Genomic DNA, 115,343 nt, shown 5'->3' on the forward strand with positions numbered 1-115,343 from the left:
AAAATGAAAAATCCGCTCGTCAAAGATCGTGTAGGTGCCGTGTTGGACGGTGTGACCAAATCAGACCTGCAAGACCGCGTGAAAGTAAAACGTTTACTTGGAAAAGTGGCTGCGGTTCTCGGAGAGAAATTGACTTCGCAACAAGAAGAGAATTTAATTCAGTTTGTGCTTGCGCAGAAAATAGATCCGAAGAACACATTTCATCTGCTAAAGCTATGGGGTATGTTCCGTTAAGGAACGCGGGTATATTGAAATCACTAAGGATGAAAGTTGTCCTTAGTGATTTTTTTGATATAGGTGTATGTTATAATCATGCTAATACAAGACGTGAAGGAGACAACAGCATGGGATGGATATGGTTTTTTGCGTTTTTAATCGTTGCATCCATTACGTGGGTAACTCTCTGGGTGACGAATAAGGCCTACTCTAGGAAATGGGAAGATCCGGATAACGATTAGTTTCGGTCGTTTCACTGAAATGGCGTCGATATAAGTTTTCTCGATTGGGTTACATTAGAAGAGTATGTGATTACGGTTTGGGAGGACGAAATGTTGCGTAAAACAAAGATTGTTTGCACCATCGGACCATCGGTTGAAGATCCGGCAATGTTAAAGCGCATGCTGGCTGCCGGTATGGATGTAGCACGGTTGAATATGGCTCACGGCTCTCATGAGGAACATGGCAAAAGGGTGCGTGACATTCGTCAAGTCTGTGAAGAAACAGGAGACGCTATCCCGATTATGATGGATATTAAAGGTCCTGAGGTTCGGGTCGGCGTCATGAAAGAGGGCTCTGTTCTGCTTATCGAGGGAACCCGTGTGGTGTTGACAACCGAGAGGGTGGAAGGCGACTCAGAACGTATCCCCGTGACCTATTCCAATTTGGCTAAAGATGTACATGCGGGGGCCACCATTCTGATTGATGACGGACTTCTCGAGCTTCGGGTTGAGCGGACGACGGAGACGGAAATGCACTGTCTCGTGGTTGCCGGGGGAGTGCTGAAGAGCAAGAAAAATTTGAATGTTCCCGGAGTTCAAGTTCGCTTGCCGAATGTCACGGAGCAAGATGTGGCTCATGTGAAATTCGGAGTTGAAGCAGGGATTGATATGATTGCCGCATCCTTCGTCCGAAGCGCGCAGGCGGTGCTGGAGATACGTGAATTGCTGGAGAGGCATGGCGCGCCACATATCCAGATTATCTCCAAGATCGAAAACCATGAGGGTGTTGAACGCATTCAGGAAATCATTGCCGCTTCCGACGGCGTAATGGTAGCGCGCGGTGATCTCGGTGTGCAATTGCCATCGGAGGAAATTCCTATTGTTCAGAAGGAAATTATCCGACTTTGTAATGAGGCGGGCAAGCCTGTTATTACCGCGACGCAAATGCTGGATTCCATGCAATGGAATCCACGGCCTACGCGAGCGGAAGCCAGCGATGTGGCGAATGCGATCTTGGACGGTACGGATGCGGTCATGCTGTCAGGCGAATCCGCAGCGGGTAAGTATCCGTTGGAAGCGGTCGGCACCATGGTGCGCATTGCCCTCGAAATGGAGGGAGCGTCCGACATTGCCCAATCAGCGGCAGCGCCTGTGCATGGAACCATGGCTGACAGCGTGACGGAAGCCGTGGGGGAATCGGTTGCGCGCATTGCGGATGCGTTAGGGGCGAAGGCCATTCTGACACATTCATTCAGCGGCTTTGCCGCCCGCATGACGGCGCGACAAAGACCTAATGCGCCGATTGTGGCGGTTACCCCGTCCGAGCATGTTCGCCGTTGTCTTCGCCTGGTACGCGGGGTCATTCCTGTGCTGGGTGAATCCGTTACTTCTACGGATAATTTGTTCCGCGTGTCTATTGAAAGCGGGAGCAGGCTGAGCTTTATCCGTGAAGGTGACACCGTTGTCATCACGGCTGGAATACCGACGGGAAGCTCGGGTTCGACCAACTTGATTAAAGTGCACCGTGTAGGAGAAGATGTTTAACGAGCTTTCATAACATTGGTCCTAGGTACAACCTCATATGCGTCGTTTTCCCTGTTATAGTATAATAGTGGAAATAGCTGAACGCGAAACATGGGGGTACGGGATGCTTAAATTATTTCTTAGCTCAACGATCCGTGATCTGTATTACGTTCGGTCCGTGTTGGCCAACGCTGTAGAGAACGAGCTCGGACATCAAGTGGCCATATCGGAATCGTACGATTTTGATATGACGAATGAAGGAATTATTGAAAGCTGTCTCAGGGAAATTGACGGTTCCGATGTTTATATTCTGATTCTGGGAAAAGAAGCGGGCAGTATCATCACGGAGCGCGGCATTTCAATTACACGGGCTGAATACAGGCATGCGCTCGCTGCCAGCAAACCGGTATTCGTACTAATCCAGCAAGAGGCCTGGACGCTGCACCGGGATCAGTCATCCAGTCTGACCGCCGCACAACATGACTTCATCCGGGAAGTCTCCGATTCCTTCAAGCATAACGTTCACCCCTTTGTCAGGCCGGATGAAGCGTATCGGTATATTCGCGCCCAATTGTCCGTATTGTTGAAGAATTATTTGAAGATTGGTTTATCGGTGCCCCGTTTACATGATATAATAAAGAAATATAAAGAGTTCAGCTCCATGAACTACTTGTTTCAATCCATGATCCAGTACAGCTGGCATTTCGACGGGGATTTCGAACGGTTACTGTCGGTGTTCTCCGGCGAAATTGTTACGGGCACCCTGCGGGACCATCTGCACTTCGCAGAGCTGTCACCTATTTCGGGAGCTACCTTATACGTGTTGGATGAGGAAGAGAATGAGCTGATTAAAGTAGGCTCTTGCGGCAATGTGGGCGGACGCCATTCGTTCCGGCTGGATGACCGGGAAAGCTACGTGTCAGGTACGTATTTAAGCGCGCAGGTGAAATTGTTTCAACGCAAGGATCTGGGCCGTACGGAATGTATGATGTGTATGCCCCTGGCTGCGAATTTCGTGCTTACCTTGCATTTCTTCATTATCGGGGGAAGTGCCGATGCTGTGCCTGACGGGTTTATTCTGGATAAAATATTGGATAATAATAAGATGAGGTTTGATTATCTTAATTTATACTTGGAAAGGACGGATAGCGTATGAATATGAAGCCGCATGGTCTTCGGCTGGTGAAAGCTCAAGGCATGAAGCTGCCGTTTCGGACGATTCGCAGCGGGCTGTCGAGAAGGCGGATGTCTTCTTCCGAAGCGAGACGGAAGACGTTCACAGCGGGTCCGTCCGTTCTCAAGTCTGAGGCGGTCATCCGTGAAGTGGCCAGTAAAGAGCATGTCTTCGGCACGCCGGACGGCATTATATTTAAAGTGTAGAAGAGAAGCGGATGCTTCTCTTCTTTTTTTATGTGGCGTTTGTGCCCCTTCAAGGTTCAAGGAGCAAGCGTAATATCGAGCACTTCCTCCAGCGCGACTACAATCTTTGTTTCGCCATGGCGCAGATGAAGCTCGCGGGCCAGCGGATCAATTTTCACTACGCTCCCCTGAACGATTCGAGATTCAAGCGGATCGTACAGCGTCACCGCGATGGGCAACGCGTGCATGACGGCATCCGCAATGGCTTGCGACAACTCTTGCAGTCGTTGCTCATCAAGCGCTGGCCGGATCTTATCTTCGAGCTTGCTGCGGTGCCGCAGAATCTGCTCCTTATGCTCAGGCAACATCATCCGGCTGGATTCCCACAGCAGGTTACGACCTGTTGTCAGCTTGTTTATCTTCGGTTTCATACGCGAAAGTCACCTCCTCCCAAAGCTGCATATGCAGTTTGCGTCTACTTGTAGTGCCCGCCGATCTTGACGGCGCGCTCGAACACCTGCCCCGCCTCCGTCAGCGAAGCCGCCTTGAAGATCGAGGCGGTGCCGTACTTGCTCTTGATTGAATCAATCGCGCAATCCAGCTTTCGTTCCCGCTCCAAATCGCGGAACAAATCCAACTGAAACGCCTCCGCACCGGTGAGCTGCGACAAGTTCACGTGGACACTGCGGACCGGCTCGCCGTCCCAGTGCTCCTCGAACAGCTTGCACGCGCTCTCGTACACGTCCTTGGCGCTGCAGGTGGGCTGCGCCTGTTTCATCTGACGGTGGAATCCCGTCGGATGATCGTAGTCCGCCCCGCGGCAGCCGGCGGACACGGTCGCGCCCATGAGCCCCTTGCTGCGCGCGCGGCGGCACACCTCCTCGCTGAGCTCCAGCAACACGACACGAATGTCCTTCATCGTGGCGTAATCGCGCGGGAGCGTCATCTGGTGGCCGACGGCTTTCTGCTGCTCATGGGTGCGGGGCGTAACGGGCGACGAATCCTGCCCGTTCGCCGTAAGCCACAGCACGTGGCCGTTAATGCCCCACAGCTGCTGCAACCGCGGCAGCGGATAGGCGGCGAGATCGCCGACCGTGTGAATGCCCATGCGCTCGAAGTGCCGCCGCATTCGGCTGCCGACACCGAAGAGACCCCCGATGGGCAGCTTCCACATGTCGGTTGCTACGCGCTCCCTCGTCAGCCAGAAGATGCCGCCCTCCCGCTTCTTGGCGAAGTTGTCGCACGCCGTCTTGGCGAGAATCTTATTGGGTCCGATCCCGACACGGGCAATGACGCCGGTTTCCTCGAGGATCGCGTCCTGAATTCGCGCGGCCAGCACCTCCGGCTCCCCGAACAACGCAAGGCTGCCGGTTACGTCCATAAACTGCTCATCGATGGAGAAAGGCTCGACGAGATCGGTGAACCGCTCCATAATTCGCGTGATCTTAAGTGAAACGTTAATATACTCCTGCATCCGCGGTCGGACAACGACGAGATCGGGGCAGGAACGAACGGCTTCCCCCAACCGCTGCGCCGTGCTTGCACCCAGCTTCTTCGCCAGCGGGCAGGCGGCAAGAACAATACCGGAGCGCCGCGCCGGATCCCCGGAAACGACCAAGGGGCGATCACGATATTCAGGGCGGGCCGCTTTCTCCACACTCGCGTAAAAGCTCTGCATGTCTACAAGGAAAATAACACGATCCTTCACGAAAACCCTCCTTTCTGGAAATATAAGAACACCTGTTTGCTATAGTATATGTATTATAAGACCGAATATGTGTTCGTGTATAGTGGAAAAAGTTGTTCGTATGTCTAAATCGTTTGGGATCCCTTATGCGATGAAGATTTTGTAAATAGTGGGATGGAGGTGTATGGAAAGGAAGGAAACGTAATACATATCGGGAATGTTAATTTGTAAAAATGTGAACCAAAGAAAGGAGGGCTACAAGATGCGCACTGGGGAATGGATGATCCTCATCTTGTGCTGGGGCTTGATCATCCAGTCATGGAGGGGAGCTTGGCCGGCGGGATTCGGAGGCGCGGCGGGTAAAGCGGCTGTTATTGGTATTATAAGCACAGGGATTGTTCTTCACGCCGTCACGGAAGGGTTGCGCTGGCAGATGGTGCCGCTCTATATCATTCTGCTGGGCTTCGCCTCACGGGACGTCATCCGTCTTGTACGGGTAAAGCCGCTCCAGCGAAAAGGCGGCTCGCTTGAAGCGTCTCACGGAAACGCGTTTCACGCTCGTCCGCAATCCAGGAGCCGCATATGGACAGGAATACAAGCGGGTACAGTAACCGTCGGGTTGCTGCTGGCATCCGCGTTGCCGGTCCTGTTGCCCGTGCCCCGACTACCGGAGCCCGACGGGCCCTATGCGATAGGGACGTTGACGTACCATTGGGTCGACCGTGACCGACAGGAAACGTTGGCTCCCCGGAGCGTAACGGCCGGTCCCCGGGAATTGATGGCGCAGATCTGGTATCCGGCACAGTTAAATGGCAAAGAGACGCGTCAGGATTACGCGCCCTATGTGCCTGATTTATCCCGTTGGTCGAGAGCGGTTGCGGGAGAATACCCTGTGCCGGCATTTCTCCTGTCTCATCTGTCGCTGGTAAAGACACATGCAGTAAACGGGGCGGAGGTTAGCGAAGAACGGGAGCGTTACCCGGTTATCTTGTTCTCGCACGGCTTCCCGGGAACGCGCTTCACGAATGGAGCACAATTGGAGGAGTGGGCAAGCCAAGGGTTTATTGTCGTTAGCATCGAACACGCGTACAGCGCGCTGGCGACCGTCTTTCCGGACGGCCGAACGGCGATGTTATCCCAGGGTGTGCCTGAATTTACAGACAATGAAGGGTGGGACGAATTCATTACCGAGGTGTGGACGGAAGATGTCCGTACGGTGCTCAAAGAGCTAAAGCAGGTGAATCGTCAAGACCCGCACGGGATGTTGACGGATAAGCTGGATCTGGAGCGGATCGGCATGGCGGGGCATTCCTTCGGCGGAGCGACCGCAGTACAGGCGTTGATGGCGGAGCCCGACATGAAGGCGGCCCTGAACATGGATGGTTCCTTGTTTGGCGGAGTGGCCCCGGCAGGCGGAATCGGCAAACCGTTGCTGATCATGACCGCACGGGGAAGAGGTACGCAACCTGGAGAGAATGCAGAAGAGCCAACCGACGCTCAATTGAAGGAACAAGGAATTAACCGCGAAACGTATCAATTTATAGTGAAGGAAATGCCTAAACGAAAAGCGAGAGCTCTGCGTGGCGGAGGGTTGGAGCTTACGATAACGCCCGCATCCCATATGAGTTTCTCCGACTATCATCTGCTGTCCCCGTTGTTAGCCTGGATGGACGGTGTGGAACCGATGAAAACAAATCAAACGATCAATAACTATGCCACCGCCTTCTTCAAAGCCCATCTATATGGAACGGCTGAGGCGCTATTGAAACCGGGAAAAACTGCAGGAACAACGCCGGCAGGGGAATCGGAAGTGCTCATCAAGTATTAACTGAACAACTCAAGCAAGTGTTTTAACGGCGGGGAAAGCCATTTGCGGCGGTGATAAATCACCTGGGTGTAAATCCTGATGTCGGGATGATTAAAGGGCAGAACCGCCAGCTTTCCCTCAGCCGTCTCCGCTTCAACCGCAATTCGAGGCACAAGCGCGATGCCAAGCCCGTAGCTGACGCATTGCTTGATCGCTTCCAAGGAACTGAGCTCGAATGAGGAACGGAAATGAACGCCCTCCTTCCGGAACGTTTTCTCAAGAAGAGATCGGTAGGTGCAGCCGAGCTCCGTGACGATAAACGTTTCGTGCTCAAGATCCTGTATGGTGATAGGGGGAAATGAGACGAAGGGATGGTCCGCCTTGGCGATCAGTACAAGCTCTTCCTGACGCAGAATGACGGTATGTAGATCGGGATCAGTATAAGGTTGGTCCAAGATAATGCCAATATCGTTTCTTCCGTCCAGCACGCTCTCAATGATCGTTGATTCGACGCCGGGGTGAAGACCGATTTTTACCTGAGGGTAATGCTGCCCGAAAGCTTGAAGCATAGGAGGTAAATAGAAGGCGGCCAGCGATTCGATTGTGGCGATCGTTACCACGCCCCCGCCGTAAGACGATTGAGAGATAACATCTTTGGATTCCGAAAGCAATGTGAGAATGTGATCCGCGTATTTTAACAACTCCGTTCCCGCTAAAGTCAGCTTCATCTTTCGGCCGATCCGGTCGAACAGAGGGGTTCCATATTCTTTCTCCAGTTTCTGAATTTGAGCGGTGACACTGGATTGAGCATATCCCAAAGATTCGGCGGCGCGGGTAAAGCTCTGAAACTTGGCGACTTCACGAAAGGTTTCCAAATAAGCGGTTTCCAACTCAGCCAGTCCTTTCCAAAAATCCTTAATCGGAAACTTCGATTACAATCATCGAATATTATAGATAACGTCGATAACATCTTCTATGATAATCTAAAAATATTAAGATGCATAGGAGGTTTTTCAGGTGAAAACAGAAACGGATTTAAGATACCCCATCGGCAAGTTTGTCTACTCCGGTCCGGCAACAGCGGAGCAATGTTCGATCTGGATTCATGAGATCGCTGCCCTTCCGACGCTGCTTGCGGAGGTTCTGGAAGGTTTGACGCAGGAGCAGTTGGACACACCCTACCGCGAAGGGGGCTGGACACCTCGTCAAGTAACGCATCACTTGGCGGACAGTCATATCAACTCTTACGTGAGGTTTAAATTGGCGCTGACGGAAGAGATGCCTGTCATTAAACCTTATGAGGAGCAACTATGGGCTGAACTTCCCGATTCGAGCCTGCCTGTGGAAGTTTCGCTGCGCTTGCTCATGAGCTTGCACAAGCGTTGGACGGTGCTGCTTCGTTCCTTGGGAGAACAGGACCTTGCGCGGACGCTGCTTCATCCCGAGTCCGGGGAGCATACGGTTGAAAGTCTGATTGGGTTGTACGCCTGGCACGGCTTGCATCACGTCGCGCACATCGCGGATCTTCGGGAACGCGAAGGCTGGAACAAATAATAATACGGATGTGTTAAATGATGTACTCCCGGTCACGGCCGGGAGTACATCATTTTGGCGAAGGAAGCGATTTAGGGTATAATGACTAACAAAACGTAAGGAAAGTGAGTGTATGCATGTTATTTAATGTTAAACCGCGCATGGATGAACCTGAAGTTCAAGAGGTGCTGGCTTGCGCCGTATTCCCCGATCCCGAAGAGATTCAAGCCGTCATGGAGACTTATAGAAGGAACGAGAGTCATTCCCTGTTCGGCTATGCCTCAGAGGGGGATCTTGTGGCCGTTGCCGGCTTTCGTGCGGAGCCGCAACGCAAACTGGTTATTCAACATATGGCGGTACACCCGCATTCCAGAGGCGCGGGGTTCGGCAGGGGCATTCTGCTTGAAATGCTGGAAGCGTTCAAACCGAAGCAGATCATTGTCGAAACGGATGAAGTAACCGTTGATTTTTTCCGTAACGTAGGTTTCCGAGTGGAAAGCTTGGGAATTTCAGCCTCCGGCATAGAGCGCTTTCAGTGTATTTACGATGCGGAAGCGGAAGAATAGATTAGAAATAAATAACAGAGCAGGAGCCTGCATCATGAATAAGTGTACGATAGCGATCGTTGTGGCCCATCCGGATGACGAGGCCTTCACGGCGGCCGTGGCGCTGCATGAAGCCGTGCGCCGGGGACATAAAGCGGTCGCGCAGTATGCCACATACGGAGAAGCCGGTAAAACAGGCAGAATGGGTAAGATGTCCAGGGACCAATTAATAGAGCAACGCAAGAAAGAATTGAATCAGGCAGCGGATATCATCGGGATTGAGGAAATTCAATACTTGGGATATCCTGACGGAAAACTGGACGAAGTGAACCGTGAAGTGCTGACGCAAGCCGTAGTCGATTTTCTGAACACATGCAAAGCGGAGATTGTGTTAACCTTTCCGGAAGACGGACTGAGCGGGCACAGGGACCATACAGCGATTCATCATGCGGTTAACGCGGCTGTTGAAGGCGGGCAATGCCGGTATGTTCAGAAACTGTATTATTTCGGCGGACCCGTGTTGATCGGCGCCGGACACATTCCAAGTGTGGTTATAGATACCAAATTGCACCCAGAAGTGAAAAGGAAATCCCTGGTCGCCTTTGAATCTCAGGTATTGTCCGTGGAGCGAGTATTCGGTGATTTGAGGCAACCGGGTGCGCTGGTGCTTCCGGCGATGGCCTACGAAAGGTTTATATTAAAGTGGAAGCGGGGAGACCTTTTTCCGGCGATACACGAGTCATTTTTGACAGATGATTTAATATAAATTCCAGAAACTTCTTCAAGAGTGAATTAATGTATGCTATAGTGGCATAGAATTTTTTTTACTTTAGAAAGGGTGAAAGAAGCATGATGTTGTCTGACGATTTGGGTTGGTTGTCGATACTTCCCGTATTTATGTTAATTATTTACATTGGAATGATCGGGTTATCGATTTATGGTTTTGTTCTGTTTGTGAAGCTGGCAAGACGGGGTATTAGAGTTATGGATTTATATCTTCAGGACAAAAATGAACGAAAGCCGGGACCGCCGTCCTTATAGTTTTATTGGTGCATTAAACTCGAAGGGGAATAGTCGCAGGCGGTGAACGCATACTAGTAGGGGCTCCAAACTAACTTACAAAGGATGATTAAACCATGGCGACGGTTCTTTATATTACCGCACACCCGAATGACGAGCGGGCATCTTACAGTATGGCCGTAGGCAAGGAGTTTATCGCTGCTTACCGTGAAGCGAAACCGCAGGATGAAATTGTTCATCTGGATTTGTACAAAGTCGACATTCCCCACATTGATACAGACGTCTTTAGCGGTTGGGGCAAACTGGCTTCAGGGACGGAATTTTCCGCATTGTCGGAGGAAGAGAAACGAAAAGTGGGTCGTTTGGGCGAGTTGGTTGATCAGTTTGTGGCGGCGGACAAGTACGTTTTCGTAAATCCGATGTGGAACTTCTCGTTTCCTCCTCTGATGAAAGCTTACATTGACTCCATCTGTGTAGCCGGCAAAACGTTCAAATATACAGCCGAAGGACCGGTCGGACTTCTGAAAGACAAGAAGCTATTCCACATTCAAGCCAACGGCGGCGTCTATTCCGAAGGGCCCGCGGCGGATATCGAGTCGGGACATCGTTACTTGAACATCATTGCCGGATTCTTTGGAATCCCGTCGGTGGAGAAGCTGTTTGTTGAGGGAATGGCTGCCATGCCGGACCAAGCGGACACCATCAAAGCTAAAGCGATTGAGAAAGCCAAAGAAGCAGCCGCGCGTTTCTAACGATAAACCAAAGAAGCCAAGTCAGGTCAGGAAAAGACCGCTTGGCTTCTTTGGTTTAGAATAGAATAAGGCGAATTAGATCATTTTAATAGTAGTGCCGGTAAGCTTAAGCGCAAAAAATATCGGGCCCCGTCTCGCGACGAGGCCCTTCATGGGAGAGGAGAAACCGGATGAAGAACTTATGGGGAAACGTAAGTCTTCTCCGCGGTTGTCTTCGACATTCTCATGTCGATAATTATAGAATTGCCTTATTTCGGAAAAATATACATCGGTTCGAAAGGAGTTTTGAGGAATTCCCCTTTTTTTGTTCAAAAAGAGGGATTGTGGTACGATATCAAACAGGTCTAACTTAATACATAGTAATTTGAAATTGATGAGCAGGTGAGAGTTTGAGAGTGATTTCCGGCACGGCCAAAGGAAGATCGTTGAAAGCTGTTCCCGGTCAAGGGACACGGCCTACGACGGACAAAGTGAAAGAAGCCATATTCAGTATGATCGGGCCTTATTTTGACGGCGGCATGGTGCTTGATTTGTTCGCGGGTACAGGCGGGCTGGGCATTGAGGCGTTGAGCCGCGGAATGGATCAGGGAATTTTCATTGATATTGAGAAAAAGAGTCTGGATGTGATTCAGGACAATTTGAAGTCCACCCGTCTGGATGCCAAAGCCGAAACATATCGTAACGACGCAACACGGGCCCTGAAGGCGCTGGCGAAGCGCGGACTGACCTTCGACCTCGTATTCCTTGATCCGCCCTATCGAATGAAGCATGTTGAGGAATTGGTAAGCTACATGGAAGAGAATGCGCTGTTGGCAGAGGCTGCTGTTATCGTGGTTGAACATGACGCAAAGCACCACTACCCGGAACAGATGGGCGGCGCACAACAACATCGCCGTGTAGAATACGGAGAAATCGCGGTAACGGTATATCGCTTTACCAGGAATGTCGGCCAAACCCCAGACGAAATCGAGGAGAACGATCATGAACGAACAACCCATTAAACCATTAAAAATTGCGGTTTATCCCGGCAGCTTCGACCCCGTGACCATGGGACATCTGGATTTAATTCACCGCGCCGCGAAGCATTTTGACCACCTGGTGGTAGCCGTATTAAACAATACCAGTAAAAATCCGCTGTTTAGCGTCGAAGAACGCCTTGTTCTGTTAAGACAGGTCACGGCTGATTTGCCCAATGTGGAGATTGACAGCTTTCGGGACCTGCTGGTGAACTATATGAAAACCAAACAGGCTCATATTATTGTGCGGGGATTACGGGCTGTGTCTGATTTTGAGTATGAGCTGCAACTGGCTTCAACCAATCACAAGCTGAGTGAAGAGGTGGAGACGTTCTTTATGATGACCAACCCCAAGTACTCTTATCTCAGCTCCAGCATCGTGAAGGAAATTGCAAAGTTTAACGGACCGGTTCATGAACTGGTGCCGCCGCAAGTGGAAGAAGCGCTGAAAGCGAAGTATGCAGAGTTGAATCAAGAGTAGCGGAAATTTAAGTACAGCCTAGCCTATGTTCAAATATAACGTTCCTTCCTGATCTTTCGTACTATGACAATGAAAGTGGTTGCGAGCGGGATGGCAAGCATACAGGCAACCATGACAAACAGGGATTGCTGCAGCTGTGCTAACCCGATGCCGTAGGGAATGCCTTCCATTGCCGCCGCCAGCGGAGGCGGTTCAACAGAATTAAAGCTTGGTGCGGTGTCGGCAAGCCAACCGTTTAAAGGCCTCCAGACTAATAACGTAAGAAAAATGCATAGGGCGCTATGCATCAAACGATACAGGACAAAGGTGGCGTAGCGAATATCCGTGTCACGGATCAGGCTGCGCACTTGCGCGTGCATGGAAAGACCGCTCCACGCCAGAATGGCGCATACGGCGGCAATGCTCCACATGAAGGACAGGGAGCGGGCTTCATCTTGTCCGGCCGCGAAGGCGCCGAGATGAAGCTCGAGCCACCCCAGCACCAACGCGTTTGCATGGACGACCGTCAATCCAACGGGAGACAGCACGGCGGAAAGGGTGGCCGCGAGCATGGAGGTTACACTGCTCAGGTTCATAATGGCCGCAAACACGGAGAAGATCATCATCAAACCGCCAATGCTCATTAGCGTCTGAATTCCGCCGGCAACAGCGTCACCCAAGGCTTTGCCGAAGGATCTCCCGTCCTCTTCGCGCGCAGCCCTCATAGCGGTTAGGGAAGCGGATAAAATCCCGCTTGAAGCAGGAGGAGACATCGTTGTGCCCGGGGCGTTGGGAGACCTTGTATCGTTAAACAGGAATCTTGCAAGAATACCGGTCAGCAGGGCTGCCATATAATAGATCACTGCGATATACAAACCCGGCATCCGGCTGCCCATAAACCCTACAGAGATCACAGAGAATATGATAACGGGACCCGCCAAGTGGGAGATGCCCAACAACCGCTCAGCCTCGCCGCGGCTTATGATTCCGTCACGCCGTAATTTAGCCGTGACCTGCGCCCCGGAAGGCATCAAAGCCGACAAGCTGAGCGCCACCGCCCATCCTCCGATGCCGGGAACTCGAAATACGAGACGCATAACGGGGTCCATCCATACGCCAAGCGCATGCACGAATCCGAAAGCAATCAGCAGCTCGGACACCACCAAGAAGGGCAGCAGGGCGGGGAACACGATGGTCCACCAGATATGAAGACCTTTCAGGGAGGCTTGAAAGGCTTCATTCGGGAACAATAAAATACAAATAACCGTGAATACGGCCGCAAGAGCTGTCAGGACGGTCATGCCTTTACTATGCTTTCCGGGTACGGAACGAGACATGGGTGTTCCCCCTTGCTTAAGAATAGAGATGGTACATATGTACGCTGCCCCGTATCCCTTTAGACCAAGCCCCTAAGGAGTGAGATATAAAATATGAACGCGAGGAGAACGGGATTTCGTTTCGGATTTTTGCCGGCTTTCATCCTGGTTGCCGTCGTGGCCTATGTCCTAATTTATTTGCCTACACCGTATGTGATTTACAAGCCCGGATCCGCCGAAGAAATTAAACCGATGATCGCGGTGAATGAAGGCGAACTGCAAGAGAAAGGTACTTTCATGCTCACAACGGTTTCCTTAACATACTCAAATACGTTGCAATACCTTTACGCCCTTGTGAATCCTTATCAGGATATCGCCAAGAAAAGCCAGCTTTTAAGAGAAGGAGAGACGCGTCAGGAATACACGGAGCGTCAGGCCTATGTCATGCAGACCTCGCAGAGTGACGCCATTCAGGCTGCATATATGAAAGCGGGCATTCCTTATAAGAAGGTGACTCAATCTGTCGTTGTCCTTGAAACCAACGAAGGTATGCCGGCCGAGAAGGTGCTCCAGCCCGGGGATCGGCTGCTCGCCGTCGACGGACAGAGCATAACGGACGTCAATGATCTGTTGGGCAAAATCCGTGCGAAGAAAGTCGGCCAGTCTTTACAGCTCGACTATGAGCGCGGGAAGGAAAAGCGAAGCTCGAAGCTGCTCTTGGCCGCCTTGCCTCCTCAGCCGGGCGTAAAGAAACCGGCGAAGCCTCTGCCGGGCATTGGCATTATTCCCGCGGAATTGCAGTCCGTGGAGCCAAAGACGGGAAAGAAGAAAGTTACGATTAAAGCGGGAGAAATCGGCGGACCGTCCGCGGGGTTTATGTTCTCGATGGCGATTCTGAATCAATTGACGCCCGGCGATTTGTCGAAGGGGTATCGCATTGCAGGTACAGGTACGATCACACCGGATGGAAAGATCGGCGTCATCGGCGGGATCAAGCACAAAATTGTGGCGGCCGACCGGGAGAAAGCGGATATCTTCTTCGCGCCTAAAGATTTGGTTCCCAAAAAGGGAGAAGCCTTCGCCCCCGTGCTAAACACGTCAGAAGCAAAGGCGAGAGCCGAAGAGATTGATACGGCTATGAAGATTGTCTCGGTGGGCACGATCGATGAAGCGTTGGAATATCTGAAGAAATTACCGGTGAAAAAGTAAACGGCACGTCAAGTCGTTAAGACCTTTCGTACCGTTCTGATGATATGATAATGGGGGATTGGTAGTAGTCTCTCAACAAATCTTCGGATGCAGGCTTGTCAAAGCCTAGTGCGTATGCCGATGTGGCGCGTATATCCATATCGAGAAACGGGAAGCTCTCCTTCGTCACCTTGGTGACAACGGGGAGCTTCGCTGTCGTTTTCATGCGCTTAAGGAGCGCGCGTCCCCGTTCCGTGAAGCCAAGCACACGGATATAGGAAACGCCTTCGCGCAGGTTATGAGCGCTGAGGGCGGACTTGCTGTGGCCGAGCAGGATGCGGGTCAGCATCCGTTGCAGCTTCGTCCGCGTGTAGCGCTTCGTCTTCAGCGCGGCGAGCAGCCGCTCGAAATCGAGCGGGCCGTCCCCGAGCCGCGGCAGCGCGCCCTTGAGCCGATGCTGGAGCCCCTCGGTCACCTCCGCCAGCTCCGCCAGCTCATCAGCCGTCCGGCTGACGAGCTGGTGCAGGAGCTGCGGGGTGTACCGGCTCCAGCGCTGCGGCCCGCGCCCGGCCGCCCATTCCCGCTGTAACACGTCATACGTGTACGGCGGGAGATAAGCCTGCGCGGCGGCAAGGTCGCCTTGCTCGAAGAGCAGGCGGCGGATCGCGGTGGCGCTGGCGATCTGGGCGTCCGTGACGTCCGCCTGATGATAGCCGGCGGCGCGGCGCGCTACCGTGTAAGGCGCAATGGAGCTGCCCAGGCGCTCCAGCGCGATAAGGTAATGCAGCCCCAGCGTATTGTTGGGCTGCCCGAGCGCCTCCGGCGCAACGTCCGCGAACGCCGCGGCGCCGCGTCCGCCCAAGTCCCGCGCCAGCGATGCCGCGGCGGCCGAGTATGCGGCGGGATAGTTCATCCCTTTCGCCATCCCCGCCTTGACCTGCGCGCGAAATGCCTCCGGCTCGTCCGCAAGCACACGCGCCAACGGCAGAAGCCAGCCCAGCTCGCCGCTTTCGCTGCCAAAACACAGGCTGTCCACGACGCCGGTAGCGTCCAGCAGAGCGCAGGCGCCGAAGGCGAACCACTCGGCAGGCTGGGAGCTGTACGCCACCGGAAGCTCGATAACCAGATCCGCGCCCATCCGAAGCGCCATTTCGGCACGTGCCCACTTGCCCGCAAGAGCGGGTTCGCCGCGCTGCAGGAAGTGTCCGCTCATCACGGCGACGCATGTATCGGCGCCAGTCAGATTTAAAGATTGACGGAAGTGATAAACATGTCCATAATGTAAAGGATTATATTCTACAATAACGCCTACGGTACTCATGAATGTTACGACCTCCGAATGCCTATATAAGACTACAGGTATACTAGTTATGTATCGAAATATAACATGAAACAGGTGGATGGGAAAATAAACACCGGCCCCTGTTGACAAGATAGGCATAAAATAGATATAATAATCTTTGTTTGTTTGGAGTTGATCTCATTGTTATTTCAATTTAAAGAGCTGGCTTCCAAGGACGTTACACAGGAATTCCACGAACGACTCGACGTCGACGCCCTGGTGAAAAGCCGCCGCGATGTAATGGACATTAGTCCCCTGCAAGCCGATTTAGCCGCGAAGTATCAAGGCGGAATCGTGCGGGTGGAAGGGGAATTGTCGGCTGATCTGACGATGGCCTGCTCGCGCTGCTTGAAGCCGGTGAAAGAAACAGTGCGGATTCCTTTCGATGAGCAGTTTGCTCTGAAGACGGAAGCGACCGAAGAGGACGAGACGGACGACATCATCGCCGTTAAGGAAGAACGGGTAGACTTGAAGCCTTATGTAGAAGAAGCGCTAATGCTTTATTTACCTTTCGCGCCGCTTTGCGAAGAAGCCTGCAAGGGGTTGTGCCCTGTGTGCGGAGCAGATCGCAATGAAACCGAGTGCGGATGTAATACGGAGAAGGTCGACCCTCGTTTAGCCGGACTCAAGGATTTTTTTAAACAATAAGAGACAAAGAACCCATTATACTCGAGTAAGGAGGTGGGAATATGGCAGTACCTCAAAGAAGAACGTCCAAGACTCGTCGCGACAAGCGCCGTACTCACTTTAAATTAGAAGTTCCGGGCATGGTGAAATGCGATCATTGCGGAGAATTGAAATTGAGTCACCGCGTTTGCAAAGTTTGCGGAACATACAAGGCAAGAGAGATTATTAAACAATAATCGATAAGTAGTACTTCATCCTATGGTGAGGTGCTATTTTTTTTGCTTTCTTTTTGCCGGGCATTTATATATACTAGTATTAGTACCAGGTATTAAAAACAAGGGGTGTTAAGCATCGAGCGCCTGCCTAAACGACAACGACAACAACAACTGTCGCAGCATATCGACGATAATCCGTTTATCACCGACCAAGAATTGACGCGCAAGCTTAAGGTGAGCATACAGACGATTCGGTTGGACCGGATGGAGCTCGGTATACCTGAAGTAAGGGAACGGCTGAAGCTGATGGCGGAGCGATCATTGGATCCGGTGAAATCTTTGCCGTTAGATGAAATCATAGGTGAAGTTATCGATCTGCAACTGGATCAAAGCGGGATATCCATATTTGAAATTAAAGCGGAGCATGTGTTTTCACGTACAGGGATTGCAAGGGGACATCATATTTTCTCTCAGGCCAATTCCTTGGCGGTGGGAATTATGAATGCGGAGATTGCGCTGACAGCATCGGCGGATATCCGGTTTGTGCGTTCCGTGCTGCTGGAAGAGAAATGCGTGGCTAAAGCCTATGTCCGTTCTAATACAGGGCCAAGTGGGAAAGCTAAAGTAGAAGTATTTACATATGTCGGCGAAGAATTGGTGTTTCAGGGAACATTTACGGTGTACCGAAATGCCGGTCTGGACAACGAAGAGAGCAAAGACAGCAATAAAGGAGTGGACAACGATGCGGATCGCAATTGACGCCATGGGCGGAGACGCGGCGCCGGACATGAACATACAGGGTGCGTTAGAAGCGGCAAGAGAGTGGCCGGATGTTGAGATTATTCTCGTCGGGGATGAGGCGAAGCTGAAGCCGCTCATGACAGAAATACCTTCCAATTTGAGGGTACAGCACGCATCGGAGGTTGTTCTTCCGGATGATGAACCCGTTAAGGCCGTTCGCAGGAAGAAGGACGCCTCCATGGTCGTTGCGGGCAGGTTAGTGAAGGAAGGTCAGGCGGACGCCATGATTTCGGCCGGAAATACGGGCGCGCTGATGGCTACGGGATTACTTGTTGTCGGTAGAATGCCGGGAATTGAACGCCCCGCCCTGGCGCCTATGATTCCCACGGTGGACGGCAAGGGGGTTCTGGCGCTTGATCTGGGCGCCAACATGGATGCAACGCCGGAGCATCTACTTCAATACGCCATCATGGGCAGCGTTTATCGTAACAAGGTTCACGGCTTGACGAAGCCGCGCATCGGGTTGCTCAACGTCGGTACAGAGGAAATGAAAGGCAATGAGCTCACCAAGGGCGCCTTTCCTTTACTGAAGGAAGCGCCGATCCATTTTGTGGGCAATGTGGAATCACGGGATGTGCTGCAAGGCAATTGTGATGTATTGGTGTGCGACGGCTTTGTCGGTAACATTTTGCTGAAAACGTTGGAGGGCACGGCAGGCACGATTTTCTCGGTGCTGAAACAGGAATTCACCAGCTCATTGCTCAGTAAACTGGCGGCCGCGGTGTTAAAACCGGGTTTGTCGAGGTTTAAGAAGAAGCTCGACTATAAGGAGCATGGCGGAGCGCCGTTACTGGGGTTAAACGGGCTGGTGCTCAAGAGCCACGGCTCCTCGGATGCCCGTGCGATCAAGAACGCCGTGCGTCAGGCAAGGGAAGCGCTGAAGAACGACCTTGTCGGTTCAATTTCGGCGGAAATCAGCGGTAAGGGAGCGGTGCAATGATGAATATCATTCCGGTAGGCGTGCTCGGGGCCGGCAAGTATGTGCCCGAACGGATTCTAACAAACCACGATCTGGAGCAGATGGTGGATACGAATGACGAATGGATCGTCAGCAGGACGGGTATTCGTGAACGGCGGTTGGCGGCGGAGGAAGAAGCTACGTCGGATTTGGCGCTTCATGCAAGCAAGATCGCGCTGGAGCAAGCAGGAATTACCGCGGAACAGCTGGATCTTATTATCGTCGCAACGGTTACGCCAGATATGTATTTCCCTTCAACGGCATGTATGTTGCAGGAAAAGCTCGGGGCTAAGAAGGCCGCCGCGTTCGATTTGTCCGCCGCTTGCTCCGGTTTTATTTACGGTTTGGCCAATGCATCCAACTTCATCGCTACAGGAATATACAAACACGTTCTGGTTGTGGGGGCCGAGTGTCTTTCGCGAATTACGGATTATACAGACCGCAATACGTGCATTTTGTTTGGGGACGGCGCGGGAGCTGTTGTGCTTGGCGAGGTGCCGGAGGGACGGGGCTTCAAGTCCTTTGAACTCGGCGCCGACGGTTCCGGCGGGGAACTGTTGCACGTTCGCGGAGGAGGATCATTGGTACCCTCCAGTGTGGAAAGCGTCGAAGCTCGCCAGCACTATATTTATATGGCGGGCAGCGAGGTATTCAAGTTTGCTGTGCGTATCATGGGGAACGCGGCGGAGGAAGCGCTTCGTAAAGCAGGCATGGACAAATCGGAGATCGATTTGTTGGTGCCGCATCAGGCGAACAAGCGTATCATCCAATCGGCGCTTAGCCGGCTCGAATTGAGCGAGGACAAGTGCATGGTGAATCTGGACCGCTACGGCAATATGTCGGCGGCATCCATTCCGGTTGCGCTGGCTGAAGCGGTGGAGGAAGGACGCTTGAACGAGGGAGACCGGGTCGTACTGGTCGGCTTCGGAGGCGGCTTGACTTGGGGAGCCACGGTTCTGGTCTGGTAGAAAGCCGTTTATTCTGGGTGACAAAGGAGCTGTACCAATGGGGTTAATCGCATTTGTATTTCCCGGCCAAGGCGCGCAGGCGGTTGGCATGGGCAAGGATGTATACGATCATCATGCGGCCGGTCGTGAGCGGTTTGACCGAGCTGACGCTGCATTAGGGTTTAAGCTTACCGAACTTATATTTAACGGTCCTGAAGAAGAATTAAAGATTACGTATCATACGCAGCCCGCTCTGCTTGCAACCAGCATCGCATTGATGGACGCGTTCGCCGCGCAAGGAATACAACCCGACTATGTCGCGGGTCATTCCCTGGGCGAGTACAGCGCGCTTGTCGCCGCCGGCGTGCTCCGCTTTGAAGACGCCGTTACGGCGGTCCGAAAGCGCGGCGAGTTCATGGAGCAGGCCGTGCCCGGTGGGGCGGGGGCGATGGCTGCGGTGCTGGGCGCGGAGCGAGAGGCGTTAACCTCGCTCTGCGCGGATATTTCCGCGGGCGGGACAGCGGTCGAACTGGCCAATGTGAATTGTCCCGGCCAGATCGTTGTATCCGGTACCGCCGCGGGTGTAGCCTCTGTCGTAGAACGCGGCAAGGAAGCCGGCGCCAAGCGGGTCATCCCGCTTGAGGTGAGCGGCCCGTTCCACTCCTCGCTCATGCAGCCTGCCGCGCAGCGGCTGCAAGACACCTTGGCCGGCATCGAGATGTCGCCGGCCGCTGCCCCGGTCGTGGCCAATGTAACGGCACGACCGGTGACGGAGCCTGCTGAAATCCGCAGACTCCTGGTAGAGCAAGTGTCCTCCCCTGTACTATGGGAGGACTCAGTCCGCTGGCTTATCGAACAGGGTGTCGATACCTTCGTGGAGATCGGCTCCGGCTCGGTGCTCGCCGGATTAATCAAGAAAATTGACCGCAATGTGCGCGTCCTCTCCGTGAATTCGCTTGAGACAGCTGAAGCGGCCGGGGAGCTTATCCGGTCCTAGAACCGTATAACATTGGTTGTTGCGGTAACAATGGTAGGGTGCGCGTTAGCCCTGAAGGGGCACGCCTGGTTTAGCATCAGGCTTATTGTGAATCCTTAAGAAGCATGGGGAAGGGGGAATCAGGATGCAGAAACTGGAAGGCAAGGTAGCTTTGGTTACCGGTGCTTCCCGAGGCATCGGGAGAGCGATTGCTTTGGCGCTCGCCGAGGCCGGCGCGGATGTGGCCGTGAACTACGCGGGCAGTGAAAATGCGGCCGGCGCTGTGGTTCAGGCCATTGAAACGATGGGGCGGAAAGCCGTCAAGATTCGTGCGGATGTGGCTTCGGCCGCAGATGTCGAAGATATGATGAAGCGGGTTATGGAAAGCTTCGGAAAAATCGATATTCTGGTGAATAATGCCGGAATAACACGGGATAACTTGTTAATGCGGATGAAAGAAGAGGAGTTTGACGCCGTCATTAACACTAACCTTAAAGGTGTGTTCAACTGTGTCAAAGCCGTAACCCGGCCGATGATGAAACAACGCTCAGGCCGTATTATCAACATTTCATCGGTTGTAGGTGTGTTGGGCAACCCGGGTCAGGTTAACTATGTCGCTGCCAAAGCCGGTGTCATCGGTTTGACGAAAGCTGCGGCAAGGGAACTGGCTTCGCGGGGAATTACGGTTAATGCCGTGGCGCCGGGATTCATAGAAACCGATATGACCGATAAGCTTTCGGGGGAAACCAAGGATGCGTTATTGGGACAAATACCGCTCTCCCGTTTGGGTAAACCTGAGGATATCGCTCATGCCGTGTTGTTCCTTGCGGGGGATGACTCCTCCTATATGACAGGCCAGACCATTCATGTAGACGGCGGCATGTACATGTAATTTGGCAACAGAGGAATAATAGTCTGGTGTATGGGCTCAGAAGGGTTTGGAGCCGCAAATTGAGATTTGAATGGATTCTATGGTAATTTGCTATGGATTCTCGTATAATACCAAGGAGGAGGTGAACCGGATGTCCGATGTATTAGAGCGTGTAAAGCGTATCGTTATTGATCGTCTAGGAGTTGACGAGGCTGAAGTTACTACCGAAGCATCTTTCAAAGATGACTTAGGCGCTGACTCTCTCGACGTTGTAGAACTGGTTATGGAGCTAGAGGACGAGTTCGATATGGAAATTTCCGATGAGGATGCTGAGAAGATTACTACTGTAGGAGAAGTTGTGAAATACATACAATCTCATACGTAAAGTGAACGAGTCCCGTTAGTACATCAACGGGACTTCTCCTCATTCTTTACCCTATTAAGCCACAGTTTGAACGATGATTTTTCTTTGCCATCATGTTCTTAATATATAGATTTACAATATAGCAATCAGCTTTAACGAGACCGGTTTCGAGGTGAGCGATGTTGAAACATAGAGTAGTGGTGACAGGTATGGGGGTTGTGACGTCTTTAGGTTCAGATCTGGAGACATTATGGAACAACCTGCTGGAAGGTAAATCCGGGGTGTCGGTGGTAGAGGCGTTCGACGTCAGCGATTACCCGACAAGAATTGCATCTTCTGTGAAGGACTTCGATCCCGAACAATACATGGATAAGAAAGAAGCGCGCCGGATGGACCGGTTCGTGCAATTCGGTTTGGCCGCAAGCTTGCTGGCGCTTCGCGACGCGAAGCTGGATGTGAAGAATGATACGGATCCTGAACGGGTAGGCGTTATTGTCGGTTCCGGCATCGGGGGATTGGGCACTTGGGAAGATCAACACGCCATTCTGCTCGAGAAAGGTCCGAAACGGGTATCGCCGTTCTTCATTCCGATGATGATAGCTAACATGGCGTCCGGTCAAATTTCCATGTCCACAGGAGCCAAGGGACCTAACACAGCCGCGGTTTCCGCGTGTGCTACGGGAACCCATTCCATCGGGGATTCGTTCAAAATGATTCAGCGCGGGGACGCGGATGTCATGATTTGCGGCGGTGCGGAAGCGACGATTCGTCCGACAGGCATGGCAGGCTTCTGCTCCATGCGGGCGATGTCCACTCGCAATGAAGAACCTGAGAAAGCCAGCCGACCGTTCGATGTGGACCGCGACGGGTTTATCATGGGCGAGGGCGCCGGTGTCATGATCATTGAATCATTAGAGCATGCGCAGAAACGCGGCGCGAAGATTTATGCCGAGATCGTCGGTTACGGGATGAGCGCGGATGCGCATCATATGACCGAACCGGATCCGGCCGGTGCCGCGCGCTGTATGGTTAAAGCAATCAAGGATGCCGGCCTGGAGCCGACTGATGTGGATTACATTAATGCGCACGGCACATCGACCCCTGTGGGCGACAAATCGGAGACGAATGCCATTAAACAGGCGTTCGGCGACCATGCTTACAAGCTGGCTGTATCTTCGACCAAGTCTATGACAGGACATTTACTAGGTGCCGCGGGCGGCGTGGAAGGCGTTATTTGCGGTCTGGCTTTGGAACATCAGACGATTCCGCCTACTGCGAATCTGGAGAACCAAGATCCCGAATGTGATTTGGATTATGTTCCGAATGTCCCGCGTAAGGCGAATCTGGACGTGGTGATGTCCAATTCATTCGGTTTCGGCGGTCATAATGCAACGATTATTCTTAAGAAATACGAGGCGTAACATCGGGCAAGCTGCGTCAGCAGCAAGGAGAAGGGGTATACCATGCAACGCGATCTTAAACATCTGCAATCCAAACTAAACATACGGTTTCTCGAGCCCGCGCTGCTGACGCAAGCCTTCACGCACTCGTCTTATGTAAATGAACACCGGATGACCCATTCGGATGACAATGAGCGTCTGGAATATTTGGGCGACGCTGTGCTTGAACTGACGGTATCCGAATTCCTGTTCCGAAATTTTCCGGATAAGCCGGAAGGCGAGCTGACCAAGCTGCGCGCATCTGTAGTATGCGAGCCTTCATTAGTCGGATTCGCAGAGGATCTTGAATTCGGGATGTATGTGCTTCTGGGTAAAGGCGAAGAACAGACAGGGGGACGTACAAGGCCGGCGTTGTTGGCTGACGTATTTGAATCCTTTATAGGCGCTTTATATTTGGATCAAGGCCTACTTGCCGTTCAACAGTTTCTGGACAGACATCTGTTTCCTAAACTTTCATCCGCAGCTAAGCTTCAGAACAAGGATTTCAAGACTCAATTGCAGGAGCTTACGCAGTCATACAATATGGGCGCGTTGGAATACCGGATTGTTGGAGAGACAGGACCCGCGCATGAAAGGGAGTTCGTGTCGGAAGTATTTATGGACGAACAACGATTAGGGCGGGGGACCGGCCGTTCCAAGAAAGAAGCCGAGCAGCAAGCGGCTTCCGAAGCGTTAAGAACGATCGCCCAGTCCGCCCGATTGGACGCTTGAGTCTACAGAATCTCATGAGGAGCAGTGAGCAACCCTAAGGTTGTTCCTGCTTTTTTTTGCTATAGTAAGGGTCGGTATCAGTTGTACATGGATTTTCAAGCGAAAATACTGCGAATTTGGTAAAATAGGCGTTGAGGTGAAAGTTAGCCATGTTTTTGAAAAGAGTGGAATTATCCGGATTTAAATCGTTCGCGGACAAGACTGAACTGGAATTCGTCCAAGGCATCACAGCCGTAGTCGGCCCGAACGGAAGCGGTAAGAGCAATATCAGCGATTCCATTCGTTGGGTGCTCGGCGAGCAGAGCGCCAAATCGCTCAGAGGCGGCAAGATGGAGGATATTATCTTCGCCGGCAGCGACGCGCGTAAAGCGGTTAACTATGCGGAAGTATCCCTGACACTGGACAATCACGATGAAGCGCTGAAGCTGGATTTCAGCGAGGTGACGGTAACCCGAAGAGTGCATCGCAGCGGGGACAGCGAATATTTTATCAATAAACAAGGATGCCGATTGAAAGATATTACGGAGCTTTTTATGGACACAGGGATCGGCAAAGAAGCTTATTCCATTATCGGACAAGGCCGAATCGAAGAAATCCTGAGCACACGGTCAGAGGATCGCAGAGGAATCTTTGAAGAGGCTTCCGGTATTGTCAAATATAAATCCCGCAAGAAAGATGCAGGGCGCAAGCTGGAAGATACCGAGCAGAATCTGCTTCGGATTCATGATCTCGTGTCCGAGTTGGAGGATCAGATTGAACCTTTGCGGGAACAATCCTCCAAAGCTGTGCAGTTTAAGCAGTTGAAGGAAGAGCTGAAAACCAGCGAAATTTCAATGTACGTCCATCAGATCGAGCAAATTCATGAGTCTTGGGCAGAAGCGAATGAACGGTTGAACATATTGCAAACCGAGCAACTGGAATTGTCCACCGTCGTTTCGAAGCATGACGCGCATCTGGAACAGCATCGATCGGAAACCAGGCGGCTGGAACTGGAGCTGGATGAACTGCAGACCTCATTGCTCTCGATCAGTGCGGAACTTGAGAAAAGCGAAGGGCAAGGCGAGGTTCTCAAGGAACGCAGCAAATACCTCGTGCAGAACCGTCTGCAGTTATTGCAAATGGTTGAAGTGGGCGAGAAGCGAATTGAAGAGCGGCGGACGGAACAAACGGGTTACCGGGATAAGTATAACGCGATTAGCAGCGAACTGAACCGTCTTCAATCCACGTTACGGTCCGAAGAGGAGCGTTTGCTTGGGGTAACCGGCGGGACGAGCAGCGATACGGAAGAAAAGCTCCGGGGCGACCTGCTGGATAAGTTAAACCAGTCCGCTCAAGCCCGCAATGAAATACGGTACATGGAACAGCAGATGGAATCGGCGCAACGTCGAATGTCCCGGTTGAATGATGATCACGGGCGGCTGGCCGAACAACAGAAGAAGTTGGAGACACGCAAGAAAGATTTGAGCGCCAAGCTAACGGACTGTATTGCATCATTATCCGAAAGCAAGAATGCCTACGTTGCGGCTTCCCAAAGCATCCAGAGTAAGCAAGAGTTACTTGAAACCGCTCAAAGCACCATTCGTAAATGGGAGCAAAAGACGGATGCGCTCGTTTCCCGTAAAGATACGATGACCGAGATGCAGAATGATTTCGACGGTTTTATGCACGGTGTTAAAGAAGTGTTGAAAGCACGAAACCGGGAAAACGGACTTCGGGGCGTTCTGGGTGCGGTAGCCGAGTTGATTAAAGTTCCTGCCCGGATTGAGCTGGCCGTGGAAACGGCGTTGGGCGGAGCGTTGCAGCACGTGGTCATGGAAGGTGAAAGCAGCGCCCGCGAAGCGATCGCCTTCCTGAAACGGCGGCAACTCGGCCGTGCGACATTCCTCCCGTTGGATGTTATTAAAGAGCGGTACATACCTGAATCCGAGCATCGCGGTCTTCAAGGAGCAAGCGGTTTTGTCGGTGTTGGGGCAGAACTGGTAAGCAGCGAACCCGAATATCGTAACATTGTAGGGAACTTGCTGGGCAATGTGATTATTGCGGAAACTCTGGAAGACGCGAACCGCATAGCGGCCAAGTGCCAATACCGCTATCGTGTCGTTACGTTAGAAGGCGATATTGTAAATGCCGGCGGTTCCATGACCGGTGGTTCAATGCAGAAGAAGAATACTAGTCTGCTGGGGCGTCAACGGCAGATAGATGAATTAATTCAAGAAATTCACAAATCGCAGGAGCAAATCTCGCAGTTGCAGGCTCAGATTGCACGAATGAAACAAGAAATTATAGGCGAGACCACACAGCTGGAGCAATCGCGCGAGGCAGGTGAGCAAGCCCGCATTATCGAACAACAATTGTTGGCAGAGTTGAAACAGTTGGAGGGCGAATTAACCCAGCTTGCTCCGCAGCTAGAACTGCACTCGCAGGATCGCGGTCAACACGAGGCGGAAGTGAAAGAGTATCGCGCGCGGAAGAAGGACTTGGAGCAGTCCTTAATCGTATTACAAAGCGAGGAACAGCAGGTTCAGCAAGCGATACGCGACGCGGAGCTCTCCAGGAAGGCCAGCGAATCAGCCAAAGACGAGCTGCAGGCCTACATGACAGATTTGAAAGTTCAGGTAGCTACGCTCACGCAAGAGAAGCAGTCCTTGCAGGATCAGCTAAAGCGGATTACAAGCGAGTTGCAACAGCAGGATCAGGAGCTTGAGCTGAACCGCAGCCAACTGGAGCAGGTTGCCGAAGATATTGAGGAGAATCAGCAACAAGCGGTCCGTCAGACGGAGGACGTGAACACGTATAAAATCCGGAAGAAGCAATGCGCGGATCAGTTGGAGTTTAAGCGTGCCGAGAGGGCGGGTTGGTTGAAACGACTGGAAGAGGGAGAGAACGAAACACGTGAGCAACGGGTACAGTTAAAGCAAGTGGAGGAACAGCTGCGGCAGACGGAAGTCAAGGTGAACCGACTGGATGTGGAATTGGAAAACTTACTTAGAAAGCTGTCCGAGGATTACGAGCTCAGTTACGAGCTTGCCAAGGAAAGATATCCTGTCCCTGAGGATGTTAGCGGCGTTCAGCAGATTGTCAGAGACTTGAGACGGACCATCGGAGCGCTCGGCGAAGTCAACCTGGGAGCCATTGAGGAGTTTCAGCGTGTCCATGAAAGGTATGAATTCCTGAACGTTCAGAAGAATGACCTGATTGAAGCCAAGACCGCGCTATATCAGGTTATTCGCGAGATGGACGAAGAGATGTCCAAGCGGTTCCGAAGCTCCTTTGATGCGATTAGGTCACACTTTGTGGTCGTCTTCGCCAAATTGTTCGGAGGAGGCCGTGCGGATTTAATTCTTTCGGAGCCCGGAAACCTGTTGGAAACAGGCATTGATATTATTGCTCAACCTCCCGGTAAGAAGCTGCAGAATTTACAGTTGCTCTCCGGCGGGGAAAGAGCTCTGACCGCGATCGCTTTACTGTTTGCCATTCTTCTTGTGAAGCCGGTGCCCTTCTGTGTGCTGGATGAGGTCGAAGCGGCATTGGACGAAGCGAATGTGGCCAGATTTGCTCAATATCTGAGGGAGTTCTCGGAATTGACTCAGTTTATCGTAGTGACCCACCGTAAAGGGACGATGGAAGAAGCGGATGTGCTGTATGGCGTCACGATGGAAGAAGGCGGCGTGTCAAAGCTGGTTTCCGTAAAATTAGATGATGAAGCGGCCGTGTCGGCTTAAATTATAATTGTGGAGGACACTATGAGTTTTTTCAAAAAATTAAAAGAGAGTATCGCAACGAAAACGGAAGAAATCACAACTAAATTTACCGAAGGCCTTTCAAAGACCCGGACCGCGTTTGTGGAGCGTGTGGAAGACCTGATTACCCGTCGCAAAAAAATCGATGAAGACTTCTACGAAGAGCTGGAAGAAATACTGATCGGCGCGGACGTTGGCGTGAACACCGTGATGGAATTGATTGAAGAGTTGCGCACGGAGGTGCGTAAACGTAAGATCGAGGACGCGGCAGATTTGCAACCGGTTCTATCGGAAAAGCTTGTTGATTTGCTTAAAGGGGAGCAGGACGCGTCTATGCGACTGGTGGAGGGCGGATTAAGCGTCATCCTGTTCGTAGGGGTCAACGGGGTTGGTAAAACGACGACCATCGGCAAATTGGCGCACCGATACAAGTCTCAGGGCAAAAAAGTGATGCTGGCCGCAGGTGATACCTTCCGAGCGGGTGCCATCGAACAGCTTGAGGTTTGGGGGGAGCGCGTCGGGGTCGAGGTGATAAAGCAACAAGCAGGATCCGACCCTGCCGCAGTTATGTTCGATGCCGTCAAAGCGGCCAAAAACCGCGGTGTGGATATTTTGATCTGCGATACGGCGGGCCGGCTTCAGAATAAAGTAAACCTGATGGAAGAGCTCAACAAAATTTATCGCGTGATTCAGCGTGAAGTGCCGGATGCGCCTCATGAAGTGTTGTTGGCATTGGATGCGACAACCGGTCAGAACGCGTTGCAGCAAGCCAAACTGTTCGGGGAGAAAACCGGCGTTACCGGATTGGTGCTGACGAAGCTGGACGGCACGGCCAAAGGCGGCATTGTCATTGCCATTCGCCAGGAACTTAACATTCCGGTCAAATTCGTAGGTCTCGGGGAGAAGATGGATGATCTGCAGGAATTCGATTCCGACCAGTTTGTGCATGCGTTGTTTGCGGGCTTAATTAAAGACCGTGAAGAGGCTGAAGAGGGGTCGAACTAGTTCCTTTGCGTCATTTCTCCTAGGTCACATAACTGACAAGTGAAATTCCTTGACATTGGTTTTTGAATCGGGTAAACTAGTCAATGTTCCGGTGTAAAGTGATTTTACTTGACGGAAGGAGACGGCACGGTGAATGATGCAGAAGCCTTGTCGAAGACGACAAGAATCAACGCGCTGTTCGATTTCTATGAACCTCTGTTGACGGATAAGCAAGCTACGTTTCTTCGGTTTTATTTTCACGAGAATTATTCTCTTGGAGAAATTGCCTCGGAGTTTATGATCAGCCGCCAAGCCGTGTATGAGCATATTAAGCGCGCGGAGCATGTGCTGGATGATTATGAACAGAAGTTGCATCTGCACGCCCAGCATGAGAAGCGTCAACAGTTGTTGCGCGAATTGTTGCTTGAAGCGGACAACGGAGTGAACCAGGATACGGTGAAACGGATTGCTACCAAGCTGTCCGATCTGGACCTGTGAAACGAAACGAATGAGCATAATTAAACGTAAATAATGAATTGTTACTTATATAAGATAGAACTAAGTATTGACGGAGGTGAACGAAATGGCTTTTGAGGGCTTGGCTAATCGCTTGCAGAATGTGTTCGGCAAGCTTAAAGGCAAAGGCAAAGTGTCCGAGGAGGATGTAGGCGAAGCGATGCGTGAAGTTCGCCTTGCACTGCTCGAAGCGGATGTCAACTTTAAAGTCGTTAAGGAATTCATCGCCAAAGTGAAAGAACAGGCCGTCGGACAAGACGTGCTGAAGAGCTTTACGCCAGGCATGGTCGTCATTGATATCGTAAACAAAGAGCTTACGAATCTGATGGGCGGTACACAGAGCAAGCTTGCGAAATCCAACCGTCCGCCAACGGTCATTATGATGGTGGGCTTACAGGGTGCCGGTAAGACAACGACAACAGGTAAACTCGCGAAACTACTGCAGAAGCAGAATCATCGGCCTTTACTTGTTGCCGGCGATATTTACAGACCCGCGGCCATCAAGCAATTGGAAGTGCTAGGCGAGCAGATTAAAGTTCCTGTGTTTTCCATGGGTGATAAGACAAGCCCGGTGGAAATCGCAAGAAGCGGAATGCAGCATGCCAAAGATAACGGCCATGATTACGTGATCATCGATACAGCCGGCCGTCTTCACATCGACGAAAGTTTGATGGATGAGCTGAAACAGATTCGCGAAGTCGTGAAACCCGATGAAGTCTTGCTTGTTGTCGACGCCATGACGGGTCAGGATGCGGTTAACGTAGCTGAAAGCTTTCATCAACAGATGGAGCTTACGGGTGTCGTGTTGACGAAACTGGACGGGGATACACGCGGCGGTGCCGCATTATCCGTTAAAGCCGTTACAGGATGTCCAATCAAGTTTGCGGCCATGGGCGAGAAGATCGACGCCTTGGAGCCTTTCCATCCGGATCGGATGGCATCGCGAATTCTCGGTATGGGCGATGTACTTACACTGATTGAGAAGGCGCAAGCCGGCATCGACCAGGACCAGGCGTTGGAAATGCAACGGAAGATGAGAACGGCTGAATTCACATTCGAAGATTTCTTGCAACAGATGGAGCAGGTAAAGCAATTAGGTCCCCTGGATCAGTTGATGGATATGCTTCCGGGTATGAACAAGATGAAGGGCATGGAGAATATGAAGGTGGACGACAAGCAACTCGGCCACATCGAAGCTATCATTAAATCCATGACCAAGGATGAGAAAATAAAGCCTGAGATGATTAACGCTTCCCGCCGTAAGCGGATTGCGAACGGCAGCGGCAGAACTGTACAGGAAGTGAACAAGCTTATTAAGCAATTCGAAGAGATGCGCAAGATGATGAAGCAATTCTCCGGGATGATGGGACCCAAAGGACCGAAGGGCGGCATGAAAGGCCTTAAGGGCATGATGGGCGGCAAGGGCTTTAAATTTCCGTTCGGTTAAGTAGCCGTATAGCAACGCAAGTTTCAGGTAATTAATTGAAGGAGGTGACTTTCACAATGGCAGTTCGTATTCGTCTTAAACGTATCGGTGCTCACAAAGCTCCGTTCTACCGTCTGGTAGTATCCGATTCCCGCTCTCCGCGTGACGGACGTTTCATCGAAGAAATCGGTACTTATAACCCAATTTCTGAGCCGGCTCAAGTTAACATCGATGAAGAGAAAGCTTTGAAATGGCTTCAAACAGGTGCGCAAGCTTCTGACACAGTTCGTAACTTGTTCAGCAAAGCAGGCATCATGCAAAAATTCCACGAATCTAAACTTCAGAAGTAATCTGCCTATTCGGAGGGCCTGACGATGAAAGAGTTAATATCGGTTATCGCGCAAGGCTTGGTTGATCATCCGGAAGATGTACGGGTTAACGTCGTGGACGGCGAGCATGCCATCACCTATGAATTGTCCGTTCATCCCAGTGATGTAGGTAAAATTATAGGGAAGCAGGGCCGCATCGCTAAAGCGTTGCGAACCGTCGTAACATCGGCAGCAGTGAAGGAAACGAAACGTGTGAACGTTGAAATTGTGTCTTAAGTTTAAGTTGATCTTGAACAGACGGCATTATATCGAAGGGTTAGGATGGAGACATCCTAGCCCTTCGTTTCTAATTTCTGGACGACATGGAGGATCGTATGGCGGATAAATTATTTACCGTAGGCAAACTAGTCAATACCCAGGGAATTCGTGGTGAAGTGAAAATTTTATCTCAAACGGATTTCCCCGAGAAACGTTTCGCTCCCGGAAGTAGTCTTATTTTGGAGCAAGCCGGTACCCATAAACAGTTACCTATTGAAATTGAAACCTCCCGTGAACATAAGAATATGTATATCGCGAAGCTGAAAGGCTACGATAATATCAATCAGGTAGAGGGCTTTAAAGGCTGGCTTGTGAAGATATCCGAGAAGTTTATAGAAGCATTGCCGGAGGATGAATTTTATTTCCACGAGATCATCGGTTGCAAGGTCATTACAGAAGATGACGAAGAGTTGGGTGTAGTTAAGGAAATTCTCACACCCGGCGCTAATGATGTATGGGTAGTGGAGCAAGAGGACGGCAAACGTGTGCTATTACCGGTTATTGACGATGTGGTTCTGAACGTGGACGTTGCCGCTAAGATGATCCGTGTGCATCTGATGGAGGGTTTACTGTAACATGAGGGTAGATGTATTGACGTTGTTTCCAGAGATGTTTGAAGGTGTGTTCGGCAGCAGTATTATGGGTAAAGCGCGAGACAAAGGCCTGGTGTCACTGAACACGATTAACTTCAGAGATTATTCGAATAATAAACACAATACGGTAGATGATTACCCTTATGGCGGAGGGGGCGGCATGGTGTTGAAACCGGAGCCGATTTTCGCAGCGGTGGAAGATCTGCCCCCTTCGGAAGGCAAACCGCCTCGTGTCATCCTGTTGTGTCCGCAAGGGGAGACTTTTACGCAAGGCAAGGCGGAGGAACTGGCTCAGGAGGAGCATCTCATTTTCTTATGCGGACACTATGAAGGCTATGATGAACGAATCAGAGAGTACCTGGTTACGGACGAACTGTCGATCGGCGACTACGTATTGACCGGCGGGGAAATGGCTGCCATGGTCATTGTGGACAGCGTTGTCCGCTTGCTGCCCGGTGTTCTGGGTAATGATCAGTCCGCTGTGACCGATTCATTCAGCACTGGATTGCTGGAATATCCGCACTATACAAGACCTGCTGAATTTCGCGGCTGGTCCGTACCCGAGGTATTGCTAAGCGGTCATCACGCCAATGTGGAAAAGTGGCGCAAGGAGCAGTCACTGCTGCGTACATTGCGGCGCAGACCGGATTTGCTGGACAAGGTCGAGTTGTCACCCAAAGAACAGATCTGGCTTAAAGAACAGCGCCAGCGATATCCGAAAAGTTAAGTAACCTGTATTGTAAACATAGGCGCGTTGTGTTACAATAAAGTCTGTTGTGAAAGTTTTGAGTCTGGTGGTCCGCTATGAGCTGAAGGTTGAATCGAACCTTCTAACAAATGGCCATATGAACACCTGTGTGGAAGGAGGAAGTCATAGATGAACCTGTTACAAGAGATTACAAGAGAGCAACTACGTACAGATCTTCCTAATTTTCGCCCCGGCGATACTTTGAAAGTTCACGTTAAAGTTGTTGAGGGATCCCGCGAACGTATCCAGTTGTTCGAAGGTGTTGTAATTAAACGCCGCGGCGGTGGAATTAGCGAGACTTTCACAGTAAGAAAAATTTCTTACGGTGTAGGTGTGGAAAGAACTTTCCCATTCAACTCACCTAAGATTGAGAAAATCGAAGTGACTCGCCGAGGTAAAGTTCGCCGTGCGAAACTGTACTATCTGCGCGGATTACGCGGTAAAGCAGCAAGAATTAAAGAAATTCGTTAATCTTGACGGGGGCTTGATAAAACAAGCCCCTTTTAGTTTATTTAAATTATGGGAAACGTTCGTCGTTGATCGTGCAAGCGCAGGTAAGAAAGGGGCTTTTTTACGAATGGAACAAGAGATTACACAAAGCTCAGTTAAGAATGAAGTTTGGGAATGGGCGAAAGCTTTACTCATAGCGGCAGTGCTTGTATTTGTAATACGCTATTTCATTTTCGCTCCATTTATCGTGGACGGTCCTTCGATGCAACCTAACTTCAAGACCGGAGAACGCCTTATTGTGAACAAAATTATTTACTCCATTCGTGAACCTCACCGTGGTGAAGTGGTCGTGTTTCACGCTCCGGAAGGTAAAGATTACATAAAACGGGTAGTCGGTTTGCCCGGTGATGAGGTCAAGGTAGAAGGTGATGTCGTTTCCGTAAACGGCAAGGCGTTAGAAGAAAAGTATATTAAATACGCGGTGGATGAAATGCAGAATAATGGCGGAATCTATAATACGGGACCTAATTTCCCGAATGAGATGGTACAAGATGGCAAGGTGCCTGAAGGCTCCATCTTTGTAATGGGGGATAATCGCGGTAATAGTAAAGACGGCAGAGAGATTGGATACATCGCATATGACAAGGTGATTGGCAGAGCTGATATCATTTTCTGGCCTATAGATAATATATCTCTTGTAAAACATTAAATTGAGGTGACAGACGATGGCGATTCAATGGTTTCCGGGACATATGACGAGAGCTCGTCGCCAAATCCAGGAAAAACTTAAACTCATCGACATCGTAATTGAACTTTTGGACGCCAGAGTACCGCTATCCAGCAGAAACCCGATGATCGATGAAATATTGCAGGACAAACCTCGCATAATTGTACTGAACAAGGCGGATTTAGCCGATCCTCAAGTAACGGAGCAGTGGGTCAATTATTTCGCGGAAGAAGGCGTGAGCGCATTTCCGATTGACGCCTCATCCGGACATAAGGTCGGAGACATACTTCCTAAAGCGAAGTTTACGCTTGCAGACAAGATACAACGCCAAATCAACAAAGGTATTAATCCGCGTGCCATTCGCGCGTTAATTGTAGGCATCCCAAATGTAGGAAAATCTACGCTGATTAACAAGATGGCGGGTAAGAACATTGCGGTTACAGGAGACAAACCCGGTGTTACCAAAGGTCAGCAATGGATCAAAGTGGGCACAGAAATGGAATTGCTGGATACGCCGGGAATTCTATGGCCCAAGTTTGAGGATCAACAAGTAGGTTACCGTTTGGCGGTCGTCGGTTCCATTAAAGAAGAGATTATCCACTTGGATGATATTGCTTTTTACGCCATCCGCTACATGGCCAAATATTATCTGAACAACTTGCAGGAACGATTTGGCATCGAATATGTACCTGAAGATCTTGAAAATCCCAACGAGGTTGTGAAAATCATGGAGGAAATCGGGCGCAAACGCGGTTGTATCGTCAGTGGTGGCCGGGTTGATTTGGACAAAACCTCGATTTTGTTTTTAAGGGAATTACGCGCAGGAAAGCTGGGACGGATTTCGTTTGAACGACCTGCGGATCAGGGTGCTTTTTAGTTTAACATCAGAATTTCGGAACATGACAGCGGTGAGCAGAAGCTTGCCGTTTTTTTTTGTTATGTAAATAGGATCTTTGTTTGCAATGGTCCATAAACAACTCTTTCCGTACTTTACTCCAGGTTGTACAATAGAGGAACGTTTAAAAAGGATTGGCAGAGGTGAAATCATGCTTACGTATGAAATGCAATGTTGGGATCAGGATTATATACATATCGCGGGTGTAGATGAGGTTGGCAGAGGGTGCCTGTTTGGCGATGTGGTCGCCGCGGCGGTTATTTTGCCCAGAGGATTGATATTGGAAGGCGTGGATGACTCTAAGAAACTCTCGGAAAAGAAGAGGGACGAGCTGTTTGAAGTCATTATGAAGGAAGCGCTGGCCGTCGGAGTAGGTCAAATGGATGTGCAAGTGATCGAACAAGTCAATATTAAACAAGCTTCTCGGTTAGCAATGAAAAAAGCGGTAGAGCAATTGTCTTTGACACCGGACTATTTATTGGTGGATGCGGAGACCGTAGATTCTTCCATTCCCCAGATGGCGATTATTCACGGTGATGCGTTAAGTCAATCCATTGCAGCCGCCTCCATCATTGCTAAAGTGACTCGGGACAAGTTATGCAAGGAATGGGACAATCGATTTCCCGAATATGGTATTGCCGGCCACAAAGGATACGCCACCCGGTTTCATCGTGAACGCTTAATGGAATTCGGAGCCAGTTCAATGCATCGCATGTCTTTCCTAAGAAAGATTTTGGGGGAAAAGGAAGAAGTGAAACAAATAGAGTTATTCTAGAAGCTCAGCATGGGATTAAGATGATTCAAATTCCTTTACTTTTTGCCGATATATAAAGAAACAAAGTACGGAAGGATCGTGCATGCATGAATATTTCCCATATGGTTCGCAGCATGGTCGGGGAATTGACGCCTGCGGAAGGCAAACAGCTTGAATTGAAAGCAGGACAGATCGTAAGAGGCAAAGTAGTACAGGTAACCCCTGAAACCTCCGAAGCGCTTGTGAACATTAACGGAGCATTGGTAAAAGCCAAGCTGGAGACACCTATGCAGGAAGGTCAAGTCACCATGTTGCAGGTTCAGCCGGAGTCCTCGAATGGTCAGGTGGTTTTGAAGCCGGTGGCGTTGTCTACCCATGTACCGATGACGGATGAATCCATAGGCGAACTCCTTAAGAGCTTGGGTCTGCAAGACTTAAAACAAGGAATGGGCGAGGCCATCATACGAATGATGCATAAAGAAGGTATCCCTCTGACGAAGGATGATGCCCAGGCTTTCAAAATATTGGCACAAGCGATCCCTTCTAATGTGAGTGACGAAGAATGGTTGCTAGCGGGAGCGTTGGCCTGGAAGAGAGGATTACCGCTGACACAGCAAACGGTAGCTTCTCTTCATCAGGTGTTGTTTGGTAAGGATCTGGGTAACTTACTCCAGGGATTAAACGCACAGTTGCAGCTGTTATCGGGAACAGCAACGGGTGCCGCCGGTTTTTCTGCGGAGACGACTCATATCATGAAACAGTTAGATGCACTTTCAAAGCAAATGTATTCGGAAACGAGCAGTGTTAAGCACCGGATTGATGCAGAAAAGGCTAACGTTATGACAGGGAAACCAATTGAGCCAATTGTATCGGGCAAAACAAATCTTCCGGCCTCTACTGTATTTACAGGGAATACTGCTGCAAACACGGTTGGCTCAAGTGGAACCAATGCGGATACCGGGAAAAGCTCCGGAGCGCCGGCCAGTAACGGATCAACCTCGGATGCAAGTAAACAATCAGTTCGTACTGCTTCAGATGGAATTCTTCCGAATGAGGCTGAACAAGCGGTGGAAAACAAGAATATCCGTCAACCTGGCCCTGGGACAGGGGCATCCGCCAAGGAGGGCTCGACGATAACTTTCTCTCCTTCAGCGAAACCAGCACCCGAGATAGATGGCCTACTTATAGATGCGAACTTGGAAAGCCCCTCCACGAAAGCGGCATTAGCAAATCAGTTGAAAACAGAGCAGGGACAGCGAACAGAATTCTCGTTACAATCCTCAAAGGCATCAAAAGCCGATGAAACATTAAAGAACAGCACGGCATCTTTGGATACATTGAAGCAGCAGCCCCTAATAAATGTTATAGATTCGGAACATCCTTGGGTGTCTAAGATAATGAAACTGTTAGGCGTGGAACATGAGCAGGCCGTAGTGAAACAAATAGAACAAGGCATCATGGATCGAAGCACATCCAGTCCAGGAACCCCTCTGGGTACGTTGCTGTCAGAAGGCAAATTTCAACAACATTCTACGACGGATACAATCAAAAGTTTGTTATTGCAATTAGCCCAGGGAACTGATTTGCCTCCCGCTGTCCGGGACACGGTACAACAAGCATTACAACAAGTTACAGGGCAACAGCTGCTGATGACCCCTGACAAAAATCCGTTATTTACTCATCTTACGTTATTTATACCTTTCCTTAACGAATCAGGTGAAGAAACAGCTTCCGTTCACATACAGTCGCGCAAAGGCAGTAAGGGAGAACTGGACAAGGATAACTGCAGGCTTTTATTTGATCTGAAGATGAAAGTACTAGGGGATACGCTGGTAGATGTTCAGGTGATGAATAATATTGTTTCCCTGAAAGTTCATAATGACCAGCCCGAAACTGGGGCATTGCTTGAAATGAGTCGTCAAGACATTGCGGCTTCTGTCGAGGGTATCGGCTATCAGTTTTTGTCTATGAAATGTGTGCCCTATCCTAAAGCGGAACCGGACCCTAAGCCGGAGCAATCTTTATCTTCGGGCTTGTCCGGAAACCTTACGGCTCAATATACAGCTCAACCTTACAAAAGGATGGACTTCCGCATATGAAGCAGGGGAGCGGGTTTAAACCGTCCGTCACGAATACTGAAATATTTCAGGAGAGAGCTAAGGGGATTACGAAAGCGGTCGCTTTGAAGTACGCGCCAGGCAAACAAGAGGCTCCTACAGTCGTCGCTAAGGGTTCCGGCAGGGTCGCGGACACCATCCTGGCTAAAGCCAAGGAACACGGAGTACCGGTACAGGAGGACGCCTCTCTAGTTGAGGTGTTGTCGAAGATTGATCTGGATCAACAGATTCCCCCGGAACTATACCAATTAGTTGCTGAGATCTTAAGTTTTATTTACCGCTCTGATCAAAAAGCAAAGGCATGGGATTCTTATGGCCGATAATGCAAGCAGAACCAATCGTCGAAAAACAGGAGCCATCGGGGAAGAGAAGGCAGTAGTCTATTTAGTGACTCAGGGATATCATATTATTAAATTAAACTGGCGTTGCCGCACAGGTGAAATTGATATTATAGCCGGTCATGCCGATGTAATTGTGTTTATAGAGGTAAGGTCACGTACAAGCAAAGGAAGGTACGGCACTGCAGCTGAATCGGTAACGGTCCGTAAACAGCAGCAGGTACGTGAAACCGCTCAGGTTTACTTAAAAACTTCCTCAAGTTATAAGGCCAAAGTCAGGTTTGACGTTATCACAGTCTATCTTGACGCCGATAATGATGCTGTTGAAATGAGTCATATCCAACATGCCTTCTGATAAAACATCCCCGTAAGCGTTGCTGACGTTTGCGGGGTTTTTGCGTAAGGACTGAGTTTTACGCAGGGTCATATTTTTTATCCAGATTGCGGTATTGCACAGCTTCCGCGACATGGGCGGTTTCAATGGCTACGCTGTCCTCGAGATCAGCGATCGTCCGGGCGATGCGCAAGATGCGGTCATGCGCGCGAAGACTAAGCTGCAGCGCCACAAAAGAGGCCTCCAGCAGCCGCTCGCCTTCCGGGCGCAGCCGGCAGTGCCGGCGCAGCAGGTTGCCGGTGAGCTCGCCGTTGAACACCACGCCCGTGCCCGCATAGCGCGCCCGCTGCCGCGACTGGGCAGCCAGCACCTTCTCGCGCATCTCGCGCGAACCCAGCGGGCTGCCCGCGGCAGCGAGCGAAGTGACCCGGGGCACCTCCACATGCAGGTCGATGCGATCCAGCAGGGGTCCCGAAATCCGGGACCGGTAATGCTGGATCTTCGACAAACTGCATGTGCACGGTGCCGCGCCCGGGTCGGCGCCGAGCTGCCCGCACGGGCAAGGATTCATGCTCGCGGCGAGCATGAAATCGGCGGGAAAGCGGACCACGGCCCGCGCCCGCCCAATTACGACATGCCGGTCCTCGAGCGGCTGTCGCATAACCTCGAGCACGCCGCGCGTAAACTCCGGCAGTTCGTCGAGGAAAAGCACGCCGCGGTGAGCGAGTGTCACCTCACCGGGCTTGGGGATCGAGCCGCCGCCGATCAGGCCGCCGGCCGATACCGTGTGGTGCGGCGATCGGAAGGGCCGCTCACGCAACAATCGCGATCGGTCATGTAGCTTGCCCGACACGCTGTAGATTTTCGTCACCTCGAGCGCTTCATTGTCCATTAACTCCGGAAGGATCGAGGGTAACCGGCGGATGAGCATCGTCTTCCCTGATCCGGGAGGTCCGATAAACAGCAGATTATGCATACCTGCGGCGGCAATCATTAAAGCTCGCTTAGCTTGCTGTTGTCCGATCACATCAGCGTAGTCGAGAGTGGTCCTGTCAGCGGAGTCCTCCGGAGGGGGCGGATCCCCTCCAAACAGGCCTTGTCGCAACAACTCTCGGATCGGTGTTTTAACATGTTTATTATTAATGACGCTAACTAATGGCTGACCGGTTGTTACAATTTCATGCAGTTCGTGCAGATGTCTAATAGGATATAGTGTTAAACCCTCAATGAATTGCGCTTCCTCCACATTATCATAAGGAAGTATCATGCGAGTTAGGCCGGACTTTCGTGCTTGATCCGCCATGGAAAGTACGCCGGGAACGGGACGAACATCTCCGTTTAATGCAAGCTCTCCTATGATGAGAGTGCTCTCAGGATCCTCCAGCTTTACTTGATCGCTTGCGCTGAGAATCCCGATTGCTATGGCCAGATCAAACGATGATCCCTCTTTACGCACATCAGCCGGAGCCAAATTTACTGTAATTCGTTCCATAGGAAATTCAAACCTGCAATTCTTGATGGCGGATCGGACCCGTTCACTGGATTCCCGAACCGCGGAGTCAGGCAAACCAACAATATTGACTTGGGGCAATCCATTAGAAACATCTACCTCCACATCAATCAGTTTCCCGTCGATACCGTCAACGCAAGCACAGATCATTTTGGAATACACAAAAAACACCTTCCTCCTGCAGTATGAATTCTTGTTTCCATACCGTGGATCAAGGTGCTTCCTTATCTACCACCGATTTGTTCAATTACTATAAGTCTATCGATCGCGGAATCAACTGTCAAGCCTACTCCTTCACCCGTTCATCATCTCCGCTGATCGCTTTCCAATCCAGGACCTTGGCGGTTACAACAGCGGCCTGCGCGCGGGACACTTTCCCCCCAGGACCGAACTGATCCCCTGCAAGACCAGACATCAATCCCGCTTTGACCGCTGCGCCGGCCCATCCCCAATGCTCATAAGCTATGCTGTCAACATCGGTAAATTGGACCAAAGCACTGTCGTCTTCGGTTAGGCCCAGAGCTTTCGCTGCCCAGACGGCCATCTCGATTCGGGTTAAAATCTCTTCGGGACCGAACAATCCGCCTGACGTTTGTTTCGTCGTCACAATCCCCTCTGTTACCGCGGAGTGTAGATAAGAATAGGACCAACGTTGTTTAAGCACATCATGAAAGGGGAGCTCTAAAGCCTCCGAAGCGGAACCGTTCATCGTTGTCCGTGTGTTTTCTTGTCCTCTCGCCAGCATAAGTAACTTAATAAATTGCTCTCTTGTAACAGGTCGGTCTGCCTGAATCGAACCGTTCGGCATGCCTGCAAGTATATTTAAACCTAACAACCTTACCAGCGGCTTACGCGCCCAATGATTCTGGATTTCCGGGAGTGGCTTGGAAAGAGCGGGTTCATACCCGCGAAAGAGGGATTCAAGAAACGAATAGGTTTCCGGCAGCTTGGTTTCTACAATGGTACGTGAAGCCTCAGTCGCGAACATCATACAAGATACTTCCGCAAAATATTCTTCCGAGTACGTATCCATGTAACGATCGCCCCAAAAATAATTACCCGCCTCTTCGCGCCACAACTTCCGGAATCGTTCTGATTGCGAGATATCATCAAACAGATAAGTATCTACGGCATGAAAAGTTTCATGTAGTTCCAAATTTTCCGTATCGTGGCCTTTACCACGTTCACTGTAGCCGATTCGGGCAACAACCGTGCTGCCGCTTGATCCCGGAATGTCGTCCCAGGTTTTGCCGGTATTTTCCCAACCCCTGGGGATCACGCCCCGGTATTTGGCCATTTCCGGTTCATCCGTAATTTTGCCTTTAGTGAGCTTAATATGAACATCGTTATAAATTAGACCTTCAATCAAGTTCGGATAAAGCTGAAATACCCTGCCCACCATGGCGTCTGCTTCCTCAGCATCATAACTGCCTTGAGGCCTTATAATAAGCTGTTCCTGTAAATAAGTACTACTGATCGCAGCTTTAGTATTAACGGGTGCGGCGCATAATGTAATCGCTAACAATAGTGCAACTATAATCGGTTTCCATGCAATTAACCATTTCATGATGATTTCTCCCTTGCAACTTGTTTCACTTTATATTTAAGAACAATTTATACCCTCATTATACTTCAGTCTAAACGCTGAAATCGATTCTATTTGTACATGTTTTGAGAAAAGAGGGGAATACTGCTAGCGAGGTGATGAATATGCAGGATAAACCGTATTTTTGCCCGAATTGTCGATCTAACAGAGTGAAGTTCAGCGTATTGTCAAGTTATAACCAAAGATTTCTGAAAGACGCGATCACCGGTGTGGTTGAGGAAATGGCTGAACCCGTGGAAGTCCAACAGACGGAACCGCACATTCAATGCATGGTATGTCAGTTTGTCGGCAATGAAATGCGATTCGTGAAACAAGCGGAACGTGAACCGCGGACGGTAACGGTTGTTTCATCTGTCTATTAAAAGGGGTAAAAACAATGGGGCTCTTTTCTTCGGAAATAGAGCCTTTTTTTATGTTTATTACCCGAGGAATAAGAAAAAACGGGAAGATCCTCCAAAGTATGACGTTGTTTGCGCAGCCGCGTCAATTTTTAGCCGAGAAAACAAGACAAATACGCATCAGAGTGATACAATAGAAAAGGTTTTGGAATGAATACGTATACATAGTTCGATAGGAGGATTTGTAGATGAATATCCATGAGTATCAAGGTAAAGAAGTCCTGAAACAATATGGTGTTGCAGTTCCTCAGGGCAAAGTCGCGTTTACTGTGGATGAAGCGGTTGCTGCGGCTGGAGAGCTCGGCACTTCCGTTGTTGTAGTTAAAGCACAGATTCATGCAGGCGGCCGCGGTAAAGCGGGCGGAGTAAAAATCGCCAAAAACTTGGACGAGGTTCGCGCGTATGCCTCTGAAATCCTCGGTAAAGTGCTTGTCACGCACCAAACGGGACCCGAAGGTAAAGAAGTTAAGCGCCTGTTGATTGAACAAGGCTGCGATATTAAGAAAGAATACTACGTCGGCGTTGTTGTGGATCGGGCTACAGGACGTGTGGTCATGATGGGTTCGGAAGAAGGCGGAACCGAAATTGAAGAAGTAGCCGCTCATTCTCCGGAGAAGATCTTTAAAGAGATTGTTGACCCGGCGATCGGCCTGCAGCCTTTCCAAGCACGCAGACTTGCTTATAACATTAACATTCCTACGGAGTTAGTAAATAAAGCGGCTAAATTTATGACGCAGCTTTACACGGCATTCGTTGAGAAAGATTGCTCTATTGCCGAGATCAACCCTCTGGTTGTTACAGGCGACGGCAATGTTATGGCGCTAGACGCTAAATTAAACTTCGACTCTAACGCACTGTACCGTCATAAAGATATTCAGGCGCTGCGCGATCTTGAGGAAGAAGATGATAAGGAAATTGAAGCATCCAAGTATGACTTGAGCTACATCGCGTTAGACGGCAACATTGGTTGCATGGTTAACGGCGCTGGACTTGCTATGGCTACCATGGATATTATCAAGCATTACGGAGGCGACCCTGCGAACTTCCTAGATGTTGGGGGCGGTGCCACTAAAGAGAAAGTTACAGAAGCTTTCAAGATCATCTTGTCCGATACCAAAGTTAAGGGAATCTTCGTTAATATCTTCGGCGGCATCATGCGTTGCGACGTTATTGCCGATGGTGTGGTCGCTGCTGCGCGCGAGCTTGGCTTGGACCGACCGCTGGTTGTTCGTCTTGAAGGTACGAATGTGGATCTTGGCAAAAAAATTCTTAACGAATCCGGCCTGAACATTGTAGCCGCGGATTCGATGGCAGACGGAGCACAGAAGATCGTTGCTTTAGTACAGTAATCCGGCAATGCGCGATTTAACATTAATCATATTCGGGGTGAAGAGACAATGAGTATCTTGGTCAATAAAAATACGAAGGTCATTACACAAGGTATTACCGGCGCTACCGGCTTGTTCCACACCAAAGGCGGCTTAGAGTACGGTACACAAATGGTTGGCGGGGTTACTCCCGGTAAAGGCGGTACGAACGTAGAGATTACGCTTGAGAACGGTGAAGTGAAGTCTCTGCCTGTTTTCAATACGGTAGAACAAGCTAAGAAAGCGACTGGCGCCAACGCATCGGTGATTTATGTGCCGCCGGCTTTCGCGGCAGATTCCATTATCGAAGCTGTAGATGCGGAAATTGAATTGGTTATCTGTATTACCGAAGGAATTCCTGTGCTTGATATGGTGAGAGTATCCCGTTACATGGAGGGCAAGAATTCGGTACTGATCGGTCCTAACTGTCCGGGCGTCATTACTCCTGGAGAGTGCAAGATCGGAATCATGCCGGGCTACATCCATCTCCCGGGTCATGTCGGTGTTGTTTCCCGAAGCGGAACTCTGACATACGAGGCTGTACACCAGCTTACAACTCGCGGAATCGGTCAATCCTCCGCGGTAGGTATTGGCGGAGATCCGGTAAAGGGTTCCGAATTCATCGACATCTTAAAAATGTTTAATGAAGATCCGGACACCTATGCGGTAATCATGATCGGAGAAATCGGCGGAACGGCTGAAGAAGAAGCGGCTGAATGGATTAAAGCGAATATGACTAAACCGGTTGTTGGCTTTATCGGCGGTAAAACAGCTCCTGAAGGCAAACGTATGGGTCATGCGGGCGCAATCATTTCCGGAGGTAAAGGCACAGCGGCAGAGAAGGTGGCGACACTGGAAGCTTGCGGCGTTAAAGTGGCTCCAACACCTTCTGAAATGGGTTCTACATTGGTAAGTGTGCTTGAAGAGCAAGGACTGCTGGACAAATGTATCGTTAAGAAGTAATATAGTTGGTAACAGCTATTTCATATCGTTCGGAACGGTAAGCAACCTTTCCACTCCTATAGGAGCGGGGAGGTTGCTTTTTTTGTTGCGATCCAGGGGGTTTTGAGGAAATGTCATTAGAAGCCGTTGAATTGGATGAAAGGGAACTGTTATTTGGTCTTCATCAAGTGCCGAGTATCGGCTGGAAATCAATTCGTAAACTCGTTCTGCATACGCGAAGCTTAACAGAGCTGCTGAATATGAAAATGAAGGACGAAGTTTGTATACAACTTCCGTTGGAACAACACCGGAAAGAGGCGCTTTGCCAATCATTCACAACAGAGTTTATCAAACAAAGGATTAAGCTTTACAGAGAATCCGGCATCCAAGTTGTGACAATTCTTGATAAAGCTTACCCAGAAGTTATGAAAGAGAGTTCAGAGCCTCCATGGGTCTTATACGCCCGTGGTAAAGTGGAGTTGATGAACATGCCGCTTATCGCTATGGTGGGCGCGCGTACTCCGACAGCATACGGCCGTAAAGCGGCCGAGGAATTAGCGGCCGCCCTGGTTAAGGCCGAAATAGGTGTTGTCAGCGGACTTGCCCGCGGAATCGACAGTTGCGCGCATCAAGGTACGCTCAACGCTGGAGGAGCTACCATCGCCGTGCTGGGTACAGGCATTGATGTGGTGTATCCGCCGGAGAACCGCGCGTTGTATAATAGCATCTCCGAGCGCGGACTTGTGTTGTCGGAATTCCCTATGGGCACACCTTCGAAGGCGGGTATGTTTCCGCAACGCAACCGCATTATTGCGGGAATGTCACTTGGCACAATCGTTGTGGAAGCCGCGAAGCAAAGCGGATCCCTTATTACGGCCGAATATGCGTTCAATGAGAATCGGGAGGTATTTGCCGTACCAGGTTATTTCTCTTCGCCGAAAAGCCAGGGAACGCACGAGCTGATTAAGAATGGCAAGGGAAGGCTAATCTGCTCAATCGGTGATATATTGGAAGAGTTAAGCTATCTAAAACCCGGACCGGTGCTTGGAAAACATGCGGTACCCGCTGTTATGCCGGAGGTGGAGCTTACGAGTGAAGAGAGACAATTGATGGAACATATGACGATTGAAGGCATTACATTGGATGAGTTACATAGCCGTTCCAACATTGAATTTGGACATTTGCACGCACTTCTGTTACATTTATTGATAAAAAAGCAAATCAAACAATTGCCTGGTTCTTGTTACGCTTTATTCTAATTAGACCATCTGGGGAGGAAGCACCACCTATGGCCGACGCTCTAGTAATAGTGGAATCACCGGCGAAAGCCAAGACGATCGGGAAATATCTCGGAAATAAATATATTGTTAAAGCCTCTATGGGGCATGTACGCGATCTGCCTAAGAGTCAGATTGGTGTCGAAGTGGACAATGATTTCTCACCTAAATATATAACGATTCGCGGTAAAGGCGACGTACTTAAGGAATTGAAAGACGCCCGCAAGAAGGTCAAGAAAGTATATCTCGCGGCTGACCCGGATCGCGAAGGTGAAGCGATCGCCTGGCACCTTGCACATTATCTGGACGTTTCCGAAGATGAGCAATGCCGTGTTGTATTTAATGAAATTACGAAACAAGCCGTGAAAGACGCCTTTAAGACACCACGGCGGATTAATATGGATTTAGTTAACGCGCAACAAGCCCGTCGTATTCTGGACAGACTCGTAGGATATAAAATTTCACCTCTTCTATGGAAGAAAGTAAAGAAGGGTCTATCCGCAGGACGTGTACAATCCGTTGCGGTTAAGATCATTATTGACCGTGAGAATGAAATCAACGAGTTTGTTCCCGAAGAGTACTGGACAATTACAGCTACTCTTCTTAGCGGGACTGTAAAGTTTGAAGCTAAATTTTATGGAATCCACGGGGAGAAGAAAGAGCTTTCCAGCGAGCAGGATGTCCAAGATGTCCTCCAAGCCATGGCCAATAACGACTTTACGGTTAAGGAAGTGAAAGAAAGGGAACGCGGCCGCAATCCATCCGCACCTTTCACTACCAGTTCTCTGCAACAAGAGGCTGCGCGTAAACTGAACTTCCGGGCTGCCAAGACGATGTCAGTAGCTCAGCAACTCTATGAAGGTGTTGATCTTGGAAAGGAAGGAACCGTAGGTTTAATTACTTATATGCGTACGGATTCAACCCGTATTTCGCCTGTTGCTCAGGAAGAAGCCAAGGAATACATCATTGGCAAGTATGGTGAGAGCTATGTACCTGAATCACCAAGGAACTATTCAAAGAAAGCCGCCAATGCGCAAGACGCTCATGAAGCCGTTCGTCCGACTTCGGTGATGAGAGCTCCTGACGATATCAAGGAATTTATGAGCCGTGATCAGTTCAGGCTTTATAAACTGGTTTGGGAACGGTTTTTGGCCAGCCAGATGTCATCCGCCGTGTTAGATACGTTAACCGTCGACATACAGGTTGGACCTGCTGTGTTTAGAGCAACAGGATCCAAAATCAAGTTTCCGGGATTTATGAAAGTGTATGTGGAAGGCAACGATGACGGCTCAACGGACGAGGAGAAATTCCTGCCGGCTATGACGGCAGGCGATGCTCTTAAACATGAAGAAATTGAACCGAAGCAGCATTTCACACAGCCCCCGCCACGGTACACGGAGGCCAGATTGGTGAAAACGCTTGAGGAAGAGGGAATCGGTCGCCCAAGTACGTACGCGCCAACGCTTGAAACGATTCAGAAACGGGGCTATGTGGCTCTGGAGGAAAAGAAGTTTATTCCTACGGAGTTGGGAGAGCTAGTAATTCAGTTAATGGAAGAGTTCTTCCCGGAAATTCTGAATCTTGAATTCACCGCCAATATGGAAGATAACTTGGATCATGTGGGCGACGGCAGTGTGGATTGGGTGAAAGTGCTGGGCGATTTCTATGAACCGTTCGAGAAACGTCTTGAATTCGCCGAAGAAGAAATGAAAGAAATCGAAATTCAGGACGAAATTTCCGACGAGCTGTGCGAGAAATGCGGTAAACATCTGGTTTACAAGATGGGCCGATTCGGGAAATTTCTGGCTTGCTCCGGATTTCCGGATTGCCGTAATACGAAACCGATAGTTAAGGATATCGGTGTAACCTGTCCGAAGTGTCATGAAGGACATATGATTGAACGGCGCAGTAAGAAAGGCCGCGTATTCTATGGATGCGACCGTTATCCCGATTGCGATAATGTCATGTGGGATAAGCCCGTGCAGAAGCCATGTCCGGATTGCGGTAATTTAATGATTGAGAAACGTACCAAAAAGGGCACAACCCTGAAATGTACGGTGTGTGAGCATAATGAAGAGGCGGCGGATTAAATTCCCCGTCCCTTTTGTCTTATGTAAGGAAAAATTAATTATTCAATGTTTGAGGAGGATTTATATTTTGGTAGAAACACCTAAGGTAACAGTCATCGGAGCAGGTCTCGCAGGCAGTGAGGCAGCCTGGCAAATCGCTAAGCAAGGCGTTGCCGTGACCCTATATGAGATGAGACCCGTACGCCAAACTCCCGCGCACCATACGGATAAATTTGCGGAATTGGTATGCAGTAACTCCTTCAGAGCTAACGGGATAGCCAACGCTGTAGGATTGTTAAAAGAAGAGATGCGATTGTTTGATTCTCTGATATTGGGGAGCGCGGATCGTAACAGCGTTCCCGCGGGAGGAGCGCTGGCCGTTGACCGGGATGGCTTCTCCGGCGAAGTGACGGATACGTTGCACAATCACCCCCTTATCGATGTGAGAAAGGAAGAAATCACGGAAATTCCTGAAGGAATTGTAGTAATTGCGACGGGTCCATTGACTTCTCCAGCTTTATCTGAAAAAATCCAAGCCTTGTTAGGCCAGGAATATTTCTATTTCTATGATGCGGCTGCACCGATTATTGAGAAGGATTCAATTGATATGAGTAAGGTTTACCTCGCTTCGCGTTACGATAAAGGTGAAGCCGCCTACTTGAATTGTCCGATGACGGAAGAAGAATTTAATGTTTTTCATGAGGCTCTGACAACAGCGGAGGCTGCGCCTCTTAAGGATTTTGAGAAAGAGGTTTACTTTGAGGGTTGTATGCCGATTGAAATAATGGCGCAGCGCGGCATTCAAACCGTTCTGTTCGGTCCGATGAAGCCGGTTGGTTTGGTGAATCCGCATACGGGTACATTACCGCATGCGGTTGTTCAGTTACGACAAGATAATACCGCAGGTACACTGTACAATATGGTTGGCTTCCAAACCCATCTGAAGTGGGGAGAACAGAAGCGTGTATTCTCGCTGATTCCGGGTCTGGAAAACGCTGAAATTGTGCGTTATGGGGTAATGCATCGAAATACGTTCATCAATTCGCCCAAGCTGCTTAAACCGACGTATCAATTTAAAGAGCGACCTAACTTGTTCTTTGCGGGTCAGATGACCGGTGTTGAAGGTTACGTGGAGTCTGCTGCATCAGGTTTGCTAGCCGGTATGAACGCAGGTAGAATTGCATTGGGGAAAGATCCCGTTGTCCCACCCAATGAAACTGCTTTAGGCAGTATGGCTCATTACATTACCACAGCGGACTTTAAGCATTTTCAGCCGATGAATGCCAATTTCGGTCTTTTGCCTCCGCTAGAGAAACGGATCCGCAATAAGAAAGAAAAGAATGAGAAAATCGCAGAGAGGGCACTTTCCTCGATTCGAGAGTTTTCCTTAAATTTAAATTGATATCTATGATTTGAGATTTGAGCAGCGTGTTACGATTACTATACTTTTCCGGCACACAAACATGAAAGCGGGTGTAACCTTTGCTGGATGAATTTTTAACGGATGGTTATCTTCGTTACTTAACAGCCGAGAAGAACGCATCGGAACACACGTTAAACCATTATGCCAAAGATCTGGAGCAATTCACGGCTTTTTTGCAGGCAAGACAAATTCCTTCCTTTGCTGAAGTGTCCTATCTGCACGTCAGAATGTTTCTCAGTGAACTAAACGGAAAAGACTATGCCAAAAGCACCGTATCCCGCAAGCTTTCATCGTTACGATCCTTTTATAGCTATCTGGTCAGGGAAGGGTTGGTCGAGGTCAGTCCTTTCACCTATATACGCACACCGAAACGGGACAAGAAGCTGCCTAAGTTTATGTATGCCGAGGAGATGGCGGCTTTATTGGAAGCACCGGACCGCAGTTCCACATTAGGGATTAGAGATGCCGCCATTATGGAAGTGCTGTATGCCAGCGGTATGCGGGTGAGTGAATTGGCCGGGCTCAATATATCCTCACTTGATCTTGAATACGGCATCGCGCTAGTGTTTGGGAAAGGCTCTAAGGAACGCTACGTTCCTCTAGGAGAGCACGCAATAGATGCGTTGAGGAAATATCTATCCGAAGCAAGAATGAAGCTTAGGCAAACGAATATGAATAAAGGGGACGGACACTCGGAAGAGGCGGTGTTCCTTAATCATAGAGGCACCCGGTTAAGCGATCGAAGCGTTCGGCGGTTGCTGGATAAATATGTGGATGGAATTGCTGAGCTGCGACAGGTCAGCCCGCATACCCTCCGGCATAGCTTTGCCACGCATATGCTCGAAGCGGGAGCTGATTTAAGGACTGTTCAAGAGTTGCTTGGTCATGTCAACATTTCTACAACACAGATCTACACGCACATTACAAAAGGGCATCTGCAATCTGTGTACAACCGGGCTCATCCGAGGGCATGATGACGTACTTTAGAAGGGAGCTGATTTAATATGGGAGAAATTCCGACATTTCACGCGACAACGATTTTTGCGATACGCCATGAGGGAAGAGGGGCTATTGCCGGAGACGGGCAAGTGACATTTGGTAACAACATGGTCATGAAGGCGTCTGCTAAGAAGGTCCGCCGTCTGTATAGGGGAAAAGTGATTGCCGGTTTTGCGGGCTCCGTTGCAGATGCCATAACTTTATTTGAGAAATTCGAGAATAAACTTGAAGAACATCACGGCAACCTGCAGCGTGCAGCCGTAGAATTAGCTAAAGACTGGCGGTCCGACCGGGTGTTGCGAAAGTTGGAAGCCATGATGATTGTGATGGATGCGACCGGTTTATTGCTGATTTCAGGCAACGGTGAAATTATTGAGCCGGATGACGGAATTCTCGCAATCGGATCGGGCGGAAGTTTTGCGTTGGCAGCAGGCAGGGCTATGAAGCGTCATGCTTCAACAATGGAAGCGAAAGAAATTGCCCGGGGCGCGTTACAAGTGGCTGCGGAAATTTGTGTCTTTACGAATGAAAATATTATTGTTGAAGAAATATAACAGACCTTATTCGACCAAATCAGGAGGGCTGCACACATGGATCAACAATCCTTAACCCCAAGACAGATTGTTTCCGAGCTTAATAAATATATCGTGGGACAACACAAAGCCAAGAAATCCGTTGCTGTCGCTTTACGCAATCGCTATCGCAGGAGCAAGTTAGATGAGCAATTAAGGGATGAAATTGTACCTAAGAATATATTGATGATCGGACCAACGGGCGTTGGAAAGACTGAAATAGCCCGGCGGCTGGCCAAACTTGCGGGCGCGCCTTTCATAAAAATAGAAGCCACTAAATTCACGGAAGTCGGATATGTCGGACGTGATGTGGAATCTATGGTGCGCGATCTTGCTGAAATTTCGATTCGTATGGTGAAGTCGGAAAGAACCGAAATGGTTAAAGACGAAGCCTTGGTTATGGCCAATGAAAGAATTGTCTCTATTATCGTTCCGTCCGCGGCTAAAGCGAAAAACGGACGAAACCCGTTCGAGATGTTGTTCGGCGGCACAGGAGGCACGGCTTCGACAGAACCGGAAGAACAAGATCATTCACTTGCGGATAAACGAGCGAAAATTCGGGCAAAGTTGGAAGAAGGACTTCTTGAAGAGGAAATTATAGAGATTGAAGTTGAAGATTCAACTCCTTCTATGTTTGATATGCTTGCCGGACAAGGGAATGAGCAGATGGGAATGAATATGCAGGAAATGTTCGGCAATTTCATGCCCAAGAAGCTCAAAAAAAGAAAACTTCCCGTTAAGGAAGCAAGAAAAGCCTTAGTACAGGAAGAAGCCCAAAAGTTGATAGACATGGACGATGTCATCAGCGAATCTGTGCGTCGTACCGAGCAGACAGGGATTATTTTTATTGACGAAATAGACAAAATCGCCGGTTCAGGAAGAGGCAACGGACCCGATGTATCCCGCGAAGGGGTGCAGAGAGACATATTACCTATCGTTGAAGGATCCACAATCATGACGAAATACGGTCCGATCCGAACAGACTATATTCTGTTTATCGCGGCCGGCGCGTTTCATATTTCTAAACCATCCGATTTGATTCCGGAATTGCAAGGTCGATTCCCTATTCGTGTTGAACTCAGCAATTTAAGTGTAGAGGATTTTGTATCCATATTGACCGAGCCCAAGAACGCTCTGACGAAACAATACACGGCATTGTTGGAAACCGAAGGCATTCGGGTAGAGTTCTCAGATGATGCCATTAAAGAAATTGCCACCATTGCCGCGACAGTAAACAGCAATACAGAAAATATCGGAGCGCGAAGACTCCATACCATTCTTGAGAAGCTGTTAGAGGATTTATCATTTGAAGCATCTGATATTCCGTTGGAAGAGATGATGATTACACCTGAGTATGTTCGTGAGAAATTATCAGATATTGCTCAGAATAAAGATTTAAGCCAATATATTTTATAGCTGTACCCGGGGGTTCATATGGACCCCCTACCTCGGGAGGCCAGGAACGTGACGCTACTTACTAAAACTAGAACATTAAACAAACTGCTGCAGAAAGCAGCAGGCCATGCCGTTAATTTTACGGAGATGGCGGAAGTACTACAAAGCATTATTGATTCGAATGTCTATGTGATCAGCCGCAAGGGAAAAGTATTGGGATTATCCGTTCATCCGCAGCATCAGCCGCATCTTATTCAGCAATCCGTTCTGGAAGAAAGGCGAATTCCTGAAGATTATAATAAAGTTTTGTTAAGAATTGACGAAACGGCCGCCAATATTGAAGCTGAAACTTCAACGGATGGAATGGGGAGCAGCAGCATTCACCACTGGCTGAACCATAAATACATGACCATTGTTCCCATTATCGGAAGCGGGCAGAGACAGGGTACACTTGTTTTATCCCGCATGGAAGTACCATTTGTTGATGATGACTTAATCCTGGCGGAGTATGGTTCTACCGTTATTGCTATGGAAATTCTGCGAGAGAAAGCCGAGGAAATTGAGCTAGCCGCAAGAAGTAAAGCCGTTGTCTCTGTTGCTATGGGTTCACTCTCATTCAGCGAGATGGAAGCCGTGGAGCACATTTTTGAGGAGTTAGGCAGGAAAGAAGGCCTACTTGTAGCCAGTAAGATCGCTGACAGAGTGGGAATCACAAGGTCCGTAATCGTAAATGCACTAAGGAAATTAGAAAGCGCTGGCGTGATCGAAACGCGTTCTCTCGGCATGAAAGGGACCTATATCAAAATTTTAAATGACCAATTAGCACTAGAACTTAACAAAAATAACAATTAATTTACAGAAAAATCCGAAAAAAGCCTTCAAAAGATAGGGCTTTTTTCTTATTGTGCAAAATAGGATAATCTTGGAGTATAGATATGTAGATTCCTAGCACTATTTCTCAGATCTTGTCGAGTCATGTTGCAGGAATAACAAAACCGTATGTAGAATATTGTTGCAAAGATCAAATAAGAGGTGGGTTTAAGCATGAATATTTTTAACAGCGTGGGAGTTCAATCATTAGAACGTGCTTTGGACGCATCGATGCTTAGGCAAAAGGTTATCACCAACAATGTAGCGAATGTGGATACTCCTCATTTCAAGCGCTCTGAAGTAAAGTTCGAGGAATACCTTCAGGCTTCAGAGGATGCTTTAGTCCCCCGTCCATTGACAGGATCACGGACGAACCCCCGGCATTTTCAAATCGGAACAGCGCAATCCGCGCCAACCCCTTCCGTAGTAACTAACGGAACCACTTCAATGAACAATAATCAAAACAATGTGGATATTGATTATGAGATGACGGAGCTGGCTAAAAATCAGCTGAAATATAACACCTATGTTCAGCAGCTAAATCACGAGTTTGCTCAACTGCGCATAGCTACAGACGGGAGGAAATAATGAATGAAGCTGTCTAACGGCTTTGATGCCAGTGCTTCGGCATTGACAGCACAAAGATTACGGATGGATACGATATCATCCAATATAGCGAACAGTGAAACTACGCGTGGTCGATTTGTCAATGGTCAATTTGAACCATATCGGCGCAAAATGATTGTCATGGAACCCTATCAACAGAACTCTTTTGCTAATGTGCTAGATCAAGCTATGAGTGGAAAGACGATGGAGAAAGGTTCTGAGGGAGTTAAAGTAACTAGAATTGTCGAAGATCAAACCCCGTTCAAACAAGTTTACAATCCTACACATCCGGATGCGGATGCTAACGGCTTTGTGAATATGCCGAATGTCGATGTGCTTAAAGAGATGGTAGATATGATTTCGGCGACCCGTTCCTATGAAGCTAACGTAACGGCACTGAACGCGACAAAATCTATGTTCATGAAAGCTTTGGAAATTGGAAGGTAATTACCTAACATTGATTGGCATCTTATGGTAAACTACTTGCTTGGAGGAGAAACGTATGATAGAAAGAGCCGCAATACAGCCGCTTAAGATGATCTTGCCTGCAGACGGCGGTATGAAGACCGGGAGCAGTTCCGAAGTAACTGAGAAATTCACAGCTTATTTACAAAATGCGATGGAGCAGATCAACACGCAACAAAAGAATGTGGATCTGTTGAATGAGAAATTCGCCATTGGCGAAGCGGACGTTCACCAGGTGATGATCGCATCCCAAAAAGCGGAGCTAGGCTTACAGCTCACCTCTCAAATACGCAACAAAGTGATAGAAGCGTACCAAGAGATTATGAGAACTCAAATGTAACTATTCGTACTCTTCTATATCGTATAATATTTGGGTGAGGTGACGTTGTGAACGAAAGGCTTATCCAATATCGGGACCGCCTAACCGGGTATTGGACACAATTTAATAAGACACAAAAAATAATGGTAATTTCCGCCATGGCAATGACGTTGCTCGCTATTATTCTAGCAAGCTTCTATTTTTCCAAGACAGAGTATTCGGTAGCTTTCACGGATTTGGATTCCGCGGATGCTTCGGCAATCGTCACATATTTGGAAGCAGAAGGCATCGGTTATGAGTTAAATCCTGCAGCAGATGGGAAGTCCGTCATCGCGGTTCCCAGCGCGGAAGCAACAAGGGTTAAGATTGAGGCGGAAGCACAAAACTTACTTCAGAACGGAAGTATCGGGTACGGCATGTTCAGGCAAAGTGAATCTATGTTCGGCCGCACGGAAAGCGAATTTGAAATTGCAAACAAAGATGCGTTAGCGGGAGAAATCCAGCAGTTGCTAAACGCAATGAACGGCGTGAATAGCTCCAAGGTCGTAGTAACCATTCCTGAAGAGAGTGTGTTTCTTCCTACAGAGGAGCAACAACAAGCTCAAGCTTCAGTGAATATCGACTTCAAAGCAGGCTATCGTCCAAATCAAGAACAAATCGATTCCTTCTACAATCTGGTTTCGAAGAGTGTCGAGGACTTACCTGTGGATAACATTACCGTCACCGATTCCGACAGCGAGTTATTTCCGTCATCGAAATCTACGGGGAATGAATCAGCAGGGGTTATAGATCAACATTTCCACATCACTAATCAGTTTAACAAAACTATTGAATCTAATGTTAAGCAATTTCTGGGTCCGCTGTTTGGAAGTGGGAATTTCGTAGTTAGTGTCGTATCCAAGCTAAACTTCGATAAAGTAAACACGGAAGAGAAGTTGTTCAGACCTGTTGTGGATGATGAAGGAATCACTCGATCGTTGCAGGAAATACAAAAATCTTACAGTGGGGAATCTACTGCCGCAGGCGGGGTTCCAGGGACCGGTCAGACGGATGTGCCTAATTATCCCGATGGATCCGATACAGGGAAAACGACCTCAGAAGAAATTTCCAGAACGATAAATTACGAGGTTGATGAAATTCATAATGAAATTTCACGCAGTCCTTACGCTATTAAAGACTTAACCATTAATGTGGGTATTGAACCACCCGATCCGAATAATCCTGCAACATTAACACAGGACACCAAGGATGCCGTCAAAAATATCCTCGTTAACATGGTAAGCGCATCGTTGTCGGACAATGGAGTTGAATATACTCCTGAGGAGATGCAGAACAAAGTCATCATTCTCGCTAAAGCATTTGAAGGTAAAGAAGTCCAATCAGCTTCAGCTTCGCTAAACAAGTATCTTTTATATGGACTTGGCGGTGTGGCGCTAGCGTTGGTAGCCGGCGGAATTGTCCTTGCCATACGTAAGAGACGCCGTGATGCGGAAATGATCGAAGAGGAAATACCGGAAGCACCCACTCGAATTGAATTGCCGACCATTGAGATGGATCCTGCAAGAAACGAGAATCAGGTGCGCAAGCAACTGGAGATGTTAGCCAAGAAACGGCCTGAGGAGTTTGTGAATTTACTACGCACTTGGCTAGTTGACGAATAGAGGTGTAACGGATGGCAAAGGTACATCAAGGATTATCCGGTCGGCAGAAAGCCGCGATTCTATTAATCGCGTTGGGACCGGAAGTTTCGGCTCAAGTATTTAAACATCTCAGAGAAGAAGAAATTGAACAACTGACTCTAGAGATTGCTAATGTTCGTAAAGTGGAGAATACCGAAAAGGAATCCATAATCAGCGAGTTTCATGAAATCTGTCTTGCACAAGAATATATTACTCAAGGCGGGATTACTTACGCCAAAGAAATATTGGAGAAAGCGCTGGGAAGCCAGAAAGCGCTCGATATTATTAATCGGTTGACCTCGACGCTGCAAGTCAGACCTTTCGATTTTGCGCGTAAGGCTGATCCCGCTCAAATTCTGAACTTTATCCAGAATGAGAATTCGCAGACCATCGCGTTAGTACTCTCATACCTGCAATCCGAGCAGGCCTCGGTAATCCTTTCCTCTCTGCCTCAAGATAAACAGGCGGATGTAGCTAAGCGAATTGCTCTTATGGACAGCACCTCGCCGGAAGTGATTTCTCAAGTGGAGATGGTTCTCGAGCAGAAGCTTTCCGCTACCGTTACACAAGATTACACCTCGGCGGGCGGTATCGAAGCGATTGTCCAGATTTTGAACGGCGTTGACCGCGGTACAGAACGTACCATTCTTGATTCACTTGAGATACAGGATCCGGAGCTTGCCGAAGAAATCAAAAAACGGATGTTCGTGTTCGAAGATATTGTCAATATCGACAATCGTTCTATTCAACGTATCATTCGTGACATTGAAAACGCCGATTTACAGCTTGCCCTTAAGGTTGCCAGCGAAGAAGTGCGCGAGGCGATTTTCCGTAATATGTCCAAGCGTATGGCTGAATCCTTCCGCGAGGAAATGGAGTATATGGGTCCAGTTCGTCTGCGTGACGTAGAGGAAGCCCAAACCCGGATCGTAGCGACCATTCGCCGTCTGGAAGAATCCGGAGAAATTATTATCGCCCGTGGCGGAGGAGACGATATCATTGTCTAATGTGATCAAGCTGACACAATATGTATCATTAGACCATATTAAATATGTCGAAGCTCCGGAAATCGTCTATGCTCCTGCGGTGTACGATTATGAAGAAGGCTCCGAGGAAGAGGTTCAGCATCATGCCAGACAAGAAGAGCTCAGCAGAGCCAAAGCGCAATTGATGCATGAAGCCGAAACCTACGCACAAGAACAAATCCATGCCGCTGAACAAGAGGCTACAGCGCGCAAGCAACGAGCTGAAGAAGAAATTGATCTCTGGTGGCAGGAGCGCAGACTTCAAGATGAAATACAAGTAAACGAAGCCAAAGGTGCCGGATTCCTTGATGGATATCAGGAAGGCCTGACATCGGCTGAAGCGAATATGAAGGAACAATACCAACAGATGCTTGTAGAGGCTTCCGGGATCCTGGAACAAGCACATTCTATGAAGCAATTAATTATTCAGGAAGCGGAGCCTTTCCTAATTGAGCTCAGCACATCCATTGCCGCCAAAATCCTGGATCGTCAACTAACGGTTGAACGGGAGTGGACAGTCGATATTGTGAAATCGATTCTGTCCCGCAGACGAGAGCAAGGACTTATCACACTCTGTGTGTCTCCAACTCGATTCGGATACATTCAAGGCTTTCGCGAAGAACTTGTTCTTCATATGGATTCACAGGCGGAGCTTCAGATTTTGCCAGATGCATCGGTAAGCGACCACGGTTGCGTAGTGAGGTCATCCTTCGGCAGCATTGATGCCAGAATTGATACCCAATTAACCGAGATCAAGAAAGTACTGTTGCAAATCGCCAAAGGAAGCGGGGAACACGCGGGACATGGAAAAGGCTAAAGGAATCATGCTGGATAAATACATCGAAGCCTTAAAGCCCTTGGATCCGGTCCGAGTAAACGGCAAGGTGACCCAAGTCATCGGATTAACTGTTGAATCCGAGGGTCCTAATGCGAGCATCGGAGATGTATGTTACATCTACCCGCATCATTCAGCCGAACCCTTAAAAGCGGAGGTTGTGGGCTTCCGAAATAATCGGGTACTTCTTATGCCCCTAGGCGAACTTACTTCAATCGGTCCGGGTTGCGATGTAGTCGGCACCGGTAAGCCCCTGACCGTGCAAGTTGGACATGAGTTGCTCGGTAAGGTATTAAACGGTTTGGGTGAGCCGTTGGACGGATCGTTTCTGCCAAGCCGAATGCCTCATTATTCAACACTTAATACACCAAGCAACCCTTTGCAACGTCCGCGGGTAACGGATCCGATATCAACAGGCGTACGTTGTTTGGACGGTCTGTTGACCATCGGTAAAGGACAACGCGTCGGGATTTTTGCGGGATCCGGTGTAGGGAAGAGCACTTTACTCGGTATGGTTGCCCGTAACACTTCCGCTGACGTGAATGTCATTGCCTTAATCGGTGAACGCGGCCGCGAAGTTCTCGAATTCATCGAGAAAGATCTTGGTCCTGAGGGCTTGGCCCGCTCAGTCGTCATTGTAGCAACAAGCGATCAACCGGCTTTAATAAGAATTAAAGGCGCGTTAATTGCCACAACGATTGCCGAATACTTCAGAGATCACGGCAAGAATGTCATGCTCATGATGGACTCTGTAACCAGATACGCCATGGCTTATCGGGAAGTTGGACTGGCAATTGGCGAACCACCGGCTACCCGGGGATATACGCCTTCCGTCTTTGCCAATTTGCCTAAGCTGCTTGAACGAGCAGGGACAGGTTTGAAGGGTTCTATTACCGCATTCTACACAGTGTTGGTTGACGGTGACGATATGAACGAGCCTATTGCGGATGCTGTTCGAGGAATTTTGGACGGACACGTGGTGCTGCATCGCAATATTGCCAACCGCGGTCACTTTCCGGCCATCGACGTGCTCTCTTCCGTAAGCCGGGTTATGAAAGAAATTGTCCCCCCGGAACAGATGGAAGCAGCTGCCCATCTCAAACGCTTGCTGTCTACTTATAAAGATTCGGAAGACCTTATCAATATAGGGGCGTACCAGCGAGGAACAAATGAAGAAATTGATCTTTCTTTAGATAATATCCAAGGCATATGGGACTACACGAAGCAAAGCATTAAAGAAAAAGTGACGTACCAGGAAGCATTGGACCGGCTGCTGATAGACTTTTACAGGAGATGAACATAAATGCGGTTTCACTATCCCTTACAGAAGATCGTCGACTTGAAAACTACCCAGAAAACACAAGCCGAGTGGATCTTATCCCATGCCGTGGGTATTCTTCGCGATGAAGAAAGCAATCTGGATCAATTATATGAACAGAAGAGTCAACTTCAATATGAATTGCAGGACAAGACTACACAAAGCACGACCATATCAAGCATGATGGTTACCCAAACGTATATTAATCATCTCAGTAACCGGATCCATGAAAAGAACAAACAAGTTGAAATGGCACAGACTGAAGTGGAACAGAAAAAAACGATACTTCAGAGCAAAATGCAAGATGAGAAGATCTGGAATATTACTAGGGATAAAGCCCAAATGGTATTTCAAACGCAAGTGTTAAAGAAAGAGCAGGACGAATTAGATGAGATTGCCACAGTCCGATTTGTGAACACCGCTCCGTAGGGAGGATTAGGAATGGATAACATGGATACTGAAAAGTCATCTTACAGCAGCTTTGAACGATTTCTTTTTTTCCTGACACCGATTGTATTTACTTTGGTACTGGTGTTAGTCCTGCTGACGATGTTTAACTACGATATCAAAAGTTCGCTGCTTTCGGTGGCAGGCAAAATTCCCATCGTTAATTCATGGTTGCCCGAGTCAACCAATGTAATGACGCAAGGAGAAGATGAAACCGGCGCGGGCGAAGGCGAAGGCGTAACAAAGGGACAAACCTTCCCACCTTCTATTAAAATCAAGGACTTGGAAGCAAAGCTGATATCTTTGCAAGGTCAGCTTAAAACAGCAAGTGATGCTTCCGCTGCTAAGGATGCGCAGATCGAATCATTAACAAAGCAAATCTCGGCATTGAAAACTCAAAATACTGTGAAATCAGAAAATACGGTTCAATATGACGAACAAGTCAAGGGATTAGCTGACGTCTATGCGAAGATGTCACCGAGCAAATCCGCTCCGATTATTGAAAATTTGACAAAAAGCGAGCAAGTGTTGGTTCTCAGTCAGATGAAGGATGATGACCAAACTCGAATTTTGGAGAAGATGGAGCCTAAAAAAGCGGCTGAAGCTTCAATTTTGCTAAAGGATTCCGTAAAGTCCAGCAACCTGCAAATTAAAGCATTACAAGAGCGCCTGGATCAATACACGAAAGGCGGGGCTAAACCGTCGTCCACAATTACGCGCGCTGACTTGGCGCAGACGATCGCCAGCATGACACCGGGCAGTGCCGCGGACATGCTTCTGGAGATGAACAAAACAAGCAAAGAAAAGGTGCTGCAAATTCTAAATGCCATGGATACAGCGGCGCGATCCAGAGTGCTGTCGTCTATGACGGAGCTGTCCAAGACAGACACGGCTAAGATCACTACAAGATTAGGCAACTAAACTACGAAATTGGATCCTGAAGGGAGGTGTAGAAAATATGGAGATGATGATTGCAACTACAACCGCTGCTAATCCACCGGTTGCCACCAACACCAGATCTGGTGTTGAGAATAATCAAGACTTTGCCGCTGCTTTAAACGAAATGTCGATGGAAACCGTTACTGCTGAGATGAAGGCCGATTCAGATCAGACTCTAAGCATCAAGGAAACATTGAAAGCTTTAGTGATGGCAAACAGCATACCCGCGGGAGCGATTGCGGAACCTGTTTTGATTGTAGATCAAGAAAGTATGAAGAGTGAACTTATGAAGCTGGCATCAAAGCTGATGGGATTGTTAGATGAATTATCAGAAGAAGAACAAGCATCATTGCTGCAAAATAACGAGTTACAGGCTTGGATGCATCAAGCAAACGAACTGTTATTGCAATTATTCCAAGTGATGCCTCAGCCACAAGCAGATTCCACTCAGTCATCGGAAACAACATGGACCGAAGGACGCATCCTTGAACTGCTTTCAACCGCAACGTTGCCTAAGGACACGGTAGACGGGATCGCCCAATTAATGAAAAGTCAAACCGATCCCAGCGTTAAATCATTACAAGCATTCCAACAGGTACTGACTCAGCTTCACAAGTTGGTTACGGAACATACCGGTAAATCCGAGCATGCAGATCTAGAGAAGAGTGCGAGCGCCAGAGAAGGGCTAATCACCGTTGAAAGCTCCCAAAAACCGGCGATCCTGGTACAAGCTATAGGTTCAAAACAGATGTTGACGCAGCAAACGGCAGCCATTATTCAACAAATGCAACGCGAACAAGGCATTGTGCCGGATCCAGTAATTGCAGTTGATTCGCAGGAAAGCGAAAGGGTCAATACGAATTTCTCTAATCTGTTACAGACGGGAGAAAGTTTGAAACCCTCAGCAGGAGTAGAGTCTTCAGCAAAGCCCGAACAGTTGACGATGACATCCAGACAATTTGTTGAGCAGATGAGTCAGTTTATGTTCAAGAACATGAAGATCACTCAAATGGCCGGGTTGACAGAGGCTCAAATTACGATGAACCCTGAACATCTGGGAAAGGTTGATGTGAAGATTTCTCTTCAGAACGGTCAACTGATGGCGCAATTCATAGCCAACTCGACGGCTGGCAAGGAAATGTTGGAGAACCAGATGAATCAGCTTCGGCAAGCGTTGCAGGCCCAAGGATTGCAGGTGGAGAAACTTGAAGTCACGCAGAGCGAAAATGCACAAACCACAATGTTTCAAGACCAAAGACAACAACACACGTTCAAAGAGCAGCATTCAAACAATCAATCGAGAAGTAATCGAAACGCAGACGACATGGCAGAAGATTTCACAGCAACCATAGAAGATGCGACTACTGTCCGTAAACTAGCTTACGGAAACGAATTTAACGTAACCGCTTAGTGAAACGAGGTGAATGAACATGGCAGATGCAGTTGGCGGCAAAAACGTATGGCCTTATTATGCGCCGCAAAATATTCAGCAAGCTCAGCAGAACAAAGACCAAGATAAATCTTCGTTAGGTAAAGACGATTTTCTGAAAATTCTGGTAACCCAATTACAGAATCAAGATCCGTCTCAACCTTTGCAGGACCGTGAGTTTATTGCCCAGATGGCGCAATTCAGTTCCGTTGAACAAATTATGAATATGGCAGGCGAAATGAAGCTGCTTCGTCAATCGATCGGGATGGCTTCCGGCCTAATCGGTAAGGACATTTCCTGGAACGTAACGGACCCGGTTACCGGCACGGTTACGGCACGCACAGGACTTGTCGAGGGTATCCGGTTGAAAGACGGTCTTCAGTACGCCGAAGCGGGAGGAGAACAAGTCTCTTTAGATCGGATAAGCAGTATTCGAAATAAAGAGGATATGTAACATGTCGGATCGAATAACTATAGGTCGAATGTTCCCGAATGCTGTCGTTCCGGGAGCCAAAAATATACAAGTGCAACAAGGATCTAAATCATTTCATGAAATTTTTCAAAATCAGTTCGTCCGTTTCAGTCACCATGCCGAATCGAGGCTGCATCAAAGAGGAATTGAGTTGAAACCTGAGCAGATAACTAAAATCAGCACCGCTCTTGATAAAGCAGCTGCTAAAGGGGCCAAGGATTCTTTGTTTCTCATGAATGACATGGCTTTCATTGTGAACGTAAAAAACCGGACCGTGGTAACGGCTATGGACCAAAATGCACTCAAAGATAATGTATTTACACAAATAGACAGTGCCATCGTTATTTCATAGAACCTTAACAGCAACATATAGGCTGGCCCTAACAGGAAGCCTCTGGCCGCGGACCGATTGAAGCGGCTGACAAGGAATACTTATAACCTACTAGGAGGAATTACATTGTTAAGATCTATGTACTCAGGTGTTTCGGGGATGCGCGGCTTCCAGGTAAAGCTGGATGTCATCGGTAACAATATCGCAAATGTAAACACCGTTGGATTTAAAGCAGGGCGTGTCATGTTCAAAGATATTTTGAGCCAAACCACCTCGGGAGTGACTCCCCCGGGAGACGGTACTCAAGGCGGAGTCAACGCGAAACAAATCGGTTTGGGTGTTACCGTAGGGACAATTGACACCATACACACACCGGGCAGCGCCATGACAACAAATGTTGTGACGGACTTGCGCATTGACGGGGACGGATTCTTCGCCGTTAAATCCTCCGAGGAACAAGAAGCTCCTTATTTAACAAGAGCAGGAAACTTTACTTTGGATGCCAATCGCTTCCTGGTCAATGGAGACGGCATGTATGTTCTCAATTCTGATGGAGATCAGATTCAATTGGAAGAAACGGTAACGGCGTTTTCCATTGGGCAAGACGGCAGCATTATAGCTGTTAACGCGGATGGAACAAGCGCTCCTACAGATGACAAAATCGGCATCGCGATGGTGACGAATCCCGCGGGCTTGGAGAAAATCGGGGGCAACTTATACCGTAACACCCCCAACTCTAATGCCGACGGCGATAACGAAGAGTTATACACAGCCAATGACACCGCCTCCGGCACCGGAGCCGTTATTTCCGGTCAACTGGAAATGTCCAATGTGGACCTGACGAATGAGTTTACGGAAATGATCGTTGCGCAACGCGGCTTCCAGGCCAATTCCCGAATCATCACGACTTCGGATGAGATCCTGCAAGAGGTCGTTAACCTGAAACGATAATCAATTAAGGGGATGTAGTGGAGGGGACAACTCTTCCACTACATTCTGAATGTTACATTATGATCGCGGAGGGAACAGGATGATTGCTGTTACAAGGCTTAACAATTCACAACTGGTCATCAACGCATTACTGATTGAAACGGTGGAGTCTACTCCTGACACGGTAATCAGTTTAACGACCGGGAAGAAGATTATGGTACTTGAAAGTGTTTCAGATGTGGTGAGCTTAACACAAAACTACCTGCGGTCCATTGGTATAGGTTTTGCCGCTGCAGTGAAACAAACGGAGGGGCAAGATCATGTTTAAGAGAATGATGCCATGGCTGGCTATGGTACTCGTCATTATTACTTTAATAATGGTAGCAGCATTCGCACTGTGGAATTACATGAGCAAATCAACAGAATCCGACAATCCTAATCAGCAAGCCAAAGACAGTGTGAGCGCGGTTCAGGCCAAGAAATTGTCTGCTGAAGAGATTCTTGAAGTCAGTTCGGTTCTCGATAATATTACGACCAACCTGGCGGACAAAGATTATGTTGTGAAGATGAGCTTCGCGTTTCAGCTTGATCACAAGAAGACGAAGGAAGAGTTCGATCAAATCGCTAACTTGAAAATCAAGCCGATTATTGTGCGTACCCTTGCCGATATGACCCCGGACCAAGTGACCGGAGGTAAAGGGTTTGACGTGTTAAGCGCCAAATTGCTGAATCTGATCAACACAACTTTGCCCGAAGGTAAACTGATTCAGGTGGAAATTACGGATTTTGTAATTACTCCTCTCAACTAAGAATGACAAGATGATGTATTCCATAAGGGGGTGAATTGATTGGTTGATGTATTGTCACAGAATGAAATTGACGCCTTGCTGGCGGCGCTCTCCTCGGGAGAAATGGATGCTGAAGAGCTTAAGAAGGAAGATACTCAAAAGAAGATCAGAGCTTATGACTTTAAGAGAGCGGTAAGGTTTTCTAAAGATCATATCCGCAGCCTAACTCGGATTCATGAGAATTTTGCGCGATATTTGACCACTTATTTTTCAGCGCAACTCAGAACTTTTGTCCAGATTAGTGTAGTTCAGGTAGAACAGCTTCCATATGATGAATTCATTCGTTCAATTCCAAAGATGACCATATTAAACATCTTTGAGGCTGAACCCCTTGAAGGCAGAATGGTGTTGGAAGTACATCCGAATGTTGCGTTTGCGATGCTGGATCGTATGCTTGGAGGTTCCGGAACTTCACCGTCCAAGATTAACGCTCTGACCGAGATTGAGACCATTGTAATGGAGCGTATTTTCAGTCGTGCCTTTGAAAGTCTGCAAGAAGCCTGGAAGACCGTGATTGATCTGGCACCTAGACTTGAGGCGCTGGAGACGAACCCACAATTTATGCAGATCGTTTCTCCGAATGAAACCATAGCATTGATTTCACTCAGCACGAAGATCGGTGATACCACGGGCATGATTAACTTGTGTATTCCTCATGTGGTTATTGAGCCAATCATGTCAAGGCTTTCGGTGCATCATTGGTTTGTTTCTCAGAAGAAGACCAGAGCTCCGGAAGAACAAGAGGCGCTGCAAAAAAGGGTCACCAAAGCGAAATTGCCGGTTATAGCTGAGCTTGGAAACTCTAGTATTTCCGTACGAGAGTTCCTTGGGCTTGTTGTAGGCGATGTGATTACATTGGACAAAAAGTCCGAAGACGGATTAAGTGTGAAAGTTGGGGAGCGCATGAAGTTCATCGCAAGCCCCGGCGCGGTAAAAGGAAGAATGGCGGTCCAAATTACGGACATCGTCACTGAAGGAGCAGAAGAATATGACGAGTAAGGACTATTTATCCCAAGAGGAAATAGACGCATTGTTAAAGCAGAGTTCAGAAGACACCTCCTCGTCCAGCTCTGGTCCTACCATTGAAGAATTTCTCACCTTGATGGAGCAAGACGCGCTCGGTGAAATCGGTAATATTACCTTCGGCAGTGCGGCAACAGCTTTGTCTACTTTATTAGGAAAGAAAGTAGATATTACGACGCCGCAAGTATCCATTATTGCCAGTGAGGAATTAGTGAAAGAGTTTCCTAAACCCCATGTGGCAGTCAGTGTTCGTTATGTAGACGGGTTCCAAGGCATTAACTCACTGGTCATTAAAACGAGGGATGCTCAAGTCATAGCGGATCTTATGCTAGGCGGAGAAGGTGCGGTTGATGACTCCATGGAGTTGAATGAGATCCATATCAGCGCCGTGCAAGAAGCGATGAATCAAATGATGGGGTCATCTGCAACTTCGATGTCTACTATTTTTAATCGCTTCGTTAATATTTCCCCGCCGGGTATCGATATCCTGAATCTGGCGGATGGAGAAGGCGCTGGAACTTTGCCTCCTGAGGATTATTTTATTAAGATTTCTTTCCGTCTCAAAATCGGTGAATTAATAGATTCTACGATTATGCAGTTGTTGCCTGTTCATTTTGCCAAAGAGATGGTGTCCATCCTAATGGGCGGGGGAAGCACTGAGCCTTCCAAAGAGGAGAGCAATAACATTAACGGTAAAGCAGATTACGATATGCCGGATGAAGCTATCTATAACGGCAATACAGTAAACCACGGGCAACAACAACCCGAGTATATGTCTCAAACGATGCAGGCAGCACCGCAGCAACATTCGGCACACCCATCATCCATGCAGCAGCCGGCAGCTACACAAATGCAGAATACAGGAGGGTTTGGAGGCATGTCGAACAATCGCAATGTTAACGTTCAGCCTGTTCAATTCTCTAACCTGACGGGGGGATTTGGAGCAGGAACTGAGGAAACAAACCTTGGCCTATTGCTTGACATTCCGCTTAAGGTGACGGTTGAGTTGGGTCGCACACAAAAAGTCATTAAGGACATTTTGGAGCTTTCCTTAGGTTCTATTATTGAGCTGGATAAACTTGCGGGAGAGCCGGTAGATATACTGGTGAATAACAAGTTGATTGCCAAAGGCGAGGTCGTTGTTATTGATGAGAACTTCGGTGTTCGCGTAACAGACATCGTCAGTCAGTGGGATCGGATACAAAAATTACAATAATACCAATTCTGGGAGGATTTGAACCAATGGCAAACCGAATTTTGATCGTAGACGACGCAGCATTTATGAGAATGATGATCCGGGATATTCTGACAAAGAACGGATTTGAAGTAGTGGGGGAAGCACCGGACGGAGCCGTAGCCGTAGAGAAATATAAAGAGTTGAAGCCGGATTTGATTACAATGGATATCACGATGCCGGAAATGGACGGCATAGCCGCTTTGAAAGAAATCAAGAAACAAGACCCTAACGCTAAAGTCATCATGTGCTCCGCCATGGGGCAGCAAGCCATGGTTATTGACGCGATTCAGGCCGGGGCTAAAGACTTTATCGTAAAACCTTTCCAAGCGGACCGCGTTATTGAAGCTATCAAGAAAACGCTTGGATAAGAGCGAAAGGATTGTCCTTATTGAAATTATCAATGCATGTCTACTTCCTTGCGAATGACAACAATTCACTGCTGAACGAGCCGCCGTCCACACTGGGCACCACGGATGGCAGCCTGTTCGGGAATCTCTTCAGAGTTATGTTTGTACTTATCCTTATTATCGGATTGATTGTGCTTTTAATTAAATTTTTGGGCCAAAAAAATCGTGGATGGATGCTCAATCGTTCTGTAAAAACGCTGGGCGGCGTGGCCCTGGGTCAGAATAAATCCGTTCAGCTGGTCGAAATCGGCAGCGCCATCTATGTAGTCGGTGTGGGAGATGATATCAGACTTCTTGAGAAGATTGACGATCCCGAAGAGATGGAGTTGATCCTGAGCTCTTTCAACACACCGTCCACGATGAACGGCAGCGCCATTGCCCATTCGCTTTCGGACATGGTAAACAAGTGGCGCAACCGGAACAAGCCGCAGCCTGAAGAAGAATTGGAAGCAACGTTTCAAGAAGTGTTCTACAACAAGATGCAGCAAATGACTTCCCGAAAGAAAATGATGGAAGATTTGATGCAAGACCCAAAAAACAATGATCGGTCGTCGGACTCATGATGAAAAAAACAATACTCTTATTCATGCTGATTCAGGTATTGACCGGATACTTTGCGGTTGAATCCTTCGCGGCGGATCCCATTCCGGAAATTGGAATAACCATTGGAGGAAGCGATGGAACCGCCGGGGAAGCCGGAGGTTCGACTTCCCTGTCTATTCTGTTGCTGATCACAGTACTAAGTATCGCTCCTGCGATTGTCATTTTAATGACTTCCTTCACCAGAATTGTAATTGTGCTTGGTTTCGTGCGTACTTCACTTGCAACCAACCAAATGCCGCCCAATCAGGTGTTGGTAGGACTTGCTCTGTTCATGACCTTATTCGTGATGTCACCTACGCTCAGTGAGCTGAATACCGTGGCGCTTCAACCTTATCTTAAAGGGGAGATTACGCAGACGGTTGCGCTTACTAAAGCATCGGAGCCCATGAAAGAATTCATGGCTAAGCAAACGCGTGAAAAGGATTTGTTACTGTTTCTCAAGTACTCTAAATCGGAGAAACCCGCAACCTACAAAGATATACCTATTCATGTACTTGTGCCTGCCTATGCCATCAGTGAACTGAAAACGGCTTTTCAAATGGGATTTATGATATTCATTCCGTTTCTCGTTATTGATATGGTCGTCTCCAGCACCTTAATGGCTATGGGGATGATGATGTTGCCGCCGGTTATGATTTCCCTGCCTTTTAAGATTCTGTTGTTCATTCTGGTGGACGGTTGGTATCTGGTGGTCAAATCACTGCTTCTGAGCTTCAATACTTAAGACAAGGTGGACTGACCCCATGAACTCTGAATTCATTATCGGCTTGGCCGGCCAGGCCATCTATACCGTATTGAAAGCAAGCGCGCCGATGCTAATCATAGCACTGGTAGTTGGCTTATTGGTAAGTATATTTCAGGCGACAACACAAATTCAGGAACAAACGCTGGCTTTTGTACCCAAGATCATTGCCGTATTCGCCTCCGTGCTTTTGTTCGGGCCTTGGGTGCTGACGACACTGGTTGACTTTACTTACAATCTGCTCAATAACCTTCATAAATACATCGGATAGGTTGTGAGATAAGTGGAGTTGCTAGCTCAGTATTTTCCTGTTTTTCTGTTAATTTTTTGTCGAATAACCTCTTTTTTTGTTGTTGCGCCTTTGTTCTCTATGCAAAATGTGCCTAACCAGTTGAAAATCGGTCTTTCTTTCTATGTTTCTTTATTGATCTTAATGACCTTCAAGGATTCGGTAACTGTGGCGACGGACGGCACATTCGTGCTTTCCATTTTGCGTGAAATATTGGCGGGGCTTCTGTTAGGCTTTATAGCCTATCTGTTCTTCACCATTGTGCAGGTAGCGGGTTCATTCATTGATTTACAAATGGGTTTTGGGATCGCAAACGTTATTGATCCGATGACAGGGGCGCAAAGTCCGATTCTCGGTAATTTCAAGTTTATGATTTCTGTGCTGGTGTTCCTCTCGGTTAACGGTCATTTGTATTTACTTGACGCGATTATGAGGAGCTATGAATGGGTGCCCTTATCCAACCCTTTATTTCAACAAATGTACGGCGGACATATTACGGATTTTCTGGTAAGAACCTTTAGCGAAACGTTCAAAATCGCATTCCAAATGTCCGCGCCCATTGTCGTAGCGATGTTTTTGACGGATCTTGCGCTAGGTTTGCTGGCGCGTACGGTGCCGCAACTCAATATTTTTGTCGTAGGCGTACCTTTAAAGATCATTGTAGGTTTTCTAGTCATGTTGCTCTTAATTCCCGGGTTTATCGGATTATTTGAACAAATATTCAACTCCATGATGGAAGCACTGCACGCATTAATGCAACTGATGGGCAGGCAGCAGGCACCTTAAGAATCGCATAGAAACGGAGGGTTGCCTGTGCAGCCGCTGCGTCTCAAGCTGAACCTGCAGCAATTTTCAGGAGAAAAGACCGAGCAGGCAACGCCCAAGAAACGTGAAGATTCCCGCAAAAAAGGCCAAGTGGCCAAGAGCATGGAAATTCCCGGCGCTTTTATACTCTTAATTTCATTTATGTCGTTCTCCATGTTCGGGGAATTTTACAAAGAGCGCATCTATCGTTTGTTTTCAGTAACGTTCCACGATTATATGAACATGCAGGTCACGCAAGCCAATGTCGGCAAAATATTCGGTGATTTGATTACCCAGTGTCTGATTCTCATAGCGCCAATTATGGCCATTACCGTTATTGTGGCTATTCTTGGGAATTATGCGCAATTCGGATTCCTGCTTACAGGCGATCCTCTCAAGATGAAGTTCGAGAAGTTAAACCCCCTGGAAGGTGCCAAACGCATTTTCTCATTGCGCTCCTTGGTGGAGATGCTGAAATCGATAGCCAAAGTACTCATTGTAGGGATTGTTGCTTACATGACGTTATGGGGAGAGCGCATGAACATCATCGCGCTAAGCACGGTGCCGCTGGAATCCATATTCACGTTTTCAGCAGGATTAGTGTTGTCGCTAGGTATCAAAATAGGGGCTATTCTGGTCGTGCTTGCGGTGCTGGATTATGCCTATCAGAAATATGACTTTGAAAAAAACCTTCGTATGTCCAAACAAGACATCAAGGATGAGTATAAAAAGTCCGAGGGCGATCCGCTGATTAAAGCTAAAATCCGGGAGAAACAAAAACGGATGGCGATGCAACGTATGATGCAGGAAGTGCCAAAAGCGGATGTCATCATTACAAACCCTACACACTTCGCGATCGCCCTGAAATACGACGCCAAGACGATGGAATCTCCGCTGGTGTTGGCCAAAGGTAAAGATTATGTGGCATTGAAGATTAAAGAGATTGCAAAACAAGAAGGCATCTTAACGATGGAAAATCGTCCTTTAGCCCGGGCTTTGTATGATCAGGCTGAGATCGGTCAGGGAATTCCGGTTGCGCTATTCCAAGCGGTTGCCGAAGTGTTGGCTTATGTCTATAAAATGAAACGTAAAGTGTAAGACCTACATCTTAGTTAAAGGAGGACCCAGATTGAAACTCAAAGATTTATCCATCCTGATCGGCATAATCGGTATTGTATTGATGATGGTGCTGCCGTTGCCGGTGTGGCTGCTGGATGTCCTCTTGATCATTAATATTTCTACGGCATTAACGATTTTATTAGTGTCGATGAGTACAAAAGATGCTTTGCAATTTTCCATATTTCCCGCTTTATTGTTAATTACTACATTGTTCCGCTTAGCGCTGAACGTTTCTACTACGCGTAACATTCTTGCTAATGGGTATGCGGGGCATGTCGTTGAAACATTCGGTAATTTCGTGGCCGGCGGTCAAATTGCCGTGGGCTTCGTCATCTTTCTAATTCTCGTTGTTGTGCAATTTATCGTTATTACCAAAGGTTCGGAGCGTGTGGCCGAAGTAGCGGCGCGCTTTACGTTGGACGCGATGCCGGGTAAACAAATGAGTATAGATGCGGATCTGAACGCAGGCCTCATCAACGAACATCAAGCGAGGGAACGCCGTTCCAAAATTGAGAGGGAAGCGGACTTTTACGGTGCGATGGACGGTGCGAGTAAATTTGTTAAGGGGGATGCCATTGCCGGTATCGTCATCCTGATCATCAATTTGTTCGGCGGGTTTATCATCGGCATGGCGATTCATGGCATGTCTTTCGGGGATTCCTTACATACGTATTCCATATTAACCATCGGGGATGGACTTGTTAGTCAAATACCTGCGCTGTTAATTTCTACAGCGGCAGGGCTAATCGTTACACGTTCCGCGTCCGAAGGGAATTTGTCTCATGATATTACATCGCAGCTGTTTAGTCAGCCTAAGCTGTTGTATATTGTTGCTGGCACGGTGCTTCTTCTGGGATTCTTTACTCCGATCGGACCCATTTCGACTTTACCAATCGGGTTATTGCTGATTTACGCGGGCTACTCCATGCAGAAGAACCTCAATAAGAAACAGATTGAAGACGAGCAGATGGAGGAGGAACAGCAGATCGAAGAGGTTCGCAGTCCGGAAAGTGTTATTTCGCTTCTTCAGGTGGATCCTATTGAATTCGAATTTGGCTACGGTCTGATTCCTTTGGCTGATACGCAGCAAGGCGGAGATTTGCTCGACCGAATTATTATGATTCGCAGGCAATGTGCGCTTGAACTGGGTCTGGTCGTTCCGGTCATTCGGATTCGCGACAATATTCAACTCAAACCGAACGAATACGCCATTAAAATCAAAGGGAATACCGTGGCGCGGGGTGAACTGTTATTGAATCATTATCTGGCCATGAGTCCGGGGTATGACGATGATTCAATCGCGGGTATTGAGACGGTGGAACCCGCGTTCGGCCTTCCTGCCTTATGGATTGACGAGGCCAACAAAGAGAGAGCCGAGCTCTCCGGATATACCGTCGTTGACCCGCCTTCCGTTGTGGCTACACACTTAACCGAAGTTATTAAGCGACATGCTCATGAAATTCTGGGCCGTCAGGAAACGAAGGCGTTGGTGGATAACGTGAAGGATGCGAACCCGGCCCTGGTCGACGAGCTCATTCCGAATGTGATGAGCCTGGGGGATATCCAGAAGGTATTGGCCAAGTTGCTGAAAGAGAAGGTTTCCATTCGCGATCTGGTGACGATCTTTGAAACGCTTGCCGATTATGGCGGATATACGAAGGACCCGGATGTGTTGACAGAATACGTTCGACAAGCCTTGTCCCGACAAATTACACTGCAATATACGCAAACGGGAGAAGCGCTCAAAGTGATCACGGTCGGACCTTCCCTCGAGAAGAAAATTGCGGAATCGGTACAACAAACAGAGCAAGGCAGTTATCTGGCGATGGATCCGAATGCTACACAAACCGTTTATCAAAAATTGGTGGAACAGATTAACAAGCTCATTCAAAGCGGAGCGCAGCCTCTAATCCTTACCTCACCAACGATTCGAATGTATTTACGCCAGTTAATGGATAGAACGATGCAAGATGTACCTGTACTTTCCTATAGTGAATTGGAACCTAACGTTGAAATTCAAAGCGTAGGGGTGGTGAACTTATGAGAGTCAAAAAATATATCGTAGATACAATGCCTGAAGCGATGCACAAAATCCGTAACGAGCTCGGTAAAGACGCCGTGATTCTGAATACGAAAGCTGTGAAGCTGGGCGGTTTCCTCGGTCTCTTCGGGAAGAAGAAGATCGAGGTCATCGCCGCCACCGATACGGCGGCGCAAGAACCGCCCGCGGCGAAGACTTCCGCCGCGGTCAAGTTCGAGCAGGCGCTGCAGCATGCAGCCGCGCCCGCGGAAACTGCGCCGCCGCCGACATCCTCGGGGGCGGCGCAAGCCCTTGCCGCAAGCTTGCCTCCGGCAGCTGCGGCCAAAGCCTACGCCGCGGGCGGCGGCGCGAGAACTGCGCTCCCGGAGGAGCACAGTTCTCACGCGCCCGCGCCATCGCCGCTTGCAGCGGCGACGAGGAAGCCGTCGGAACACGCGGAGCACGTTCTGACGGGCGTAACGCCTGTCGCGCCTCGGGACGACAGGCTGTATGAGGAGATTCGGCAGATGAAGGAGCTCGTTCATAAGCTTTCCAGGCAAGGGGGAGCTCATGAACGAACGCCGGAGGCGCTGGTTACTTTAGAGAAACATCTGCGTCATCAAGATATCAGTGAAGAGTTATTATCACACTTGATGGATCATGTAACGCAAACTGTGCAAGAAGCTGATCTAGATCCTACCGAAGCGGAAACAGCTCAACTTGTCAGCATGGAACTCATACGGATCATGACTCGCTCTGACAGCATGAACATTACCAGTTCTGCTCGTGTGATCCACTTTGTCGGTCCTACCGGAGTAGGTAAGACCACCACAATTGCCAAGCTTGCCGCGGAACAAGTGCTGAAATACAACCGAAAAGTCGGGTTTATCACTTCGGATACGTATCGTATTGCCGCGATAGATCAATTAAGAACGTATGCTACTATTTTGAACGTGCCAATGGAAGTGGTATTTTCCCCTCAGGAATTAACCCGGGCCTTCCGCAACTTGTCGGAATGCGACATGATCTTTATGGATACGGCCGGCCGAAACTTTCGGAATGAAATGTACGTGTCCGAACTCAACAGTCTGTTGCGTTCCGAGGGTGTAAGCGAAACGTATCTTGTGCTTAGTTTAACTATGAAATACCGGGATATGAAAGCGGTAGCTGAGAATTTCATTAAATACAATGTAGACAAAGTTTTGTTTACAAAGGCGGATGAAACCGATTCCTATGGAGCAGTAGCTAATCTGATGTATGACTTTGACTTGAAACTCTCCTATGTGACCCACGGTCAAAATGTGCCGGATGACATTAAAGAGGCGGATGTCCAGCGTTTGACGGAACAACTGATGGAGGGCTATGGGCATGAGTGACCAGGCGCAAAGCTTGCGTAATCTGCTCCAGGGCCTTCCCGAAAGAGATAAACAAACGAAGGTCATTACGGTTACGAGCGGTAAAGGCGGGGTGGGGAAGTCAAATTTCACTTTGAACTTCGCTCTTGCGCTTCAAACGAAGGGCTACCAGGTGTTAATATTCGATGCGGATATCGGGATGGCCAATATAGATGTGTTGATGGGGGTTTCCTCCAAGTATAATTTGTATCACCTGCTGAAGAGAGAAAAGTCAATTCATGAAATTATTCATACAGGTCCTTATGGCTTACAATTTATTGCAGGCGGTTCGGGTTTCAACGACTTATTGAGTCTCTCTCAGGAAGAGATTGATTATTTTGCCTCTCAGGTGGAACTGTTAAACGGTACGGTAGACTATATTATATTTGATACAGGTGCGGGGTTGTCCAAGGAGACACTTAAATTTATAGTTGCAGCCCAAGAAACCATCGTAGTTACAACGCCTGAACCAACTTCCATTACGGATGCATATGCTATCATCAAGATGGTTCATTCTATGGAATATGAAGTAGATTACAGGCTTATTATTAATAGAGTTACCGATTGGAAGGAAGGCCAGCATACTTCGGACAAGATCCGTCTTGTGGCAAAGAAATTTATGGATCTGGATATACCAACGCTTGGTTATGTGCTTGATGATCCGAACGTTTCCAAATCTGTAAAGAGACAGATACCTTTCTCGATAGCTTATCCTGGCAGCTCGGCGTCAAAGAACATTCAAGAAATTGCGGATCGGTTTCTGCTCGGAGAGAAAGGAGCCCGTCGGGTAAACCCTGATTCTTCGCAGAGCGGGGGCATGAAAGGTTTCTTGAATAAAATGAAAAGTTGGATTACATGATTCCATACCTTCTTTCTGCTTAAGTTCTGTCATCACGAATGTAGGAGTGAAATCGAATGGCTCAATACCAAGTGCTAGTCGTAGACGATTCGGCCTTCATGCGTAAAGTCATTTCGGATCTGATTGAAGAAGACCCCTTGTTCACGGTTATGGGGACCGCGAAGACCGGTAGAGAAGCTATTGCCAAAGTGAAGGAATTACGGCCCGATGCGGTGACCATGGATGTTGAGATGCCCGAGATGAACGGCCTGGACGCCCTTAAACATATTATGGAAGAGACGCCGGTGCCGGTCATTATGTTAAGCAGCCTAACCTCTGACGGTGCCCGCGAGACGATACTCGCTCTGGAGCGCGGCGCGGTCGATTTTGTGCGGAAGCCTTCAGGTTCCATTTCTTTAGATGTATTTAAAGTTAAACTGTTGCTGCATGAGAAACTTAGGATCGCCGTTGCCGTGAACCTAAAGTCTCGAACAATGTCAAGCGTGAAGGTTGCGAAGGATGAATTGGTCGTTCTAAGTGATGCGGGGAGTAGGCTTCCAACCCGCCAATCGGTGCCTGCGGTACTTAAACCAAACCGAATCGGACCCGTCCAGAAATTGGTTGCCATTGGAACTTCGACGGGGGGGCCGAGGGCGTTACAGCAGGTGCTTTCCGCGTTGCCGGAGCATTTTCCGGCCCCGATCCTCATCGTTCAGCACATGCCTCCAAAGTTTACGCACTCACTTGCTTTGCGTTTGGACTCTCTCTCCCGAATCCGTGTAGTTGAAGCTGAGGATGGTCAGGAGTTACGAAACGGTACAGCTTATATCGCTCCCGGCGGATGGCATATGCATTTAGCCAAGAACGATCGAACTAGCGGGTATCAGGTGAAATTGACGAAAGAAGAACCTAGGTCAGGGCATAGGCCATCGGTAGACGTATTATTTGAATCGTTGCTTCCTTATGTAACGACTCTCCCTATACATACTGTGCTTATGACGGGGATGGGAAGTGACGGAGCCAAAGGGATGAAAGCGCTGAAAGCCGCAGGAAGTCACGCTTCTATAGCCGAATCCGAAGAGACCTGCGTTGTGTATGGCATGCCAAGGTCCGCAGTTGAGCAACAATGTGTAGATTATGTATTGCCTGTGACGGAGATCCCCCGCAAACTTACAGAACTCCTGCCGTCAACGTAATTACTTAGCTTCTTGTTTAATAGAAAAATTTGCAATAAATTATAGCGAAGGCACAGGAGGTGCGGGATGGACACAAATCAATATTTATCCATGTTTATTGACGAATCCAATGATCATTTACAAGCACTAAACGAAAATTTACTCGCACTCGAAGGAAATCCTCAGGATATTAGCATTGTACAGAACATTTTCAGATCGGCTCATACCTTAAAGGGCATGTCCGCCACAATGGGTTATGAAGATATCGCTAAGCTTACACACGAGATGGAGAATGTCCTGGATCTGGTGCGTAACAGCAAGCTGGATATGGATGCATTCATCTTTGATACGTTATTCAAAGGCTTGGACTCTCTGGAAACGATGGTACAAGATATCATTCAGGGCGGTTCAGGAACAGCCGATGTAACGGGAATCGTGGACAATTTAAAGAAGATTGTCGACGGGGAACATGTGATGAACAAGAGTGAGAGCGGTTCAGTAAAGAGCTCGTCGGAACGGCCTCAAAGTCATATTGAACTGGATGAATTTCAATTATCTGTATTGGGACAATCCATGGATCAGGGAAATCATGTGTATTTCCTGGAGGTTTCCCTTCGCGAGGATTGTATCCTTAAAGCCGTAAGAGCATACATGGTTTTTGATCAGTTGGAGCAGAACGGGGAAGTGGTTAAATCCTCTCCATCTGTACAAGACATTGAACAGGAAAAGTTTGACCGATCGTTTTCTGTCTATTATATCTCTGGTAAAGAAGAGACCGAAATTGAAAGGTTCATAGCTTCAGTATCGGAAGTGGACTTTGTTAAAGTGACATTGATGGATGCCGAATCGTTAAGCAGCATGGAAGCAGCATCCAAGGCTAGTCAAGAAACAGCAGTTGGAATCTCGAACGTCTCTGCGACGATTCCAACTGTTACAGCCGCTAAGATCCCTGCGGCTGACTCCGTTCCCAAAGCCAAGGCCACCGGGAATGCGGGAGCTCAAGTATCCAACCGCACCATCCGTGTTGATATTGAGCGATTGGATACATTAATGAACTTGTTTAGTGAGCTGTTGATTGATCGAGTGCGTCTGGAGCAGCTGGCGAGCGAGCTTCGTAAGCCGGAACTGACCGAGACTGTGGAGCATATGTCCCGGGTAAGCAGTGATTTGCAGAACATCGTTCTGAAATTACGCATGGTCCCTGTAGATTCGGTTTTTAACCGTTTTCCTAGAATGATTCGGGATTTAGCGAAATCTCTGGATAAGAAAGTTGATTTATTTATTGAAGGCGCCGACACGGAGCTTGACCGTACCGTAATCGATGAAATCGGTGATCCTTTGGTGCATCTGCTTCGAAATGCGGTTGACCATGGGGTGGAACCGACTCAAGACCGCATAGCTGCAGGTAAAGATGAAACAGGTACCGTATCTCTCAGAGCTTACCATAGCGGTAATTCGGTCTTTATTGAAATTGAAGAAGATGGACGAGGCATTAACCGGGACGGCGTACTGAAATCAGCGATCTCAAAAGGGGTTGTATCAGCGGAACAAGCTCCCTTGATGTCGGACGAAGAAGTGTACAATCTCTTGTTTTCCGCCGGCTTTTCCACAGCGGAGAAAATTTCCGATATTTCAGGCCGGGGAGTAGGGCTCGATGTCGTTAAGGCCAAGATTACCGCGCTTGGGGGGAATGTATCGATTGATTCGAAGCTTGGAGTGGGTACGAAGTTTTCAGTTCAGCTTCCACTCACACTATCGATCATTTCAGCGATGCTGGTTAAGCTAGGCTCCGAGAAATATGCCATACCTTTGTCTTCCATTGTTGAAACGGGAGTTATTCAGAAACAAGATATCCGTAATGTACATGGCAGCCGCATGATCGAGTATCGCAACCAGGTCATTCCGATTGTATCCCTCAGTGAATTGTTTCTGAGTCCGGATTACAGCGAGACGGATGAAGTTGAAACTGAAATTGTTGTGATTCGAAAGGGCGATAAATTGGCCGCATTGACTGTGGAAGAATTTATAGGTCAGCAAGAAATCGTACTCAAGAGCTTGGGAAAATACTTTACAAGCCTTTATGCCGTATCTGGCGCTACCATATTGGGAGACGGTCAGGTGGCTTTAATTATCGATCCGAACGCAATGATTAAATAGAGGGAGGATGTTTACAAATGGCAGAGGAAACTAAATTCATCGTATTTTCACTAGCTCATGAAGAATATGGAGTAGAGGTTGATAAAGTCCGCACCATTGAGAGAATGTTACCTATAACCCGTGTTCCCAGAACGCCGGCGTTCGTAAAAGGGGTTATTAATTTAAGAGGCGTTGTAGTTCCGATTATTGATCTGCGCGAACGGTTCAATCTGCCTCAAGCGGAATATAACGAGAATTCAAGAATGATTATAGTAGCATTAGCCGATCTTGAGGTGGGACTGATTGTAGATTCCGCAAGTGATGTCATTGATCTGGATACCGATGAAATTGCAGATCCGCCAGAAGTTGTAGGTGGTGTCAAAGCCAAATATTTGCGTGGTATCGCTAAATTGGATAACAAGCGATTGTTGGTCATGTTGAACCTTCATGAAGTTTTGAACAAGAATGAAATCATACAGTTAGAAAGCATAGAGGGTTGATGGCGGTGGAATTGTTCAAGAAGTTGGCAGAGCTTCAATATGATGTCCTTAAAGAAGTGGGGAATATAGGTGCGGGGCACGCCGCCACCGCGTTATCTCGGCTGCTTGATAAACCGATTGATATGCTTGTTCCTCAAGTAAATCTGGTTCCTTTCGAGGAGGTCGCTGAGCGGGTTGGCGGTTCCGAACATATTGTCATAGCGATTTTCCTGAGAGTGGTGGGGGATGCACCCGGCAATATGTTTTTCATCATCAATCAGGATTCTGCCAGAAGACTATTGAACAATTTCGCAGGGATTGAAGCCGTCGGTGAGGAAGGTCAGTACACCGAGATGGAGCTGTCTGCTCTAAATGAAATTGGAAACATTCTCGCAGGCTCTTATTTGTCATCATTAGCTGACTTCACAAACCTATCCATGTCACCTACGGTGCCTTCACTGGCTATTGATATGGCTGGAGCTGTGCTTAGCTATGGCTTGATTCAATATGGTGAAATGGGTGACGCGGCCTTAGTTATCGATACAAAGTTTCTTGAAGATCAAGACGAGGTTGAAGGACATTTCTTTCTGATTCCCGATCCGGATTCATTTCACAAAATTTTTGATGCTCTGGGAGTGCCGGTTGAATGATGCTCGAACAGTTAATTAAAGTCGGAATGGCTGATTTGAATGTCGCTTCCGTTACAGGGGTTCTAAAAACAACGGGTTTAGGCTCTTGTGTCGGCTTAACACTTTATGATCCGCGCACCAGAGTAGCCGGAATGGTCCATGTCATGCTTCCGTCATCCGAAATTGCCAAAGAAGGTCAGTTGAACATAGCCAAATACGCGGATACTGCGATACCTGAACTGATACGGCGTATGACGGAGGTCGGAGCAATAGCTAATCGTCTGGAAGCTAAGATGGCGGGAGGTTCACAGATGTTTGCATTCAGTAATGGAAGCGACACGATGCGCATCGGACCCCGAAACGTAGAGTCATGCAAATGGATGCTGGAGAATTATTCAATCCCGTTGCTTGCAGAAGATACGGGAAGTAATTACGGTCGGACCATTGAATTCTACAGTGAAACAGGAAAGTTAATTATTCGCAGTGTGCAGCAAGGGGTTAAAGAGTTATAAATGATAGGAACAATTCGTTGGAATGTCATTGGCGCGCTTGCAGGTATGTTGCTGACTTTCGGATTATCATCTAGTACGAATCTCTTACAAACTTCGGTCATTCGCAGTCTTTATTGCTTTGCGCTTGTATTCTTCATTATCTTTTTCCTCAGATGGCTGGCCGGCTTATTTATGGCCATGGGTGAAAGTTCACCGGAACTGACATCCTCGTCAAATCATGATGAAGAGATGAAAGGGTCTACTTTAGACTACACTACGCCCGATGACGGGCAAGAGCTACACGAACTTCTTAAAGAGGGTCATGAAGCAGAACGCATTGACCTTTCTTTCTCACCACTTGAACCACCTCAGTTAATCAACAAGAATAAGCTTCAACCTGAAGAGCTGGCTAAAGCGATACGCCACCTGAATGAATAGTAGGGGATGGTGAACCATGATGGAAACCAAGACATCTCATCTGCAGAACATGGAATTGTGGAAGCTCTGGAAGGAGCAGGGCGATCTGGAGGCCAAGAAAGCGATTATTGAGCAATATCTGCCACTTGTGGATTATGTGTCTAATCGATTGGCGGTAGGTCTTCCCAAGAACGTCTCCAAAGATGATTTGGGCAGTTTTGGGGTTATGGGTTTAATGGATGCAACAGAGAAGTTCGACTATGAGCGGGGATTACAATTTGAAACCTATGCTTCTTGGCGAATCCGCGGCGCAATGATCGACGGTCTTCGTCAAGGAGATTGGGTTCCGAGATCCGTTCGCGAGAAAGCTAAGAAGGTGGAGGAAGCCTACCAGAGATTGGAACAGGAACATCTGCGTTCGGTAACTGACGAAGAAATAAGCGATTATTTGGACGTTTCCGAAAAGGATTTTCAGCATATGCTTCAAGAAATTTCAATTACCACACTTTGTTCATTGGAAGATCCGATCGGAGATGAAGAGTCTGAAACTAGATTATCTATGCTAGTAGATGAGAAGGCGCGTAATCCGGAATATAAAGTAAATGAATTTTTTCTTAAGGAATCTCTGGTTAAGGCGATCGAGCGTTTGACGGAGAAAGAGCGAATCGTCGTTTCTTTATTATATTATGAAGACTTATCGTTAAGTGAGATTGCGGAAGTGATGTCACTCTCGCCTTCACGTATTTCACAATTGCACTCCAAAGCGATATTACGGTTAAGAGGCTCCTTGGGACGATTCAAAACCCAATTATTTAATGAATAACTGTTCCGGTGGTCATACCATAAAATTCAAGAAAGGAGGCCCGCACCATATGATTCGAACCTACCCTATCGAACATTACGTTTCTTTAATCCTTTCCGATGATAAGTTAAAGGCCTTTATACAGTTTGTGGACATCGATGATCATTTCACATGTTCCGTTTCCGAAATTGAAGAGTTACTCCGGAGAAATTCTGTGCAATACGGAATTCAGCAACATATTCTGGCTTACCTGGCTTCTGATCCAAAGCAGTATGTGTTTAACCAAGCCCTGGTGGCTGTCGGTGATGCTCCTCAAGACGGCAAAGACGGCTTTGTGAAATATGTATACGACCTTGACAGCAGAGAACGCAAACCCGCTGAAATGCAGGACGGTTCTGTCGATTACAAAGAAATTATAAATTTGCGTAATGTCAAAAAAGGCCAACGGATCGCAGAGCGGTTCCCTGCGGAGGAAAGTATTCCTGGACGCGCCGTAACCGGTGAAATCGTATCAGGAAAGCACGGCAAGGAAGCTAAGCTGAAGATCGGCAAAAATGTAGTATGCGATGCTGATCAGAACTGTGTTTATGCCGCCATAGACGGTATGGTTACGAAGACCGACAGAGACAAAATCAATGTGTTTCCAATTTACGAGGTGAATGGAGATGTGGATTACAATATCGGTAATATTGATTTTGTCGGTACGGTCGTAATCAGGGGTAATGTTCTGACAGGATTCAGAGTTAAGGCTGCCGGTGATATTCGTGTAATCGGCGGTGTTGAAGGGGCGGAGCTCATTGCAGATGGTTCTATTGAGATCACGGCGGGCATCCTGGGTCATAACAAGAGTTCCATCCGAGCTGCAGGTCATGTAAAGACCTCTTTCATTCAAGAGGGAAATGTCAATGCGGGAGAAGATGTATGGGTTACACAGAGCATCATGCACTCTCAGGTCCGGGCGCGTAAAAGCGTATATTGTAACGGAGCCAAAGGTTTAATCGTAGGCGGATTGATCCAAGCCGGTGAGCAGGTGGTTGCCCGTACGGTTGGGAACACAATGTCAACCTCGACCGGGATTGAAGTGGGTGTGGTTCCCGAGATGAGAAATGAAATGCAGTTGCTTCGTTCTCAACTTAAGACTACTATGGACAATTTGGACAAAACCGATAAAGCTCTCGCACTTTTGGATCAGCTTGCAGCCGCAGGACAACTGGCACAAGACAAAATAACTATGCGGGTAAAGCTGGGTCATACGAAACGTCAGGCAATTGAGGAACAGAATGAGCTTCGGGAGCGGATTTTTGATATCGAAAAAACGTTGGAAGACACAGAGAAGGCGCATGTTGATATTATGAATGTCATCTATGGCGGATCCCGTGTTGTTATCGGCAGATATACCAAATTTATTAAAGAACCTGTTCAACGTATCTCTTTCCGGTTTCTGGACGGGGATATATCCATGGTTTCAAAATATTAGCAAGCATGTGTTCAATAAATGATTTGTGAAATGAACGGAGGGGTTTTTGTGAGCCTAAGGTCCATTGAAATGCAGATCGCGATTCCGCGGACAAACGACATCACGCCGATTCAGAAAGAGATGAATCAAAAGCCCTCCATAGATCAGCAATTGTTAGCTGAACATGCAACTAAACTGGCTGATGAAGCTCGCAGCCAGAGTACAAGGATGGAAGAGACTGATAAATCAGGCGTTTCAGATCGTGAACGCAAGGGAGCACCCTATATACCTCCCGGTAAACGCCGCAAGAATTCAAAGCAACATCCGGATCAGGCGAAATCCGAACATCCGTTCAAAGGACATCATATTGATGTTTCCTTCTAAAATAAACCAATAGTAAAGCAAGGTGATGGCGTTGAACAGTTGGGCTTATATCGCGTTGCTTGGTTCAGTTGTGGCTGTGTTTGCATCGATGATGCCGCGACGTTCCCATGTACAGGATCAGGGCGCGACAATGAAGGAATTTGATGAAAGTCTGGGACACTTCATGGGCGAGATGGAACAAGAGAACAAAGAGCTTCTCAGTCTTCTGGCCGCACTGAAGAATAATCAGGCATCCGATCATCAGCGTTTGCTTCATCGAGTGGAGCAACTGGAAAAGGAAAATGCGGGATTGTCGGCGAAGGTTTCATTATTGTCCGAGACGTTGCAGGCATGGAAAGCTCCCCGAGCATATGCTGATGAGCCTGCTGCTGCGGAGACCCTGATGCACTCTGATTTAAACCTTGAACAATCCCCTGAAATACATTCTGAGAATGAACAGGCGGCGTTATTGTCTGCTTCTTCAATGAATATCAAGGAACGATATCATGAGGTATTTAGATTGTATGAGCAAGGAAAGTCAACAGAGTACATTGCCAGAACGTTATCCATGAACAAAGGCGAACTGCAGCTGATCTTGCAACTTGGTCAACAGGAGGCTTCGATGCGTGCTTAAAAATCGTTTCTTTTTAATGGGCCTTGGTTTCGGAATCATCGCCGGAGCACTTTTATTGCAGATGATGGTATCCGTCGAATTGAAAGACAGACAATTCCAGACCGCCGCATTGCCTTCATCGTTAACGGATGACGAGCTTGAAGAGCAAGCGGCGGAAAGAGGATTGCGGTTAACTAAAGTTGAAGATAAACTATACACCCAAGCCGAATTGGATATTAAAGTGGCAGAAACCAAGAAGCTAAATAAGCCTATATCGGTTAAAGAGGCTTCAACATCCGGAACACCAACACATACGGTCCGCAGCGTATACATACCCAAAGGATTGGATTCGGCTACGGTTTCTGAAATCCTTTTTGAGGTAGGTGTGATTAAGGATGCAGCTGCATTTGAAAATTTGATGACAGTGAAGGAAGCGAACGGCAAAATACAGCCCGGTCTCAAACAATTTAAAGGGGAATTATCTTCACAGCAAATTATCAGTATCATTACGAAACCTCAATGACCTTAAAGACGCGGGGTCCTTGGGGTTTTTCTGTTTTGGAGGTTGCAACCTTAGGGTGCATATGGTATAGTAATTGACGGTGTTAAAAACGCACGCCGGTTAATTTGTCTGAGGGTGCTTCCATCCGGAAGTTTTAGATGAAGATGAGATTGGCGGAGGGTATCACACACACAATAAAACCACTTTGAGGAGGTGCGTGAAGATGGCAGTAATCTCCATGAAACAGCTTTTAGAAGCTGGGGTACACTTCGGACATCAAACCCGTCGTTGGAATCCTAAGATGGATCGTTATATCTTCACCGAAAGAAACGGGATTTACATTATCGACTTACAGAAAACAGTGAAAAAGGTTGACGAAGCGTACAACTTCGTTAAGAGCCTTGCAGCCGAAGGCGGCACTATGCTTTTCGTAGGTACTAAGAAACAAGCTCAAGACTCTGTTGCAGAGGAAGCTGAGCGCTGCGGAAACTTCTTTATCAACCAAAGATGGTTGGGCGGAACTCTGACAAACTTCTCCACAATTCAGAAGCGTATTGATCGCCTGAAGAGCTTGGAAAGAATGGAAGAGGACGGCACTTTCGAGTTGCTTCCTAAGAAAGAAGTTATCATTCTTCGCAAAGAGAAAGACCGTCTTGAGAAGTTCCTGGGCGGCATCAAGAACATGAAGAGATTGCCAGATGCGTTGTTCATTATTGATCCACGCAAAGAGCGTATCGCAGTAGCGGAAGCTCGCAAGCTCGGTATTCCAATCGTAGGTATCGTTGATACAAACTGCGATCCGGATGAAATCGACTACGTTATCCCTGGTAACGACGATGCAATCCGTGCCGTTAAATTGTTGACTGCGAAGATGGCTGATGCAATCATCGAGGCTAACCAAGGCGAAACTACAACAGCTTAATATTGCTGTAACCATAAGAAGGGTGGTTGGGAGGTTATTTAACCTATCACTGCCCTTTTTTTTCAAGCGAAACGATCGATTACATAATCGTCGTCCGTAATTTCGGTCATAACCACTACTTAAGGAGGCTAATTATTATGGCAGTAACAGCAGCGCAAGTAAAAGAACTACGCGAGAAAACAGGAGCAGGTATGCTTGATTGCAAGAAAGCGTTAGAAGAAGCTAACGGCGACATCACCAAAGCAGGCGAACTTCTTCGCGAGAAAGGTCTTGCCGCGGCAGCTAACAAGGCTGGGCGTATCGCTACAGAAGGCGTTGTGGAATCTTACATTCACGCTAACGGTCGGATCGGTGTTCTGGTTGAAATTAACTGCGAAACGGATTTCGTTGCCAAGACAGACCATTTCAAAGAGTTTGCGCGCGACGTAGCTATGCAAATCGCAGCGGCTAACCCTAAATTTGTTCGTCGTGAAGAAGTTTCTACTGAAGAGTTGGACAAAGAGAAAGAAATTCTTAGAGCCCAAGCTTTGAACGAAGGCAAACCAGAGAAGATTGTTGACAAAATGGTCGAAGGCCGCATCAGCAAATACTATGAAGAATTCTGTCTATTGGAGCAATCCTTCATTAAGAACCCTGACATCACAATCGATACACTTGTGAAAGAGAAAATGGCAGCGATTGGTGAGAACATTTCAATTCGTCGTTTTGCCCGCTTTGAGCTTGGAGAAGGTCTTGAGAAGAAAGTCGACAACTTTGTTGAAGAAGTTATGGCTCAAGCCAAAATGTAATTTCATTTAAATACCCTAAAGCAAGGAACACCTTCTGTGTTCCTTCTTTTTTAAACAAAATCATTATATATAAGTCTTATCAACTTAGTTTTGAAATGGAGGAAAATAGTTTGGAACAACCGGTATTTAAACGCATTGTTCTTAAAGTAAGCGGTGAAGCGCTATCCGGACAGACAGGTTACGGAATTGACGCGGATACGATTTCCTCGATTGCAGAGCAGGTTAAAGAGGTTATCGCATTACAGGTTGAGGTTGCAATCGTTGTTGGGGGAGGGAATATTTGGAGAGGTATTGCCGGTAGCGCTAAGGGGATTGACCGTACGACCGCAGATTACATGGGCATGCTTGCAACGGTGATGAATTCGCTTGCTCTTCAAGATGCACTGGAGCAGATTGATGTGCCTACACGGGTGCAAACTTCCATTGCCATGCAACAAATTGCTGAACCTTATATTCGCAGACGCGCGGTTCGTCACCTTGAGAAAGGCCGTGTAGTTATTTTTGCGGCGGGTACAGGAAACCCTTACTTCTCGACAGATACGACTGCAGCTTTACGCGCAGCGGAAATCGAGGCGGAAGTAATCCTGATGGCTAAGAACAAAGTGGATGGCGTCTATTCCGCAGATCCGTTTAAAGATGCGACGGCTGAGAAATATGAAACGCTGACATTCATGGAAGTTCTAAACAAAAACCTCGGTGTCATGGACTCAACGGCTTCTTCCTTATGTATGGATAACGATATTCAATTGATCGTATTCAACATTACGGAAGAGGGCAATATTAAACGTGTTGTCCTTGGCGAAAAAATCGGTACCATTGTCAAAGGGAGTGTCAACTAATGCCGCAAGCTGTGAAAAAAGATGCTGAAGAGCGGATGGAAAAGGCTTTGCTCGCGTTGCAAAGAGATTTGACCACACTTCGTGCAGGACGTGCTACGCCTGCTTTGCTAGATCGGGTACAGGTTGAATATTACGGGGCGTTGACGCCGGTAAACCAATTGGCTAACTTATCAACTCCCGATTCAAGAACCTTGATGATTCAACCCTGGGACAAGTCTTCACTGGGCACAATCGAGAAGGCGATCTTCAAATCCGACTTAGGGTTGACTCCGTCTAATGACGGCAGTTCTATCCGAATTGTTATTCCGGCACTTACGGAAGAGCGAAGAGCAGAATTGGTCAAAATGACGAAGAAATTCGGCGAAGACGCCAAGGTTGCTATTCGTAATATCCGCAGGGATGCGAATGATGATATTAAGAAGCTGGAAAAGGGAACGATTTCCGAAGACGAATCCCGTAAACATCAAGAAGATATCCAGAAAGCCACGGACCGTTTCACAGGTGAAGTTGATAAGATTCTGGTCAGCAAAGAGAAAGAAATTATGGAAGTCTAACCAACCGATTATTTAATTTATATCACAGAATGAACACGTATCCCCGAAAGGTACCGGAGTAAGCTATGAAGCTTCGCTTCACTTTTGGGGATTTATTTTCGGTTTGAGTTCTTCATGGGGGATAAAAGATGCTAAGACGACTATTTAAATTTTTTGCCGCCAAACCGCATATGGAACCGATCCCGCAAGACCTGTCTTCTGATCGAATACCTCAGCATGTAGCTGTGATTATGGACGGTAACGGAAGATGGGCCAAAAGCCAAGGCTTGCCGAGAATTGCGGGACATCATTCGGGAATGAAGACCATCAAACGCATTACTAAAGTGGCTGATAAGCTCGGGGTAAAGGTGCTGACCCTGTACGCTTTCTCGACTGAGAATTGGAAACGGCCCAAAGAAGAGGTTGAGTTCCTGATGAAGCTTCCGCAGGAATTTCTTTCGTTGGAGCTTGAAGACTTGATTGAAAACAATATTCAAGTAAGAATTATGGGTTATAAGGAAGATCTTCCGCCCCACACCTTTAAGGCCGTGGAAGAAGCTGAATCTCGCACATCACACTGTACGGGAATGATCTTAAATTTTGCTTTAAACTACGGCAGCCGTAAAGAGATGATTCAAGCCTTTCGTGAAATGGCGGCTGATGTTCAAGACGGGACATTGCAGCCTGATCACATATCTGAAGAGGTTTATTCGCAATATTTACTAACCCGAGCTCTACCGGATCCTGACCTGTTAATACGCACTAGCGGTGAAGTGCGGATCAGTAATTTTATGATGTGGCAGCTAGCCTATTCAGAATTATGGTTTACGGACGTATACTGGCCAGCCTTCACGGAAGACCACTTCTACGAAGCCATCCGAGGTTATCAACAGCGTGCCAGACGGTTCGGCGGGTTATAATCTTGCCTGTACTCTCCAAATCCCGATAGAATTATAGCTTATATGGAGGAATAGCTTTGAAACAAAGAATAATTACTGGAGTATTGGCCGGAGCTGTCTTTCTGTTCCTGTTGGTGTTAGGAGAGTATTGGTTTCGTGCGCTCATTATTGGATTATCACTAGTCGGATATTATGAATTTGTGAAAATGAACGGGCTGAAGGTTCTCGAGGCTCCATCGCTTGTGGGGTTTGTCGGGATCCTGTTTTTTGTGTTTCCATGGAACCGGATTGACGGATTGAATCTCCCTTCATCGGAATCATCGGTTTGGCTCCTGATGCTGGTCTTTTTTGCGATTACCGTAATTTCAAAAAATAAAAAAGATATTGATAAGGTTTCGGTATTGTTTATAGGTGTCATTTACATAGGCATCGGCTTTCACTATATGATTGTAACGAGAGCGATTCCGGAGCACGGTTTGTACTGGACATTCTTATTGTTTTCCTGTATTTGGGCTACGGATTCCGGCGCCTATTTCACAGGCTGGTCGTTCGGCAAACATTTACTCTGGCCGGAAATTTCTCCGAAAAAAACGATTGAAGGCGCTGTAGGCGGGACGGTCGTATCCGTGATTGCCGCTGTTTGTTTTTCTCTCTACGCACCGGAGCTGCTTACGATCGGAAATGCCATCTGGATCGGCATTACGGTTGCCTTGTTCGGGCAGTTGGGCGACCTCATTCAGTCGGCCTATAAACGGGTTCGGGGCGTTAAAGATTCCGGTAATGTGCTTCCGGGGCATGGCGGTATTCTCGATCGTTGCGACAGCTGGCTTATCGTATTTCCGATTGTACATATACTAGGCTTGGTACAATACTAACAAGCCCTTGAACTGATTCGTGGAAAGTGGTGTCGATGTGAAGAAAAAGATATCTATTCTCGGTTCGACAGGATCTATAGGCACACAGGCGTTGGATGTGATTTCTCACTATCCTGACTTGTATGAGGTGGTGGGCTTGTCAGCCGGGACCAATATAGAGCTTTTGGCCGAACAGGTCCGGGCGTTTCGTCCGCATAAAGTATCTGTAGCAGATAACATTTCAGCGGAGCGAATTCGCGGTCTATTACCCGCAGGAACGCAACTTTACTGGGGAGAAGAGGGCTTAATTGAAATTGCTGCAGGCAGTAACGCAGATTTTGTTATTACAGCCATCGTTGGCAGCCAAGGCTTAAAGCCGACATTGGCAGCTGTGGATGCGGGCAAAACGATCGGACTCGCCAACAAAGAAACACTCGTAAGCGGGGGTCATTTGGTGACATCTCTCGCAGCCAAGCGTGGCGTATCCCTTATACCGATCGACAGTGAGCATTCGGCGTTGTTTCAATGTATGAACGGCGAGCGTCGGGAGGATGTTCGCGCGATTACACTTACGGCATCCGGAGGTTCATTTCGGGACAGAAGCCGTGCGCAACTTGCGGGAGTAACCGTGGATCAAGCATTGAAGCATCCCAACTGGTCGATGGGCGCGAAAGTAACGATTGATTCAGCTACCATGGCTAATAAGGGACTTGAGGTCATGGAGGCAAGATGGCTGTTCAATCTTCCCTATGACCAGATTAAAGTATTAATTCATCCCGAGAGCATCATCCATTCACTCGTTGAGTTTAACGATTACAGTGTCATGGCCCAGCTTGGCAATCCCGACATGCGGGTACCCATACAATACGCGTTGACTTACCCTGAAAGGATGCCGACGCCTACTGAGCCGCTGAACTTGGCTGAAATCGGGAAACTTCATTTCAGGGAAATGGATTTCGAGCGCTTTCCCTGCCTTAGAATGGCTTATGAGTCCGGTATTGCAGGCGGAACGGCGCCGACGGTATTCAATGCGGCGAATGAAATCGCGGTAGCTCGCTTCTTGAAAGGCGAAATTGCGTTCTTAGCCATTGAAGACGTCATTGACGCGGTACTGCAGCAACATGAGGTCGCTGCTGATCCAGACTTGGAACAAATCGATGAAAGTGACGGATGGGCCCGGCTGACGGCAGCATCCTTATTTAAATAAACGGATGAAAACAACCCGGGGCGGCTTCGTGCTGACGCGGGTATTTCTTTGAAATCAGCTCTATATTTTAAACATCGCAGAGTTTGTTTGCCACTTTCGATTCTCTTGTGTTAGAGTGAGGAATAATGTTATCTTAAGGACATGTTACGTCCCGTTTTCTTGGAAAACCGGCATTCATAGCCTTGAACATTAAGAGATAAGGGGTTGGGAAGCGTTGACGCCACAAGTGCTGTTTCAGACGGTAATGGTTTTCTTCGTATTGGTTTCCATTCATGAATGGGGTCATTACTATTTTGCTAAACGTGCGGGGATCCTGGTTCGGGAATTCGCGATTGGATTTGGTCCCAAGCTTTTTTCCTATAAACGAGGAGAAACTCGATATACATTACGTTTGTTGCCAATAGGCGGTTTTGTCCGGATGGCGGGTGAAGACCCGGAAACCGTAGAAGTTGCGCCTGGACAGACCGTAGCTCTCAGATTGAATAAAGATCAACAAGTGACGCATATTTTTATGGATCAATTGGATCAGCGTTCAAACACGGTACAAGGGGTAATCCATCAGATTGACATGGACCGGAAATTATCCTTGCATCTTGATGTTGACGGGGAAGAGCAGCACCTGAAGTTGCACCCTCAAGCGATGGTCGTATCTAAATTAAAGGAAACACAGATTGCGCCTTATGACCGTCAATTCGGCAGCAAAACGGTAGCTCAACGTTCGCTTGCCATCTTTGCAGGCCCGTTAATGAACTTTATTCTGGCTATCGTACTGTTTATCAGTTATGTATTTATGTCAGGTTTACCGGTAGAAAATCCGCAATTTGTCAAGATCGGTTCGGTAGAGCCCACCTCAGTGGCGAACGGAATCGTCTTGCCCGGGGATATCGTAAAATCTGTAAACGGCGAGTCCATTGGCGGTGACCGTACTAAACTTGTGGAGATGATTGCGAAGTCTCCTGCCAAGAAGATGGATTGGATCGTCATTCGTGACGGGAAAGAAGTTACGCTTGAAGTTACGCCTGCACGGGTTAAGCCCGAGAATATCGGCAGAGTAGGGATTATGGTGCCCGTCATTACCAGGGATGCCACGATAAGTGAGGCGATCGGCCGGGGATTCACGATTCTTAAGGATTCAACCGTATTGATCTTCGATGGTTTTAAGAAATTGATCTTCGGTCAATTTAAATTTGATGATCTTGGCGGACCAGTCCGGACATTTGAAGTTACGGGCCAGATCGCGAAGACGGGATTGCCTCAACTCATTTATTGGGCTGGTATATTAAGCCTTTACCTTGGGATCTTCAACCTGTTGCCATTCCCGGCGCTGGATGGCAGCCGACTTGTATTTCTTGGTGTTGAAGCGGTTCGGGGCAGGCCTGTTGATCCCAACCGGGAGAGCATGGTCCATTTCATCGGTTTTGCGATGATTATGATCCTGATGCTTGCAGTCACCTATAATGATATTTTACGATTATTCAAAAGTTAATGATGTTAAACATGTCGGAGGGTACTTATGTCAAAGGATAAGCAGTTTGTCACGGAAATTACGCCGCAAAGCGAGGACTTTTCCCGCTGGTACATTGATGTTATTAAGAAAGCCGAGCTTATGGACTATTCCCCAGTTCGGGGATGTATCGTGTTCAGACCGGATGGTTATGAATTGTGGGAGCTTTGCCAACGCGAGTTGGACGCTAAATTCAAAGAAACCGGGCACCGGAACGCTTACTTTCCGTTGTTGATCCCGGAAAGTTTCTTCCAGAAAGAGAAAGAGCACGTCGAAGGATTCAATCCTGAACTGCCTTTCGTTACGGAAGCGGGCGGAGAGTTGCTGGAAGAGAAATTGGCGATCCGTCCAACGTCCGAGACGATGTTCGGTCATATGTATTCCAAGTGGATTCAATCCTACCGCGATTTGCCTTTGTTAATCAATCAGTGGGCTAACGTTATCCGGTGGGAGAAACGTACACTGCCTTTCATGCGTACAAGCGAGTTCCTATGGCAAGAAGGCCATACGGCGCATGAAACGGAAGAAGAAGCGCGTCAGGAAACAATGCAGATGCTCGAAATCTATCGTGAATTCGTGGAGAACTTCCTTGCGATCCCTGTTATTACCGGGCAGAAGACCCCTTCAGAGAAGTTCGCGGGCGCGATGGACACCTTCTCCATTGAGGCGATGATGAAGGACGGCCGCGCGGTTCAAGCGGGAACCTCACATTACCTGGGCACCAATTTCGCGAAAGCATTCGATATTAAATTTCTGGATCGGGAGAATACGCAGCAGTTTGTACATACGACCTCTTGGGGCGTAAGCACAAGGCTTATCGGAGCGCTGATCATGGTTCACGGAGATGACCGCGGTTTAGCGCTTCCGCCCAAGGTTGCACCTACACAAGTAATCATGATTCCGATCGGTCCGCCGAAAACCAGAGATGCTGTCATCGGCCGCACCGATGAATTGTTCAAGGAGCTGAAGAAAGCCGGTGTTCGCGTCAAAGTGGACGATCGCGCGGACCAAAGCCCGGGCTGGAAATTCAACGAATACGAAATGAGAGGCGTACCTGTGCGCCTGGAACTCGGACCTCGTGACATGGAGAATGGCGTTTGTGTGCTGGTATCGAGAGTTTCCGGGGAGAAACGTGTGGTTTCCCAGGACAATTTAGTAACTGAAGTTAATCAGATGCTGCAGGAAATACATGATCAGATGTTTGAGAACGCGAAGCAGTTCCGAGATGATAACTTCTTATCCGTGGATACGTTGGACGAGCTGAAGGCCGATATGGAGGTCAAACGAGGCTTCTATCTTGCAGGCTGGTGCGGATCCAATGCTTGCGAGCACACCGTGAAAGAAGAGACGGGGGCCACGAGCCGGAATATTCCTTTTGAACCCAAACAAACAAAATCCAATTGTTTAGTGTGCGGGGAAGATGCACAGCATACGGTTGTATTTGCCAGAGCTTACTAGAGACTGTATGAAGCTGATCGTGTTATAGTCAGAGTTCGGACCATCTTTACCTGAATGAAAGTATAGGGAATAGACACCGCTGCGGATTAATGTATCCCGCACTCAACCCGGCGTGTTGCCCTATACTTTTCTTTGTCATTTGGAATATAGCAATTAACGGATTTATTATGATCTGATAGATGCAATAGTTTAATAGAGGGGGAAATCTTAGTGAGCGCACATGCCGAAAAAAGAAGTCGATTCGAACTTTTGATGCGGCAATCTGAAATCCCTTTGGAAGTCATGGAATCCTACTTTTCGGAAGGTTATATTGATCGTGTGGAATGCAGCCGCACCAATCGGGACTGGACGTTTCACCTGACTAAGAACGCATTGGTTCCGAACGGCGTTTACAGGTCCTTTTGCAAACTGATTCAGGATAAATATGCCCATATCGCCAAAATACGATTTGTCATGAAATACAATGAAGACGTAACGGATCAGCTCTTGGTGGATGAATATTGGGGGCTGTTCTTGGAATGGGTGCAACGCGAGGTGCCCTCGGCAATCGGGTGGATGTCTAAAGGAAAACTAGAGGTGAATTCCGGGTTGCTGACCGCGGTGCTTCTCGACCCCACATCGCTGGAACTCGCCAAAAAGAAAGGTATGGATCAATGGATTCAACGTTTTTTCTCGCAATTCTTTTCTAGGGAGTACCAGGTGAAGCTGACGGTTGGCGAGTCTAACTCGGAAGAATACGAACGCTTCGTTCAGAAGATTGAACAAGAAGAACGGGACGTAGTACAGCAGTTAATAACTGAAGCTCTTGGTGAACCTGAGGAAACGGACGGACCGGAACCGGATTTGAAGCTGATGGTCGGGAATGACATTAAAGAAATGCCTGTGCCGATCCAAAGCATCCTGGATGAAGAGAAGAAGATTGTCATTCAGGGCACCGTCTTTAACTTGGATCAAAAAGAGCTGCGCAATGGTATGACGTTGTTTACGTTCTTTATAACAGATTATACAGATTCCTTGCAGTTAAAAGTGTTCGCAAAGAACAAAGAAGACGTGAAAATCATGAATTTACTTTCCAACGGAAAGTGGATTCGGTGCCGCGGCAAAGTGGAGTATGACCGCTTTATTCAAATTCCGGAGCTGGTGATGATTCCGAGCGATATTAATGAAGTTCTGCCTCCGCCTGAACGTAAAGATAAGGCCACGGAGAAGCGTGTAGAATTTCACTTGCATTCCAACATGAGTCCCATGGACGGATTAACGCCCATTGGTGAATACGTGAAAACAGCCGCCAAATGGGGGCATAAAGCCATTGCCGTTACGGACCATAGCGGCGTACAATGCTTCCCCGATGCTTACAAAGCCTCTAAGAAGCACGGAATCAAGGTCATTTATGGTGTTGAAGCCAACGTGGTGAATGACAATATTGCTGTAGTTTTTCAACCGCGTGATGAGATTCTGAAAGAAGCGGTTTACATCGTTTTTGATATCGAGACCACCGGTCTTTCCGTCGTAAACAACAAGATTATAGAAATCGCGGGCGTTAAGATGCAGGACGGTAAAGAGGTGGACCGGTTTGCCACCTTTATAAATCCGCATGAAAAAATTCCTTATCACATCCAGCAGCTTACGAATATTACGGATGAAATGGTCAAGGACGCACCCGAGCTTGAGCCTTCCATCCGCAAATTTATCGAGTTTATTGGCGATGATATTCTGGTTGCGCATAACGCTCGATTCGATATCGGATTTATGCAGTACACTTTGAAGCAACTTGGCATGCCTGAACTGATGAATCCCGTCCTTGATACGTTAGAGATGGCGCGTCTGCTCCATCCTACGATGAAGAACCATCGTTTAAACACGCTATCGGATAAATATAAAGTATCATTAGAAAATCATCACCGTGCCGTGGATGACGCTGAAGCGTTGGGCTATGTGCTGTATCATTTGATTAACGAAGCTGCACAGTCCAGAATGGTAAATTTAATGCAGTTAAATGATTTTGTCGGCCAAAATTTAAAGACAGTACGACCATTTCATTGTTGTATTTACGCACAGAACGCAATAGGGAAGAAGAACTTGTTCAAGCTGATTTCGATGTCGCACACCCAACACTTTAACCGTGTTGCTTGTATTCCTAAGAGCAAGCTGGTAGAGCTTCGTGAAGGATTGCTTATCGTTTCGGGTTGTGAAAAAGGCGAGTTATTCGAAACGGTTCTCAATAAGTCGGTAGAAGAAGCCGAGGGTGTGGCGGAATTCTACGATGTGCTTGAAATTCAACCTGTCGGACTCTACATGCACTTGGTGGAGAAGGGCTTGGTCGGGAGCAAGGATGAAATCGAGGGTGCGTTGAAGCGCGTATGTGAAATCGGTTATAAGCTTAATAAACCGGTAATTGCTACGGGGAATGTGCACTACTTGAATCCTCGCGAGAAGATTTTCCGCGACATTACCATCCAGGGAATTACCGGATTTAGTCCGCTCAAAGATATTACGAAACCAGACGTGCATTTCCGGACAACAGAAGAGATGCTGAAGGAGTTTGCATTCTTAGGCGAGACCAAAGCGCATGAAGTGGTTGTCCAGAATACAGCGGAGCTCGCCGACCGGTTCGAAGAAATCGAAATGTTTCCGACGAAGCTGTTCACCCCCATTATCGAAGGTGCCGATGAGGAGATTCGCGACACTTGTTATGAAACCGCTAAGCGGCTATACGGCGAGCCGGTCCCTGAGGTGGTAGTGCAGCGTCTGGAGAAAGAACTTGTTCCTATTATCAAATTCGGTTTCTCTGCAAACTATCTGATATCTGAACGGTTAGTGAAGAAGTCGAATCAAGACGGTTACTTGGTAGGCTCCCGGGGATCCGTGGGATCTTCGGTTGTGGCCACGTTCCTGGGCATATCTGAAGTAAATCCGCTACCGGCTCATTACTTGTGCGCATGTCAATATACCGAATGGTTCCTGGACGGAAGTTACCCGAGCGGATTCGACTTACCCGATAAGGATTGTCCGAAATGCGGTTCCAAACTTAAAGGCGAAGGACAGGATATCCCGTTTGAGACATTCCTTGGATTTAAAGGCGACAAAGTTCCCGATATCGATCTGAACTTCTCCGGTGAATATCAGCCGATTGCCCATAATTTCACGAAAGAGATGTTCGGAGAGAAGAATGTGTTCCGAGCGGGTACAATCGGTACGGTTGCTGAGAAAACCGCGTACGGCTTCGCAAAGAAATATGAAGAAGAGAAGGGAAAGTCCTGGCGCAACGCGGAAATTACAAGGTTGGCCAACGGTTGTACGGGTGTAAAACGCAGCACAGGGCAACATCCCGGCGGTATTGTGGTAGTACCTGATTATATTGAAGTTGAAGATATTACGCCTGTACAATTCCCGGCCGATGATCAAAGCGCGGAATGGAAAACAACTCACTTTGATTATCATGCTTTTGACGCGAATCTTCTGAAACTCGATATACTGGGTCATGATGATCCCACAATGATGCGGATGCTGCAGGATTTAACGGGAGTTGACCCTACGACGATCCCGATGAATGACAGTAAAGTCATGAGTATCTTTTCATCAACGAACGCGTTGGGCGTTTCTCCCGAACAGATTCGTTCGTCTGTTGCGACGTACGGTGTGCCAGAGATGGGAACCAAGTTTGTGCGGCAAATGCTTCAGGAAACGGAACCGAAAACGTTTGCCGATTTGTTGCAGATTTCAGGATTGTCCCACGGAACCGGGGTGTGGCTCGGAAACGCTCAAGAGTTGATTCGCAAAGGGCAATGTACGATTAAGACAGTGATTGGTTGCCGGGATGATATCATGCTTTATTTAATCTACAAAGCGGGTATGGATGCGGGCCTTGCTTTCAAAATTACGGAGAGTGTCCGTAAAGGTAAAGGTCTGACGGACGAGTGGATTGAAGATATGAAGAAGCATAAGGTGCCTCAATGGTACATTGATTCCTGTTTGCGCATCGAGTATATGTTCCCTAAGGCGCATGCCGCCGCTTACGTTATTTCAGCCGTGCGCACGGCATATTTTAAAGTGTATTATCCCATTGCTTATTACGCGACATACTTTACAGTCCGCGCTGAAGATTTCGATCTGGAACTGCTCTGTCAAGGGTACGATGCGATCTTGCGCAAACTGGTTGAGATTGAACAAAAGGCTTTTCAGGCAACACCTAAAGAGAAAGCTTCGGTTTCGTTGCTTGAGATGGCGCTTGAGATGACGGCGAGAGGCTTTTCCTTCAAACCTGTCGACTTATTCCGTTCCGATGCCACTAAATTCATCATTGACGGCGAATCGTTAATTCCACCGTTTGGAGCTATATCCGGAATCGGTGACAATGCGGCAAGGAACATCGCGGCGGCAAAAGACGGCGGTGAATTCCTTTCCATCGAAGATTTTCAACAACGCTCCAAGGCAAGTAAGACGATTATCGAAGTTCTGACAGGAATGGGCTGTTTCCGGGGATTGCCTGAAACGAATCAGCTTTCCTTGTTCTAGACCCATCCTTGCTGTTCCGACTAAAGCTGACCGTCAAGGGAACACCCTTGTCAGCGGTAAGGTGTTATGTTATAATTTTTCTGGTAATAATGTGTATAGAACGACTGCAGAAGAGTGGGGAAACCCACTCTTTACATTTTGATATGAGACTGTTACGTATAGCTTCATACATATTGACCCATTCCGAGGAGGTACATTTTTTTGAATTCAACCCAGGCGAAATCCATCGTGGAACCGATTGTTCAACCTTTTCTGGACGAACATGGATTTGAACTTGTCGATATTGAATACGTCAAAGAGGGCAGCAACTGGTTTCTGCGTGTGTTCGTCGACAAAGAGAACGGCATTGATATCGAGGATTGCGGCCGTGTCAGCGAGTTTCTAAGCCATAAGCTGGACGAAACGGACCCGATTCCAGATGCTTATTTCTTGGAAGTGTCATCTCCCGGAGCGGAACGTCCTTTAAAGAGAGAGCAAGATGTCGTTAAAGCTGTTGGCAAGCATATATTCGTAACTACGTATGAACCTGTTCAGGGCTTGAAAGAGTTTGAAGGCGAATTGCTTTCTTTCGTGGACGGGATTCTGAAGATACGGACTCCGAAGAAAACGGCAGAAGTGCCTTATGATAAAGTCGCTGGGGCCAGATTAGCGATTGTATTCTAATTGATGATTAAAGCTTATAAGCAAGTAACTATTGAATGATTGATTAAGGGGGAGTTATTTTCCAATGAGTATGGATTTTATTGAAGCACTGTCGGAGATTGAAAGAGAGAAAGGCATCAGCAAGGATATTTTGCTTGAAGCCATTGAAGCAGCGCTGATTTCCAGCTATAAACGCAATTTCAATACGGCGCAGAACGTAAGGGTGGATATGAACCGTACGACAGGTGTGATTCGGGTATACGCGCGCAAGACGGTGGTGGATGATGTGCTTGATCCGCGTCTTGAAATATCCTTATATGCAGCCCGTGAGATGAACCCTAATTACCAGCTTGATGATATCGCTGAAATTGAGGTTACACCTCGGGATTTCGGAAGGATTGCTGCACAGACCGCTAAACAGGTCGTGACTCAGAGGATTCGTGAAGCGGAACGCGGACTCATCTACAATGCGTTCATTGACAAAGAAGAGGATATTGTTACGGGTATTGTACAACGTCAAGATCAACGAAACATCTACATTGATCTCGGTAAGATTGAAGCCGTTCTGCCGTTGAACGAGTTAATGCCTAATGAAAAGTTCGTTCACGGCGACCGCGTCAAATCGTATATTACGAAAGTGGAAAACACGACGAAAGGTCCTCAAATCATACTCTCGCGTACCCATCCGGGGTTGCTTAAACGTTTGTTCGAACTGGAAGTTCCTGAAATTTTTGACGGTGTGGTTGAGATCAGGTCCGTTGCCCGGGAAGCCGGCTTCCGCTCGAAGATCGCTGTTTTCTCCCGTAATCCTGAGGTTGACCCGGTTGGCTCATGCGTAGGTCCTAAAGGCCTGCGTGTTCAGACGATTGTAAATGAACTTAAAGGCGAGAAGATTGACATCGTTCGTTGGTCCGAGAATGTGGATGAGTACGTTGCGAATGCGCTTAGTCCATCCAAGGTTGTCGAAGTGACCGTTCACGAGAATGAGAAGATGTCGCGAGTGATCGTGCCGGATTATCAACTTTCCTTGGCCATCGGTATTAAAGGCCAGAACGCCAGACTTGCCGCTAAACTGACAGGCTGGAAGATCGATATTAAGAGTGAAACCCAAGCGGAGCAAGAGTTCGGAAGGACAAAAACTTCCACAGAACTAATGCATCAGGATTCGATCAGCATCGACTAACCCGTTTGGGCACGGGAAGGGAGTGTTCACGTGAGGCCAAGAAAGATTCCTCTGCGCAAATGTGTCGCATGTCAAGAAATGATGCCGAAGAAGGAATTAATTCGTGTCGTTCGTACGCCCGACGAACAGATCATGATTGATCTCACCGGAAAGAAGTCGGGACGAGGCGCGTATCTGTGCGGTAAAGTGTCCTGTTTCAAGCTCGCAAAGAAAAGTAAAGCGCTCGACCGGGCGTTGAAACAATCGGTGAGCGCCGATATCTATGACACCCTGGAGCAAGACTTTATCCGTGTCGAAGATGAATTCATAGCCCATAAAGAAGCGGTGACAGACGATGAAGGTGAATCCTAAAATATTAAATCAGCTCGGACTTGCCATGCGTGCTGGAAAGTTGCTTTCAGGGGAAGAGAATGTCCTGAAGGCGGTTCGGGCCGGGCAAGCCCGGCTGGTGTTTGTTGCCAGCGACGCGTCAGAGAACGCGAAGAAAAAGTACAGGGATAAGTGCAATACTTATCATGTACGGCTCACGGAGGCTCTTGGGAGAGCGCAAATGGGTGAAAGCATCGGCAAGGATGAGCGCGTCGTGCTTGCTGTTACCGATAAGGGCTTTGTGAATATGATGTTGAAATGCTTAGAAGAACCAGCGGAGGTGGAGAATATTGAGTAAACAAGATAAAGATAATAAAGATAAACTGAGAGTTTACGAATATGCTAAATCTTTAAATATGAGCAGTAAAGAAATTATTACGATTCTTAAAAGATTAGATCTTCCTGTTAATAACCATATGAGTGTTATGGAAAATGATTCAGTATCGCGTGTGGAAGGCTTCTTCCGCGACATCAAGGCCAATGCCGCCGCGAAGCGGGCGACAGAAACTTCGTCCAAGTCTTCACAACAGGCCCCGAGTAAAACTGCGGATAAATCGGTAGCATCATCGCCGTCACAACCGAAGCAAGAGGATCAACCAAAGACTACCATTTCTTCCGCTTCAAGAGACGTAAGCTCACCTGCAACAGGTGCAAGCTCAGGTTCAGGAAATTCAACGCAGGACCGCAACAACGACAGAAACCAAGGTGAACGTCGATCACAACCAACAGAAAGACAGGGACATATGAACTCAACAAGATCCAACGACCGCAACAGCAGCGGAAATTATAACCAGAACCGGACCGGAACAAGCGGTACGGGAACAAGCACTAATCGCACAGGACAAAGTACTACGGGTACGGGAAGTCAAAGCGGCGGTCAACGCACATACAGCGGCCAAAGCAGTACTGGCGGGGCTCGTACTTATTCGGGACAAGGAAGCCAAGGCGGCCAGGGCTCACGTACATCTTCCGGCACAAGCAGCCAAAGCGGCGGACGCACTTACTCCGGCCAAGGAAGTCAAGGCGGAGGTCAACGAACTTCTTCGACTGGCCAAGGCGGACAAGGTGCGGGACGTTCATATTCCGGTCAAGGCAGCCAGGGTGGTCAAGGCCAAGGCGGTGGTAACCGTTTCGGCAATAGCTCAGGCTCCGGCGCACCAAGGTCATCCCAACCGGCAAGACCTGCCTTTGGTTCTTCACCGGCACCAGCCTCGGGCGGGTTAAACCAAAAGCAACCGAACCGCAAATCAACGAAACCGACAGGCAAACGTTTTGAAGACGGCAAGCCGGGCGGATTCGGAGGCGGTAATCGGAACAACGGATTTAACCGCAACAATAAGGGCAAAGGCAGACACCAATCCAACAATCAAGAAAAGCGTGAAAAGATTGACAACACACCTAAGAAAATTATCGTTCGCGGTAATATGACGGTGGGTGAAATGGCCAAATCACTGCATAAGGACGCTTCTGAAGTTATTAAGAAGTTGATGTCCCTTGGTACGATGGCTACCATTAACCAAGAGCTTGATCTGGATGCCATTCAGTTGCTTGCAGGCGATTTCGGCGTAGAAGTTGAGATCAAGATTGCGGTTGAAGAAGATCGCTTCGAGAATTTCGAAGAAAGCGATGAAGCGGAAGATCTGATGGATCGTCCTCCGGTTGTTACAATCATGGGTCACGTCGATCATGGTAAAACGACGTTGCTTGACGCCATTCGTGAAACGAATGTAACAGGCGGCGAAGCCGGCGGTATCACTCAGCATATCGGCGCTTACCAAGTTGAAGTTCATGGAAAGAAAATCACTTTCCTTGATACCCCGGGCCATGAAGCGTTTACCTCCATGCGTGCACGCGGAGCTCAAGTTACCGACATTACCATACTTGTTGTTGCTGCCGATGACGGTGTTATGCCTCAAACCGTGGAAGCTATTAATCATGCTAAAGCGGCTAAAGTGCCGATTATTGTTGCCATTAACAAAATCGACAAAGAGGGAGCGAATCCCGACCGCATTAAACAAGACTTAACCGAGTATGAGTTGGTACCGGAAGAGTGGGGCGGCGATACGATCTTCGTTGAAGTATCCGCGAAGCAACGTCTAAACCTGGAAGGCTTGCTGGAAACAATCCTTCTGATTGCAGAAGTGAATGAATATAAAGCAAATCCAAATAAACGCGCAAGAGGTACTGTAATTGAGGCGGAGTTGGATAAAGGGCGCGGCGCTGTAGCTCGTGTATTAATTCAGCACGGCACATTGAAAGTCGGAGATGCCTTTATCGCAGGCGTTTACTTCGGACGTGTAAGAACGATGGTAAATGACAAAGGCCGCAGATTAAAAGAAGCAGGTCCTTCAACACCTATTGAAATTACCGGTCTGACCGATGTTCCGCTTGCAGGTGATCCCTTCATCGTGTTTGAAGACGAGCGTAAAGCCCGTGACATCGCTGAGAAGCGCGCAGTAAGCTTGCGTCAATCCGAGATGACTGCGAACACTCGTGTGACGTTGGAAGATATGTACCAACATATTAAAGACGGCGAGCTGAAGGAATTGAACGTTATCATCAAAGCGGACGTTCACGGTTCTTCCGAAGCGATGAAGAGCTCATTGCAGAAAATTGAAGTGGAAGGAGCGCGCGTTCGCATCCTTCATTCCGGCGTAGGTGCAATTACCGAATCAGATATTACTTTGGCCGCAGCTTCGAACGCGATCATCATTGGTTTCAATGTTCGTCCGGAAACAGCTACGAAAGCAACGGCGGATCAAGAGAAAGTGGATATCCGTTTGCATAACGTAATATATAACGCGATTGAAGAGATTGAAGCGGCAATGAAAGGCTTGCTGGATCCGATCTTTAAAGAAACGATTATCGGTCATGCCGAAGTTCGTAACATCTTTAAGATCGGTAAAGTGGGTACTATTGCTGGATGTATGGTTACCGATGGTAAAATTACACGCGCTTCCCAAACCAGGGTTCTTCGCGGAGGAACCGTTGTATTTACCGGCAAGATTGATACGTTGAAACGTTTCAAGGATGATGCCAAAGAAGTAGCTCAAGGCTACGAGTGTGGTATAACCGTAGAGAAGTTCAACGATATTAAAGAAGGAGACATCATCGAAGCCTTCATTATGGAGACTGTTGAAAGATAAGAGGTGACGTTAGATGGCTAAAGTACGTGTTGGTCGCGCGGGAGAACAGATTAAGAAAGAGCTGAGTCTCATCATCCAAACGGAACTAAAGGATCCGAGAATCGGATTTATTACCGTTACCGGTGTGGAAGTTACGAACGACTTGTCGCAAGCGAAAGTATACATCAGTGTGCTGGGCAGCGACGAACAAAAGACGGAATCTCTAAAGGCGCTGGATAAGGCCAAGGGTTTCCTGCGAACGGAGCTGGGACGTAAGATCCAGCTTCGTCACGTGCCTGACCTGATCTTCAAGTTCGACAGCTCCATCGAATACGGTAGCCGGATCGAGAAGTTGTTGGAGAAAATCAGTGACGAGGATGAATCATGAGCACCCTCCCTATTGCGGGGAGCACTTATGATAAACAATTGTCAGCTGCAAAGACATTCATAACGGAACGGGATCACTTTCTGGTTGTTGCACACCTTCACCCGGACGGAGATGCCGCAGGCTCCACCGTCGCTGTAGGGTTGTTGCTTGAACAATTAGGTAAGACGTATGTCATGGTCAATGAAGGCAGTATTCCTCGGAAGCTTGCCTTCTTACCAAATGCGGACGATGTTGTTAATTACGAAGAGGTTGGATTACAACGTAAATATAATTCTGTAATCTGTATTGACTGCGCGGATGATTCCCGAATCGGAGATGTGAGAGATGCATTTACGGAGGATGCCCAGATCTTGAATATCGATCATCATCCTACAAACGATGGCTTTGGGTCGGTTTCCTTAATCCGAACAGATGCCGCGGCGACCGTAGAAATACTTTATGATCTGTTCCAAGCGTTTGAATTGACCTGGAACCAGCCGTTGGCTACTGCGATTTATACGGGATTATTAACCGACACGGGCGGTTTTCGTTATTCCAACACAACGCCTCATGTCATGGCGATTGCGGCTGAAATGTTGCGTCTGGGTGTGGATGGGCATGAGTTGGCAAACAACCTATTGGAGAAATCTTCGTTCGCTCATATTCTTTTGCTTAAGAAAGCCTTGTCGACGTTAACCTTCTCAGACAATAACCGTCTGGCATGGGTCATGGTAACGGCAGCCGACATGGCTGAGACCGGGGCGACGAACGAAGACTTTGAAGGGATTGTCAACTATCCCAGGAACATCGACGGTGTTGAAGTAGGCTTACTGTTTAAAGAAACGGCAGCGGACACTTACAAAGTCGGTTTCCGGTCGGCCGGCAAAGTGGACGTGGCTCAACTGGCCAAAAGCTTTGGAGGCGGCGGACATGTAAGAGCAGCCGGCTGCACCTTAAACGGAACGCTGGATGACGTCGTCACTCAAGTGACTGAACGTGTAAGGAGTGCATTGCAATGAATATCGACGGGGTATTGCCGGTTATGAAACCTGCCGGTTACACTTCACATGATGTCGTTGCTAAGACACGGCGTATTTTGCGCATGAAACGGATTGGGCACACTGGAACCCTGGACCCTCAGGTGACCGGTGTGCTTCCGTTATGTCTTGGCAAGGCGACCAAACTGGTTGAATATATCCAGGAACTGCCTAAAGAATATGAAGCGGTTCTTCGAATCGGGGTAGCAACAGATACGGAGGATGCCACAGGCGAGATTCTGGAAACAGCCGAACACATAGAATTGACCTCGGAGGTCGTGGAGAGAACAATTCAGTCTTTTGTGGGAAGTATTTCTCAAGTTCCTCCGATGTATTCTGCCATAAAAGTCGGGGGGAAGCGTTTGTACGAATTGGCAAGGGAAGGTCAAGTCGTTGAACGCAAAGCCCGCGAGGTTACGATTTATTCCATTGAGATCATAAATCTTGATCTGGACAAACCGTTTCCTGAAGTCCGGTTCAGGGCTTTATGTTCCAAAGGAACCTATATTCGCACATTATGTGTGGATATCGGGAGGTCCCTCGGGTACCCCGCGACAATGGCAGAACTCATTCGGACTTCAACAGGAAATATCACAATGGACCAAAGTTATACGTTGGAAGAAATCGAAGCAGCTCAGGTTGCGGGCACCCTTCAACAGTTGTTGATTCCTATGGAGGAAGCCGTTGCTCATATGATTCGTGCGGATATCAAACCGCATAAATTGCTTCAAGCGCTTCAAGGTCAAAAACTTCAAACGAACGATGTTAGCCCCTTTAAGGCGAGAGAGGGTGACATCTTGGCCGCCTTCACCGATGCAGGTAAGCTTGCAGGATTTTATCGATATGAAGAAACCGAAGGACGTCTTGTTCCCGTAAAGATTTTCTCAGAACAAGATTGATTTGATACCAAGTTAGGTGTGATTGTTGTGGATATCATTCATTTGGCGTTTCCCTTCGATTTGGAGACGCAAGGCAGGAAACAAGTGCTTGCCATCGGCGACTTCGATGGCGTTCATCTGGGGCATCAGGACGTAATCTCTAAAGCGGTAAAGGCGGGCAACGAAGCAGGTGTGCCGGTTTCAGTTATGTCGTTCCATCCTCACCCCCGCGAAGTCCTTGGGCAGCCCAAATACGCGAGTTATATAACACCGCTTGAGGAAAAGATGCGTATTTTTGAAAGCCTCGGTGTCGACTATGCTTACGTGGTTAACTTTACTGAGGCGTTTGCCCAGGTAACCCCGGAACAATTTATCGACAAGATGCTGATCCCTATGAATCTTCACAGCATTATTGTCGGCTTCGACTTCGCGTTTGGTCATCGTGGCGCGGGAACCGTATCGATGTTGCGTGAAAGATGTGAACCCGGGATTCAGGTGGAGACGGTGGCCCCTTTCTTGTATAAGGAGCTGAAAGTCAGCTCGACTCGTGTCAGAGAAGCTTTAGACGGAGGACTCGTTCAAGAGACCGCTGATTTACTCGGGCGACCGTACGCCGTTTCCGGAACGGTCAATGGCGGTGACAAACGGGGGAGAACCCTGGGGTTTCCAACTGCGAATTTACAACTGGAACTTCCTTTCGTGGTTCCCGCCAGAGGTGTATACGCCGTAAGAGCTTACCTCGGAGATGAAGTTTTGGGCGGTGTAATGAATATTGGTGTAAAGCCGACCTTTACGAACAATACGGTACCCTCGCTTGAAGTTCATTTGTTTGATTTCGACAGAGAGATTTATGGTGAGACATTGCGAGTGGATTTCCTGGCTTTCATTCGCTCTGAGCGTAAATTTAATTCGGTGCAGGAAATTATAGAACAGATTCATAAAGATGCGGCTGAGGCTAAATCATTTTACTTTTAACGATGAATTATGGTATACTGTAATCCGTTGCCGTCATATGCAGATGATACACAGTTCGGCGGCATTAACCGTAGCATGGATGTCCGTGCACTCCGACGACTTTCTGGGCTATCGGCGATTATACTAAATTTATAGGAGGTGCCCCACATGGCATTAACACAAGAACGCAAGACTCAACTTATTCAGGAGCACAAAACTCACGAGTCCGACACAGGATCCCCTGAGGTGCAAGTTGCAATCCTTACGGAGAACATCGTAAACCTGACGGACCACCTGCGCACACACAAGAAAGATCACCATTCCCGTCGCGGTTTGTTGAAGATGGTTGGACAACGCCGTAAGTTGTTGGCTTACCTGAAGAACAAGAACGTTAGCCGTTACAGTACGCTAATCGCTAAACTTGGATTGCGTAGATAATATACGTAACCTAATGAAAGCAACCCATACTGCCGAAAGTCCGGGCATCCTTGCCCGGCGGGCAGTCCGGTTGCTTTTTATAATGTTCATGAACGTATGCCTACATATTTGACCCAAGAGCTTCATGTTTTGTGAAAAAGAAGGAAATACTGATCAGTATGCAGAATTAGTGTGAGTTGATAAGGAGGGATCTTATGGAAATCAGTACAATAGAAATGGATCTTGGCGGACGCAAGCTGGTTCTGGAGACCGGCAGATTGGCCAAGCAAGCAAACGCGGCAGTTAAAGTAAGCTACGGAGATACAGTGGTGCTATGTACGGTTACAGCTTCTTCCGAACCTAAGGATCTCGATTTCTTCCCGCTTACCGTTAACTATGAAGAGAGATTGTATGCGGTTGGTAAAATTCCCGGCGGATTTATTAAACGCGAGGGACGCCCGAGTGAGAAAGCGATTCTTTCTAGCCGCCTGACGGATCGTCCGATTCGTCCTTTATTTCCAGAAGGCTTCCGTTATGATGTGCAAGTCTTGAATATGGTTATGAGTGTGGACCAGAACTGTACGCCGGAAATCGCGGCAATGATCGGCACCTCGGCTGCGCTCAGCATTTCGGATGTTCCTTTCAGCGGACCGATTGGCGGAGTCATCGTTGGTCGGATCGACGGACAATTCATTATTAACCCGACGACAGAACAAGAAGAACAAAGTGATGTTTTCTGTGTTGTTTCGGGTACTAAAGACGCGATTATGATGGTAGAGGCCGAAGGTAATGAAATTCCGGAAGATGTGATGCTGGAAGCGATCATGTTCGGTCATGAAGAAATCAAGAACATCTGCGCGAAGATCGAGCAGTTTACACAGTTGGCCGGCAAGCCGAAGATGGCTGTAAAGCTGCATGAAGTGAACTCGGCTGTTAGTGAAGAAGTTCGAGCGTTCGCCAAAGACCGTTTAGTTGAAGCCGTGCGCATTGAAGAAAAGCATGCTCGCGCCGACGCGATTGCGGTCATCAAGCAAGACGCTGCCGAGCATTTCACTGAACTCTATGCTGAGACGCCTTCCTTAATGAAAGATGTACATGAAGTTTTGTATGATATTGTTAAAGAGGAAGTCCGCCGTCTCATTACTCATGATAAAGTGCGTCCGGATGGCCGTGGTCTAAGCGAGATTCGTCCGATTGATTGCGATGTGAAGCTATTGCCGCGCACGCATGGCTCCGGATTGTTTACACGCGGACAAACGCAAGCGTTAAGCATTTGTACCCTTGGCGCATTAGGCGATGTTCAAATTCTGGACGGGATCTCCCCGGAAGAAACCAAGCGCTTTATGCATCATTACAATTTCCCTCCGTTCTCCGTCGGGGAAGCGAGACCTTTACGCGCACCGGGTCGCCGTGAAATCGGTCATGGCGCTTTGGGCGAACGCGCATTGTCCAAGGTTATTCCGTCCGAGACCGAATTCCCTTATACCATTCGCTTGGTTTCCGAAGTGTTGGAGTCTAACGGTTCCAGTTCCCAGGCTTCCATCTGTGCGAGCACATTGGCGATGATGGATGCAGGCGTTCCGATTAAAGCTCCTGTTGCCGGGATTGCGATGGGCTTAATTATGGACGGGGACCATTTCTCTATATTAAGCGATATCCAAGGTATGGAAGATCACTTGGGCGATATGGACTTTAAAGTAGCTGGAACTCCCAAAGGTGTTACTGCAATCCAAATGGATATTAAGATCGCCGGAATTAGCCGCGAGATCTTGAGAGAAGCTTTGGAGCAAGCTAAAGAAGGTCGTATGCACATTTTAGGCAAAATGACAGAGATCATTAGCGAGCCGAACAAAGCGCTGTCCCAATATGCGCCGAAGATTCTTACCATGCAAATCAATCCGGACAAAATTCGTGATGTCATTGGCGCAGGCGGTAAAATCATCAACAAAATTATTGAAGAAACCGGCGTGAAAATTGACATCGAGCAAGACGGACGTGTCTTCATCGCTTCTACAAATCAGGAAATGAACGACAAAGCCAGAAGTATCATTGAAGGCATTGTGAAAGAAGTCGTTGTCGGCGAAATTTACTTGGGTACCGTTAAACGTGTTGAGAAATTCGGTGCGTTTGTTGAAATTCTACCGGGTAAAGAAGGTTTGGTTCATATTTCCCAGCTTTCGACTGAACGTGTAGCCAAGACGGAGGATATCGTGAAGATCGGAGATCAAATTACGGTGAAAGTAACGGAGATTGACCAACAAGGCCGTGTAAATTTGTCCCGTAAAGCAACGATGACTCAACCAACCGAAGTGCAGGCACAATCCTAGTTTAAACCTTTTTATTACAATGAAGAGAGCCAGAGTCTATTCTGTCTCTTTTTTTGTTGCAAAGATTCTGATCTGCATAAACCTTCAAGGCTTGTCATACACATAGGACAAAATCCCATAATGCCAATGCGGCAATAAGGAGTGTCTTATGGACGGCAAAAAAATCGGGGTAACCTTTGCTACGGCATTCCTTGCTTACGCCATACTGAGTATGCCGGGACCTGTTGGACAATACGCTGAGCTTGTTAAATCCCGTAAGGGAGATGCTGTGAACGCATCCTTGTTTACAGCAGATCCGGCAGCAGATCCTTTAATGGTACGTATTCAAGCTGAAGCGGCAAAGCGCGCCGAGAAACCCGTAAACGCCAGAGTGGATCCGGTCTGGAAGGCGATTCCCGCATATAACGGGGTGCAGGTAGATATCCATCAAACTTATCGAATTAACAAAGAAAAGAGCAACCACGAGGAACTGCAACTCGTCTATCGAGAAATACCTGCGGCTGTACAATTGGAACACCTTCCTCCGAATCCGGTGTACAAAGGCAATCCGCGGAAGCCGATGGTCTCATTAATGATTAATGTAGCTTGGGGCGATGAATATATCCCTTCTATGTTAAAATCATTAGAGGACGCCAATGTAAAAGCAACTTTCTTTCTGGATGGGAGTTGGTTGAAATCGCATGAAGAGACGGCACGCACGATCATGGCAGCGGGGCATGAACTGTCTAATCACGCGTATTCCCACAAAGACATGAGCAAGATCAGCAATGCACTGGCCAACTTGGAAATATCCAAAACGGAAGTTTTGCTGAAGAAGCTAGGGATCCAAAATAAGTTGTTCGCGCCGCCTTCAGGTGATTTCGATGAGGAAACGGTTCGAATCGCATACTCAATGAAGCTCCAGACGATTCTGTGGACACTGGATACGGTCGATTGGCAGAAGCCCAGTCCGGAATCCGTCATTCATAAAATAACTACGCGAGTGGAAGCGGGGAGCATGATTCTTATGCATCCCACGGAAGCTTCAAGTAAAGCACTGCCGGCTATGATTAAAGGGATTAAAGGCAAGGGCTACGTACTTGGAACCGTCAGCGAGTTACTTTCGCCGCAAAGGGTGCCTAAAGTTGAGCAGTCGTTCGCTTTTTGATAAAATCAGAAGATAAGCATTTATAGGAGGATCCGTATTGATTAAACACAAGTTAAATAACGGTTTACGAATTGTCATGGAACAGATCCCCTCCTTCAGATCCGTAACCTTTGGAATTTGGGTGAAGACCGGATCACGTAACGAAATTGGATCCGATAACGGTATATCGCATTTTATAGAACATATGTTATTCAAGGGTACGGAACGCTACACCGCACAGGATATCGCTGAAGTGTTTGATGGTATCGGCGGTAACGTCAACGCTTTTACATCAAAGGAATATACCTGTTATTACGCTAAAGTACTGGATCAACATCTGCCGCTGGCGGTGGATGTGTTATCGGATATGTTCTTCCATTCTCAGTTTGACGGGGAAGAGTTGGAGAAAGAGAAGAATGTCATCCTCGAGGAAATCGCCATGTATGAGGACACACCGGACGATATGGTGCATGATCTGATTACGAAGGCTTCCTATGGAGATCACCCGCTGGCAGCTCCGATTCTGGGGACGGAATCGCTGCTTCAGGCGATGCAATCAGACGATCTCCGCAAATACTTGAAAGAGAATTATCATCTGGGCAATACGGTTATTTCCATCGCGGGCAATATTGAAGAAGGAGCCGTCTTGCGGCTGATGGAAGAGAAATTCGGACATTTCGATATTCAGGGAACCGAATCCGTCCTTGAACTGCCGACGTTCCAAGGCAACTTGTTATATCATGAAAAAGCAACAGAGCAGAACCATATCTGCTTATCATTCCCGGGATGTTCCCTTTCAGATCCCCGAATTTACGGTATGATCTTGTTAAACAACACCATTGGCGGCGGGATGAGTTCAAGACTATTCCAGGAAATTAGAGAGAAGCGCGGACTTGCCTATTCCGTCTATTCCTATCACAGTTCTCATATCGACAGCGGGCTGTTCACGCTGTATGCAGGCACCGCTCCAAAGCAGACAGCAGAAGTGCTTAAAATCACAATGGAAGTCATGCAGGATATCGCAAGGAATGGTATTACAGATAACGAGCTTCAGAAAGGCAAGGAACAGCTTAAAGGAAGTTTGATCCTGAGCCTCGAAAGTACAAGTAGCCGCATGAACCGTCTTGGCAAGAATGAGTTAATGCTAGGCAGACATTATACACTGGATCAAATTATAGAGCGTATCGACGCGGTTTCAATGGATGATCTTCGTTCGCTGTACGGAACGATCTTCGGCAATCCGTTTGCCATGGCCATGGTGGGGCAATCGGATCAAGTAATATCTAATTTCAGGAGGGATCAGCTTGTCCTTTAATGTTCATATTCACAAGCTTCCCGGGAATGAAGACATCTCGTTACCTCAGCAAATGTCAGAGTTGGCAGCCGGCTTTGACATATACGCGGCAGTTACGGAACCGACCGAACTTAAACCCGGGGAACGGGCGTTAATACCGGCTGGATTCGCCATGGCTATGCCGGATACATTGGAAGCGCAGATTCGTCCGAGAAGCGGACTCGCATATAAACATGGAATTACTGCTTTGAACTCACCGGGTACGATCGATGCGGATTATCGCGGTGAAGTGAAGGTTCTTCTGATTAATCACGGAAAGGAAACGTTCAGGATTGTTCGTAATGAGCGTATCGCTCAAATGGTGTTTCAGCAAGTTCCGCGAATTACGCTTGAAGAAGTTGGGCAATTGCCTGAAACCGTACGCGGTACAGGAGGATTTGGCCATACAGGGCAAGTTTAATTAGTTTATATCGAATTTAACACCTTTTTTCAGAGGAGTATACCTCTAGAAAAAAGGTGTTTTTTTCATTTTTATGGCCTATAGGAAACAATGCACCTCGATCTGGGCGCATGCATAGTATATCGTATGGAACGGTAAGGAAGGAGAGGTGCCTGTTGTTAACCGGAATACATGTGGTTTGCGTGGGCGGGGATGCCAGAATGCTTGAAGTCATTAAACAGCTCTCCGAAATGGATGCAATCGTAACTCTGATCGGATTCGACAATTTGCAAAGTCAGTTCAGCGGAGTTGGCCGCGCCAATTGGACAGAGGATGCGCTTAAAGGGGCTCATGCTGTAATCTTGCCTGTTGTAGGTACCGATGACGCGGGAAAAATTAGTGCTGTATTTTCCACGGAGGAATTATTTTGGACGGATGAACATGCGAAGCAAGTGCCTGAAGGGGCTGCGGTATACACAGGAATGGCAAAGCCCTTTCTCAAAAACTCTTGTTTGAAACATCAAATTCGTCTAGTCGAGATTCTGGAGCGGGATGATGTTGCCATCTACAATTCCATACCAACAGCCGAGGGTGCTGTGATGATGGCTATTCAACATACGGATATTATGATTCACGGGTCCAATTGTATCGTCCTCGGATTGGGTCGAACCGGGTTTACACTGGCCAGAACATTGCAAGGACTTCGCGCTAAAGTGAAAGTGGGAGTAAGGCGGGAAGCGGATTACGCGCGTGCCACCGAGATGGGATTTCAACCTTTCTACACTAGGAATTTGTTAGATCACGTGACGGATGTTGACTTGCTTTTTAATACGATACCGACTATGATAATCACAGCGCAAATCATTGCCAAACTCCCGTATAATGCGGTTATCATCGACTTGGCCTCGGCCCCCGGCGGAACGGATTTCCGGTTCGCGGAACGGCGCGGTGTCAAGGCTTTGCTCGCACCCGGTTTACCGGGCATCGTCGCACCCAAGTCGGCCGGTCGCATCCTAGCGAACTGCTTAAGCCAGTTAATTCTGGAAGACTCACATCAACGGGGGAATGTGTAATGGTTTGGCATGGAAAGACTGTGGGTTATGCCCTTTCGGGCTCGCACTGCACCTTTGCGGAGGTTATGCCGCAGATTAAGAGATTCATAGACGCAGGAGCTTCCGTTGTACCCATCGTATCCCAGACGATTCTGACGACTGATACCCGGTTTGGTTCATCGGAAAGTTGGCAGAAACAGTTGAAAGATATAACAGGGAATGATATCATTTCTACAATTGTCGATGCGGAGCCGCTGGGGCCTTCGAAGCTGTTAGATGTAATGGTTATTGCGCCTTGCACAGGTAATACAACCAGCAAACTGGCTAATGCTATGACCGACGGTCCTGTACTGATGGCGGCCAAAGCGCAATTGCGCAACCAACGTCCGCTGGTGCTCGCTATTTCTACCAATGATGGTCTGGGCTTTAATGCCGCGAATATTGCTAAACTTTTGGTGGCGAAGAATGTATATTTTGTCCCTTATGGACAGGATGCTCCCATTCAGAAACCAAACTCCTTAGTAGCGCGCATGCAGCTCATTATGGAAACCTGTGAAGCTGCACTGGCTGGCAAGCAATTACAACCTTTAATTGTTGAGAGATTTAATGACTAATCACATATAGCATGCTCCATACCCGATTACGGGGTCCCCGAAAAGTCAGGCGGCAGAAACAAGCCTCCAGGCGTTCCTTTTTGGGGTTTTTACATATATATTATCTTAAAGGGGAGAACGAACTTATGATGAGTCAGAAGTTGTTTAACGTTGCCGTTGTTGGAGCCACAGGCGCTGTGGGGGAGCAAATCCTTAAATTATTGGAAGCGCGTAACTTTCCGATTGCCACATTGAAACTATTATCTTCCGCAAGATCCGCAGGAACGAAGATCCTTTTCAAGGGTGAAGAATACACGGTTGAAGAGGCCGCACCGACGAGCTTTGAAGGGATAGATATCGCTTTGTTTAGCGCGGGCGGGGATGTAAGTAAAGCTTTGGCGCCACATGCCGTTGCAAGCGGAGCCGTATGTATTGATAACACGAATGCTTTTCGGATGGATCCGGAAACACCATTAGTTGTACCCGAAGTTAATATTGACAAAATTAGTGAACATAAAGGAATTATCGCCAACCCGAACTGCTCGACGATTCAGATGGTTGCCGCTTTGAAGCCTCTTTATGATCGCTTTGGCATTTCCCGCATTCTGGTGTCTACCTATCAGGCTGTATCAGGGGCAGGAGCGCGCGCGGTCGATGAACTCATGAGACAAACCAAGGAAATCGTGAACGGTAATGAAGTGAAACCTGACATTTTGCCCGTATCTTCCTTACCTGTTAAACATCAAATCGCCTTTAATGCCATCCCGCAAATCGATAAATTCCAGGATAACGGTTACACTTTGGAAGAGATGAAGATGATTCGGGAAACCAAGAAGATTATGGGGGACGAATCTCTGGAGATCAGCACAACCTGTGTAAGAATTCCCGTGCTTTACGGTCATTCCGAGTCCGTCTACGTGGAGTTTAAAGAGGATTATGATTTGCAGGAAGTAAAGGAATTGTTGGCTTCTGCTCCCGGTGTAGTGTTACAGGATGATCCAGCCGAGCAACTATACCCTCTTGCTTCCGATGCTGCAGGGCAGCTTGAAGTGTTTGTAGGCAGGGTTCGCCGGGATTTGACGCATCCTAGAGGACTCAACTTATGGATCGTTTCCGATAATTTGCTTAAAGGAGCAGCATGGAACGCGGTTCAGATCGCCGAATACATTGCTATTGAGAATAAATAATAAATCTCTCATTGAAAGATTCATTCTTCAGGCAGTCACCAAGGCAAAGGCACATCAGGTATGGAGGAAATGAAATGCGTGTGTTAGTACAGAAGTTCGGCGGGACGTCACTGTCCACACCTGAAGCCAGAGAGCATGCCATCGGTCACATCCGGGATGCGCTGGAACAAGGTTTTAAATTAGTTGTCGTAGTTTCCGCCATGGGACGTAAAGGGGAATCCTACGCGACGGATACACTCCTGGATTGGATTCGCGCCAACGGAAACCAGTTGCCGGTGCGCGAGAAGGATATGCTTCTTGCCTGCGGTGAAATTATATCGGCAACAACCGTATGCAGTTTGCTGAATGAACGCGGTATAGCTTCTATTGCTCTGACCGGAGCGCAAGCGGGAATTCTCACGAATGCGCAGTATGGCAACGCGCAAATTCTGTCCATAGATCCAGTGCGGATCACGGAACAGCTTGCTGAAGATAAAGTTGTCATCGTTGCAGGTTTTCAAGGGTCCACCGAAGACGGAGACTTTACAACCCTGGGACGGGGCGGCAGCGATACATCGGCCACAGCATTGGGTGCGGCGCTGAAAGCGGAAATGGTGGATATCTTTACGGATGTGAACGGAATACTGACAGCGGACCCGCGTGTAGTGGAAGATGCGAAACCGCTTGATGTCGTCAGCTATGCTGAGATTTGCAATATGGCTTACAACGGAGCTAAAGTAATCCATCCAAGGGCTGTAGAGATTGCCATGCAAGCTCAAGTACCGATTAGGGTTAGATCTACATTTTCTAAGGATGAAGGTACGTTGGTTACCTCCCAAGACATTCTTAAACACAGTGAGAAAATCCAAGATCGGTTTGTCACCGGTATCGCACACGTTTCGAACGTAACTCAAATCCAAGTGAAATCTCAAGGAAACCACCGAGATCTGCAACTGAATGTATTTAAAGCGATGGCTGAACATCAGATCAGTGTAGATTTCATTAACGTGAATCCGCTTGGTGTGGTTTATACTGTGTTTGATTACGATGCTGAGCAAGC

At 48.0% G+C, this 115,343-nt stretch carries 120 protein-coding genes (2 of these 120 running past the window's edge); 113 read left to right on the forward strand and 7 right to left on the reverse strand.

Annotated features, from left to right (window positions below):
• The 4 genes from SY83_RS15700 to SY83_RS15715 all read left to right on the forward strand — a co-directional run.
• Window positions 1-234, forward strand: partial view of a stage VI sporulation protein F gene (locus SY83_RS15700; RefSeq protein ID WP_068608223.1) — the 3' portion only. Its footprint begins 54 nt before the window's first position; the window shows 234 of its 288 coding nt (coding positions 55-288); its start codon lies beyond the left edge, outside the window; it ends in the stop codon at window positions 232-234.
• Window positions 235-548: 314 nt separating this feature from the next.
• Complete coding sequence (pyk, locus tag SY83_RS15705) at window positions 549-1,982, forward strand: pyruvate kinase (RefSeq protein WP_231891269.1); 1,434 nt, start codon at window positions 549-551, stop codon at window positions 1,980-1,982.
• 103 nt (window positions 1,983-2,085) lie between these two features.
• Window positions 2,086-3,117 (forward strand): DUF4062 domain-containing protein, encoded by a 1,032-nt coding sequence (locus SY83_RS15710; protein WP_068608225.1) that lies wholly within the window; start codon window positions 2,086-2,088, stop codon window positions 3,115-3,117.
• Window positions 3,114-3,341 (forward strand): hypothetical protein, encoded by a 228-nt coding sequence (locus SY83_RS15715; protein ID WP_068608227.1) that lies wholly within the window; start codon window positions 3,114-3,116, stop codon window positions 3,339-3,341. Before SY83_RS15710 ends, SY83_RS15715 begins: the two co-directional genes overlap by 4 nt.
• 56 nt (window positions 3,342-3,397) lie before the next feature.
• Here the strand turns inward: SY83_RS15715 and SY83_RS15720 are convergent, their stop codons facing one another.
• Window positions 3,398-3,751: a YolD-like family protein gene (locus tag SY83_RS15720; RefSeq protein ID WP_068608229.1), complete on the reverse strand. Its 354-nt coding sequence runs from the start codon at window positions 3,749-3,751 to the stop codon at window positions 3,398-3,400.
• 44 nt (window positions 3,752-3,795) lie between these two features.
• Complete coding sequence (locus tag SY83_RS15725; protein WP_068608231.1) at window positions 3,796-5,028, reverse strand: DNA polymerase IV; 1,233 nt, start codon at window positions 5,026-5,028, stop codon at window positions 3,796-3,798.
• A gap of 241 nt (window positions 5,029-5,269) precedes the next feature.
• On the opposite strand from SY83_RS15725, the gene SY83_RS15730 reads away from it, so the two are divergent.
• Complete coding sequence (locus SY83_RS15730; RefSeq protein WP_068608233.1) at window positions 5,270-6,835, forward strand: alpha/beta hydrolase family protein; 1,566 nt, start codon at window positions 5,270-5,272, stop codon at window positions 6,833-6,835.
• On the opposite strand, the gene SY83_RS15735 is transcribed toward SY83_RS15730, so the two are convergent.
• Window positions 6,832-7,704, reverse strand: coding sequence for a LysR family transcriptional regulator (locus tag SY83_RS15735; RefSeq protein ID WP_068608235.1), 873 nt, complete (start codon window positions 7,702-7,704; stop codon window positions 6,832-6,834). The genes SY83_RS15730 and SY83_RS15735 overlap by 4 nt on opposite strands.
• Window positions 7,705-7,831: 127 nt before the next feature.
• Here SY83_RS15735 and SY83_RS15740 point away from each other — a divergent pair, with 127 nt between their 5' ends.
• The 7 genes from SY83_RS15740 to coaD all read left to right on the forward strand — a co-directional run bounded on the left by SY83_RS15740 (window position 7,832) and on the right by coaD (window position 12,161).
• Complete coding sequence (locus SY83_RS15740) at window positions 7,832-8,368, forward strand: YfiT family bacillithiol transferase (RefSeq protein ID WP_068608237.1); 537 nt, start codon at window positions 7,832-7,834, stop codon at window positions 8,366-8,368.
• Between the two features lie 116 nt (window positions 8,369-8,484).
• The gene (locus SY83_RS15745) at window positions 8,485-8,913 is read left to right on the forward strand and encodes a GNAT family N-acetyltransferase (RefSeq protein WP_068608239.1); all 429 of its coding nucleotides are present in this window, start codon (window positions 8,485-8,487) and stop codon (window positions 8,911-8,913) included.
• Between the two features lie 34 nt (window positions 8,914-8,947).
• On the forward strand, window positions 8,948-9,658 hold the full coding sequence (locus SY83_RS15750; RefSeq protein ID WP_068608241.1) for a PIG-L deacetylase family protein: 711 nt from the start codon (window positions 8,948-8,950) through the stop codon (window positions 9,656-9,658).
• Window positions 9,659-9,741: 83 nt separating this feature from the next.
• Window positions 9,742-9,933: a hypothetical protein gene (locus tag SY83_RS15755; RefSeq protein WP_082882571.1), complete on the forward strand. Its 192-nt coding sequence runs from the start codon at window positions 9,742-9,744 to the stop codon at window positions 9,931-9,933.
• Between the two features lie 95 nt (window positions 9,934-10,028).
• Complete coding sequence (locus SY83_RS15760) at window positions 10,029-10,664, forward strand: FMN-dependent NADH-azoreductase (RefSeq protein WP_068608243.1); 636 nt, start codon at window positions 10,029-10,031, stop codon at window positions 10,662-10,664.
• Between the two features lie 389 nt (window positions 10,665-11,053).
• Window positions 11,054-11,665 carry a 16S rRNA (guanine(966)-N(2))-methyltransferase RsmD gene (gene rsmD, locus SY83_RS15765; protein ID WP_068608245.1) on the forward strand — a complete coding sequence of 204 codons (612 nt, stop codon included), beginning with the start codon at window positions 11,054-11,056 and terminating at the stop codon, window positions 11,663-11,665.
• Complete coding sequence (gene coaD, locus SY83_RS15770) at window positions 11,646-12,161, forward strand: pantetheine-phosphate adenylyltransferase (RefSeq protein WP_068608246.1); 516 nt, start codon at window positions 11,646-11,648, stop codon at window positions 12,159-12,161. The genes rsmD and coaD overlap by 20 nt, the downstream gene beginning before the upstream one ends.
• A 29-nt stretch (window positions 12,162-12,190) precedes the next feature.
• Here coaD and SY83_RS15775 read toward each other — a convergent pair whose 3' ends face one another.
• Window positions 12,191-13,477, reverse strand: a complete 1,287-nt coding sequence (locus SY83_RS15775) for a hypothetical protein (RefSeq protein ID WP_068608248.1) — start codon at window positions 13,475-13,477, stop codon at window positions 12,191-12,193.
• Window positions 13,478-13,570: 93 nt separating this feature from the next.
• On the opposite strand from SY83_RS15775, the gene SY83_RS15780 reads away from it, so the two are divergent.
• On the forward strand, window positions 13,571-14,665 hold the full coding sequence (locus SY83_RS15780; protein ID WP_068608251.1) for a SepM family pheromone-processing serine protease: 1,095 nt from the start codon (window positions 13,571-13,573) through the stop codon (window positions 14,663-14,665).
• 16 nt (window positions 14,666-14,681) lie between these two features.
• On the opposite strand, the gene SY83_RS15785 is transcribed toward SY83_RS15780, so the two are convergent.
• The gene (locus tag SY83_RS15785) at window positions 14,682-15,965 is read right to left on the reverse strand and encodes a nucleotidyltransferase (RefSeq protein WP_068608252.1); all 1,284 of its coding nucleotides are present in this window, start codon (window positions 15,963-15,965) and stop codon (window positions 14,682-14,684) included.
• Between the two features lie 162 nt (window positions 15,966-16,127).
• Between SY83_RS15785 and SY83_RS15790 the strand changes: the two genes are divergently transcribed.
• The 25 genes from SY83_RS15790 (at window position 16,128) to SY83_RS15910 (ending at window position 38,206) form a co-directional block, all read left to right on the forward strand.
• A complete protein-coding gene (locus SY83_RS15790; RefSeq protein ID WP_068608254.1) occupies window positions 16,128-16,634 on the forward strand; it encodes a YceD family protein in 507 nt (168 codons plus the stop codon).
• Window positions 16,635-16,675: 41 nt separating this feature from the next.
• Window positions 16,676-16,849 (forward strand): 50S ribosomal protein L32, encoded by a 174-nt coding sequence (rpmF, locus tag SY83_RS15795; RefSeq protein ID WP_068608255.1) that lies wholly within the window; start codon window positions 16,676-16,678, stop codon window positions 16,847-16,849.
• Between the two features lie 123 nt (window positions 16,850-16,972).
• Window positions 16,973-17,587, forward strand: coding sequence for a transcription factor FapR (gene fapR / locus SY83_RS15800; RefSeq protein ID WP_068611136.1), 615 nt, complete (start codon window positions 16,973-16,975; stop codon window positions 17,585-17,587).
• The gene (gene plsX / locus SY83_RS15805; RefSeq protein ID WP_068608257.1) at window positions 17,571-18,569 is read left to right on the forward strand and encodes a phosphate acyltransferase PlsX; all 999 of its coding nucleotides are present in this window, start codon (window positions 17,571-17,573) and stop codon (window positions 18,567-18,569) included. The genes fapR and plsX overlap by 17 nt, the downstream gene beginning before the upstream one ends.
• On the forward strand, window positions 18,569-19,555 hold the full coding sequence (locus SY83_RS15810; RefSeq protein ID WP_068611137.1) for a beta-ketoacyl-ACP synthase III: 987 nt from the start codon (window positions 18,569-18,571) through the stop codon (window positions 19,553-19,555). The genes plsX and SY83_RS15810 overlap by 1 nt, the downstream gene beginning before the upstream one ends.
• 37 nt (window positions 19,556-19,592) lie before the next feature.
• Window positions 19,593-20,531: an ACP S-malonyltransferase gene (fabD, locus tag SY83_RS15815; protein WP_068608259.1), complete on the forward strand. Its 939-nt coding sequence runs from the start codon at window positions 19,593-19,595 to the stop codon at window positions 20,529-20,531.
• Window positions 20,532-20,655: 124 nt separating this feature from the next.
• The gene (fabG, locus tag SY83_RS15820) at window positions 20,656-21,402 is read left to right on the forward strand and encodes a 3-oxoacyl-[acyl-carrier-protein] reductase (protein WP_068608261.1); all 747 of its coding nucleotides are present in this window, start codon (window positions 20,656-20,658) and stop codon (window positions 21,400-21,402) included.
• A 130-nt stretch (window positions 21,403-21,532) separates the two neighbouring features.
• Window positions 21,533-21,766, forward strand: a complete 234-nt coding sequence (locus tag SY83_RS15825) for an acyl carrier protein (protein WP_068608263.1) — start codon at window positions 21,533-21,535, stop codon at window positions 21,764-21,766.
• Between the two features lie 161 nt (window positions 21,767-21,927).
• Window positions 21,928-23,166, forward strand: a complete 1,239-nt coding sequence (fabF, locus tag SY83_RS15830) for a beta-ketoacyl-ACP synthase II (protein WP_068611138.1) — start codon at window positions 21,928-21,930, stop codon at window positions 23,164-23,166.
• A gap of 42 nt (window positions 23,167-23,208) precedes the next feature.
• Window positions 23,209-23,916 carry a ribonuclease III gene (rnc, locus tag SY83_RS15835; RefSeq protein WP_068608265.1) on the forward strand — a complete coding sequence of 236 codons (708 nt, stop codon included), beginning with the start codon at window positions 23,209-23,211 and terminating at the stop codon, window positions 23,914-23,916.
• A 149-nt stretch (window positions 23,917-24,065) separates the two neighbouring features.
• Window positions 24,066-27,638, forward strand: coding sequence for a chromosome segregation protein SMC (smc, locus tag SY83_RS15840; protein WP_068608268.1), 3,573 nt, complete (start codon window positions 24,066-24,068; stop codon window positions 27,636-27,638).
• Between the two features lie 21 nt (window positions 27,639-27,659).
• Window positions 27,660-28,661: a signal recognition particle-docking protein FtsY gene (gene ftsY, locus SY83_RS15845; RefSeq protein WP_068608270.1), complete on the forward strand. Its 1,002-nt coding sequence runs from the start codon at window positions 27,660-27,662 to the stop codon at window positions 28,659-28,661.
• A 129-nt stretch (window positions 28,662-28,790) separates the two neighbouring features.
• Window positions 28,791-29,138, forward strand: coding sequence for a YlxM family DNA-binding protein (gene ylxM / locus SY83_RS15850; protein ID WP_068608272.1), 348 nt, complete (start codon window positions 28,791-28,793; stop codon window positions 29,136-29,138).
• Between the two features lie 85 nt (window positions 29,139-29,223).
• Complete coding sequence (ffh, locus tag SY83_RS15855) at window positions 29,224-30,603, forward strand: signal recognition particle protein (protein ID WP_068608276.1); 1,380 nt, start codon at window positions 29,224-29,226, stop codon at window positions 30,601-30,603.
• 56 nt (window positions 30,604-30,659) lie between these two features.
• Window positions 30,660-30,932 (forward strand): 30S ribosomal protein S16, encoded by a 273-nt coding sequence (gene rpsP / locus SY83_RS15860; RefSeq protein WP_068608278.1) that lies wholly within the window; start codon window positions 30,660-30,662, stop codon window positions 30,930-30,932.
• A 24-nt stretch (window positions 30,933-30,956) separates the two neighbouring features.
• Window positions 30,957-31,187, forward strand: a complete 231-nt coding sequence (locus SY83_RS15865; RefSeq protein WP_068608280.1) for a KH domain-containing protein — start codon at window positions 30,957-30,959, stop codon at window positions 31,185-31,187.
• A 98-nt stretch (window positions 31,188-31,285) separates the two neighbouring features.
• Complete coding sequence (gene rimM, locus SY83_RS15870) at window positions 31,286-31,804, forward strand: ribosome maturation factor RimM (RefSeq protein ID WP_068608282.1); 519 nt, start codon at window positions 31,286-31,288, stop codon at window positions 31,802-31,804.
• Between the two features lies 1 nt (window position 31,805).
• Window positions 31,806-32,549 (forward strand): tRNA (guanosine(37)-N1)-methyltransferase TrmD, encoded by a 744-nt coding sequence (trmD, locus tag SY83_RS15875; protein ID WP_068608284.1) that lies wholly within the window; start codon window positions 31,806-31,808, stop codon window positions 32,547-32,549.
• Between the two features lie 150 nt (window positions 32,550-32,699).
• Window positions 32,700-33,041, forward strand: a complete 342-nt coding sequence (gene rplS / locus SY83_RS15880) for a 50S ribosomal protein L19 (RefSeq protein WP_068608287.1) — start codon at window positions 32,700-32,702, stop codon at window positions 33,039-33,041.
• A gap of 106 nt (window positions 33,042-33,147) precedes the next feature.
• Window positions 33,148-33,729 carry a signal peptidase I gene (gene lepB / locus SY83_RS15885; RefSeq protein ID WP_068608289.1) on the forward strand — a complete coding sequence of 194 codons (582 nt, stop codon included), beginning with the start codon at window positions 33,148-33,150 and terminating at the stop codon, window positions 33,727-33,729.
• Window positions 33,730-33,745: 16 nt separating this feature from the next.
• Window positions 33,746-34,624 (forward strand): ribosome biogenesis GTPase YlqF, encoded by an 879-nt coding sequence (ylqF, locus tag SY83_RS15890; protein ID WP_068608291.1) that lies wholly within the window; start codon window positions 33,746-33,748, stop codon window positions 34,622-34,624.
• A 169-nt stretch (window positions 34,625-34,793) separates the two neighbouring features.
• A complete protein-coding gene (locus SY83_RS15895; RefSeq protein ID WP_068608293.1) occupies window positions 34,794-35,417 on the forward strand; it encodes a ribonuclease HII in 624 nt (207 codons plus the stop codon).
• Between the two features lie 86 nt (window positions 35,418-35,503).
• Window positions 35,504-37,495: a hypothetical protein gene (locus SY83_RS15900; protein ID WP_068608295.1), complete on the forward strand. Its 1,992-nt coding sequence runs from the start codon at window positions 35,504-35,506 to the stop codon at window positions 37,493-37,495.
• The gene (locus SY83_RS15905) at window positions 37,492-37,836 is read left to right on the forward strand and encodes an EscU/YscU/HrcU family type III secretion system export apparatus switch protein (RefSeq protein WP_082882573.1); all 345 of its coding nucleotides are present in this window, start codon (window positions 37,492-37,494) and stop codon (window positions 37,834-37,836) included. Before SY83_RS15900 ends, SY83_RS15905 begins: the two co-directional genes overlap by 4 nt.
• Window positions 37,826-38,206: a YraN family protein gene (locus SY83_RS15910; protein ID WP_068608297.1), complete on the forward strand. Its 381-nt coding sequence runs from the start codon at window positions 37,826-37,828 to the stop codon at window positions 38,204-38,206. Before SY83_RS15905 ends, SY83_RS15910 begins: the two co-directional genes overlap by 11 nt.
• A 58-nt stretch (window positions 38,207-38,264) precedes the next feature.
• Here the strand turns inward: SY83_RS15910 and SY83_RS15915 are convergent, their stop codons facing one another.
• Together SY83_RS15915 and SY83_RS15920 are read right to left on the reverse strand one after the other, a co-directional pair.
• Window positions 38,265-39,857, reverse strand: a complete 1,593-nt coding sequence (locus tag SY83_RS15915) for a YifB family Mg chelatase-like AAA ATPase (RefSeq protein WP_068608299.1) — start codon at window positions 39,855-39,857, stop codon at window positions 38,265-38,267.
• A 124-nt stretch (window positions 39,858-39,981) separates the two neighbouring features.
• The gene (locus SY83_RS15920) at window positions 39,982-41,262 is read right to left on the reverse strand and encodes an anthrax toxin lethal factor-related metalloendopeptidase (protein ID WP_068608302.1); all 1,281 of its coding nucleotides are present in this window, start codon (window positions 41,260-41,262) and stop codon (window positions 39,982-39,984) included.
• A gap of 203 nt (window positions 41,263-41,465) precedes the next feature.
• Between SY83_RS15920 and SY83_RS15925 the strand changes: the two genes are divergently transcribed.
• The 75 genes from SY83_RS15925 to dapG form a co-directional block, all read left to right on the forward strand.
• Complete coding sequence (locus SY83_RS15925; protein WP_231891270.1) at window positions 41,466-41,663, forward strand: hypothetical protein; 198 nt, start codon at window positions 41,466-41,468, stop codon at window positions 41,661-41,663.
• 224 nt (window positions 41,664-41,887) lie between these two features.
• The gene (gene sucC / locus SY83_RS15930) at window positions 41,888-43,048 is read left to right on the forward strand and encodes an ADP-forming succinate--CoA ligase subunit beta (RefSeq protein WP_068608306.1); all 1,161 of its coding nucleotides are present in this window, start codon (window positions 41,888-41,890) and stop codon (window positions 43,046-43,048) included.
• Between the two features lie 48 nt (window positions 43,049-43,096).
• On the forward strand, window positions 43,097-44,029 hold the full coding sequence (sucD, locus tag SY83_RS15935) for a succinate--CoA ligase subunit alpha (protein ID WP_068608309.1): 933 nt from the start codon (window positions 43,097-43,099) through the stop codon (window positions 44,027-44,029).
• A 110-nt stretch (window positions 44,030-44,139) separates the two neighbouring features.
• Window positions 44,140-45,267: a DNA-processing protein DprA gene (gene dprA / locus SY83_RS15940; RefSeq protein WP_231891271.1), complete on the forward strand. Its 1,128-nt coding sequence runs from the start codon at window positions 44,140-44,142 to the stop codon at window positions 45,265-45,267.
• A gap of 29 nt (window positions 45,268-45,296) precedes the next feature.
• On the forward strand, window positions 45,297-47,375 hold the full coding sequence (topA, locus tag SY83_RS15945) for a type I DNA topoisomerase (RefSeq protein ID WP_068608311.1): 2,079 nt from the start codon (window positions 45,297-45,299) through the stop codon (window positions 47,373-47,375).
• Window positions 47,376-47,442: 67 nt separating this feature from the next.
• Window positions 47,443-48,756 (forward strand): FADH(2)-oxidizing methylenetetrahydrofolate--tRNA-(uracil(54)-C(5))-methyltransferase TrmFO, encoded by a 1,314-nt coding sequence (gene trmFO, locus SY83_RS15950; protein ID WP_068608313.1) that lies wholly within the window; start codon window positions 47,443-47,445, stop codon window positions 48,754-48,756.
• A gap of 80 nt (window positions 48,757-48,836) precedes the next feature.
• Complete coding sequence (xerC, locus tag SY83_RS15955) at window positions 48,837-49,751, forward strand: tyrosine recombinase XerC (RefSeq protein WP_068608315.1); 915 nt, start codon at window positions 48,837-48,839, stop codon at window positions 49,749-49,751.
• A gap of 30 nt (window positions 49,752-49,781) precedes the next feature.
• Window positions 49,782-50,330, forward strand: a complete 549-nt coding sequence (hslV, locus tag SY83_RS15960; RefSeq protein WP_068608318.1) for an ATP-dependent protease subunit HslV — start codon at window positions 49,782-49,784, stop codon at window positions 50,328-50,330.
• Window positions 50,331-50,366: 36 nt separating this feature from the next.
• Window positions 50,367-51,764 (forward strand): ATP-dependent protease ATPase subunit HslU, encoded by a 1,398-nt coding sequence (gene hslU, locus SY83_RS15965; RefSeq protein WP_068608319.1) that lies wholly within the window; start codon window positions 50,367-50,369, stop codon window positions 51,762-51,764.
• A gap of 48 nt (window positions 51,765-51,812) precedes the next feature.
• Window positions 51,813-52,595, forward strand: a complete 783-nt coding sequence (gene codY / locus SY83_RS15970; RefSeq protein WP_068608321.1) for a GTP-sensing pleiotropic transcriptional regulator CodY — start codon at window positions 51,813-51,815, stop codon at window positions 52,593-52,595.
• A 192-nt stretch (window positions 52,596-52,787) separates the two neighbouring features.
• Window positions 52,788-53,201 (forward strand): flagellar basal body rod protein FlgB, encoded by a 414-nt coding sequence (gene flgB, locus SY83_RS15975; RefSeq protein ID WP_068608323.1) that lies wholly within the window; start codon window positions 52,788-52,790, stop codon window positions 53,199-53,201.
• Between the two features lie 3 nt (window positions 53,202-53,204).
• The gene (gene flgC, locus SY83_RS15980; RefSeq protein ID WP_068608325.1) at window positions 53,205-53,666 is read left to right on the forward strand and encodes a flagellar basal body rod protein FlgC; all 462 of its coding nucleotides are present in this window, start codon (window positions 53,205-53,207) and stop codon (window positions 53,664-53,666) included.
• 55 nt (window positions 53,667-53,721) lie between these two features.
• Window positions 53,722-54,024 carry a flagellar hook-basal body complex protein FliE gene (gene fliE, locus SY83_RS15985; RefSeq protein ID WP_068608328.1) on the forward strand — a complete coding sequence of 101 codons (303 nt, stop codon included), beginning with the start codon at window positions 53,722-53,724 and terminating at the stop codon, window positions 54,022-54,024.
• Between the two features lie 47 nt (window positions 54,025-54,071).
• Complete coding sequence (fliF, locus tag SY83_RS15990; protein ID WP_068608330.1) at window positions 54,072-55,664, forward strand: flagellar basal-body MS-ring/collar protein FliF; 1,593 nt, start codon at window positions 54,072-54,074, stop codon at window positions 55,662-55,664.
• An 11-nt stretch (window positions 55,665-55,675) separates the two neighbouring features.
• Complete coding sequence (gene fliG / locus SY83_RS15995) at window positions 55,676-56,689, forward strand: flagellar motor switch protein FliG (protein WP_068608331.1); 1,014 nt, start codon at window positions 55,676-55,678, stop codon at window positions 56,687-56,689.
• Between the two features lies 1 nt (window position 56,690).
• Window positions 56,691-57,524, forward strand: coding sequence for a FliH/SctL family protein (locus SY83_RS16000; protein ID WP_231891461.1), 834 nt, complete (start codon window positions 56,691-56,693; stop codon window positions 57,522-57,524).
• Window positions 57,511-58,839 (forward strand): flagellar protein export ATPase FliI, encoded by a 1,329-nt coding sequence (gene fliI, locus SY83_RS16005; protein WP_231891272.1) that lies wholly within the window; start codon window positions 57,511-57,513, stop codon window positions 58,837-58,839. The genes SY83_RS16000 and fliI overlap by 14 nt, the downstream gene beginning before the upstream one ends.
• 6 nt (window positions 58,840-58,845) lie before the next feature.
• Entirely contained in the window at window positions 58,846-59,289 is a 444-nt protein-coding gene (gene fliJ / locus SY83_RS16010; protein ID WP_068608335.1) for a flagellar export protein FliJ, read from the forward strand.
• Window positions 59,290-59,301: 12 nt separating this feature from the next.
• The gene (locus tag SY83_RS16015; RefSeq protein ID WP_068608337.1) at window positions 59,302-60,228 is read left to right on the forward strand and encodes a MotE family protein; all 927 of its coding nucleotides are present in this window, start codon (window positions 59,302-59,304) and stop codon (window positions 60,226-60,228) included.
• 37 nt (window positions 60,229-60,265) lie between these two features.
• Window positions 60,266-61,657 carry a flagellar hook-length control protein FliK gene (locus tag SY83_RS16020; RefSeq protein ID WP_068608339.1) on the forward strand — a complete coding sequence of 464 codons (1,392 nt, stop codon included), beginning with the start codon at window positions 60,266-60,268 and terminating at the stop codon, window positions 61,655-61,657.
• A 19-nt stretch (window positions 61,658-61,676) separates the two neighbouring features.
• A complete protein-coding gene (locus tag SY83_RS16025; RefSeq protein WP_068608340.1) occupies window positions 61,677-62,129 on the forward strand; it encodes a flagellar hook capping FlgD N-terminal domain-containing protein in 453 nt (150 codons plus the stop codon).
• Between the two features lies 1 nt (window position 62,130).
• On the forward strand, window positions 62,131-62,499 hold the full coding sequence (locus SY83_RS16030; RefSeq protein WP_068608342.1) for a TIGR02530 family flagellar biosynthesis protein: 369 nt from the start codon (window positions 62,131-62,133) through the stop codon (window positions 62,497-62,499).
• Between the two features lie 105 nt (window positions 62,500-62,604).
• Window positions 62,605-63,429: a flagellar basal body rod protein FlgG gene (flgG, locus tag SY83_RS16035; RefSeq protein WP_068608344.1), complete on the forward strand. Its 825-nt coding sequence runs from the start codon at window positions 62,605-62,607 to the stop codon at window positions 63,427-63,429.
• 79 nt (window positions 63,430-63,508) lie between these two features.
• Complete coding sequence (locus SY83_RS16040) at window positions 63,509-63,736, forward strand: flagellar FlbD family protein (protein WP_068608346.1); 228 nt, start codon at window positions 63,509-63,511, stop codon at window positions 63,734-63,736.
• Window positions 63,729-64,217: a flagellar basal body-associated FliL family protein gene (locus SY83_RS16045; RefSeq protein WP_068608347.1), complete on the forward strand. Its 489-nt coding sequence runs from the start codon at window positions 63,729-63,731 to the stop codon at window positions 64,215-64,217. The genes SY83_RS16040 and SY83_RS16045 overlap by 8 nt, the downstream gene beginning before the upstream one ends.
• Before the next feature lie 39 nt (window positions 64,218-64,256).
• A complete protein-coding gene (gene fliM / locus SY83_RS16050) occupies window positions 64,257-65,255 on the forward strand; it encodes a flagellar motor switch protein FliM (protein WP_068608348.1) in 999 nt (332 codons plus the stop codon).
• Window positions 65,245-66,495, forward strand: a complete 1,251-nt coding sequence (gene fliY, locus SY83_RS16055; protein WP_068608350.1) for a flagellar motor switch phosphatase FliY — start codon at window positions 65,245-65,247, stop codon at window positions 66,493-66,495. Before fliM ends, fliY begins: the two co-directional genes overlap by 11 nt.
• A 26-nt stretch (window positions 66,496-66,521) precedes the next feature.
• Window positions 66,522-66,884: a response regulator gene (locus SY83_RS16060; protein WP_068608352.1), complete on the forward strand. Its 363-nt coding sequence runs from the start codon at window positions 66,522-66,524 to the stop codon at window positions 66,882-66,884.
• Window positions 66,885-66,904: 20 nt separating this feature from the next.
• Complete coding sequence (locus tag SY83_RS16065; protein ID WP_157279874.1) at window positions 66,905-67,486, forward strand: flagellar biosynthetic protein FliO; 582 nt, start codon at window positions 66,905-66,907, stop codon at window positions 67,484-67,486.
• Window positions 67,486-68,250, forward strand: coding sequence for a flagellar type III secretion system pore protein FliP (gene fliP, locus SY83_RS16070; protein WP_068611142.1), 765 nt, complete (start codon window positions 67,486-67,488; stop codon window positions 68,248-68,250). The genes SY83_RS16065 and fliP overlap by 1 nt, the downstream gene beginning before the upstream one ends.
• A gap of 19 nt (window positions 68,251-68,269) precedes the next feature.
• Entirely contained in the window at window positions 68,270-68,539 is a 270-nt protein-coding gene (fliQ, locus tag SY83_RS16075) for a flagellar biosynthesis protein FliQ (protein WP_068608354.1), read from the forward strand.
• A 12-nt stretch (window positions 68,540-68,551) separates the two neighbouring features.
• On the forward strand, window positions 68,552-69,343 hold the full coding sequence (fliR, locus tag SY83_RS16080) for a flagellar biosynthetic protein FliR (protein WP_068608355.1): 792 nt from the start codon (window positions 68,552-68,554) through the stop codon (window positions 69,341-69,343).
• A gap of 27 nt (window positions 69,344-69,370) precedes the next feature.
• A complete protein-coding gene (gene flhB, locus SY83_RS16085; RefSeq protein WP_068608357.1) occupies window positions 69,371-70,459 on the forward strand; it encodes a flagellar biosynthesis protein FlhB in 1,089 nt (362 codons plus the stop codon).
• 82 nt (window positions 70,460-70,541) lie between these two features.
• Entirely contained in the window at window positions 70,542-72,524 is a 1,983-nt protein-coding gene (flhA, locus tag SY83_RS16090) for a flagellar biosynthesis protein FlhA (RefSeq protein WP_407944631.1), read from the forward strand.
• Complete coding sequence (flhF, locus tag SY83_RS16095) at window positions 72,521-73,876, forward strand: flagellar biosynthesis GTPase FlhF (RefSeq protein ID WP_068608362.1); 1,356 nt, start codon at window positions 72,521-72,523, stop codon at window positions 73,874-73,876. The genes flhA and flhF overlap by 4 nt, the downstream gene beginning before the upstream one ends.
• Window positions 73,869-74,753: a MinD/ParA family protein gene (locus SY83_RS16100; protein WP_068608364.1), complete on the forward strand. Its 885-nt coding sequence runs from the start codon at window positions 73,869-73,871 to the stop codon at window positions 74,751-74,753. Before flhF ends, SY83_RS16100 begins: the two co-directional genes overlap by 8 nt.
• Before the next feature lie 56 nt (window positions 74,754-74,809).
• Window positions 74,810-75,928 (forward strand): protein-glutamate methylesterase/protein-glutamine glutaminase, encoded by a 1,119-nt coding sequence (locus tag SY83_RS16105; RefSeq protein ID WP_068608367.1) that lies wholly within the window; start codon window positions 74,810-74,812, stop codon window positions 75,926-75,928.
• 66 nt (window positions 75,929-75,994) lie between these two features.
• On the forward strand, window positions 75,995-78,064 hold the full coding sequence (locus SY83_RS16110) for a chemotaxis protein CheA (protein ID WP_068608369.1): 2,070 nt from the start codon (window positions 75,995-75,997) through the stop codon (window positions 78,062-78,064).
• Window positions 78,065-78,081: 17 nt separating this feature from the next.
• Window positions 78,082-78,543 (forward strand): chemotaxis protein CheW, encoded by a 462-nt coding sequence (locus tag SY83_RS16115; protein ID WP_068608371.1) that lies wholly within the window; start codon window positions 78,082-78,084, stop codon window positions 78,541-78,543.
• A gap of 5 nt (window positions 78,544-78,548) precedes the next feature.
• Window positions 78,549-79,172, forward strand: a complete 624-nt coding sequence (locus SY83_RS16120) for a chemotaxis protein CheC (RefSeq protein ID WP_068611144.1) — start codon at window positions 78,549-78,551, stop codon at window positions 79,170-79,172.
• On the forward strand, window positions 79,172-79,663 hold the full coding sequence (locus tag SY83_RS16125; RefSeq protein WP_197480056.1) for a chemotaxis protein CheD: 492 nt from the start codon (window positions 79,172-79,174) through the stop codon (window positions 79,661-79,663). Before SY83_RS16120 ends, SY83_RS16125 begins: the two co-directional genes overlap by 1 nt.
• Window positions 79,664-80,080 (forward strand): hypothetical protein, encoded by a 417-nt coding sequence (locus SY83_RS16130; protein WP_068608375.1) that lies wholly within the window; start codon window positions 79,664-79,666, stop codon window positions 80,078-80,080. It begins immediately after the preceding gene.
• A gap of 16 nt (window positions 80,081-80,096) precedes the next feature.
• Complete coding sequence (locus tag SY83_RS16135) at window positions 80,097-80,882, forward strand: FliA/WhiG family RNA polymerase sigma factor (protein ID WP_068608377.1); 786 nt, start codon at window positions 80,097-80,099, stop codon at window positions 80,880-80,882.
• Between the two features lie 49 nt (window positions 80,883-80,931).
• Entirely contained in the window at window positions 80,932-82,338 is a 1,407-nt protein-coding gene (locus SY83_RS16140) for a flagellar assembly protein A (protein WP_068608379.1), read from the forward strand.
• A gap of 48 nt (window positions 82,339-82,386) precedes the next feature.
• Window positions 82,387-82,701, forward strand: a complete 315-nt coding sequence (locus SY83_RS16145) for a hypothetical protein (protein WP_068608381.1) — start codon at window positions 82,387-82,389, stop codon at window positions 82,699-82,701.
• A gap of 25 nt (window positions 82,702-82,726) precedes the next feature.
• On the forward strand, window positions 82,727-83,314 hold the full coding sequence (locus SY83_RS16150) for a DUF6115 domain-containing protein (protein WP_197479875.1): 588 nt from the start codon (window positions 82,727-82,729) through the stop codon (window positions 83,312-83,314).
• Complete coding sequence (locus SY83_RS16155) at window positions 83,307-83,816, forward strand: MltG/YceG/YrrL family protein (RefSeq protein ID WP_068608385.1); 510 nt, start codon at window positions 83,307-83,309, stop codon at window positions 83,814-83,816. The genes SY83_RS16150 and SY83_RS16155 overlap by 8 nt, the downstream gene beginning before the upstream one ends.
• A 202-nt stretch (window positions 83,817-84,018) precedes the next feature.
• Window positions 84,019-84,717: a 30S ribosomal protein S2 gene (rpsB, locus tag SY83_RS16160; protein WP_068608387.1), complete on the forward strand. Its 699-nt coding sequence runs from the start codon at window positions 84,019-84,021 to the stop codon at window positions 84,715-84,717.
• Between the two features lie 137 nt (window positions 84,718-84,854).
• Window positions 84,855-85,505 carry a translation elongation factor Ts gene (gene tsf, locus SY83_RS16165; RefSeq protein ID WP_068608389.1) on the forward strand — a complete coding sequence of 217 codons (651 nt, stop codon included), beginning with the start codon at window positions 84,855-84,857 and terminating at the stop codon, window positions 85,503-85,505.
• Between the two features lie 110 nt (window positions 85,506-85,615).
• Window positions 85,616-86,344, forward strand: a complete 729-nt coding sequence (pyrH, locus tag SY83_RS16170; protein WP_068608391.1) for a UMP kinase — start codon at window positions 85,616-85,618, stop codon at window positions 86,342-86,344.
• Window positions 86,344-86,898: a ribosome recycling factor gene (frr, locus tag SY83_RS16175; RefSeq protein WP_068608393.1), complete on the forward strand. Its 555-nt coding sequence runs from the start codon at window positions 86,344-86,346 to the stop codon at window positions 86,896-86,898. Before pyrH ends, frr begins: the two co-directional genes overlap by 1 nt.
• A gap of 128 nt (window positions 86,899-87,026) precedes the next feature.
• Complete coding sequence (locus SY83_RS16180; RefSeq protein ID WP_068608395.1) at window positions 87,027-87,797, forward strand: undecaprenyl pyrophosphate synthase; 771 nt, start codon at window positions 87,027-87,029, stop codon at window positions 87,795-87,797.
• Window positions 87,798-87,853: 56 nt separating this feature from the next.
• Entirely contained in the window at window positions 87,854-88,651 is a 798-nt protein-coding gene (locus tag SY83_RS16185) for a phosphatidate cytidylyltransferase (RefSeq protein ID WP_068608397.1), read from the forward strand.
• Window positions 88,652-88,688: 37 nt separating this feature from the next.
• Window positions 88,689-89,837, forward strand: coding sequence for a 1-deoxy-D-xylulose-5-phosphate reductoisomerase (locus tag SY83_RS16190; protein WP_068608399.1), 1,149 nt, complete (start codon window positions 88,689-88,691; stop codon window positions 89,835-89,837).
• Window positions 89,838-90,081: 244 nt separating this feature from the next.
• A complete protein-coding gene (gene rseP / locus SY83_RS16195; RefSeq protein WP_068611145.1) occupies window positions 90,082-91,323 on the forward strand; it encodes an RIP metalloprotease RseP in 1,242 nt (413 codons plus the stop codon).
• 27 nt (window positions 91,324-91,350) lie between these two features.
• Entirely contained in the window at window positions 91,351-92,799 is a 1,449-nt protein-coding gene (gene proS, locus SY83_RS16200) for a proline--tRNA ligase (protein ID WP_068608400.1), read from the forward strand.
• A 252-nt stretch (window positions 92,800-93,051) separates the two neighbouring features.
• Window positions 93,052-97,314: a PolC-type DNA polymerase III gene (locus SY83_RS16205; RefSeq protein WP_068611146.1), complete on the forward strand. Its 4,263-nt coding sequence runs from the start codon at window positions 93,052-93,054 to the stop codon at window positions 97,312-97,314.
• A 201-nt stretch (window positions 97,315-97,515) separates the two neighbouring features.
• Complete coding sequence (rimP, locus tag SY83_RS16210) at window positions 97,516-97,977, forward strand: ribosome maturation factor RimP (RefSeq protein WP_068608403.1); 462 nt, start codon at window positions 97,516-97,518, stop codon at window positions 97,975-97,977.
• A 64-nt stretch (window positions 97,978-98,041) separates the two neighbouring features.
• Complete coding sequence (nusA, locus tag SY83_RS16215; RefSeq protein WP_068608404.1) at window positions 98,042-99,139, forward strand: transcription termination factor NusA; 1,098 nt, start codon at window positions 98,042-98,044, stop codon at window positions 99,137-99,139.
• A 30-nt stretch (window positions 99,140-99,169) separates the two neighbouring features.
• Window positions 99,170-99,490 (forward strand): RNase P modulator RnpM, encoded by a 321-nt coding sequence (gene rnpM, locus SY83_RS16220; protein WP_068608406.1) that lies wholly within the window; start codon window positions 99,170-99,172, stop codon window positions 99,488-99,490.
• The gene (locus SY83_RS16225; protein ID WP_068608408.1) at window positions 99,474-99,806 is read left to right on the forward strand and encodes a L7Ae/L30e/S12e/Gadd45 family ribosomal protein; all 333 of its coding nucleotides are present in this window, start codon (window positions 99,474-99,476) and stop codon (window positions 99,804-99,806) included. Before rnpM ends, SY83_RS16225 begins: the two co-directional genes overlap by 17 nt.
• Complete coding sequence (gene infB / locus SY83_RS16230; protein WP_068608410.1) at window positions 99,799-102,654, forward strand: translation initiation factor IF-2; 2,856 nt, start codon at window positions 99,799-99,801, stop codon at window positions 102,652-102,654. Before SY83_RS16225 ends, infB begins: the two co-directional genes overlap by 8 nt.
• Before the next feature lie 13 nt (window positions 102,655-102,667).
• A complete protein-coding gene (gene rbfA / locus SY83_RS16235; RefSeq protein WP_068608412.1) occupies window positions 102,668-103,021 on the forward strand; it encodes a 30S ribosome-binding factor RbfA in 354 nt (117 codons plus the stop codon).
• Window positions 103,018-104,019: a DHH family phosphoesterase gene (locus tag SY83_RS16240; RefSeq protein WP_068608413.1), complete on the forward strand. Its 1,002-nt coding sequence runs from the start codon at window positions 103,018-103,020 to the stop codon at window positions 104,017-104,019. The genes rbfA and SY83_RS16240 overlap by 4 nt, the downstream gene beginning before the upstream one ends.
• A complete protein-coding gene (truB, locus tag SY83_RS16245; protein WP_068608415.1) occupies window positions 104,016-104,936 on the forward strand; it encodes a tRNA pseudouridine(55) synthase TruB in 921 nt (306 codons plus the stop codon). Before SY83_RS16240 ends, truB begins: the two co-directional genes overlap by 4 nt.
• A gap of 27 nt (window positions 104,937-104,963) precedes the next feature.
• Complete coding sequence (locus SY83_RS16250; protein WP_082882576.1) at window positions 104,964-105,890, forward strand: bifunctional riboflavin kinase/FAD synthetase; 927 nt, start codon at window positions 104,964-104,966, stop codon at window positions 105,888-105,890.
• Window positions 105,891-106,037: 147 nt separating this feature from the next.
• On the forward strand, window positions 106,038-106,307 hold the full coding sequence (rpsO, locus tag SY83_RS16255) for a 30S ribosomal protein S15 (RefSeq protein WP_068608419.1): 270 nt from the start codon (window positions 106,038-106,040) through the stop codon (window positions 106,305-106,307).
• 194 nt (window positions 106,308-106,501) lie between these two features.
• A complete protein-coding gene (pnp, locus tag SY83_RS16260; RefSeq protein WP_068608421.1) occupies window positions 106,502-108,613 on the forward strand; it encodes a polyribonucleotide nucleotidyltransferase in 2,112 nt (703 codons plus the stop codon).
• Between the two features lie 148 nt (window positions 108,614-108,761).
• Window positions 108,762-109,760, forward strand: a complete 999-nt coding sequence (locus SY83_RS16265; protein WP_068608422.1) for a polysaccharide deacetylase family protein — start codon at window positions 108,762-108,764, stop codon at window positions 109,758-109,760.
• 37 nt (window positions 109,761-109,797) lie between these two features.
• Entirely contained in the window at window positions 109,798-111,054 is a 1,257-nt protein-coding gene (locus SY83_RS16270; RefSeq protein WP_068608425.1) for a M16 family metallopeptidase, read from the forward strand.
• Between the two features lie 52 nt (window positions 111,055-111,106).
• Window positions 111,107-111,493 carry a dUTP diphosphatase gene (dut, locus tag SY83_RS16275; RefSeq protein ID WP_231891463.1) on the forward strand — a complete coding sequence of 129 codons (387 nt, stop codon included), beginning with the start codon at window positions 111,107-111,109 and terminating at the stop codon, window positions 111,491-111,493.
• Between the two features lie 155 nt (window positions 111,494-111,648).
• Complete coding sequence (gene dpsA, locus SY83_RS16280; protein ID WP_068608429.1) at window positions 111,649-112,545, forward strand: dipicolinate synthase subunit DpsA; 897 nt, start codon at window positions 111,649-111,651, stop codon at window positions 112,543-112,545.
• Window positions 112,545-113,138, forward strand: coding sequence for a dipicolinate synthase subunit B (locus SY83_RS16285; RefSeq protein ID WP_068608431.1), 594 nt, complete (start codon window positions 112,545-112,547; stop codon window positions 113,136-113,138). The genes dpsA and SY83_RS16285 overlap by 1 nt, the downstream gene beginning before the upstream one ends.
• 128 nt (window positions 113,139-113,266) lie before the next feature.
• Window positions 113,267-114,304 (forward strand): aspartate-semialdehyde dehydrogenase, encoded by a 1,038-nt coding sequence (locus tag SY83_RS16290; RefSeq protein ID WP_082882769.1) that lies wholly within the window; start codon window positions 113,267-113,269, stop codon window positions 114,302-114,304.
• A 74-nt stretch (window positions 114,305-114,378) separates the two neighbouring features.
• Window positions 114,379-115,343, forward strand: the 5' portion of a protein-coding gene (gene dapG / locus SY83_RS16295; protein ID WP_068608434.1) for an aspartate kinase. Its footprint extends 250 nt past the window's final position; the window shows 965 of its 1,215 coding nt (coding positions 1-965); it begins with the start codon at window positions 114,379-114,381; the stop codon falls past the right edge of the window.

Source organism: Paenibacillus swuensis (assembly GCF_001644605.1).
Lineage (GTDB): Bacteria > Bacillota > Bacilli > Paenibacillales > DY6 > Paenibacillus_N > Paenibacillus_N swuensis.

Coding starts and splice junctions, on each gene's coding strand:
- pyk (WP_231891269.1), top strand. CDS start 549: ATGTTGCGTAAAACAAAGATTGTTTGCACCATCGGACCATCGGTTGAA.
- SY83_RS15710 (WP_068608225.1), top strand. CDS start 2,086: ATGCTTAAATTATTTCTTAGCTCAACGATCCGTGATCTGTATTACGTT.
- SY83_RS15715 (WP_068608227.1), top strand. CDS start 3,114: ATGAATATGAAGCCGCATGGTCTTCGGCTGGTGAAAGCTCAAGGCATG.
- SY83_RS15720 (WP_068608229.1), bottom strand. CDS start 3,751: ATGAAACCGAAGATAAACAAGCTGACAACAGGTCGTAACCTGCTGTGG.
- SY83_RS15730 (WP_068608233.1), top strand. CDS start 5,270: ATGCGCACTGGGGAATGGATGATCCTCATCTTGTGCTGGGGCTTGATC.
- SY83_RS15745 (WP_068608239.1), top strand. CDS start 8,485: ATGTTATTTAATGTTAAACCGCGCATGGATGAACCTGAAGTTCAAGAG.
- SY83_RS15750 (WP_068608241.1), top strand. CDS start 8,948: ATGAATAAGTGTACGATAGCGATCGTTGTGGCCCATCCGGATGACGAG.
- SY83_RS15755 (WP_082882571.1), top strand. CDS start 9,742: ATGATGTTGTCTGACGATTTGGGTTGGTTGTCGATACTTCCCGTATTT.
- SY83_RS15760 (WP_068608243.1), top strand. CDS start 10,029: ATGGCGACGGTTCTTTATATTACCGCACACCCGAATGACGAGCGGGCA.
- coaD (WP_068608246.1), top strand. CDS start 11,646: ATGAACGAACAACCCATTAAACCATTAAAAATTGCGGTTTATCCCGGC.
- SY83_RS15775 (WP_068608248.1), bottom strand. CDS start 13,477: ATGTCTCGTTCCGTACCCGGAAAGCATAGTAAAGGCATGACCGTCCTG.
- SY83_RS15780 (WP_068608251.1), top strand. CDS start 13,571: ATGAACGCGAGGAGAACGGGATTTCGTTTCGGATTTTTGCCGGCTTTC.
- SY83_RS15785 (WP_068608252.1), bottom strand. CDS start 15,965: ATGAGTACCGTAGGCGTTATTGTAGAATATAATCCTTTACATTATGGA.
- rpmF (WP_068608255.1), top strand. CDS start 16,676: ATGGCAGTACCTCAAAGAAGAACGTCCAAGACTCGTCGCGACAAGCGC.
- plsX (WP_068608257.1), top strand. CDS start 17,571: ATGCGGATCGCAATTGACGCCATGGGCGGAGACGCGGCGCCGGACATG.
- SY83_RS15810 (WP_068611137.1), top strand. CDS start 18,569: ATGAATATCATTCCGGTAGGCGTGCTCGGGGCCGGCAAGTATGTGCCC.
- fabD (WP_068608259.1), top strand. CDS start 19,593: ATGGGGTTAATCGCATTTGTATTTCCCGGCCAAGGCGCGCAGGCGGTT.
- fabG (WP_068608261.1), top strand. CDS start 20,656: ATGCAGAAACTGGAAGGCAAGGTAGCTTTGGTTACCGGTGCTTCCCGA.
- SY83_RS15825 (WP_068608263.1), top strand. CDS start 21,533: ATGTCCGATGTATTAGAGCGTGTAAAGCGTATCGTTATTGATCGTCTA.
- rnc (WP_068608265.1), top strand. CDS start 23,209: ATGCAACGCGATCTTAAACATCTGCAATCCAAACTAAACATACGGTTT.
- smc (WP_068608268.1), top strand. CDS start 24,066: ATGTTTTTGAAAAGAGTGGAATTATCCGGATTTAAATCGTTCGCGGAC.
- ftsY (WP_068608270.1), top strand. CDS start 27,660: ATGAGTTTTTTCAAAAAATTAAAAGAGAGTATCGCAACGAAAACGGAA.
- ffh (WP_068608276.1), top strand. CDS start 29,224: ATGGCTTTTGAGGGCTTGGCTAATCGCTTGCAGAATGTGTTCGGCAAG.
- rpsP (WP_068608278.1), top strand. CDS start 30,660: ATGGCAGTTCGTATTCGTCTTAAACGTATCGGTGCTCACAAAGCTCCG.
- SY83_RS15865 (WP_068608280.1), top strand. CDS start 30,957: ATGAAAGAGTTAATATCGGTTATCGCGCAAGGCTTGGTTGATCATCCG.
- rimM (WP_068608282.1), top strand. CDS start 31,286: ATGGCGGATAAATTATTTACCGTAGGCAAACTAGTCAATACCCAGGGA.
- trmD (WP_068608284.1), top strand. CDS start 31,806: ATGAGGGTAGATGTATTGACGTTGTTTCCAGAGATGTTTGAAGGTGTG.
- rplS (WP_068608287.1), top strand. CDS start 32,700: ATGAACCTGTTACAAGAGATTACAAGAGAGCAACTACGTACAGATCTT.
- lepB (WP_068608289.1), top strand. CDS start 33,148: ATGGAACAAGAGATTACACAAAGCTCAGTTAAGAATGAAGTTTGGGAA.
- ylqF (WP_068608291.1), top strand. CDS start 33,746: ATGGCGATTCAATGGTTTCCGGGACATATGACGAGAGCTCGTCGCCAA.
- SY83_RS15895 (WP_068608293.1), top strand. CDS start 34,794: ATGCTTACGTATGAAATGCAATGTTGGGATCAGGATTATATACATATC.
- SY83_RS15900 (WP_068608295.1), top strand. CDS start 35,504: ATGAATATTTCCCATATGGTTCGCAGCATGGTCGGGGAATTGACGCCT.
- SY83_RS15905 (WP_082882573.1), top strand. CDS start 37,492: ATGAAGCAGGGGAGCGGGTTTAAACCGTCCGTCACGAATACTGAAATA.
- SY83_RS15910 (WP_068608297.1), top strand. CDS start 37,826: ATGGCCGATAATGCAAGCAGAACCAATCGTCGAAAAACAGGAGCCATC.
- SY83_RS15920 (WP_068608302.1), bottom strand. CDS start 41,262: ATGAAATGGTTAATTGCATGGAAACCGATTATAGTTGCACTATTGTTA.
- sucC (WP_068608306.1), top strand. CDS start 41,888: ATGAATATCCATGAGTATCAAGGTAAAGAAGTCCTGAAACAATATGGT.
- sucD (WP_068608309.1), top strand. CDS start 43,097: ATGAGTATCTTGGTCAATAAAAATACGAAGGTCATTACACAAGGTATT.
- dprA (WP_231891271.1), top strand. CDS start 44,140: ATGTCATTAGAAGCCGTTGAATTGGATGAAAGGGAACTGTTATTTGGT.
- topA (WP_068608311.1), top strand. CDS start 45,297: ATGGCCGACGCTCTAGTAATAGTGGAATCACCGGCGAAAGCCAAGACG.
- hslV (WP_068608318.1), top strand. CDS start 49,782: ATGGGAGAAATTCCGACATTTCACGCGACAACGATTTTTGCGATACGC.
- hslU (WP_068608319.1), top strand. CDS start 50,367: ATGGATCAACAATCCTTAACCCCAAGACAGATTGTTTCCGAGCTTAAT.
- flgB (WP_068608323.1), top strand. CDS start 52,788: ATGAATATTTTTAACAGCGTGGGAGTTCAATCATTAGAACGTGCTTTG.
- flgC (WP_068608325.1), top strand. CDS start 53,205: ATGAAGCTGTCTAACGGCTTTGATGCCAGTGCTTCGGCATTGACAGCA.
- fliE (WP_068608328.1), top strand. CDS start 53,722: ATGATAGAAAGAGCCGCAATACAGCCGCTTAAGATGATCTTGCCTGCA.
- fliG (WP_068608331.1), top strand. CDS start 55,676: ATGGCAAAGGTACATCAAGGATTATCCGGTCGGCAGAAAGCCGCGATT.
- fliI (WP_231891272.1), top strand. CDS start 57,511: ATGGAAAAGGCTAAAGGAATCATGCTGGATAAATACATCGAAGCCTTA.
- fliJ (WP_068608335.1), top strand. CDS start 58,846: ATGCGGTTTCACTATCCCTTACAGAAGATCGTCGACTTGAAAACTACC.
- SY83_RS16015 (WP_068608337.1), top strand. CDS start 59,302: ATGGATAACATGGATACTGAAAAGTCATCTTACAGCAGCTTTGAACGA.
- SY83_RS16020 (WP_068608339.1), top strand. CDS start 60,266: ATGGAGATGATGATTGCAACTACAACCGCTGCTAATCCACCGGTTGCC.
- SY83_RS16025 (WP_068608340.1), top strand. CDS start 61,677: ATGGCAGATGCAGTTGGCGGCAAAAACGTATGGCCTTATTATGCGCCG.
- SY83_RS16030 (WP_068608342.1), top strand. CDS start 62,131: ATGTCGGATCGAATAACTATAGGTCGAATGTTCCCGAATGCTGTCGTT.
- SY83_RS16040 (WP_068608346.1), top strand. CDS start 63,509: ATGATTGCTGTTACAAGGCTTAACAATTCACAACTGGTCATCAACGCA.
- SY83_RS16045 (WP_068608347.1), top strand. CDS start 63,729: ATGTTTAAGAGAATGATGCCATGGCTGGCTATGGTACTCGTCATTATT.
- fliY (WP_068608350.1), top strand. CDS start 65,245: ATGACGAGTAAGGACTATTTATCCCAAGAGGAAATAGACGCATTGTTA.
- SY83_RS16060 (WP_068608352.1), top strand. CDS start 66,522: ATGGCAAACCGAATTTTGATCGTAGACGACGCAGCATTTATGAGAATG.
- fliP (WP_068611142.1), top strand. CDS start 67,486: ATGAAAAAAACAATACTCTTATTCATGCTGATTCAGGTATTGACCGGA.
- fliQ (WP_068608354.1), top strand. CDS start 68,270: ATGAACTCTGAATTCATTATCGGCTTGGCCGGCCAGGCCATCTATACC.
- flhA (WP_407944631.1), top strand. CDS start 70,542: ATGATGGTGCTGCCGTTGCCGGTGTGGCTGCTGGATGTCCTCTTGATC.
- flhF (WP_068608362.1), top strand. CDS start 72,521: ATGAGAGTCAAAAAATATATCGTAGATACAATGCCTGAAGCGATGCAC.
- SY83_RS16100 (WP_068608364.1), top strand. CDS start 73,869: ATGAGTGACCAGGCGCAAAGCTTGCGTAATCTGCTCCAGGGCCTTCCC.
- SY83_RS16105 (WP_068608367.1), top strand. CDS start 74,810: ATGGCTCAATACCAAGTGCTAGTCGTAGACGATTCGGCCTTCATGCGT.
- SY83_RS16110 (WP_068608369.1), top strand. CDS start 75,995: ATGGACACAAATCAATATTTATCCATGTTTATTGACGAATCCAATGAT.
- SY83_RS16115 (WP_068608371.1), top strand. CDS start 78,082: ATGGCAGAGGAAACTAAATTCATCGTATTTTCACTAGCTCATGAAGAA.
- SY83_RS16125 (WP_197480056.1), top strand. CDS start 79,172: ATGCTCGAACAGTTAATTAAAGTCGGAATGGCTGATTTGAATGTCGCT.
- SY83_RS16130 (WP_068608375.1), top strand. CDS start 79,664: ATGATAGGAACAATTCGTTGGAATGTCATTGGCGCGCTTGCAGGTATG.
- SY83_RS16135 (WP_068608377.1), top strand. CDS start 80,097: ATGATGGAAACCAAGACATCTCATCTGCAGAACATGGAATTGTGGAAG.
- SY83_RS16140 (WP_068608379.1), top strand. CDS start 80,932: ATGATTCGAACCTACCCTATCGAACATTACGTTTCTTTAATCCTTTCC.
- SY83_RS16150 (WP_197479875.1), top strand. CDS start 82,727: ATGGCGTTGAACAGTTGGGCTTATATCGCGTTGCTTGGTTCAGTTGTG.
- rpsB (WP_068608387.1), top strand. CDS start 84,019: ATGGCAGTAATCTCCATGAAACAGCTTTTAGAAGCTGGGGTACACTTC.
- tsf (WP_068608389.1), top strand. CDS start 84,855: ATGGCAGTAACAGCAGCGCAAGTAAAAGAACTACGCGAGAAAACAGGA.
- frr (WP_068608393.1), top strand. CDS start 86,344: ATGCCGCAAGCTGTGAAAAAAGATGCTGAAGAGCGGATGGAAAAGGCT.
- SY83_RS16180 (WP_068608395.1), top strand. CDS start 87,027: ATGCTAAGACGACTATTTAAATTTTTTGCCGCCAAACCGCATATGGAA.
- rseP (WP_068611145.1), top strand. CDS start 90,082: ATGGTTTTCTTCGTATTGGTTTCCATTCATGAATGGGGTCATTACTAT.
- proS (WP_068608400.1), top strand. CDS start 91,351: ATGTCAAAGGATAAGCAGTTTGTCACGGAAATTACGCCGCAAAGCGAG.
- SY83_RS16205 (WP_068611146.1), top strand. CDS start 93,052: ATGCGGCAATCTGAAATCCCTTTGGAAGTCATGGAATCCTACTTTTCG.
- nusA (WP_068608404.1), top strand. CDS start 98,042: ATGAGTATGGATTTTATTGAAGCACTGTCGGAGATTGAAAGAGAGAAA.
- SY83_RS16225 (WP_068608408.1), top strand. CDS start 99,474: ATGAAGGTGAATCCTAAAATATTAAATCAGCTCGGACTTGCCATGCGT.
- rbfA (WP_068608412.1), top strand. CDS start 102,668: ATGGCTAAAGTACGTGTTGGTCGCGCGGGAGAACAGATTAAGAAAGAG.
- SY83_RS16240 (WP_068608413.1), top strand. CDS start 103,018: ATGAGCACCCTCCCTATTGCGGGGAGCACTTATGATAAACAATTGTCA.
- truB (WP_068608415.1), top strand. CDS start 104,016: ATGAATATCGACGGGGTATTGCCGGTTATGAAACCTGCCGGTTACACT.
- rpsO (WP_068608419.1), top strand. CDS start 106,038: ATGGCATTAACACAAGAACGCAAGACTCAACTTATTCAGGAGCACAAA.
- pnp (WP_068608421.1), top strand. CDS start 106,502: ATGGAAATCAGTACAATAGAAATGGATCTTGGCGGACGCAAGCTGGTT.
- SY83_RS16265 (WP_068608422.1), top strand. CDS start 108,762: ATGGACGGCAAAAAAATCGGGGTAACCTTTGCTACGGCATTCCTTGCT.
- dut (WP_231891463.1), top strand. CDS start 111,107: ATGTCAGAGTTGGCAGCCGGCTTTGACATATACGCGGCAGTTACGGAA.
- SY83_RS16285 (WP_068608431.1), top strand. CDS start 112,545: ATGGTTTGGCATGGAAAGACTGTGGGTTATGCCCTTTCGGGCTCGCAC.
- SY83_RS16290 (WP_082882769.1), top strand. CDS start 113,267: ATGAGTCAGAAGTTGTTTAACGTTGCCGTTGTTGGAGCCACAGGCGCT.